At 66.7% G+C, this 111254-nt stretch carries 110 protein-coding genes and 1 pseudogene (2 of these 111 running past the window's edge); 38 read left to right on the top strand and 73 right to left on the bottom strand.

All coding sequences use genetic code 11. From position 1 onward, the window contains the following. The 4 genes in view from RZN05_RS14525 to RZN05_RS14510 are tightly spaced (at most 58 nt apart) and all read right to left on the bottom strand, a layout consistent with a single transcriptional unit that may run on beyond the window. Positions 1-778, bottom strand: partial view of an SH3 domain-containing protein gene (locus tag RZN05_RS14525; RefSeq protein ID WP_317227314.1) — the 5' portion only. 716 nt of this gene lie to the left of the window's left edge; 778 of the gene's 1494 nt are visible here — the first part of the coding sequence; its start codon is at positions 776-778; its stop codon lies off the left edge, out of view. 58 nt (positions 779-836) lie between these two features. Then, the gene (locus RZN05_RS14520) at positions 837-4100 is read right to left on the bottom strand and encodes an error-prone DNA polymerase (protein ID WP_317227313.1); all 3264 of its coding nucleotides are present in this window, start codon (positions 4098-4100) and stop codon (positions 837-839) included. Continuing rightward, positions 4100-5908: a DUF6504 family protein gene (locus tag RZN05_RS14515; RefSeq protein WP_317227312.1), complete on the bottom strand. Its 1809-nt coding sequence runs from the start codon at positions 5906-5908 to the stop codon at positions 4100-4102. The genes RZN05_RS14520 and RZN05_RS14515 overlap by 1 nt, the downstream gene beginning before the upstream one ends. Then, entirely contained in the window at positions 5826-6602 is a 777-nt protein-coding gene (locus RZN05_RS14510) for an ImuA family protein (RefSeq protein WP_317227311.1), read from the bottom strand. The genes RZN05_RS14515 and RZN05_RS14510 overlap by 83 nt, the downstream gene beginning before the upstream one ends. Before the next feature lie 323 nt (positions 6603-6925). Here RZN05_RS14510 and RZN05_RS14505 point away from each other — a divergent pair, with 323 nt between their 5' ends. Both RZN05_RS14505 and RZN05_RS14500 read left to right on the top strand, forming a co-directional pair. Next, positions 6926-7882 carry a hypothetical protein gene (locus RZN05_RS14505; RefSeq protein WP_317227310.1) on the top strand — a complete coding sequence of 319 codons (957 nt, stop codon included), beginning with the start codon at positions 6926-6928 and terminating at the stop codon, positions 7880-7882. Between the two features lie 50 nt (positions 7883-7932). Beyond that, positions 7933-9195 (top strand): DUF4062 domain-containing protein, encoded by a 1263-nt coding sequence (locus RZN05_RS14500; protein WP_317227309.1) that lies wholly within the window; start codon positions 7933-7935, stop codon positions 9193-9195. Positions 9196-9245: 50 nt separating this feature from the next. Here RZN05_RS14500 and RZN05_RS14495 read toward each other — a convergent pair whose 3' ends face one another. The 3 genes from RZN05_RS14495 to RZN05_RS14485 form a co-directional block, all read right to left on the bottom strand. Then, positions 9246-10514, bottom strand: a complete 1269-nt coding sequence (locus tag RZN05_RS14495) for an SIR2 family protein (protein ID WP_317227308.1) — start codon at positions 10512-10514, stop codon at positions 9246-9248. 101 nt (positions 10515-10615) lie between these two features. Beyond that, on the bottom strand, positions 10616-11038 hold the full coding sequence (locus tag RZN05_RS14490; RefSeq protein ID WP_317227637.1) for a DUF1810 domain-containing protein: 423 nt from the start codon (positions 11036-11038) through the stop codon (positions 10616-10618). A 2-nt stretch (positions 11039-11040) separates the two neighbouring features. After that, positions 11041-11649: an SOS response-associated peptidase gene (locus RZN05_RS14485; protein ID WP_317227307.1), complete on the bottom strand. Its 609-nt coding sequence runs from the start codon at positions 11647-11649 to the stop codon at positions 11041-11043. A gap of 49 nt (positions 11650-11698) precedes the next feature. Here RZN05_RS14485 and RZN05_RS14480 point away from each other — a divergent pair, with 49 nt between their 5' ends. From RZN05_RS14480 to RZN05_RS14470, 3 genes are all read left to right on the top strand, one after another. Beyond that, the gene (locus RZN05_RS14480; RefSeq protein WP_317227306.1) at positions 11699-12223 is read left to right on the top strand and encodes an SOS response-associated peptidase family protein; all 525 of its coding nucleotides are present in this window, start codon (positions 11699-11701) and stop codon (positions 12221-12223) included. A 10-nt stretch (positions 12224-12233) separates the two neighbouring features. Continuing rightward, complete coding sequence (locus tag RZN05_RS14475; RefSeq protein ID WP_317227305.1) at positions 12234-12638, top strand: hypothetical protein; 405 nt, start codon at positions 12234-12236, stop codon at positions 12636-12638. Between the two features lie 472 nt (positions 12639-13110). Next, on the top strand, positions 13111-13326 hold the full coding sequence (locus RZN05_RS14470) for a hypothetical protein (RefSeq protein WP_317227304.1): 216 nt from the start codon (positions 13111-13113) through the stop codon (positions 13324-13326). Positions 13327-13364: 38 nt separating this feature from the next. Here the strand turns inward: RZN05_RS14470 and RZN05_RS14465 are convergent, their stop codons facing one another. From RZN05_RS14465 to RZN05_RS14435, 7 genes are all read right to left on the bottom strand, one after another. Beyond that, a complete protein-coding gene (locus tag RZN05_RS14465) occupies positions 13365-13811 on the bottom strand; it encodes a DUF411 domain-containing protein (RefSeq protein WP_317227303.1) in 447 nt (148 codons plus the stop codon). A 52-nt stretch (positions 13812-13863) separates the two neighbouring features. Continuing rightward, complete coding sequence (locus tag RZN05_RS14460) at positions 13864-14226, bottom strand: DUF305 domain-containing protein (protein ID WP_317227302.1); 363 nt, start codon at positions 14224-14226, stop codon at positions 13864-13866. 74 nt (positions 14227-14300) lie between these two features. After that, the gene (locus RZN05_RS14455; RefSeq protein WP_394804808.1) at positions 14301-15515 is read right to left on the bottom strand and encodes a copper resistance protein B; all 1215 of its coding nucleotides are present in this window, start codon (positions 15513-15515) and stop codon (positions 14301-14303) included. After that, positions 15512-17377, bottom strand: a complete 1866-nt coding sequence (locus RZN05_RS14450; RefSeq protein WP_317227301.1) for a copper resistance system multicopper oxidase — start codon at positions 17375-17377, stop codon at positions 15512-15514. Before RZN05_RS14450 ends, RZN05_RS14455 begins: the two co-directional genes overlap by 4 nt. A 156-nt stretch (positions 17378-17533) precedes the next feature. Beyond that, complete coding sequence (locus RZN05_RS14445) at positions 17534-18097, bottom strand: RNA polymerase sigma factor (protein WP_317227300.1); 564 nt, start codon at positions 18095-18097, stop codon at positions 17534-17536. Then, positions 18094-18534: a Spy/CpxP family protein refolding chaperone gene (locus tag RZN05_RS14440; RefSeq protein ID WP_317227299.1), complete on the bottom strand. Its 441-nt coding sequence runs from the start codon at positions 18532-18534 to the stop codon at positions 18094-18096. The genes RZN05_RS14445 and RZN05_RS14440 overlap by 4 nt, the downstream gene beginning before the upstream one ends. Further along, positions 18531-18809, bottom strand: coding sequence for a hypothetical protein (locus RZN05_RS14435; RefSeq protein ID WP_317227298.1), 279 nt, complete (start codon positions 18807-18809; stop codon positions 18531-18533). Before RZN05_RS14435 ends, RZN05_RS14440 begins: the two co-directional genes overlap by 4 nt. Before the next feature lie 171 nt (positions 18810-18980). On the opposite strand from RZN05_RS14435, the gene copC reads away from it, so the two are divergent. From copC to cueR, 5 genes and pseudogenes are all read left to right on the top strand, one after another. Continuing rightward, entirely contained in the window at positions 18981-19352 is a 372-nt protein-coding gene (gene copC / locus RZN05_RS14430) for a copper homeostasis periplasmic binding protein CopC (RefSeq protein WP_317227297.1), read from the top strand. Between the two features lies 1 nt (position 19353). Continuing rightward, a complete protein-coding gene (gene copD, locus RZN05_RS14425; protein ID WP_317227296.1) occupies positions 19354-20262 on the top strand; it encodes a copper homeostasis membrane protein CopD in 909 nt (302 codons plus the stop codon). Between the two features lie 48 nt (positions 20263-20310). Next, positions 20311-20538, top strand: a pseudogene (locus tag RZN05_RS20680) (YHS domain-containing protein); the annotation flags it as partial. Between the two features lie 129 nt (positions 20539-20667). Continuing rightward, entirely contained in the window at positions 20668-22947 is a 2280-nt protein-coding gene (locus RZN05_RS14420) for a heavy metal translocating P-type ATPase (RefSeq protein WP_394804826.1), read from the top strand. Next, positions 22944-23330: a Cu(I)-responsive transcriptional regulator gene (gene cueR / locus RZN05_RS14415; protein WP_136943358.1), complete on the top strand. Its 387-nt coding sequence runs from the start codon at positions 22944-22946 to the stop codon at positions 23328-23330. Before RZN05_RS14420 ends, cueR begins: the two co-directional genes overlap by 4 nt. A 40-nt stretch (positions 23331-23370) precedes the next feature. Here the strand turns inward: cueR and RZN05_RS14410 are convergent, their stop codons facing one another. The 3 genes from RZN05_RS14410 to RZN05_RS14400 all read right to left on the bottom strand — a co-directional run bounded on the left by RZN05_RS14410 (position 23371) and on the right by RZN05_RS14400 (position 26279). Further along, a complete protein-coding gene (locus RZN05_RS14410) occupies positions 23371-24582 on the bottom strand; it encodes a tyrosine-type recombinase/integrase (RefSeq protein ID WP_317227294.1) in 1212 nt (403 codons plus the stop codon). Between the two features lie 129 nt (positions 24583-24711). Then, entirely contained in the window at positions 24712-25392 is a 681-nt protein-coding gene (gene trmB, locus RZN05_RS14405; RefSeq protein ID WP_317227293.1) for a tRNA (guanine(46)-N(7))-methyltransferase TrmB, read from the bottom strand. A 26-nt stretch (positions 25393-25418) separates the two neighbouring features. Continuing rightward, the gene (locus RZN05_RS14400) at positions 25419-26279 is read right to left on the bottom strand and encodes an EAL domain-containing protein (RefSeq protein WP_317227292.1); all 861 of its coding nucleotides are present in this window, start codon (positions 26277-26279) and stop codon (positions 25419-25421) included. A 163-nt stretch (positions 26280-26442) separates the two neighbouring features. Between RZN05_RS14400 and RZN05_RS14395 the strand changes: the two genes are divergently transcribed. Then, positions 26443-27072, top strand: coding sequence for a phosphatase PAP2 family protein (locus tag RZN05_RS14395; protein ID WP_317227291.1), 630 nt, complete (start codon positions 26443-26445; stop codon positions 27070-27072). 58 nt (positions 27073-27130) lie between these two features. Here the strand turns inward: RZN05_RS14395 and RZN05_RS14390 are convergent, their stop codons facing one another. From RZN05_RS14390 to lnt, 3 genes are all read right to left on the bottom strand, one after another. Beyond that, positions 27131-27850 carry an EAL domain-containing protein gene (locus tag RZN05_RS14390; protein WP_317227290.1) on the bottom strand — a complete coding sequence of 240 codons (720 nt, stop codon included), beginning with the start codon at positions 27848-27850 and terminating at the stop codon, positions 27131-27133. 186 nt (positions 27851-28036) lie between these two features. After that, positions 28037-29248, bottom strand: coding sequence for a methionine adenosyltransferase (metK, locus tag RZN05_RS14385; protein ID WP_317227289.1), 1212 nt, complete (start codon positions 29246-29248; stop codon positions 28037-28039). Positions 29249-29322: 74 nt separating this feature from the next. Further along, on the bottom strand, positions 29323-30882 hold the full coding sequence (gene lnt / locus RZN05_RS14380) for an apolipoprotein N-acyltransferase (RefSeq protein WP_317227288.1): 1560 nt from the start codon (positions 30880-30882) through the stop codon (positions 29323-29325). A gap of 159 nt (positions 30883-31041) precedes the next feature. On the opposite strand from lnt, the gene RZN05_RS14375 reads away from it, so the two are divergent. Then, a complete protein-coding gene (locus RZN05_RS14375) occupies positions 31042-31461 on the top strand; it encodes a VOC family protein (RefSeq protein ID WP_317227287.1) in 420 nt (139 codons plus the stop codon). Further along, positions 31461-31763, top strand: a complete 303-nt coding sequence (locus RZN05_RS14370; RefSeq protein WP_317227286.1) for a polyhydroxyalkanoic acid system family protein — start codon at positions 31461-31463, stop codon at positions 31761-31763. The genes RZN05_RS14375 and RZN05_RS14370 overlap by 1 nt, the downstream gene beginning before the upstream one ends. A gap of 170 nt (positions 31764-31933) precedes the next feature. On the opposite strand, the gene RZN05_RS14365 is transcribed toward RZN05_RS14370, so the two are convergent. The 4 genes from RZN05_RS14365 to RZN05_RS14350 are packed head-to-tail and all read right to left on the bottom strand — an operon-like array spanning position 31934 to position 35759. Next, entirely contained in the window at positions 31934-33304 is a 1371-nt protein-coding gene (locus RZN05_RS14365) for a PQQ-dependent sugar dehydrogenase (protein WP_317227285.1), read from the bottom strand. Positions 33305-33306: 2 nt separating this feature from the next. Further along, positions 33307-34233, bottom strand: a complete 927-nt coding sequence (locus RZN05_RS14360; RefSeq protein WP_317227284.1) for a hemolysin family protein — start codon at positions 34231-34233, stop codon at positions 33307-33309. 10 nt (positions 34234-34243) lie between these two features. After that, positions 34244-34753: an rRNA maturation RNase YbeY gene (gene ybeY, locus RZN05_RS14355; RefSeq protein WP_317227283.1), complete on the bottom strand. Its 510-nt coding sequence runs from the start codon at positions 34751-34753 to the stop codon at positions 34244-34246. Further along, positions 34746-35759 carry a PhoH family protein gene (locus RZN05_RS14350; RefSeq protein WP_317227282.1) on the bottom strand — a complete coding sequence of 338 codons (1014 nt, stop codon included), beginning with the start codon at positions 35757-35759 and terminating at the stop codon, positions 34746-34748. Before RZN05_RS14350 ends, ybeY begins: the two co-directional genes overlap by 8 nt. 281 nt (positions 35760-36040) lie before the next feature. Here RZN05_RS14350 and RZN05_RS14345 point away from each other — a divergent pair, with 281 nt between their 5' ends. Next, a complete protein-coding gene (locus RZN05_RS14345) occupies positions 36041-36784 on the top strand; it encodes an SDR family NAD(P)-dependent oxidoreductase (RefSeq protein ID WP_317227281.1) in 744 nt (247 codons plus the stop codon). A gap of 18 nt (positions 36785-36802) precedes the next feature. On the opposite strand, the gene miaB is transcribed toward RZN05_RS14345, so the two are convergent. The 11 genes from miaB to RZN05_RS14290 form a co-directional block, all read right to left on the bottom strand. Beyond that, a complete protein-coding gene (gene miaB / locus RZN05_RS14340) occupies positions 36803-38131 on the bottom strand; it encodes a tRNA (N6-isopentenyl adenosine(37)-C2)-methylthiotransferase MiaB (protein ID WP_317227280.1) in 1329 nt (442 codons plus the stop codon). 194 nt (positions 38132-38325) lie between these two features. Next, positions 38326-39234 carry a lysophospholipid acyltransferase family protein gene (locus tag RZN05_RS14335; RefSeq protein ID WP_394804807.1) on the bottom strand — a complete coding sequence of 303 codons (909 nt, stop codon included), beginning with the start codon at positions 39232-39234 and terminating at the stop codon, positions 38326-38328. A gap of 94 nt (positions 39235-39328) precedes the next feature. Beyond that, a complete protein-coding gene (locus RZN05_RS14330; RefSeq protein WP_317227279.1) occupies positions 39329-39751 on the bottom strand; it encodes a Fur family transcriptional regulator in 423 nt (140 codons plus the stop codon). A 102-nt stretch (positions 39752-39853) separates the two neighbouring features. Further along, positions 39854-40267: a MucR family transcriptional regulator gene (locus RZN05_RS14325; RefSeq protein WP_317227278.1), complete on the bottom strand. Its 414-nt coding sequence runs from the start codon at positions 40265-40267 to the stop codon at positions 39854-39856. Positions 40268-40377: 110 nt separating this feature from the next. Beyond that, complete coding sequence (locus RZN05_RS14320; protein ID WP_317227277.1) at positions 40378-40854, bottom strand: GNAT family N-acetyltransferase; 477 nt, start codon at positions 40852-40854, stop codon at positions 40378-40380. Beyond that, the gene (gene tsaB, locus RZN05_RS14315) at positions 40851-41483 is read right to left on the bottom strand and encodes a tRNA (adenosine(37)-N6)-threonylcarbamoyltransferase complex dimerization subunit type 1 TsaB (RefSeq protein ID WP_317227276.1); all 633 of its coding nucleotides are present in this window, start codon (positions 41481-41483) and stop codon (positions 40851-40853) included. Before tsaB ends, RZN05_RS14320 begins: the two co-directional genes overlap by 4 nt. Positions 41484-41487: 4 nt before the next feature. Further along, positions 41488-42081, bottom strand: a complete 594-nt coding sequence (locus RZN05_RS14310) for a malonic semialdehyde reductase (protein ID WP_317227275.1) — start codon at positions 42079-42081, stop codon at positions 41488-41490. Positions 42082-42107: 26 nt separating this feature from the next. Then, complete coding sequence (locus RZN05_RS14305) at positions 42108-42683, bottom strand: NifU family protein (RefSeq protein ID WP_317227274.1); 576 nt, start codon at positions 42681-42683, stop codon at positions 42108-42110. Positions 42684-42756: 73 nt separating this feature from the next. Then, positions 42757-43068, bottom strand: coding sequence for a hypothetical protein (locus RZN05_RS14300; protein WP_317227273.1), 312 nt, complete (start codon positions 43066-43068; stop codon positions 42757-42759). A 25-nt stretch (positions 43069-43093) separates the two neighbouring features. Beyond that, complete coding sequence (locus tag RZN05_RS14295) at positions 43094-44593, bottom strand: MFS transporter (RefSeq protein WP_317227634.1); 1500 nt, start codon at positions 44591-44593, stop codon at positions 43094-43096. 2 nt (positions 44594-44595) lie between these two features. Then, positions 44596-45618 carry a LacI family DNA-binding transcriptional regulator gene (locus RZN05_RS14290; RefSeq protein WP_317227272.1) on the bottom strand — a complete coding sequence of 341 codons (1023 nt, stop codon included), beginning with the start codon at positions 45616-45618 and terminating at the stop codon, positions 44596-44598. Between the two features lie 298 nt (positions 45619-45916). Here RZN05_RS14290 and RZN05_RS14285 point away from each other — a divergent pair, with 298 nt between their 5' ends. The 7 genes from RZN05_RS14285 (at position 45917) to RZN05_RS14255 (ending at position 56115) form a co-directional block, all read left to right on the top strand. Next, complete coding sequence (locus tag RZN05_RS14285) at positions 45917-48694, top strand: TonB-dependent receptor (protein ID WP_317227633.1); 2778 nt, start codon at positions 45917-45919, stop codon at positions 48692-48694. A 23-nt stretch (positions 48695-48717) separates the two neighbouring features. Continuing rightward, positions 48718-50226, top strand: a complete 1509-nt coding sequence (locus tag RZN05_RS14280) for a tryptophan halogenase family protein (protein WP_317227271.1) — start codon at positions 48718-48720, stop codon at positions 50224-50226. Next, positions 50223-52004: an alpha-amylase family glycosyl hydrolase gene (locus RZN05_RS14275; RefSeq protein ID WP_317227270.1), complete on the top strand. Its 1782-nt coding sequence runs from the start codon at positions 50223-50225 to the stop codon at positions 52002-52004. The genes RZN05_RS14280 and RZN05_RS14275 overlap by 4 nt, the downstream gene beginning before the upstream one ends. Continuing rightward, positions 52001-53611, top strand: coding sequence for an alpha-amylase family glycosyl hydrolase (locus RZN05_RS14270; RefSeq protein ID WP_317227269.1), 1611 nt, complete (start codon positions 52001-52003; stop codon positions 53609-53611). Before RZN05_RS14275 ends, RZN05_RS14270 begins: the two co-directional genes overlap by 4 nt. A gap of 96 nt (positions 53612-53707) precedes the next feature. Then, complete coding sequence (locus RZN05_RS14265) at positions 53708-54490, top strand: N-acetylmuramidase domain-containing protein (RefSeq protein WP_317227268.1); 783 nt, start codon at positions 53708-53710, stop codon at positions 54488-54490. Between the two features lie 80 nt (positions 54491-54570). Continuing rightward, the gene (locus RZN05_RS14260; RefSeq protein WP_317227267.1) at positions 54571-55299 is read left to right on the top strand and encodes a DJ-1/PfpI family protein; all 729 of its coding nucleotides are present in this window, start codon (positions 54571-54573) and stop codon (positions 55297-55299) included. Between the two features lie 9 nt (positions 55300-55308). Beyond that, on the top strand, positions 55309-56115 hold the full coding sequence (locus RZN05_RS14255) for an aldo/keto reductase (protein WP_317227266.1): 807 nt from the start codon (positions 55309-55311) through the stop codon (positions 56113-56115). Between the two features lie 93 nt (positions 56116-56208). Here RZN05_RS14255 and RZN05_RS14250 read toward each other — a convergent pair whose 3' ends face one another. The 4 genes from RZN05_RS14250 to RZN05_RS14235 all read right to left on the bottom strand — a co-directional run bounded on the left by RZN05_RS14250 (position 56209) and on the right by RZN05_RS14235 (position 60229). Then, entirely contained in the window at positions 56209-57582 is a 1374-nt protein-coding gene (locus RZN05_RS14250) for a UdgX family uracil-DNA binding protein (RefSeq protein ID WP_317227265.1), read from the bottom strand. Positions 57583-57600: 18 nt separating this feature from the next. Next, on the bottom strand, positions 57601-58620 hold the full coding sequence (locus RZN05_RS14245) for an SO2930 family diheme c-type cytochrome (RefSeq protein ID WP_317227264.1): 1020 nt from the start codon (positions 58618-58620) through the stop codon (positions 57601-57603). Beyond that, positions 58617-59804: a parallel beta-helix domain-containing protein gene (locus RZN05_RS14240; protein WP_317227263.1), complete on the bottom strand. Its 1188-nt coding sequence runs from the start codon at positions 59802-59804 to the stop codon at positions 58617-58619. The genes RZN05_RS14245 and RZN05_RS14240 overlap by 4 nt, the downstream gene beginning before the upstream one ends. A gap of 62 nt (positions 59805-59866) precedes the next feature. Further along, positions 59867-60229 (bottom strand): VOC family protein, encoded by a 363-nt coding sequence (locus tag RZN05_RS14235; RefSeq protein WP_317227262.1) that lies wholly within the window; start codon positions 60227-60229, stop codon positions 59867-59869. A 106-nt stretch (positions 60230-60335) separates the two neighbouring features. On the opposite strand from RZN05_RS14235, the gene RZN05_RS14230 reads away from it, so the two are divergent. Next, on the top strand, positions 60336-60815 hold the full coding sequence (locus RZN05_RS14230) for an Lrp/AsnC family transcriptional regulator (RefSeq protein ID WP_317227261.1): 480 nt from the start codon (positions 60336-60338) through the stop codon (positions 60813-60815). On the opposite strand, the gene RZN05_RS14225 is transcribed toward RZN05_RS14230, so the two are convergent. After that, positions 60816-61298: a hemerythrin domain-containing protein gene (locus RZN05_RS14225; RefSeq protein WP_317227260.1), complete on the bottom strand. Its 483-nt coding sequence runs from the start codon at positions 61296-61298 to the stop codon at positions 60816-60818. A gap of 62 nt (positions 61299-61360) precedes the next feature. Beyond that, positions 61361-62611, bottom strand: a complete 1251-nt coding sequence (locus tag RZN05_RS14220) for a putative DNA modification/repair radical SAM protein (protein ID WP_317227259.1) — start codon at positions 62609-62611, stop codon at positions 61361-61363. Between the two features lie 80 nt (positions 62612-62691). On the opposite strand from RZN05_RS14220, the gene RZN05_RS14215 reads away from it, so the two are divergent. Beyond that, positions 62692-63912, top strand: coding sequence for a glycosyltransferase 87 family protein (locus RZN05_RS14215; protein ID WP_317227258.1), 1221 nt, complete (start codon positions 62692-62694; stop codon positions 63910-63912). 54 nt (positions 63913-63966) lie between these two features. On the opposite strand, the gene RZN05_RS14210 is transcribed toward RZN05_RS14215, so the two are convergent. The 11 genes from RZN05_RS14210 to RZN05_RS14165 form a co-directional block, all read right to left on the bottom strand. Then, complete coding sequence (locus RZN05_RS14210; protein ID WP_317227257.1) at positions 63967-64368, bottom strand: hypothetical protein; 402 nt, start codon at positions 64366-64368, stop codon at positions 63967-63969. A gap of 50 nt (positions 64369-64418) precedes the next feature. Next, positions 64419-64952 carry a demethoxyubiquinone hydroxylase family protein gene (locus RZN05_RS14205; protein WP_317227256.1) on the bottom strand — a complete coding sequence of 178 codons (534 nt, stop codon included), beginning with the start codon at positions 64950-64952 and terminating at the stop codon, positions 64419-64421. Continuing rightward, complete coding sequence (locus RZN05_RS14200) at positions 64949-65431, bottom strand: disulfide bond formation protein B (protein ID WP_317227255.1); 483 nt, start codon at positions 65429-65431, stop codon at positions 64949-64951. The genes RZN05_RS14205 and RZN05_RS14200 overlap by 4 nt, the downstream gene beginning before the upstream one ends. 3 nt (positions 65432-65434) lie before the next feature. Continuing rightward, positions 65435-66769: a S41 family peptidase gene (locus RZN05_RS14195; protein WP_317227632.1), complete on the bottom strand. Its 1335-nt coding sequence runs from the start codon at positions 66767-66769 to the stop codon at positions 65435-65437. Positions 66770-66835: 66 nt separating this feature from the next. Next, the gene (locus RZN05_RS14190) at positions 66836-68008 is read right to left on the bottom strand and encodes a murein hydrolase activator EnvC family protein (protein WP_317227254.1); all 1173 of its coding nucleotides are present in this window, start codon (positions 68006-68008) and stop codon (positions 66836-66838) included. Between the two features lie 3 nt (positions 68009-68011). Further along, positions 68012-68434: a 23S rRNA (pseudouridine(1915)-N(3))-methyltransferase RlmH gene (locus tag RZN05_RS14185; RefSeq protein ID WP_317227253.1), complete on the bottom strand. Its 423-nt coding sequence runs from the start codon at positions 68432-68434 to the stop codon at positions 68012-68014. A gap of 16 nt (positions 68435-68450) precedes the next feature. Continuing rightward, complete coding sequence (gene rsfS / locus RZN05_RS14180) at positions 68451-68762, bottom strand: ribosome silencing factor (protein WP_317227631.1); 312 nt, start codon at positions 68760-68762, stop codon at positions 68451-68453. A 78-nt stretch (positions 68763-68840) separates the two neighbouring features. After that, positions 68841-69500, bottom strand: coding sequence for a nicotinate-nucleotide adenylyltransferase (locus tag RZN05_RS14175; RefSeq protein WP_317227252.1), 660 nt, complete (start codon positions 69498-69500; stop codon positions 68841-68843). A gap of 2 nt (positions 69501-69502) precedes the next feature. Beyond that, positions 69503-69778: a type II toxin-antitoxin system RelE/ParE family toxin gene (locus RZN05_RS20675; protein ID WP_394804806.1), complete on the bottom strand. Its 276-nt coding sequence runs from the start codon at positions 69776-69778 to the stop codon at positions 69503-69505. After that, positions 69766-70017, bottom strand: coding sequence for a CopG family ribbon-helix-helix protein (locus tag RZN05_RS14170; protein WP_317227251.1), 252 nt, complete (start codon positions 70015-70017; stop codon positions 69766-69768). The genes RZN05_RS20675 and RZN05_RS14170 overlap by 13 nt, the downstream gene beginning before the upstream one ends. A 43-nt stretch (positions 70018-70060) precedes the next feature. Next, positions 70061-71320, bottom strand: coding sequence for a glutamate-5-semialdehyde dehydrogenase (locus RZN05_RS14165; protein WP_317227250.1), 1260 nt, complete (start codon positions 71318-71320; stop codon positions 70061-70063). Between the two features lie 47 nt (positions 71321-71367). Here RZN05_RS14165 and RZN05_RS14160 point away from each other — a divergent pair, with 47 nt between their 5' ends. Further along, on the top strand, positions 71368-72426 hold the full coding sequence (locus RZN05_RS14160) for a DUF3667 domain-containing protein (RefSeq protein WP_317227249.1): 1059 nt from the start codon (positions 71368-71370) through the stop codon (positions 72424-72426). 4 nt (positions 72427-72430) lie between these two features. On the opposite strand, the gene RZN05_RS14155 is transcribed toward RZN05_RS14160, so the two are convergent. The 9 genes from RZN05_RS14155 to RZN05_RS14115 form a co-directional block, all read right to left on the bottom strand. Next, on the bottom strand, positions 72431-72790 hold the full coding sequence (locus tag RZN05_RS14155) for a hypothetical protein (RefSeq protein WP_317227248.1): 360 nt from the start codon (positions 72788-72790) through the stop codon (positions 72431-72433). Between the two features lie 77 nt (positions 72791-72867). Further along, positions 72868-74841, bottom strand: coding sequence for an ATP-dependent zinc metalloprotease FtsH (ftsH, locus tag RZN05_RS14150; RefSeq protein ID WP_317227247.1), 1974 nt, complete (start codon positions 74839-74841; stop codon positions 72868-72870). A gap of 81 nt (positions 74842-74922) precedes the next feature. Beyond that, positions 74923-75969, bottom strand: coding sequence for a tRNA lysidine(34) synthetase TilS (gene tilS / locus RZN05_RS14145; RefSeq protein WP_317227246.1), 1047 nt, complete (start codon positions 75967-75969; stop codon positions 74923-74925). Then, the gene (locus tag RZN05_RS14140) at positions 75947-76876 is read right to left on the bottom strand and encodes a YbgF trimerization domain-containing protein (protein ID WP_317227245.1); all 930 of its coding nucleotides are present in this window, start codon (positions 76874-76876) and stop codon (positions 75947-75949) included. The genes tilS and RZN05_RS14140 overlap by 23 nt, the downstream gene beginning before the upstream one ends. A gap of 76 nt (positions 76877-76952) precedes the next feature. Further along, positions 76953-77771, bottom strand: a complete 819-nt coding sequence (locus tag RZN05_RS14135; protein WP_317227244.1) for a helix-turn-helix domain-containing protein — start codon at positions 77769-77771, stop codon at positions 76953-76955. A gap of 110 nt (positions 77772-77881) precedes the next feature. Beyond that, a complete protein-coding gene (ptsP, locus tag RZN05_RS14130; protein ID WP_317227243.1) occupies positions 77882-80158 on the bottom strand; it encodes a phosphoenolpyruvate--protein phosphotransferase in 2277 nt (758 codons plus the stop codon). Positions 80159-80212: 54 nt separating this feature from the next. Further along, complete coding sequence (locus tag RZN05_RS14125; protein WP_317227242.1) at positions 80213-80875, bottom strand: hypothetical protein; 663 nt, start codon at positions 80873-80875, stop codon at positions 80213-80215. A 245-nt stretch (positions 80876-81120) separates the two neighbouring features. Beyond that, complete coding sequence (locus RZN05_RS14120) at positions 81121-83379, bottom strand: NADP-dependent malic enzyme (RefSeq protein WP_317227241.1); 2259 nt, start codon at positions 83377-83379, stop codon at positions 81121-81123. 176 nt (positions 83380-83555) lie between these two features. Beyond that, complete coding sequence (locus RZN05_RS14115; RefSeq protein ID WP_317227240.1) at positions 83556-83993, bottom strand: Lrp/AsnC family transcriptional regulator; 438 nt, start codon at positions 83991-83993, stop codon at positions 83556-83558. Between the two features lie 153 nt (positions 83994-84146). Here RZN05_RS14115 and RZN05_RS14110 point away from each other — a divergent pair, with 153 nt between their 5' ends. Next, positions 84147-85202: an ornithine cyclodeaminase gene (locus RZN05_RS14110; protein WP_317227239.1), complete on the top strand. Its 1056-nt coding sequence runs from the start codon at positions 84147-84149 to the stop codon at positions 85200-85202. On the opposite strand, the gene RZN05_RS14105 is transcribed toward RZN05_RS14110, so the two are convergent. From RZN05_RS14105 to RZN05_RS14080, 6 genes are all read right to left on the bottom strand, one after another. Beyond that, positions 85199-85663, bottom strand: a complete 465-nt coding sequence (locus RZN05_RS14105; protein WP_317227238.1) for a GNAT family N-acetyltransferase — start codon at positions 85661-85663, stop codon at positions 85199-85201. The genes RZN05_RS14110 and RZN05_RS14105 overlap by 4 nt on opposite strands. Before the next feature lie 4 nt (positions 85664-85667). Then, on the bottom strand, positions 85668-86438 hold the full coding sequence (locus tag RZN05_RS14100) for an ABC transporter permease (protein ID WP_317227237.1): 771 nt from the start codon (positions 86436-86438) through the stop codon (positions 85668-85670). Further along, entirely contained in the window at positions 86435-87385 is a 951-nt protein-coding gene (locus RZN05_RS14095) for an ABC transporter ATP-binding protein (RefSeq protein ID WP_317227236.1), read from the bottom strand. Before RZN05_RS14095 ends, RZN05_RS14100 begins: the two co-directional genes overlap by 4 nt. A 191-nt stretch (positions 87386-87576) precedes the next feature. Beyond that, a complete protein-coding gene (locus RZN05_RS14090) occupies positions 87577-88335 on the bottom strand; it encodes a DsbA family protein (protein ID WP_317227235.1) in 759 nt (252 codons plus the stop codon). Beyond that, complete coding sequence (locus tag RZN05_RS14085; protein ID WP_317227630.1) at positions 88332-89696, bottom strand: M48 family metalloprotease; 1365 nt, start codon at positions 89694-89696, stop codon at positions 88332-88334. The genes RZN05_RS14090 and RZN05_RS14085 overlap by 4 nt, the downstream gene beginning before the upstream one ends. Before the next feature lie 106 nt (positions 89697-89802). Next, positions 89803-92502: an Rne/Rng family ribonuclease gene (locus RZN05_RS14080; RefSeq protein WP_317227234.1), complete on the bottom strand. Its 2700-nt coding sequence runs from the start codon at positions 92500-92502 to the stop codon at positions 89803-89805. Positions 92503-92998: 496 nt separating this feature from the next. Here RZN05_RS14080 and RZN05_RS14075 point away from each other — a divergent pair, with 496 nt between their 5' ends. The 4 genes from RZN05_RS14075 (at position 92999) to RZN05_RS14060 (ending at position 98885) form a co-directional block, all read left to right on the top strand. Then, on the top strand, positions 92999-94246 hold the full coding sequence (locus tag RZN05_RS14075; protein ID WP_317227233.1) for an N-acetylmuramoyl-L-alanine amidase: 1248 nt from the start codon (positions 92999-93001) through the stop codon (positions 94244-94246). Between the two features lie 116 nt (positions 94247-94362). After that, positions 94363-96876 carry a penicillin-binding protein 1A gene (locus tag RZN05_RS14070; RefSeq protein WP_317227232.1) on the top strand — a complete coding sequence of 838 codons (2514 nt, stop codon included), beginning with the start codon at positions 94363-94365 and terminating at the stop codon, positions 96874-96876. A gap of 117 nt (positions 96877-96993) precedes the next feature. Next, positions 96994-98121, top strand: a complete 1128-nt coding sequence (gene prfB, locus RZN05_RS14065) for a peptide chain release factor 2 (RefSeq protein ID WP_317227231.1) — start codon at positions 96994-96996, stop codon at positions 98119-98121. Between the two features lie 26 nt (positions 98122-98147). Further along, complete coding sequence (locus RZN05_RS14060) at positions 98148-98885, top strand: class I SAM-dependent methyltransferase (RefSeq protein ID WP_394804825.1); 738 nt, start codon at positions 98148-98150, stop codon at positions 98883-98885. On the opposite strand, the gene RZN05_RS14055 is transcribed toward RZN05_RS14060, so the two are convergent. Continuing rightward, entirely contained in the window at positions 98877-99272 is a 396-nt protein-coding gene (locus tag RZN05_RS14055) for a JAB domain-containing protein (RefSeq protein ID WP_317227230.1), read from the bottom strand. The two genes, RZN05_RS14060 and RZN05_RS14055, sit on opposite strands and share 9 nt — an antisense overlap. A 107-nt stretch (positions 99273-99379) precedes the next feature. On the opposite strand from RZN05_RS14055, the gene RZN05_RS14050 reads away from it, so the two are divergent. From RZN05_RS14050 to RZN05_RS14015, 8 genes are all read left to right on the top strand, one after another. Beyond that, entirely contained in the window at positions 99380-100174 is a 795-nt protein-coding gene (locus RZN05_RS14050) for a thymidylate synthase (RefSeq protein ID WP_317227229.1), read from the top strand. Next, positions 100174-100986, top strand: coding sequence for a glutaminyl-peptide cyclotransferase (locus RZN05_RS14045; RefSeq protein ID WP_317227228.1), 813 nt, complete (start codon positions 100174-100176; stop codon positions 100984-100986). The genes RZN05_RS14050 and RZN05_RS14045 overlap by 1 nt, the downstream gene beginning before the upstream one ends. After that, positions 100983-101453 carry a dihydrofolate reductase gene (locus tag RZN05_RS14040; RefSeq protein ID WP_317227227.1) on the top strand — a complete coding sequence of 157 codons (471 nt, stop codon included), beginning with the start codon at positions 100983-100985 and terminating at the stop codon, positions 101451-101453. Before RZN05_RS14045 ends, RZN05_RS14040 begins: the two co-directional genes overlap by 4 nt. Next, complete coding sequence (locus RZN05_RS14035; RefSeq protein ID WP_317227226.1) at positions 101450-102616, top strand: dipeptidase; 1167 nt, start codon at positions 101450-101452, stop codon at positions 102614-102616. Before RZN05_RS14040 ends, RZN05_RS14035 begins: the two co-directional genes overlap by 4 nt. Positions 102617-102677: 61 nt before the next feature. After that, positions 102678-103601, top strand: coding sequence for a bifunctional riboflavin kinase/FAD synthetase (locus tag RZN05_RS14030; RefSeq protein WP_317227225.1), 924 nt, complete (start codon positions 102678-102680; stop codon positions 103599-103601). 240 nt (positions 103602-103841) lie between these two features. Beyond that, complete coding sequence (gene ileS / locus RZN05_RS14025) at positions 103842-106727, top strand: isoleucine--tRNA ligase (protein ID WP_317227223.1); 2886 nt, start codon at positions 103842-103844, stop codon at positions 106725-106727. Beyond that, on the top strand, positions 106727-107242 hold the full coding sequence (gene lspA, locus RZN05_RS14020; RefSeq protein WP_317227222.1) for a signal peptidase II: 516 nt from the start codon (positions 106727-106729) through the stop codon (positions 107240-107242). Before ileS ends, lspA begins: the two co-directional genes overlap by 1 nt. Next, a complete protein-coding gene (locus RZN05_RS14015) occupies positions 107235-107648 on the top strand; it encodes a DUF3035 domain-containing protein (RefSeq protein ID WP_317227221.1) in 414 nt (137 codons plus the stop codon). The genes lspA and RZN05_RS14015 overlap by 8 nt, the downstream gene beginning before the upstream one ends. 68 nt (positions 107649-107716) lie before the next feature. Here the strand turns inward: RZN05_RS14015 and RZN05_RS14010 are convergent, their stop codons facing one another. From RZN05_RS14010 to RZN05_RS13995, 4 genes are all read right to left on the bottom strand, one after another. Beyond that, the gene (locus tag RZN05_RS14010; RefSeq protein ID WP_317227220.1) at positions 107717-108469 is read right to left on the bottom strand and encodes a TorF family putative porin; all 753 of its coding nucleotides are present in this window, start codon (positions 108467-108469) and stop codon (positions 107717-107719) included. A 186-nt stretch (positions 108470-108655) separates the two neighbouring features. Further along, complete coding sequence (locus tag RZN05_RS14005; RefSeq protein WP_317227219.1) at positions 108656-109123, bottom strand: RidA family protein; 468 nt, start codon at positions 109121-109123, stop codon at positions 108656-108658. A gap of 7 nt (positions 109124-109130) precedes the next feature. Further along, entirely contained in the window at positions 109131-109766 is a 636-nt protein-coding gene (locus RZN05_RS14000; RefSeq protein ID WP_317227218.1) for an HAD family hydrolase, read from the bottom strand. Further along, positions 109763-110029 carry a DUF3572 domain-containing protein gene (locus tag RZN05_RS13995; RefSeq protein ID WP_317227217.1) on the bottom strand — a complete coding sequence of 89 codons (267 nt, stop codon included), beginning with the start codon at positions 110027-110029 and terminating at the stop codon, positions 109763-109765. Before RZN05_RS13995 ends, RZN05_RS14000 begins: the two co-directional genes overlap by 4 nt. Before the next feature lie 38 nt (positions 110030-110067). Between RZN05_RS13995 and RZN05_RS13990 the strand changes: the two genes are divergently transcribed. Then, positions 110068-110481, top strand: coding sequence for a response regulator (locus RZN05_RS13990; RefSeq protein WP_317227216.1), 414 nt, complete (start codon positions 110068-110070; stop codon positions 110479-110481). 154 nt (positions 110482-110635) lie between these two features. Here RZN05_RS13990 and RZN05_RS13985 read toward each other — a convergent pair whose 3' ends face one another. Beyond that, positions 110636-111254, bottom strand: the final stretch of a protein-coding gene (locus tag RZN05_RS13985) for a S41 family peptidase (RefSeq protein ID WP_317227215.1). Its footprint extends 827 nt past the window's final position; only the last 619 of its 1446 coding nucleotides appear in the window; the start codon falls outside the window, past its right edge; the stop codon is at positions 110636-110638.

Genomic DNA, 111254 nt, shown 5'->3' with positions numbered 1-111254 from the left:
GGCCCAGAAGCCGACTGGCGGAGATCCAGCGATCGCGATCCATCTGGGTGAGCCCCAGGAGTTTCGAGAGGTTGCCGATTGTGCCGATCTGCGCGGTGGCGGCGAATAGCTTGCTGATCGTATCGTGTTCGCCAAAGGCCCGGCCGAAAGCGTCGCCGCGCGCGAGCTGTTCGAGCCGGGTTTGCTCGATCATTCCCAGGCTCAGCCGATCGACGGTTCTGCCCAGTTCCGCCAATCTGTTGTAGCGATGGAGCTCGCGCATCACGGAGCCAACACCTAACGATTGCGTGATGCGGCTTGCCGCCTCTTTCTGGCCGGTCTCGAAATCGAGGAGGTAGCGGCGAGCGCCCACCAACAGCCTGTCGGTCGGCCTTCCTTCTCCGTCCGATCCGACGGTGTCTGCACTTCCCTCGGTGTTGGCACCTTTTTTCCTGCTGGCGCCGAGCGACCGGAAGATGGGAGTCGCCGCGACGAGTAGCTGCTCGGCGATCGTTTCGAGCTGACCGGAATCGAGTTCTTCGACGAAGGCGGCATCCAGCCCCGGCTTGTCCGCTTCCTCGACATCTTCCGGCGGCGCCACGCGCTCGCGCAGCAACACCCGCAAGAAGTCAGCGCCATCGGCCCACCGACGGCGCCGTTCGCCCTCCCCGAACCATTTGAGGAACGAGACGGTTCGAATGCGAACGGAGACTTCCCCGATCCCGGGCAGCACCGCCTTGGCCGGCTTCAGGGCCTGCGAGATATCGAAGCTTTTCTTCGGCGACACATCATCGGACATCGGAACGGTCTAGCATGATCGTGATCATCGCGACCTAGGCTGTCGATGTGGGCCGCGCCTAGTGGAAATCATGGCTGCGCACTTTGATCAAATCCTCGGGATCAACCCCGTTCGGAAAGGGCGGCGAGTATAGGTCGCGCGGCTTCCAGCCCGGATCGCCGCGGTCGGGACTGCCGGCATGGGTCGCGCCATCGCCGCGGCCGAAGGGCACGGGCATATCCATCCTTCCGATCGAGCGCAGCATCTCGTCGCGCGGCACCACGCGATCGACGATGACATGGATGACCTGGCCTTCCTTCTGGAGCCGCCCGCGCAGTGACACCATGGATGCCGACATCACGGCGCGGCGCTGCTTCTCAAACCGGTCGGGCCAGAGGATGCCGTTAGCGACGCCGGTCTCGTCCTCGATGGTGATGAACAGCACGCCGCGTGCTGACCCCGGCCGCTGGCGGACGAGGATCACGCCCGCGACCTCGACATGGCGCCCGTCGCGGATGCCCGCGAGATCGCCGCAGCGCACGACCTTTTCGGCGGCGAGCTGCTCGCGCAGGAAGGACAAAGGATGCGCGCGCAGCGACAGCTGAAGCGAGCGATAGTCCTCGACCACCTCGCGCCCGTCGGTAAGCGGCTGGAGCGTGACGCGCGGCTCGAGCCCCTCGGGCGAGAAGCCGCCTTCGCGGGCGTCGGCGGCGGCGAACAGCGGCAGCGGTGCTTCGCCGAGGCCCTTGACCTTCCACAGACCCTGCCGGCGATCTTCGGCTATGCAATGAAAGGCATCGGCCTCGGCGAGCCGCTCGATCGCGGCGCGCGGCACGCCGGCGCGGCGCCAGACCTCCTCGACGCTTTCATAAGCCGCATTGCCCCGCGCCACCGCGATCGCCGCGCCATGGACATTGGCGAGCCCGCGCACCTGACGGAAGCCGAGCCGCACCGCGAGGTGGCGGCCGCCCGGCTTCGGCGGCTCGAGCGTGCAGTCCCAATGGCTGTGGTTGATCGAGACCGGCCGCACCTCGACACTGTGCAGCTGAGCGTCGCGGACGATCTGGGCGGGCGCGTAGAAGCCCATCGGCTGGGCGTTGAGCAATGCCGCACAGAAGACATCGGGATGATGATGCTTCATCCAGCACGAGGCATAAGCGATCTTGGCGAAGGAGGCCGCATGGCTCTCGGGAAAGCCGTAGGAGCCGAATCCCTCGATCTGCTTGAACGTCCGCTCGGCGAAATCCTGCGGATAGCCGCGCGCGACCATGCCCCCGACCAGCTTGTCGTAGAAATGGCTGACGCCGCCGGTCAGCTTGAAGGTCGCCATGGCGCGCCGGAGCTGATCCGCCTCGGCCGCGGTGAACCCGGCGCCGACGATCGCGACCTTCATCGCCTGCTCCTGGAACAGCGGCACGCCCAGCGTTTTCTCGAGCACGGCGCGCAGCTCGGGCTTGGGATATTCGGGCTTCTCCTTGCCCTCACGCCGGCGCAGATAGGGATGGACCATGTCGCCCTGGATGGGGCCGGGCCGGACGATCGCGACTTCGATGACGAGATCGTAGAATCGAGTCGGCTTCATCCGCGGCAGCATCGACATCTGCGCGCGCGATTCGATCTGGAAGACGCCGAGCGTGTCGGCCTTCTGGATCATCTTGTAGACGTCGGGATCGTCGTCCTGGAGGTCGGCCATCCCGACCTTCACGCCCTTGTGGGCCTCGAGCAGGTTGAAGGCGCGGTTCATGCAGCCGAGCATGCCGAGCCCCAGCACGTCGACCTTCATGAAGCGGAGCGCGTCGATATCGTCCTTGTCCCATTCGATGATCTGGCGGTCCTCCATCCGCGCGGGCTCGATCGGCACCAGATCGTCCAAGCGGTCTTGGGTCAGCACGAAGCCGCCGGGATGCTGGGAGAGGTGGCGCGGGGTGCCGATCAGCTGGCGCGCGAGGCGCAAGGTCAGCTTGAGGCGATGATCACTGGAATTGAGGTTGAGGCTCGCGATCTGCTCGTCGGAGATGCCGTCCATCGACCAGCCCCAGACCAGCCCGGTCAGCATCTTGGTCAGGTCGCGCGGCAGCCCCAATGCCTTGCCCACCTCCGCGACGGCGCCACGGGTGCGGTAGCGCGTCACCACCGCGGTCAGCGCGGAACGGTGCCGGCCATAGGTTTCGTAGATCCACTGGATGATCTCTTCGCGGCGCTCATGCTCGAAATCGACGTCGATGTCGGGCGGCTCCTTGCGCTCGCCAGAGACGAACCGCTCGAACAGCAGCTCATGCTGGATCGGATCGATCGAGGTGATGCCGAGCAGGAAGCAGACGCAGCTGTTCGCGGCCGAGCCGCGCCCCTGACAGAGGATGCCGCGGCGACGACTCTCGTCGACGATCGCGCGGACGGTGAGGAAATAGGGCGCGTAGCCGAGCTCCCCGATCAGTTTGAGCTCATGGGCGATCTGATCGGCATAGGCCGAAGGCACGCCATCGGGGAACTTCGCCGCCGCCGCCTCCTGCGTCAGGAGGGTCAGCGCCTCCTGCGCGGACTTGCCGGCCATCACCTGCTCATAGGGATATTGGTAGCGGATCTCGCCGAGATCGAAGGTGCACATCGCCGCGATGTCCGCGCTCGCCTGGATCGCATCGGGGAAGGCGGCAAAGCGGCGCTCCACCTCTGCCGGCGATTTGAGATGCCGGTCCATGAAGCGCTCGCGCCGGAAGCCGAGCGCATCGACCGTGGTCCGTTCGCGAATGGCTGTCACCACGTCCTGCAGCGGACGCGCCTCGGGGGTGTGATAGAGAATGTCGCCGGTCGCGACCGCGCGCACGACCGTCTCGCGGGCGAGCGCATCGAGGGCGTGGAGCCGCTCGAACTCGTCGGGGCGGCGGCGCAGCGACAGCGCGCAATGAGCACGCGTGCCGAACAATGCGGCCAGTTCCAGCAAATGGTCGCGGGTGACGGCGTCGGCGAGGTCCGGCAGCAGGATCGCGACCAGTCCCCCGGCATGATGCGCGACGTCCTGCCAGTCGAGGATGCAAGAGCCCTTGCCGCCGCGCGCCTTGCCGCGCGACAGCAATCGGGTGAGTCGCGACCAGGCCTGACGGTCGGTCGGATAGAGCAACATTGCGCGCCCATCGGTCAGGTCGACGCGCGCGCCGGGGATCATCCGCACGCCGGTCGCCTTCTGCCCGTCCCAGCCGCGCACTACGCCGGCGACGCTGCCCCGATCGCACAGCCCGAGCGCGCGATGGCCCTGTAGCTGCGCGGCGGCGAACAATTCCTCGGGGGAGGAGGCGCCCCGAAGAAAGGAGAAATGGCTGGTCACCTGCAGCTCGACATAGGTCGTCATCAGCCGAAGAAGCCGTGTAGATACCAGCTGAGGTCGCCGGTCTCGGGCACGACGCCGTCGCCGCGCCGAAACACCCAGAAACGCTGTCCGCCCTCGACTTCAACGCGGAAATAGTCGCGCACCGCCCAAAGCTCGCGGTCGGTCCGCCACCATTCGCCATGGATGCGTTCGGGCCCGTCGCCGGCCGTGACGGCATAGGGCTTGCCCCGCCAGGTGAAGCGCCGCGGCGGATGGTCCGGAAGCAAGGCGACGACATGGCTGAGCATTTCGGGGCGCCGGAGCATGCGGACCGGCCGCTTCCAGGCTGGCCAGCCCGCGACGGTCGCGAGCGGGCCGGCGCGCCGCACGGCGCGCTCGGGCACATCGCTTTGCTCGAGAGTCTGCCGGAACACCGCCTGCTCCCCGGCGCGCCCGGCAAGCTGGTCGATCGCCGGTGCCAGGTCCGGCGCATCGCCGCTTTCCGGCAGCAGCGTGTCGCCAAGACGCGAACCGAGCGGTTCGCTGTGCGGAACGGCCAGGTGCATCGCCTCGATGCCGAGCCCCGGATCGATCATCTCGATCTTCAGGCCGAACATGCGCACGAGATGCCGGGCGTCGCGGGTCGCGCGAGATGCGCCGATCGCGATCCGCTGATCGGCGCCGTCGACGCGGACGGCGGTCAGCACGACGCTGCGAACCCCCAGTCCCCGCTGCTGGAGGACCAGCACCAGATCGTCGACCAGATCGGCGATCACCTGCGCGATCGATTCGGCGGTTCCGATCGGCTCGAGCAGCCGGCGCGTGACTTCGGGCGCCTCGAACGGAATCACCGCGACGATTGGCTCGGCCGCGCGCCCGAGCGCCTGGTCGAGCCGCTCGACGGCGGCAAGGCCGAGGCGGCGCGCCAGCGGACCGCGTGGCATCGGATAGAGGTCGCCGACACGTTCGAGCCCGAACCGCGCTGCGGCAACCAGCGCATCGGGCTGGAGGCGCAGCGCGGCCATCGGAAGGCCCGCCAAGGCCGAAGCTTCGGTGGATGGCGGCAGGATCGTTATCGACGCGCCGCCATAGCGGGCGAGGGCATGGGCAGCGCCCGGCGTGCCGGCGATGGCGATCGCGCCCGAGAAGCCGAGCCGCGCGAGAAAGCGCAGCACGTGACGGCAAAAGCGTGGCTCCCCGCCGAACAGATGGCTGGCGCCGGTCATGTCGAGCCAGATGCCGTCACTGCCGGACACGCTGACGGTCGGGGTCCAATGCGTGACGGCGTGGAGCGCGAGACGATCGAGCCAGATGCGGTCGGCCGCAGGATCGGCGTCCTGGACATCGAGATCGCCGACCAATGCACGAGCGTGGGCGGCGGCCATGCCGGGCGCGAGGCCCAGCCCCAGCGCGACCGGGCAGGCGGCGGTCACGATCTCGCGCTGTCCGACGCGTTCGATCAGCACCGTCGGGCGGCCCGATAAAGGCATCGCGACCGGCGTGAGTGCAGCACCGGCCGGGCCGCCTTCGTCCGGCCGCATCGCGCGAAACGGCGGATCGGCGGGCTCCGATCGCCGGCCGAGCACGCGCATGGGGGGTCGCTGATGCGCGGGAAGGCGAGCGATCTGCTCCTCGATATCGGCACTTTTCGCGGCGCCGTCGCGCGCCCAGCGTGCGCCGGGACGCCAGCTCCCGCCGCGCGGCACCGAACAGGCACCCGGGTCATCGTCGACAGGCGGCAGAATCGGCGTCGGGGACCAGGCGCGCTCAGGCGGCGCGGCTGGTCGCTGCAACCGGCGCAGCCGCTCGATCGCGAGCTGCGGCAGGTAGAGCGAGGCGACCCGTGTCATCGCATGCCTCGAGAATAAGAGAGAAGGGATTGCCGCCGCGCTGCCGGACGAGTTCGACCGACCAGCGGGACCGACCGACGCCGGGATAAGTAAGCCTGGCCGAGGGCGCGCAGCCGATGCGCCAGCGCGTGCAGGCGGCCGAGAGTTTTTCCAGCGGATCGCGTGCAGCCATGGCCCAGCGGCGCAGCAGTAGCATCGGGGTGTGGCCGTCGGCGGCAGCAAGCTGGAGGCGGCGCGTTGCGGTCTGGTCGGCGGCTTTCACTTCGGCGACGACCGCAGCGAAGCTGCCAAGGCGCAGACAGTCCTCGGCGAGGGCAAGCGCCATCGTCTCGTCCCGCGCCTCCAGATAGAGAAGCTTTGAAGGCGGGATGCCGGCCTGCTCGAGGCCGGGCGCGTACAGGTCGAACCGGGTCAGCGCCCAAGCGATGGACGCCGCCGGCGTATCGGCGAAGCGCGCTGCAAGTCCCCCGACGAACAAGGTCGCCGCGGCGTCGTCTCCCAGCGTCGGTGAGGCCGCGGCGATCTCGTGCAACCCACCGCCGTCGATCCCACCACTAGCAAGCCTCGAATCGAGCGCTTCGATTCCAAACGGCAGCAGCCGCACCTCACTCGCTTCAGGCGCGGCAATGCGCGCCTTCAGCTCAGCAAGCAGGCGCGCGCGATCGGTCTCGGCAAAGGCAGCTTCGGTTGGCATAAGGGAACAACGACTCGTTCGTTCCCATTATGTTCCGCTCTGGCGAGCGTTTCGTCAAGCCGCTCGACCACGAGCACCATCCTGCCCGGCATCCGTGGGTCGCAGGAAGTGCAGCTCTGCGCTTGTCGGAACGCCGCCGCCATGCTGCACCTTGAATTCCAGAGTGGCCCCGGGGGGATGAGACCATGAACGTAGCGATGGGCAATTCGATAGCCGCTAGCGGAAGCGCGGCCGCTGGCGGACTCTGGCTATCTCCCCCGGTCGTTGCCTCGCTCCTGACTCTCGCCGGAGTGATTGTCGGGCTTGTAGCCAGGGACATTGTCATGGCGATCTACCTGGCGAGAAAGAAACGCGCGGACGAACTCGCCGACCGCAAGGAAGAGGCTGGAAAAGTTCATCAGGACCTGGTGCGGCTATACTCGGATCCGCTCAAGGACGCGGTGACAAGCCTGAAGTACCGCCTCCAGGAGATCGTGGAGAAAAAGCAGGGGCGCTACCTGCTTGCTGATGCACCAAACATCCCGTTTCTGGAGTACAAACGGATCAGCACCGTGTACCGGATCGCCGCCGTGCTAGGCTGGATTAGAGCCATTCGGCGCGAGCGCAGTTATCTCGACCCGCAACAGGCTTCCGCTTCCGTCGAGATGCAGGCGATCGGCGAGTTCGAGGCCGCGTTAGCGGACGGTACCCACGTAGAGTTGCAGCGGATGGACGAGCTTTCGGCCCTTTGGCGCATTAACTCTATCGATCCGCAACTGAAGAATCATGTCGCTAGTCTGATCGACGGCGAGCGGGCGGCCCATCTTGCGACCAAGGGTGCGCTCACTCCCCGTGATCTTTCCGATGCCGACCAGCTTGATCTGGCCGAGCGTTGCGCCGAGATCCTCCGACGCCAGGCAGGTGTCGAAATCCCCAGCGATCTGGTTGCGGCAACCGCAAAACAGACGGCGATCACCTTCGGCATCAAGGAAGCCTATATCTACCGCGACTGGCAGGCCGCAATTGGCGATCTGATGCTTCAGGACGACAAGAACGGCGCTCGCCATTTTTCAGTTCTCGGCTTCGGCACGTTCGAGGACATCATCCTCAAAGGCCGCAAAAACAAGCAATCAAGCGCGGCACGCTGGTTCGACCGCCTCGAACGCCTCATCCATGATCTGGATATGACGCAGGAAGGTATGTTCGACGCGAGACGCGACCAACTGCGCAAGCTGTATCAATGCTGCATCAAGCTGGAGGCCGGCCTTGCAGCACGCATTGTTGCTCAGCCGAATGGCTAGCTTCTGCCGCACCGCCATCCCGGCTCGAAATCAAACCGTGTGGATTCCTTATGGCGCATCGCCCAACATTTTTCCTGTCCTCTACGATCTACGACTTTCGCGACCTGCGAAGCGCGATCAAGTTCAGCCTGGAGGCTCGCGGCTGCCGCGTACTTGCCTCGGAGTTCAACGATTTTGGGGGCGATCTCGATCAGCACAGCTACGAGGCATGCCTTACCAATATTGAGCAGGCAGATTATTTCGTTCTGCTGATAGGGGCGCGCGTCGGCGGTTGGTACGACAAGCCCAACCGTATCAGCATCACTCAGCAGGAATATCGAACCGCCTATGAGCTCCACCGACAGGGCATGCTCAAGCTGGTCACATTCGTCCGCAGCGAAGTATGGCAGTTTAAGGAGGACCGTAAAGAGCTAGCCCGCTCGCTGTCCGAGTTCGGGATCATCGAGAGCGAGCGCAAAGCAATCACGGCCGCTCCCAGCAAGTTCGCCAATGACGCCGAGTTCGTGAGCGGCTTCATCGCGGAGGTCGGCCGTAATCTAGAGACGGGCCGCGCTGTCTCGACGGGCTCCTTCAAGCCCACCGGAAACTGGATTCACCAGTTTCGCGACTTTCGTGACATACACGATGTACTCCAGCCGCTTGCCTTTACCGGCCTCACATCCGAAGACGCAGCATATAGAATAGCCCTGCAAGGCGAGCTGCTGCTCGTGATGAGTCAACTTCTCGAAAAGGATGCCACCGGGATCTTTGACCTTCGAGCGCCACTCAAGAGGGGGCTCGAGGCGCATCCCCTCACTGTTGAAGTCCGCGATCGAGGCTGGATCACCGTGGACCTGACGGTCTGGAACGCGTTCGCCACGGTCTTCTACGCGGCGTTAGGCACGCGCTTCGACACAGTGGTGATCGATGACGCGCTGACTTCGACAATCTTCCTGGACTATGACGCGGCGAAAGGGGCCTACGTTCAAAGTCCAGCTTACGAAGCCTTGTCGAAACTTTGGTCGGAGATCCGCCAATTCAACGAGTTGGGCACGACGGCGAATCTTTCTGTCCTTGGCGAGAGTTCGCCAAAGACCCTTGGCCGGAAGTCAGGTCAACACGATCTGCCGGCGGACAAGGTCGCGCTACTTTACTCGTACGCACAGCGATGGATCAACATCGTGTCCCTGTGCGAGGCGTTGATTCTCCATCTGGAAGGCCGTCCGTTCGTGATGCCTGCGCTGATGCCCTTCTCTCCCATCGCAGGATATGAGGAAGCGATACTAGCGGGACGCGTTTCGGTAGCCGATCTGCGCGCGGGGCTGGGTATCTGAGTTCGGGCGGTCATCCACCCTGCCTTTTGGGCTCTCCACGATATCCCCGCTCAGCTTGACAGGTGCCTGTTGAGCCGACGCTTTCTGGCCTTGGCGATCTTCGCCTGCGCACGGAGGTATTGGCTGACGAAGTCATTGAATTTTCCGTTGAATGAAACAACCGTCGGGTACCGGCCCTCGCGCAGCGGAAAGACCATATCGAGCCTCTTCCGCTTCGTCGCCGAGTCAGATGGATCGATGTAGAACAGGATTTTCTCCCGCCCATCTTCCGGTTCTTCGGCGAACTGCCTTAGAATGAAGCGCATGAGCGCGTCATCGTCTGGCAAGCTGTAGCCTACGATCACCAGGACCGTCGTTTCGCGTAGCAGCCGGACCGCCTTGGGAAACACCGCACGGAAGTAGCTGTCGCTGTAATCCTGCTCCCGCGAGGGAAGCATGACGACCGGTGGATTGGCTGCGATCTGCGACGGCGACCGATTCTCGTAATTGAAGACGAAGCCGTCCCCGTGGCGCAGGATCTCGAAACCCCCGTTGATCTTGATGAGCTGCCGAACGAGCCAATGGTCATGCATGACCTTGGCAGGCGCCATCCCCTCGATTTCAACGGGGGTCACGCCGCGATATCCATAGATGAATGTGCTGTCGTCCTCGCCGATGATGTTGTCGAGGATGGTTTCAATCACATTGTCGTAATTGGTAGAGATGAAGTGGGTGCGGAGTCCCTCGACCGTGTCCTGCGAGCCATCATCCCGATGCTCGAGGTCATTGAAGAAAGCCACGATCTCTCGCTGTTCAGGCGTCGCGTCCTTGATTCGAAACTTGGCGGCGTTCCGGTCGAACGGCTGCATGCCCGTGAGCTCGACGAACTTGGCGACGAGCGCCGCTGCAAGGGCTGAACGGATTGCCTTGATATTCTGGTCGTCGACATACCGTGAGCGCACGTCCGGATAGCGCGCCTGCATGTCGAGCTGATAAACAAGAGCCCGAACGCGATCGAAATCGAGTCCTTCGAACATATCGACCCCAAACGTTCGGGACAGAGCGCCGGGATCGGCGATCTTGTCGGCTTCCCGGCCACCCAGACGAAACAGCTCTGCGCTTGTAGGAAACTTTGGATTCCACGCCTTCGAAAAGCCCGCACCGACCCAGAAGGTAAGGTTGCGAAGTGGGGTGGCCGGTGCATTCTCGCCGTTCTTGTAGGTCAGATTGTTGACGATACCGACGAAGGTCTCAACGGCGGGATCGATCACCTGCTTCGCTTTCACACCTGAGGGGCTGGGTTTAGCGGGCTTTTTTACCTTCGCCTTTGGCTTGGCCATATCTCTCCTAACTCTGAGGATGAGTCTCTGCTTCCCTGTGTGGGTCAGACTCTCATGTTTATCTGGCGAATACGAGCTTATGGCCAACTAACGCAATTTGCTCACTCTCCCGATTGTTTGAGCGTCTGGGCATCGCGCTCGCCACCGAACCAACGATCGAGCGCGGCCGCGAACAGCGGCGTTGACCGCGCGGTCTCGAACAATGTCAGCGACGAGCGCAATTTCATCGCGTCGACCGCTCCGAAGACCGCGACAGGATCGCTGATGCGCAGGTCTTGAAGTGCTTCGACACATTCCATGTACCGGCGTCCGAGCACGGGGTGATCCAGATAGGCCTGCGCCTCCGCAAGCGAGCGGATGCCGAAGAAGCGGGCTGTCTCGCTGCGCCCGAGTCCGGCGAGCTGGGGGAAGATGAACCACATCCAGTGAGAGCGCTTGGCACCACGCCGGATCTCGGAAAGCGCGGTGGCATAGACCGGTGCTTGCGCTTCCACGAATCGGTCGAGCGATTCCGAACCCGACAAGTTCAAAGCAGCGCTGCCTGAGCGGGAAAGGGCGGATAGACCCGGGTTACCTCGAGGCTGCCCTTCGGCAGAATGCCCAGTACCTCCTGGGCCGGCACTTGCGGATCAAGCCACGCTGCCCAGCGGTCGCGCGGCAGCACCGCGACCTGTCGCGAGTGATAGGGGGCGACGTCCTTGCCGGGCTCAAGCGTCAGCATCGTAAAGGCTTCCCCTTGCGGGCTCTCCCGCCAGATGCCGGCGATGCAGAACCAGCGGTGCCCAGCCATGGTGAAGAGCCATTTGTCCTGGCGCTTCTGCTTGGGGTCCTCGGGCTTGGTGAACTCATAGAACCCGTCGGCGAGGATCAGGCACCGGTTCGAGCCGAACTCGCGGCCCTCGGCGCGGAAATTGTACACCGGCTTGCCTCCTGGTCCCGGCCAGCTCCAGCGCCGGTTCACCAATTCGCCGCCGCGGCCGCCGCTCCGGACGATCGGCGCAGTGTCGGTGATCTTGATGTCCTCGCGCGCCGCGACGTTAGGTGTGCCCTCGGGGAGGTCAATCTTGATCTCGAGGTCGTCGAAGTCCTCCATGATCGAGGCGATATCGACCTCCAGCCGGTAGTCATTGCACATCCACGTCCTCCGATTTGCACCGCGCGATTGTTCGCATTATGTTCTCACCATGAAAGCGAGTCCCTTCGAGTCGGAAGCGCCTCTCGGCACCCGTCGCGCCATCATCCGGCGCAACCCGGATAACATGCAAGCGGTCGAGATGATCGAGGCGGCGTGGGGCATGCAGCTGGGCGACGACGCAGCCAAGCCGTTCAAGTTCCTCCGCGCCGAGGGCAAGCAGTTCCGGACCCATCGTTGTCTGGTCCCCGCGAGCGAGTTCCAGATCAAGAATGGCGACCGGCGGTTCCGCGTCACGCTCGAGGACGGCAACTTCTTCTATCTCGCCGGCATGTGGCAGCCGCCGGTAGGCGACCGGCCGACGAGCTTCGCGATCGTCACGATCGAGGCCAATCCGGACGTGTTCTTCTACCAGGAGCGGCAGGGCGCGGTGCTGCTGCGTCGCCAGAACATGGCGTGGCTCGACCTTACCGTACCCCAGGAAGAGCTGCTCGTGGCGCTGCCTTCGCGCAGCTTCGCGATCGAGGAGATCCCCCCGCGTCAGCCTGAGCTCCGGCAGGCAGAGCTGGCATTCTGAAGGATCCGGCATGATCCCGTTTCAAGCGCAGATCGCTACGGTCATGCTGATCGCTAGCCCGATGGCGCGCCTCAACGCCGTGACGATCAGTGCTGCGCAGCTTCAAGGCGCGCTGGAGCGCTTGGCGTTGCTCCGCGGTGATTTCCATGACAAGCCGGTAGCCCAGGCACTGGCGCTTCAGGCGTTCGCCGCAGAGGAGGCTTCCGCCGAGAATGACGCCGCGGCTGCGCTGCATGCCCGTATCGTGGCGCTCGCCAGGTGGACGGCCGCCCACGATCCCCACCGCCAGTCCGATGCAGAAGCCGTGATCGAGGCGGCCTCGCGCTTTCCCCTCAGCGAGAGCGATGACGGGGTGATATTCGAGCCCGGCGGCTTCCAGGAGATGATCCGGTTTATCGAGGAACTGCCTTGGTGAGCGCCGCGCCCTCGCCGCGAGCATAGCCCGGGCTTGATAGGCTCCATTGTTTATCCGCCATCTGTGGCGTATCGCAGCGGCAATGCCGCTCCTCCGTTCCAAGCCAGCATTGGTGCCGCTTCTGGCCGGCCTGTTCGCCTTGGCTCAGATCATGTCGGCATGCGGTGTTGCCGCAGCCCCCGCCCCGATGCAGGGCGTGCAAGCGGCAGCTTCGATGGACTGCCATGACGCGCCGCCAGCAAGGCCGGCAGACGACAGGGCACCGCATCAGAATCACCAGGCCGTCTGCGCCACCGGCTGCGTCGTAGTGCCGTCAGCGGCCACGCCATGCGCATCCCGCGCGCCTGATCGAGAAAGCACGCACGAGGCCGGAGCCAAGCGGCTTGTCGGCTGGGAGGGGCGCCCGGCACCGCCTCCGCCTCGAGAGCCGGTCGCCTGAAACGACCAAGCTCAATCAAGAGGATATAATCACATGAAGACGTTCAAGTTCGTTGCCGCGGCGTTCGCGCTCACCCTCTCCACATCCGCGTTCGCTGCGGCCGACTGCTGCAAGGCCGGCGCGGAATGCTGCAAGGAAGGGAAGGACTGCTGCAAGGAGAAGGACGGGAAGAAGTCCTGCTGCTGCGACGATATGAAGAAGGGCGGCGATCACGCCGGCCACGACATGTCGGGCGCGCCGAAGAAGTAAGGACGGGAAGGGGAGCGCGAGGCGCTCCCCTTCTTGTTTCAATGACGCGCGAAGACGCGTCGGCGACCCGGCCCGAACGCCACCACTTCGAAATGGTCGGCCTTCATTCCGGGCATCTCCATCCCCGGCGAACCCATCGGCATCCCTGGGACCGCGAGGCCGCTCACGCCTTTCGGCCGGGTTGCCAGGGCGCGCTTCATGTCCGCGATCGGCACATGTCCCTCGAAGGTCATGCCGTCGATGATCGCGGTATGGCAGGAGGCGAGATCCGCAGGCACGCGTCGCTGCTTCATGAATGCCTGGCGCTCCGCGTCATCGACGATGCGCACCGCTCGGCCGAACTGCGCCTTCACCTGCTGCGCCCATTTCTCGCAGCACGGGCAGCCTGGATCGCGGTGCATCAGCACCGGGTCGGCAGCGATCGCCGCAGCGGGCACGGCGAAAGCGAAGGCGGCGGCGATCAAGCGAAGACGGTTCATGGGCATGTCCTGACGGTTCGCCCCTCCGCCCGCAAGCCGGAAGGAGAGGCATTGAGGGTCATTGGGCGCGCTTGCCGTGGCTGCGCAGCCACGCCTGAAGCTCGCCGATCTCGTGGTTCTGGTCGGTGATGGTCTTCGACGCCATCTGGCGCACCTTGGGATCGCGAGATTCTCGAAGGACGATCTGGGACGTCTCGACGCCGCCGCGGTGGTGCTCAATCATCTTGCGCACCCAGGTCTCGGTCGCATCCGCACCCGCCGCGCCCATCATGCGCTCATGCATCTTCATCTCGGCGGGCCCGTATGGATTGGAAGCCGTGGGCTTCATCATCTTTGCGTGGGCCGAATGGTCCTGCTGCTGGGCCGTTGCGGCGGTCGCCATGACGCCGATGGCGACGGCGGCGGTGAGAACCTTGTTCATGGTCAAGCTCCTTGGTGATCGCCCCCGCCACGGTCTTGATACGCAGTCGTTGCCGCTATCCCTCGCCGCGGTCGTCAAAACCACGTCCTGACGCCCGCCACGAAGCTGAACCCGCCGGTGCCCTCGCCACGTGCCCGGCTGAACCGCGCCGTGTCGCCGAACTGGCGTTCCCATGACACACCGACATAGGGCGCGAACTCGCGCTTGATCTCGTAGCGCAGGCGCAGCCCGGCCTCCGCGTCGCTCAGTCCCGAGCCCAACCCGCTGAGTGGCACGTCCTGCGCCGACAGGTTGAACTCGACGCGCGGCTGCAGCACCAGCCGCTGGGTGATGCGCTGATCGTAATAGCCTTCGAGCCGCCCGAACACGTCGCCCTTGTCGGACAGGAACAGCGCACCCTCGACGTCGAACCAATATGGCGCGAGGCCTTCGAACCCGATCGTGGCATAGGTGCGGTCCGGGCCGGGCGCGAAGTCCTGGCGCACACCGGCCTGCAGGTTGAAATAGGGTCCGATGGCGCGGCTATAGAGCGCCTGGACCTCGCCTTCCGCATCCTCGCGGAACGTGCCCTCGCCCTCGCTCTTGATGGTCAGCCGGTTGATGTCGCCGCCATACCAGAACTCGCCGTCCCACCTGTAGCCGTCACGCCCGTTTCGGAGCTGTACCTCCGCGAGGTTCAGCATGAGCTGGGAGAAGGACATGCCGCCATGCTCCCGATGCATCGCCGTGCGCGCGGGGGTCATCGCCTCGCGGCCCCAGACCCGGTCAGCGTAGTTCGCCGCGGGCGCCGCGGGCGCAGGTGCGTTCCCGGCGGGCAGCGCTGTACCCCCCGTGGCCATCGACGCCGGGGCGCCGGCCGGCGGGGATGCCTTTGGCGTGCAGTGACCCATGGCGGCATGCTCGGGTGGACAGTCCGGATCGTTCACGGCTGCCGCTGCGGAAGTAGCAGCCGGCGGGGGCACGACGGACTGCGCGGCAGGAGCCGAGGTTTTGGGCGCACAGTGCCCCATAGCCGCATGTTCGGGTGGGCACGACGGGTCGACGGGTGCGGCTATCGGTGCCGCAGTCGGGCTTGGCGCCGGTGCCGAACGCGTCGACGTCTTCGCCGCAGGCTTCGGCTTCGGCTTGGCCGCAGGCCTGGGCTTTGCCGCCTTCGGCTTCGGCGCTGCCTTGGGCGTCGCCGCCTTCGGCTTGTCGGCTGCGGGCATCGTGCAGTGGCCCATCGCCGCGTGCTCCGGTGCGCACTGGCTGGAGGAAGCGAGGAGGAGGGCGCCGAGGAAGAGGCTCATTTCGTGTCTCCCTCGCGCGGCCGCACCGAGACGACCTGCATCATTCCCGCGTGCATGTGGTAGAGCATGTGGCAGTGAAACGCCCAGTCACCGACCGCGTCGGTGGTGACATCGAACGTCGCGGTCCCCCCGGGTTGCACCTGGATCGTGTGCTTGCGCGGCGCGAACTCGCCATGGCCCGTGACGAGCTCGAAGAAATGCCCGTGCAGGTGAATGGGGTGACCCATCATGGTGTCGTTCACCAGGGTGATGCGCACCCGCTCGTCCTTGAGGAACGGGATGGGCTTGTTCACCTCGCTCAGTTTTTCGCCATCGAACGCCCACATGTAGCGTTCCATGTTGCCGGTGAGATGGATGCGCATCGCGCGATCCGGTGCACGCACGTCGGGGTTGCGGTCGACCGCCATGAGATCGGTGTAGACCAGCAGCTTGTGGCCGACGTCATCAAGGCCTTGGCCCGGTTCGCCCATCCGGTCGACGGGCATCGGCGAGATCGTCTGCACGGTGGGCGTCTTCTTGACTTCGGGCGCCACCGAGAAGTCCCGCATGGAATGGTTCATGCTGCCCGACCCATGGTCCATGCCCGCCTGCTGGCCGTCGGCTGCACCATCGCTCGCAGCCGGCGTGCAGTGACCCATGGCGGCGTGTTCTGGTGGACAGGCGGCCGGTGCCGACGCGGCCGGCTTGGCATCGCCCATGGCGGCGTGGTCCATGCCCGCCATCGACCCGCCGGAACCGTGATCCATGCCGCCCATGCCCATGTCCTTCATGTCGGCGAGCGGACGACGGCGAAGCGGCGGGACGGCGGCCGCCATCCCCTCGCGCGGCGCGAGGGTCGCGCGCGCCATGCCCGACCTGTCGACGCTCTCGCCTACGATCGTGTAGGCACGCTCGTCTGACGGCTGGACGATCACGTCGTATGTCTCGGCGACCGCGATCTGCATCTCGTCGACGGCGATCGGCCGAACCGGCAGGCCATCCGCCTGGACGACGGTCATCTTGAGGCCGGGGATGCGGAAGTTGAACGTCGTCATGGCCGAGGCATTGATGATCCGCAGACGCAGGCGCTCGCCCGGGCGGAACAGGCCGGTCCAGTTGTCACGCGGGCCATGGCCGTTGACGAGGTAGGTGTAGGTGCTGCCGGTCACATCGGAAACGTCGGTGGGGTCCATCCGCATGGCGCCCCATTCCAGCCGTTGCTTGGCGGACTGGTCCTTACCGGCGAGCAGGCCGGCCAGCGTCTGCTTCTGGTAGTTGAAGTAGCCGCCCTGTTGCTTGAGCTTCTTGAAGATGATGTGGGGGTGCATCTGACTGTGGTCGGACAGCACGATCACATGCTCGCGGTCGGATTGGATCGGATCGACGCCCTTCGGGTCGATGACGATCGGGCCGTAGTGTCCGAGCTGCTCCTGCAGCCCCGAATGGCTGTGATACCAATAGGTGCCGGACTGCACGATCGGGAACTCGTAGGTGAACGTGGTGCGCGGCTTGATGCCGGGGAAGCTGATGCCGGGCACGCCGTCCATGTGGAACGGCAAGATCAGACCGTGCCAGTGGATCGAGCTGTCCTCGTCGAGGGCGTTCTCGACATGGAGGCGAACGTTCTGGCCTTCACGCAGACGGATTAGCGGTGCGGGGACGGTACCGTTGATGCCGATGGCGTGGCTCTCCCGCCCATCGATGGTCATCATCTGATGCGCGATGCGCAGGGTGATGTCCTCACCCGACACGCTCGGCAGCGGCTTCAGGATGCCGGCCGATGTCTGCTGCGCCCAGGCGGGCATCCAGGCGGTGATCGCGAGGCCGCCGCCGGTGAGCGCTGCGCCGCGCAGAAGGCTGCGACGGTCGATGGGAGCGGTCATGTGTATTCGTCTTCCAGATTGGAGGAGCTTGTCCCCGGTTATACGCCGCGACGCAGGGTACCCCTCGCCGCACGAGAGCAGATGGGGTTTGACACGGTGTCAGGGTCAACCCCTGGGCGGACGTAATTCCGAACGAGCGGCAGCCGCGCCGTTCGTTCAGCCAAGAAGTTCGGCAAGTCGGATGCGGGCACGGCGGATGCGCGTCTCGACCGCCTTCTCGCTGATCGAGAGTATGCCCGCCGCTTCGGCCTGACTGAGGCCGTCGATCGAGCAGAGAACCAACGGCTCTCGCTGCGATGCGGGCAGCGCGGCAATTGCCCGGCTGAGGCGGGTCAGTTCGGCCCGGTCGGCCACCTCGGCATCCTGCAGCGGGCGATCGTCGGCATGAAGGTCGGCGATGTCCTCGACGGGCGTGTGCAGCCCGAACAGCCGCCTCACGGCGCGTCGGCGTCCCCAGTCGCGGCACTTGTTGATCGCGATGCGGGCCAGCCAAGCGGCCATGGGTCGGTTGCGATCGAAGCGCTTGAGCGCCGCGTGCGCCGAGATGAAGGTCTCCTGCACAAGGTCTAGCGCCTCGTCTCCATCGGCCACGCTGGCGCGGATCAGCCGGTAGAGCCGCTGGCGATGTCGGCGCATGATTTCGGCGAACGCGTCGTCGTCCCCCGCGACCGATCGGCCGGCAAGGTCGCCGTCGCTAAGCAGACTTAGGTCCGGCTTCACCGCGCGTCGGCGGTAAGCGACTTCGTCACCGCGCGGTCGAAGGCCGCCCGCTGCTCGGGCCGAAGGATCTGCCGCATCGCGAAGACGTGGGCGAGCGTCTCCTTCTGCAACTCGCCCATCGCGCGGTGCGAGGCGTCCACCGCTGCGGCGACGCGCGGTCCATTCCCGTGCTCTGCCTCGATCGCCTCGGCGAGGCGGGCATTGTCCGCGCGAAGTTCCGCTTCGAGCGCTCGCCGCCGCCCGGCGAACTGCTGCTCGAGCTGTTCGAGACGCGCTTCCTGTCCGTTGTCCAGGTTCAGCTCGTGATGGAGCAGGGCGTGCAGTTCGGATTGTTGCGGCGCATGCGACGGGATGAGGACGCGCCCGACGAACACCCCGGCGATGGCGGCCAGGAAGGCGATGAAGGCGACCAGCGCGGTCCAGCGCGCGCGCGTCATCGGTCGGCCAGCAGGAGCGTGGAAGGCGCCAATGGATTGGCGATGCCGAACGGGTCCAGCGGAGCGGCGGCCGCCGGGGTCGACAGCGGCCCGGCGGATGCCGTCCCCAGCGCAATCGCGCCCACCGCCGCCAGCGCGGTCGCGCCGAGGCCCGTGCCGACGCTGGTGCGATTGGCACGGATGCCGTTAAGCACGGAGGCGTCGATGGTCGCGAGGCCGGGATGTTCGTCGATGTCCGCCAAGCGCGCGAGCGCCTGATCCAGGTCGGTGTTCATGCTGGTACTCCGTCTGCCCTTGTTCATTACGCACGATGTTCCTCCGCCCCTCGCACCGGCGCAAGACGTGGGGAACGGATGCGGGGTCGGTGGGTTGGCGAGGGTTGCCCTGCAGCGGTGCGTATCTCCGGAACAGCCGCATGGTGCGGCCGATGGAGAATCCGAATGCATATGGGGAAGTTCCTGATCGCCGCGGCAGCCACCGCGCTCGTCGCGTCGCCGGCGTTGGCTCACCCGAAGCTCGTCTCAGCCACGCCCGGCCCGAACGCCACCGTGTCTTCGCCTGCCAAGGTGCAGCTGAACTTCTCCGAAAGGCTGCTGCCGAAGTTTTCCGGGGCCGAGGTGACGATGACCGGCATGCCCGGCATGGCGTCGCATCCGCCGATGAAGGTGACCGCCACGGTCAAGATTGCCGCTGACGGCAAGACGATGGTCGTCGCCTTCGCCAAGCCCTTGGCCAAAGGCACTTATCGGCTCGACTGGCATGTAGTCTCGTCGGACACGCACCGCGTGAAGGGCGGCTACGCCTTCAAGGTGGCCTGACATGGACTGGGCCGGCATCGGCATCCGGTTCGCGCTCTATCTGGACCTGATGCTGGCGACCGGCCTTGCTGTCTTCGCGATCGCCAATTCACGCGCAGCCGCGGGGCCGACGGTCCGCACATTGATTGTCGTGCTGGGCCTGCTCGGATTGCTGCTGTCGGTGTGCGGCTTTCTCCTCCTCGCCGCCGGCATGCTCGGACTGTCTGTGGCCGAAGTCGATGTCGAGACGCTGCAGATGGTGCTTTCCGGCACCTCTGTCGGGGCGGCATGGACCATGCGGATGGCTGCACTGGTCGTCGCGACAGGGGCTGCGTTCCTGATCGGACGCGCGTCCGGTGCACTGCCGGTATGCGCATCAGCCCTGGCGATTGCGGTGGCGACGCTCGCCTGGAGCGGGCACGGCGCGATGAACGAGGGGACCGCCGGCTGGCTGCACCTCGTTGCCGACATCGCGCACTTGCTGGCGGCGGCAGTGTGGACCGGCACGCTGTTCGCGCTCGTGCTGCTCGTCGCCCGTCCTGTCCAGCATGTGGACGCCGCCCATCTCGAGCTCACCCATGGTGCGCTGCATGGGTTCGCGACCATGGGGACGATCATCGTCGCGGTGATCGTGGTGAGCGGGCTGGCGAACATCTTGCTTGTGGTGGGGCCCGCCGCTTTTCCGCCGCTTCCGTTCACGCTCTATGGTCAGTTGCTCCTGGCCAAGCTGGCGTTGTTCGTCGTCATGCTCGCGCTCGCTGCCGCCAACCGCTTCCGGCTGACGCCTACGCTGTCGGTCGCGATGGCCGACGGCGACCACCGGCGCGCCATGGCTGCGCTCCGCCGCAGTCTCGCGGTCGAGACCGGGTGCGCGGTCGCGATCCTCGCGCTGGTCGCCTGGCTCGGCACACTTGAGCCGACCGGCGGCTGACTCGCGCCGCAAATCGCCTCTTGACCCTGACATGGTGTCAGACCCCAGATGATGGTCCGTTGGAGGAATGCGATGACGAATCAGCACGAACACGGCGGGAATCACGGCTGCTGCGAGGGCGGCGCTGCCCGAGAAGCCACGGGCGCCCTTGTAACCGATCCGGTCTGCGGCATGCGTGTCGATCCGACGAGCACGCCGCACCACGCGCATCACTTCGGTGAGGAGCATCATTTCTGCAGCGCTGGCTGTCGGGCCAAGTTCCTGAACGATCCCGATCGCTACCTCGCTCCTGCCGCGGACACGTCCGGGTCGGGCGGATGCTGCGGCAGCCGTTCGAAGGATTCAGGCACTTCAGCCGGTGCCCATGAACATAATCACCATCACCATGCCGGCGGCGCGGGCACGGTGATCGACCCGGTCTGCGGCATGACGGTCGATCCAGTGACGACGGCGCACCACGCGGAGCATGGCGGTCAGGAATACCACTTCTGCTCGGCCGGCTGCCGCACGAAGTTCGTCGCCGATCCCGGCATCTACACCGGGGAGAAGGCTCGACCCGAGCCCAAGGCCTCGCCCGGCGCGATCTGGATCTGTCCGATGCATCCAGAGATTCGGCAGGAAGGCCCGGGTACCTGCCCGATCTGCGGCATGGCGCTCGAGCCGGAGGAGCCGAGCCTCGACGATGGCCCCAATCCCGAACTGGTGGACTTCACTCGTCGTACCTGGGTCGCGGGCGCGCTGACTGTCCCGCTGCTCGCGATATCGATGGTCGCCGAGATGATCGGCGTGCACTTCGTGCCGCCCGCCTGGAACCCATGGGCGCAGCTGGCCCTGACCGCGCCCATCGTTCTATGGGCAGGGTGGCCCTTCTTTGAACGCGGTTGGATGTCGCTGCGGACGCGCCACCTCAACATGTTCACGCTGGTGTCGATCGGTGTCGGCGCAGCCTTTCTCTACAGCCTGGTCGCGACGGTCGCGCCTGGCCTGTTTCCGCCGACGTTCCGCATGCACGGCACGGTGCCGGTCTACTATGAGGCGGCGGGCGTCGTCGTCACGCTCGTGCTGCTCGGCCAGGTTCTGGAGCTCCGCGCCCGCGCCGCGACCGGGCAGGCGATCCGCGCGCTGATGAATCTCGCGCCCAAGACTGCGCGACGCATCCTCGCCGATGGACGCGAAGAGGAGGTTGATCTCGCCGATGTCCGCGCAGGCGACAACCTGCGGGTTCGTCCCGGCGAGGCGATCCCGGTCGACGGGGAAGTCGCGGAGGGCCGTTCGTCGGTGGACGAGTCGATGCTCACCGGCGAACCCGCTCCCGTTCTGAAGGAGACAGGGGCCGCGCTCACCGGCGGCACCGTGAACGGCACGGGCAGTCTGGTGATGACCGCGCGTGCGGTCGGATCGGACACGGTGCTCGCACGCATCGTCAAGATGGTGGCAGAGGCACAGCGGAGCCGGGCGCCGATCCAGGCGGTGGCGGACAGAATCTCGGGCTGGTTCGTGCCCCTGGTTGTCGCCGTCGCGGTGGCGACGTTCGTGGTCTGGAACCTGGTCGGCCCGGAGCCACGCTTCGGCCACGCGCTTCTCAACGCCATCGCCGTCCTGATCATCGCATGTCCCTGTGCGCTGGGGCTCGCGACGCCAATGTCGATCATGGTCGGCACCGGGAGCGGTGCGCATGCGGGCATTCTCATCAAGAACGCCGAGGCGCTTCAGGGGCTGGAGAAGGTCGATACGCTCGTGATCGATAAGACCGGCACTCTGACAGAAGGTAAGCCGAAGCTAGTCGGCATCGAAACGGCCGGCAGCTTTGCCGAAAATGAACTGCTCGCGCTCGTTGCCGCAGTGGAATCCCGTTCGGAGCACCCGCTTGCGCATGCGATCGTAGCAGCGGCGGAAGAGCGCGGCCTTGCGCTCGTCTCTCCTGAAGGTTTCGACTCCATTACGGGCGCTGGCGTGTCCGCGATGGTAGCCGGGAGGAGGGTAGCAGTCGGCAATGCGTCGATGATGCAGAACGCCGGTGCTGATTCAGGTCCATTGGAGATGCTGGCGAAGCGGCATCGCACGGCGGGCGCAGGTGTCATGCTCGTGGCGATCGACGGTCATCCCGCCGGCATGCTGGTGGTGGCCGATCCTGTGAAGTCTTCAGCCGCCGAAGCCATTGCGAACCTGAAGCGTGAGGGTTTGCGGATCGTGATGCTCACCGGCGACGGGCAGGGCACTGCCGAGGCAGTGGCGCGGCAGATCGGCGGCATCGATGAGGTGCGGGCTGACCTGAAGCCGGAGGACAAGGCGCGCATCGTCGCTGAGCTCAAGGCGAAGGGTGCGCGCGTGGCGATGGCGGGCGACGGCATCAACGATGCACCTGCCCTCGCCGCCGCGGACGTGGGCATCGCCATGGGCACCGGGACAGATGTGGCGATCGAGAGTGCGGGCATGACGCTCACCAAGGGGGACCTTGCCGCGATGGTTCGTGCGCGCCGGCTCGCCAGAGCGACCATGCGGAACATCCGCCAGAACCTGCTCTTCTCCTTCCTGTTCAACGGTATTGGCGTGCCGATCGCAGCGGGTGTGCTCTATCCCGTCGCCGGCATCCTGCTGTCGCCGATGCTGGCCGGAGCAGCTATGGCTCTCTCCTCGTTCGCCGTGGTGACGAACGCGCTGAGGTTGAACGCGGTGCGCCTATGAATATCGGCCAGGCTTCGGACGCGAGCGGGGTCTCCCAGCGGATGATCCGGCACTATGAGAAGATCGGCGTGATCCCGGCGCCGCCGCGTCGGGACAGCGGCTATCGCGACTATTCAGACGCGGATGTTTCCCGCCTGCGCTTTGTGGCTCATGCCCGCGACCTGGGGTTTCCGATCGAAGAGATTCGTGCGCTGCTCGGGCTATGGGCGGACAAAGGTCGCTCGAGCGCGGACGTGAAGGCATTGGCGACCGCACGTGCCGAGGAGCTTGGCCGCAAGGCTCAGGCGCTGGAGGAGATGCGGGCAACGCTGCTGGACCTAGCGAAGCGATGCCACGGAGACGAGCGGCCCGAATGTCCGATCATCGAGCGGCTGGCCACCTGATCCTTGATGTCGAGGAACACCCGGTGAGCGCGGCCCTTTGTCACCGGGTCTCCAGGCCGCCCAATATATTTACAATGTGGTCGTTCCAGGCATCCAGGGCCGCTCGCTTCTCCGGCTTCCAGTCGTGCCGCTGGTAGATCGCGGCCACCCCGGAACGTGAGGCGCCAACATGATTGAGGACGGCCTCGGTGACCTCGAAGCGGACGCCCAGCCGCTGAAAGCCGGTTGCCAGCGTCCTGCGCAGGTCGTGCAGGCGCCACGGCGCCACTGGATCGCCGCCGTCCGCCGCGATCAGTTTGTCGAGCTTGGTCTTGCCCTTGTGGTAAGCGGTGAATGCGGCTCCCGCCGATGTGGGGAAGACCCGGCCGCGCTTTGGCCAGGTCTCGCCTCGCGCGACTTGATCAAGCTCAGTGACCGTCAGATCGTTGAGCGGGACCGTGGTTGGCTCGCCATTCTTGGTACGACTGCCGGAGAGACGCATCTCGCGCTGGTCGCGGTTCAGCTCTTCCCAATGCAATCCGGCAATTTCCTCCCGCCGCTGCCCGGTGGCGATCAGAAGCCGGACGATAGGACCGAAGCAGCGATGCGTCTTAGGCGCTTGCGTCCACACACGGCCGAGTTCCTGATCGCTCAGCCACCGCTCGCGCGGCTTGACAGGCGGCGGGGTCTCCATCCCCTCCATGGGGCTGGACGCGATGTCGCCGCGGCTCATCGCCCATTTGAACAGCCGCCGCATGACCGCGAACACGTTCCGCCGGTTCCCGACCTGCTCTTCAGGCATGCGATCGAGCACGGCCACGATGTCCACCCGCGTGATTGTCGGAAGGGGCTTGTCGCGCAGCACGGGTCTGACGTGGAGCGCCAGCGAGCGTTTCACGAGCAGCTTCCAGCCCTTTCCCTTGCAGGAGCTGGCGAAGCGATCCGCATAATTGGAGAAGGCGAGATCGACGGCTTCCCGGCGGCGCTGCTTGTCGGACTCCACAGGGTCGACGCCCTGCGCCACTAATATCAGCATCCGCACAGCTTCGTCGCGGGCCATCGCTGGTGTCCACGGTGAGCCGTGGCCCCCGATCGTGTAGCGCCGGCTTTTCGCCTCCCGGCCGCCCAACCGGTATTGGACGACGTAAGACGCGGACCCATGGGCCGTCGTCTTGACCCCGAACCCCTTCAGATCCTCGTCCCAAAGGAAGCCCGCGACGCTGTTCGCCAAGAGCGCATCGATGGTCCGCTTGGTGATCCTGCCGGTTGCCATTGCGATACCTTATGTACCACGAAAATAAGCACCGGGTAAGCACCAGAACGGAAACCGCCGGATACTATCGGCGGCGATCGGCGGGTTAAGCTACTGATTTTAACAGAACAAAAATTCTAAGTGTATTAGTTATATACGACGGAAAATGAAGTACCACACTTCGTGCCCCTGCCGCCGCGCCTTGCGCTCGTAGCGCGTCTCGGGCCAGTCGGCGGGACGAGTGAGGAAGTCGGCGGCGCTTTCCGCCTGCCAGGCGAAGTCGCGGCGCTGGTGCATCACCATCATCGACCAGCGGCAATAGGTCGGGTCGTCGGTGCCCAGGCGGAACTCGGCGCCGGGTTTCAATTTCGCCGCGATCATGTCGAGCGGGCCGTGATTGACCATGCGGCGCTTGGCGTGGCGCACCTTTCGCCAGGGATCGGGATGGAGCAGGTAGAGCCGGTCGAGGCTCGCATCGGGGAGCCGCTCAAGTATGTCGAGCGCATCGCCCATATGGAGGCGGACATTGGCGAGCTTGTCGTCGCGGATATGGTTGAGCGCGCCGACCACCCCGTTGAGGAAGGGCTCGCAGCCGATGAAGCCGTGATCGGGACGCATCTTCGCCTGGCCGGCAAGATGCTCCCCCGCGCCGAACCCGATCTCGAATTCTAAGGGGCGTTCATCGCCGAAAAGGGTCTGGGAATTGATCAGGCCGGTCTCGGGGACGCTGACCTGGGGGAGCAGTTCCTCGACCAGGGCGGCCTGGCCCTGGCGCAATTTGTGGCCCTTGGCGCGGCCGTAGAGGCGGCGAATGGAAATCGGATCAGGCATGCGCGCCTGTTAGCGTCGTAGAGCGGTTACGCAACCGCGGCGGCGAGCGCGACTTCGGCGGGGCGGACGGCGCGCAGCGGGAAGGCGGCGCGGTTGTGCGCGGCGAGGCGGCGGTGCGCCGGGGCGCTGATCGGGTGGCGCAGTTCCCGGCGGGCGAGATCGGGCTGCGCAATCGCGGCGGTCTCGATCTGGAAGTGGCGGACGCCCATCGCGTCGAGCACGTCATGCTCGCCGCGCCGCTCGACGCCGCGGGCGATCACGGTGACCCCCATGCTACGGGCGAGGCGCATCACGCCTTCGGCCATCAGCTTGCGCGAGGCGCTGGCGTCGATGCCGCGGACCAGCGACGCGTCGAGCTTGACGAAGCGCGGCGTGAAGCGGCTGAGTAGCTTGAGCGCGACCGGGCCGGCGGCGAAGGCGTCGAGGGTGAGCGAGAGGCCGCGGCGGGTGCAGGCTTCGGCCAGCGCGACGGCATGGTCGAGATCGCCGCGCTCGTCGGCGCTGATCTCGACGACGAGCTTGTCGGTGGCGACACCGGCGGCGAGCGCGGCGCGGAACAGGTGCGAGAGGAGCGGCTCGGCAAGCCCGGCGGCGGCGCCGAGCGGGAGGGCGACCCGCGCCTCGCCTTCATGGAGGCCGAGTTCGACGACGCGCTCGAGCGCCAGCGTGATGCGGCGGGCTTCGAGCGCCGGGCGCTGCTCGGGAAGCAGCGAGGCCGAGATCGCGGCGAAGCTGCGGCCGTCCGCGCCGGTTGCGACTGCCTGCCAGGCCAGCGGCCGGCCGCTGCCCTTGGCGATCACGGCGTGGAAGCCGATCGTGAGATCGAGGCGCGGATCGGCGCGGTTCAGGGGCGCGATCGACTGGGTGGCAGGCTGGGTCTGGGTCATGCTCGGCTCCTCGTTCGAACCGTGAAATATTGGTTAACCGGGGCCCTGCCCATTCCGTGCGTTGCCGCATTGGATTCCCCCCCATAGGGATTCCACAGGGGTGTCGAAGTGTTGCTGGGGGATTGGCGATCGAACTCCGCGGCGGCTGGCGGGTTGTTGCGGTATGGCAAGGAAAAAGCTGAAGGCGCCCAAGGCTGCGCGCCAGGCGAGCAAGCCCGAGCGAATCGATGCCGCGCTGTCGACTGCGCTGATGGCGAATCGCGAGAATCGGGCGATTCGCGTGCTGGGACTTGCCGGCGAGGCTGCCGACCAGCCACCGCTGATCGGGCTGAGCATGGTCACGATCGGCGCCGGCGCGCTGCTACGCCAGCCGCGGCTGTTGCGTGCCGGGCTGCGGATGCTGGCAAGTGAGCTGGTCGCGACCGGGATCAAGGCCGCGGTCAAGCGCCACGTCAACCGGACTCGCCCGCACAAGATGCGCAAGGATGGGCGCTATTCGCTCCATGCCGACAGCAAGGGCAGCAAGAACGAAGGGCCCTGGAACAGCTTCCCATCGGGACATACCGCCGGTGCCGTGGCGGTTTCGCGGGCGGCGGCGCGCGAATATCCCCAGGGACTCCCCGCGGCCCATCTTGCCTCGGGGCTGGTCGCGGCGATCCAGTTGCCGCTGGGCAAGCATTTCGCCAGCGATGTCGTCGCCGGCGCCGTCATCGGCTGGGCTTCGGAAGCGTTGGTCAATGCGGCGGCGCGCGCACTTTCCGTTCGTTTCGAGCGAAGTCGAGAAACTGAGTAGCGCGGCGTTTCTCGACTTCGCTCGAAACGAACGGAGCGCTTATCCTCGCGTCAGAAGTTCAGGCGGCGGCGCGGCGCAGCGTAGGCACGGGCAGCGTGCGCACCGCGGGGCTGGCAATCTCCTCGCCCTGGACGAGGGTAAGGCCGAAGCCGCGCAGTTTCTGAAGCACCGGTTCATTGTCGACGCCCATCGCGATGACCTTGAGCCCAAGCTGGCGAATGCGCGGGATCAGGTCCTCAAGCACCAGCCGGCGCGACCAGCTGCTGGCGATCGCGCTGACCAGGTCGGATTCGAGCTTGACCAGGTCGGGCAGATAGCGGCCGCACAAGGCGAGCCCCGCCTGGTCCGCGCCGATCCCGACGAACGCGGTCAACGGCCCGGCCTTGCGGTGGACGTCGATGATCTCGGCAAGGTCGCGGCCGGCCAATTGCTGATAGCCTTCGAGGCCGAAGATCAGCCGCTCCGGGATCAGCCCGGTCTGGCGCGCGACGCGCAGGATCGGATCGAGATAGTCGGCCGGCGCGCCGATCGACCGGGCCTGGGTGGGGATCATCAGGCGCGCACCGCTGCTCGCGAGTCCCGCGGCCATCGCCCAGCGGATCGCGCCGGCGGCGCAGCGCTGGTCGAACTTGGCGCGCGCCTCGGGCTCCAGCGATTCGTAGATTTCGGCCGCGCTTTCGCCGTTGCGGCCGCGGACGAGCGCCTCATAGGCATAGACTCGGCTGGCCGCGAGGTCGGCAATCGGCTGGAAGGCGACGGTAAGGCCTGAGTCGGTCATGGGCTTGGTTTCCAATTCCGATGTCACTGCTTGCGACTCCAACGATCCCGCTCCTTTGCACCGTAGCTAGTGAACAGATGCGGTTACCCGGCGGTTAACGTGCGCTCCGCAATACTGCGGATGCTCCACAACGCAAAGGGCCGGGGGATCGCTCCCCCGGCCCTGTTCTGCGCATCTTGCGAAGGATCAGGCCAAAGCGGCCTTGAGATCCTCGACCAGATCGGTCTTCTCCCAAGGGAAGAAGTCGCCCTCGGCCTTGCGGCCGAAATGGCCATAAGCCGCAGTCTTCTGGTAGATCGGCTTGTTGAGGCCCAGGTGCGTGCGAATGCCGCGCGGGGTGAGGCCGCCGAGCTTTCCGATCCCCATGATCGCTTCCTCGATCTTGTCGTCGCCGACGGTGCCGGTGCCGTGGGTGTCGACATAGAGCGACAGCGGCTTCGACACGCCGATCGCATAGGCGAGCTGGATCGTCACGCGCTGGGCGAGCCCGGCTGCGACGATGTTCTTGGCCAGATAGCGGGTGATGTACGCCGCCGAACGATCGACCTTGGTCGGATCCTTGCCCGAGAACGCGCCGCCGCCGTGCGGGGCCGCGCCGCCGTACGTATCGACGATGATCTTGCGCCCGGTGACGCCGGCGTCGCCGTCGGGGCCGCCGATCTCGAAGCTGCCGGTCGGGTTGATGTGATAGACGGTTTCGTCGCTGAGCAGCTCGGCCGGAATGACGTCGGCGATGACCGACTTCACATAAGCGTGGAGCTCGGCTTCCTTGTCGCCCTCGTCATAGCCCTTGCCGTGCTGGGTCGAGACGACGATCGCGGTGGCGGCGACGGGCTTGCTGCCCTCGTAGCGCAGCGTGACCTGGCTTTTGGTATCCGGCTCGAGGAACGGCGCCTTGCCCGAATGGCGGTCGGCCGCCATCTGCTCGAGGATCTTGTGGCTGTAATACAGCGTCGCCGGCATCAGGTCGGGCGTGTCGTCGGCCGCATAGCCGAACATGATGCCTTGGTCGCCGGCGCCTTCGTCCTTGTTGCCCGAAGCGTCCACGCCCTGCGCGATATGCGCCGATTGCGGGTGCAGGTTGTTCTCGAAGCGCAGCGTCTCCCAGTGGAAGCCGTCCTGCTCATAGCCGATGCGCTTGACGGTATCGCGGACGGCCTTCTCGACTTCGTCCTGCACGCCCGGCGCCCAATTGCCCTGCGTGTCCATGATCCCCTCGCCGCGGATCTCGCCGGCGAGAACCACGAGCTGGGTGGTGGTGAGCGTCTCGCATGCGATGCGCGCTTCGGGATCCTTCGACAGGAACAGGTCGACGATGGCGTCGGAGATCTGGTCGGCGACCTTGTCCGGATGGCCTTCCGAAACCGATTCGGACGTGAAGAGATAATTGGAACGCATGGTTTTCCTCGAGTCGTGGGAAGGATCGCCGGGCCGTTGCCATGCCCATATAAAGCTTTCCTTATATCATGCCCCTAGCGGGCCCGCCGCCGCAACGCAATCGCGAACAAGTACAGTGCGCCCGCGACAAGAAGCGCTAACCAGTTTCCGACGCGCGCGAATAAGGTCGCTGGTAGCGGCCGCGGCAGCGCGAGCTCGACCGCACCTTCCTGACCGTGGGGGATCGATTCGAGCACGCGGCCGCGTGCATCGATCACCGCCGAGATGCCCGTGGGCGTCGAGCGCAGGATCGGCAGCCCCTCCTCGATCGCGCGCAGCCGCGCTTGCGCCAGATGCTGGGGCGGACCCCATTGGCCGAACCAGGCGTCGTTCGAGGGATTGAACAGGAAGGCCGGGCGCTCGGCGCGATCGACCACTTGCCCCGAGAAGATGATCTCGTAGCAGATCTGGATCCCCGCCTTGCCGAAGCCGGGGACTTCGATCGCGCGCGGGCCGGGGCCGGGGACGAAATCGACGTCGCCCATCACCAGCCGCGCGAGGCCCAGCGGGGCAAGCAGGGTGCGCATCGGCAGATATTCGCCATAGGGGACGAGGTGCGCCTTGTCGTAGCGGGGGCCGAGCGTCGCGCTCGAATCGAGCGACCAGACCGAATTGCCGGCACCGCTCAGCGTGCCGTCCTGCCCGAAGAACAAGGCGGTGCCGCCGATCAGCGCCGCGTCGCGCGCGCCGAGCCGCAGGGCGATCCGGCTGCGCACCCAGCGCGGATCGGCGCGGCCATAGAAGCGCGGATCGGGATAGCCGTCTTCGACATAATAATTGACCGTCCCCTCGGGCCAGACGAGCAGCCGCGGCGCCGCGCCCGGCGTGCCGCTCCAGTCGAGCATCTTGGCCAGCACGCGCTCGGGATAACCGGGCTCGCCCACGCCCTCCTGCCCGATATTGGGCTGGACGACGCGCACGCGTGGGGCGGTCGGATCGGGCGTTCCGGGCGGCGGCGCGAAGTCCATCCGGACGAGCGCCAGCGCGACGAGCAGCGGCGCGCCGATCAGCAGCGGGCGATAATTGCGCCGGCCCGCGAGGAACAGCAGGCCCGCGGCGAGGATGGCGACGCCCGACAGCGCATAGGTGCCGATCCAGGCGGCGATCTGGACCAGCGGGGTCGGCAGCCAGATAATGCCGAGCGGGTTCCACGGATAGCCGGTGAACAGCACGCCGCGCAGATATTCGGTGACGATCCACGAAGCCGCGGCGGCAAGCACGAAGGCGGTGTCGGGCACATGGTTGAGCGCTTGCTGCCTGAAGCTGCGGCCGAACCGCCAGGCCAGCCCCATCGCGAAGGCGGGATACACCGCCAGGTACAGCGCGAGCAGCACCACCGCGAAATAGCCGAGCACCGGCGGCATCTTGTCCTGGAAATCGAAGGCGTGCTGGATCCAGTTGTTGCCGACGGTGAAGTGCCCGACGCCGAACACCCAGCCGCGCAGCAGCGCCGACTTGAGGCTCGGCGCCGACCAGGTCAGCCAGAGCAACGTCGCGAAGGCGATCAGCGTCACCGGCCAAAGGTTGAGCGGTGCGAAGCCGGTCGCGGAGACGAGGCCGGCGATCAGGGCGGTGGGCAAGGGGTGGAGGCGCATCGAATGCGTCGTATCAAATCCTCCCCCGGAGGGGGAGGGGGACCGCGAAGCGGTGGAGGGGTAGTCTCCACAAGCGGTGTCGCCCGCGGAGAGTACCCCTCCACCAAGCTGCGCTTGGTCCCCCTCCCCCTCCGGGGGAGGATCGAGTATGGCAGTTTCATGCCCCTCCGTCCCTTCCACCTCGCCTTCCCGGTCCATGACCTCGAAGCCGCACGCGGCTTCTACGGCGGCGTGCTGGGCTGTCCGCAGGGCCGCTCGTCGGATCACTGGATCGACTTCGACCTGTTCGGCCACCAGATCGTCGCGCACCTCGACCCCGCCGCCAAGCCGGTGGCAGTGATCAACCAGGTCGACGGCCACGGCGTGCCCGTCCCCCATTTCGGGGTGGTACTTGCGCTGCCCGACTGGCAGGCGCTCGCCGCACGGGTCGAGGCGGCGGGCGTGCCGTTCGGCATTGCGCCGCATGTCCGCTTCCAGGGACAGGTCGGCGAACAGGCGACGATGTTTTTCCGCGATCCGAGCGGCAACGCACTCGAATTCAAGGCGTTTGGTGACGATGATCAATTGTTTGCACGCTGATGGCTGACCCGGTCGTCGTCGATATCCCGCACAAGCTGGGCCGCGACGCCGCCCGTGCGCGCATCGCGGGGGGAGTCGCCAAGATTGCCGAGATCGTCCCCGGCGGCGGGCACGTCTCGCAGCAGTGGGAGGGCGACACGCTCCACTTCACGGTGAGCGCGATGGGGCAACAGGTGGTGAGCCGGCTCCAGGTGTTCGACGCGAGCGTCCATGCCGAGGTCGATCTGCCGCCGATGCTCGCGCTATTCGCGGGCAAGGTCCGCGACAAGCTGTTCGAGAAGGGCGCGACGCTGCTGCGCTGAGCGCACTGCTTGCAATGTAGGATTTCGCATGCTTGCCTCGGGCGGTCGGCAATGCCGGCCGCTCTTTGACGCGTGCATTCCGCTTGGTCGCCAGCACAGCAAAATTTCTTCGCTGCGCAACTTTTGAAAACAAAAAGTGCGCAAAGTGCGAAGTTAAGCGATCAGGCTGCCTATTTGGCGCTGACTCGCCAGATAACGTTGCCGACATCGTCCGCCACCAGCAGCGCGCCGCCTGCATCGGTGATCACCCCCACCGGGCGGCCGCGCGTCGTCTTGCCGTCGGGCGAGAGGAAACCGGTGAGCAGATCCACCGGCTTGGCGTCCCGCACCGGGAAGCCGTTGTCGCCGAAGGGCACATAGACGACCTTGTAGCCCGACTTGGGCTCGCGGTTCCACGACCCGTGCAGCCCGACGAACGCGCCGTTCGCCCAATTGCCGCCGAGCTTGGCATCGCTGGCAAAGGCAAGTCCGAGCGGCGCGGTATGCGCACCGAGCGCGAAGTCCGGGCGGCGGGTATATTCGCGCAAATCGGGGCGCTCTGGGGTGACGCGCTTGTCGACATAGCCGCCCCAATAATTCCACGGCCAGCCGTAGAAGGCGCCGAAATCGACCTTGGTCAGATAGTCGGGCGGCATGTCCGAACCGAGCATGTCGCGCTCGTTGACCACGGTCCACAGCGCGCCGCTCTTGGGCTCGAACGCCATGCCGTTGGGATTGCGCAGGCCCCAGGCATAGACGCGGGCATATTTGGTGTCGGGCCAGACCTGGAGGATCAGCGCGCGGCCGTCCTTGGCGAAATTGGCGCGCGGGCCGCCGGCATAGAGCGCGCCTTCGGCCTCCAGGCCGTTCTCGGCGATGTTCGATGCCGATCCGACGCTGACATAGAGCGTCTTGCCGTCGGGCGCGGCGATCACGTTGCGTGCCCAGTGATTGGCGCCGCCAGGAAGGTCGATGATCTTCTCGGGCTTGGCGGTGATCCGCGTCTCGCCCGGCTTGAACGGAAAGCGGACCAGTGCGTCGGTATTGGCGACGTAGAGCCAGCTGCCCACCAGCGCGATGCCGGTCGGCGAGTTCAAGTCCGTTAGCAGCGCCGAGCGCTGGTCGGCGACGCCGTCATTGTTGGTGTCGCGCAGCAAGGTGATGCGGTTGGCCGAAGGCACGCCGGCGCCGGCGCTTCCCAGCAGCTTGCCCATCACCCAGCCGGTGATCCCGCCGCCTTCGCGCGGTGGCGAATTGGTCTCGGCGACCAGCACGTCGCCATTGGGGAGGCGATAGAGCCAGCGCGGGTGATCGAGCTTGTCGGCGAACGCCGCGACCTGGAGCCCGGCCGGCACCGTCGGCTTGGCGCCGCCCGCCCAGCCGATCGGCTTGGCGATGCCGACGGTCGGGAAGCTCTGCGATCGCGTCGCGGTCAGTTGCGGTGCGCGGCCGGTGACCGCCTGTTCGGGCAGCCGCGCCTTGTCGGGCTGGCTGATCCACAGCCAGGCACCGATCGCGAGCACGACCAGCACGCCGAGGACGATCAGGATGCGCTTACGCATGGTTATTCCTCGATTCCTGCGAGCTGCTTGGGTGGATGCAGCCGCAGCCGCGTGACTTTCCGCGAATCGCCGGCGGTCACTTCGAGCGTCCAGCCGCTCGGGTGCGGCAGGCATTCGCCGGGCGCGGGGACATGGCCGGCGAGCACGAAGGCGAGCCCGCCCAGCGTATCGACATCCTCCTCGACGTCGCCCAGCCGCTCGTCGATCGTCTCGGCGACGTCCTCGAGCTCGGCGCGGGCGTCGGCGTCCCAGCCGCCGCCGTCGATCGGCACGAGCAAAGCGGTGGGCGCCTCGTCATGCTCGTCCTCGATCTCGCCGACGATCTCCTCGATCAGGTCCTCGATCGTGATCAGACCCTCGGTTCCCGAATATTCGTCGACGACGATGGCGAGGTGCGTGCGATTGGCGCGCATCTGGGCGAGCAGGTCGAGCGCGCCCATCGATTGCGGGACGTAGACCGGCTGGCGGATCAGTCCGGCAATCGTCTCCGGCTCGGGCGAACCCGTCGCAAGGATCGCGAACACGTCCTTGATATGGACCATGCCGATGATCGTATCGAGTTCGTCGCGATAAACCGGCAGGCGGCTATGCCCCGCCTCGGCGAACAGTTGGACGAGCGCCGAGAAGCTGGTGGTTTCCTCCACTGCAATGATATCGGCCCGCGGCACGCCGACGTCGCCGGCATCGCGCTCGCCGAAATGGAGCAGGTTCTTGAGCATCTGGCGCTCGATCGGCGCAAGGTCGCCGGCCGGCGCCCGGCCGGTGCCGCCTTCATGCTCGTCGATCGCATCCTCGATGCGGTCGCGCAGCGTCTCTTCCTGGTCGTCGCCGAACAGCAAGGTGCGGATTCCCCGCCATATGCCGCCGGTCTCGTTTGGGGTCTCGTGGGTTGCGGCGTTCTGACCGCTACTACTGGGGCCCTCGGGCATGGTGTGTGTTTCAGTCCTCGCGAACAAGATAGGGATCGTGCAGGCCGAGATTGGCGAGCGCGGCGCGTTCCATCGCCTCCATCGCCTCGGCCTCTGCATCTCCCATGTGATCATAGCCTAGCAGATGGAGCACGCCGTGGACAATCAGGTGGGTGGCATGATCCTCGACCGAAATGCCGCGCTCCTCGGCCTCGGCCGCGCAAACGCCGTGCGCCAGGATGATGTCGCCCAGGATGACTTCGCCATCGTCGCTGTTCTGGGTGACCGATTCGAGCAAATCGGGCTGGACCATCGGGAAGGACAGCACGTTGGTCGGCTTGTCCTTCTGGCGATAGTCGCGGTTGAGCGTCCGGACTTCCTCGTCGTCGGCCAGCCGGACGGCGATCTCGATCGCGGCCGGCGAGCCGCGCCACTCGGCAAACGGCGTTTCGGCAAGCGCTGCCTCGGCGGCGCGGGTCGCCAGCGCATCCCAGTCGGCTTCGGGCCAGGGCGCTTCGCAAAGCGCGGCGACGTCAAGCATTGGGACCCTCATAGGCCTGCACGATCCGCCCGACGATCGGATGGCGCACCACGTCGGCGGCAGTGAACCACGAGAAGGCAATGCCCTCGACGCCCTCGAGCCGGCGGACTGCATCGTTGAGCCCCGAGGCGGCCGGGCCGCCGGGCAGGTCGACCTGGTTGGGATCGCCGCAGATCACCATCCGGCTGTTGGCGCCGAAGCGGGTGAGGAACATCTTCATCTGCGCCGGGGTGGTGTTCTGCGCCTCGTCGAGAATGACGAATGCATCCGCCAGCGTCCGGCCGCGCATGAACGCGATCGGCGCGATCTCGATCTCGCCGCTGGCGATTCGCCGCTCGACCTGCTCGGCGGGCAGGCAGTCGTAGAGCGCGTCGTAGATCGGGCGGAGATAGGGATCGACCTTCTCTTTCATGTCGCCCGGCAGGAAGCCCAGCCGCTCGCCGGCTTCGACCGCGGGGCGCGACAGGATCAGCCGCTGGACGCTGCCGGTGATCAGCTGCGCGACGGCCTGCGCCACCGCGAGATAGGTCTTGCCCGTGCCCGCCGGCCCCAGCGCGAAGATCATGTCGTTCGACACCAGCTCGCGCATATAATGCGTCTGCGCGACCGAGCGCGGCACGATCGTCTTCTTGCGCGTACGGATCATGATCGGCGGATTGCCGGCCCCGCTCCCCTCGGGAACTTCGGAGCGGAGGATACCAGTGAGCGGCGGCTCGCTCGACATCGCGATCACCGCTTCGATCAGCCCGGTATCGATGTCCTCGCCGCGGATCACACGGCTGTGCAGCTCCTGCAGCACTTCACGCGCGTGTGCGACCGCTTCGGCCGAGCCTTCGATGACGACGCGCTGTCCGCGGGCATGGATATAGACCCCCAGCCGCTCCTCCAATGCGAGGATGTTGCTGTCATACTCGCCGAAAAGCTGCGGCAGAAGCTGGGGCTTGTCGAAATTGACCTCGGTGCGCGAGCGTTCCCCGGACTGGGCTTGGACAGGCTTGCGGCTCATGCGGTCCTTTCGATCGGGAAGGGGCGTTGTTTCACGGGCGTGGAATGCTGGCGGCCATCAAGGGCGAAACCGGAACGGCGTGCGGAGGTTCCACGGAGCATTGCCCGGCAAGTGTGACAGGTGCGTGGCGCGCTGGACAGGGGGAATCGTACCGCTCGGCATGATAGGAAACGCTGTGTTTCGTCGCCCCGGAAGCATCCCGGACGCCGCCTTATGCGTAGTCCTTGGGAGGCGCGGCGCGAGCCAAGGCTCGCCGGCGCAGACAAGCGAGGACAGATTCAATGCAGGATTTCGAAGGCAAGACAGCGATCGTCACCGGCGGCGCTTCGGGGATCGGCGCGGCAGTGGTGCGCGATCTCGTGGCGCGGGGCGCGAAGGTCGTCATCGCCGATTTCGCGGGCGATCATGCGACGGCGCTCGCGCAGGAACTCGGCGAGGCGGCACGGCCGTTCCAGCTCGACGTCGCCGATGCCCAAGCAGTGGAAGCGCTGGTCGACTTCACGGTCGAACAGTTCGGCGCGCTCCACCTCGCAGTCAACAATGCCGGCGTCGGCGGCCCTTCGGCGCCGCTCGCGGAGATCGCGCTCGACGATTGGCGCCGGCTGATCGACGTCGATCTCAATAGCGTGTTCTACTGCCTCAAATACCAGATCCCCGCGATGCTCAAATCGGGCGGCGGAGCGATCGTCAACATGGCGTCGATCCTCGGCGCGGTCGGCTGGGCGGGCTCCTCGCCCTATGTCACCGCCAAGCACGCGCTGCTCGGCCTCACCAAGACCGCGGCGATCGACTATGCGGCCCAGGGCATCCGCGTGAACGCCGTCGGCCCGGGCTTCATCGCCACGCCGCTGGTCGAGAGCAGCATGACCGACGAGGCGCGCGCGGGGCTGGCCGAGAAACACCTGCTCAACCGGCTGGGCACGCCCGAGGAAGTCGCGGCGCTGACCAACTTCCTGCTCTCCGACAAAGCCAGCTTCATGACCGGCGCCTATTATCCGGTCGAGGGCGGCTATCTGGCGCGCTGAGCGTGCCGAAGGCGGTGGTTACGCTGCCGCCTTCACCCGCTCGACTCCGGCGAGCGAATTGGGATCGGCGCGGACGATGTCGACGTCGACCAGGTCGCCGATCCGAGCGTCGGTCATCAGGTGGACCGATTGCAGCCAGGGCGACTTGCCGAGCATCTGGCCCGGCATCTTGCCCTTGCGTTCGATCAGTACCGTGCAGCTTTTGCCGAAGGTTGCAGCGTTGAACGCTGCCTGATCGCGGGCGATGCTTGCCTGCAGCCGGGCGAGCCGCTCGACCATCACGTCCTCTGGCACGAAGCCGTCCGTCATTTCCGCCGCCGGCGTGCCGGGGCGCGGGCTGTACTTGAAGCTGAAGCTCGCGGCGTAGCGGACTTCGTCGATCAGGCTGAGCGTGTCGGCGAAATCCGCCTCGGTCTCGCCGGGGAAGCCGACGATGAAGTCGCCCGACAGCGCGATGTCGGGCCGCGCGGCGCGGACGCGCTCGAGCAGCTTGAGGTATGAATCGCGGCTATGCGAGCGGTTCATCGCCTTGAGGATACGGTCGCTGCCGGCCTGCACGGGCAAATGCAGATACGGCATCAGCTTTTCGACCTCGGCATGCGCGCGGATAAGCCCTTCGCGCATATCGTTGGGGTGGCTGGTGGTATAGCGGATGCGGTGGAGCCCCTCGATCCGATCGAGCGCGCGGATCAGGCCGTGCAGCCCGCTGCCCGCTTCGTCGTCCCAGGCATTGACGTTCTGGCCGAGCAGCGTGATCTCGCGCGCGCCGGCATCGACCAGCGCCTTGGCCTCGTCGACGATCGCGTCGAACGGGCGGCTGATCTCGGCGCCGCGGGTGTAGGGCACCACGCAATAGGTGCAGAACTTGTCGCAGCCTTCCTGCACGGTGAGGAATGCCGACGAGCTCACCTTCCGCCGCGCGGGCAGCGCGCCGAACTTGGCGGTGGCGGGCATGTCGGTATCGAGCGCGGCGGTGCCCGTGGCCGCCTGCGCGACCAGCTCGGGCAGATTGTGATAGGCCTGCGGGCCGACAACGACGTCGACCTTGGCGCGCGCGACGATCTCGGCGCCCTCGGCCTGCGCGACGCAGCCGGCGACCGCGATCATCGGTGCCGGCCGATCCGCCGCGCGAGCCTGTTTCCGCAGGCGGCCGATGTCCGAATAGACCTTGTCGGTCGCGCGTTCGCGGATGTGGCAGGTGTTGAGCACGACGAGGTCGGCGGCGTTGGCATCGTCGGTTGGCGTCATGCCCTGCGCGGCCATCAACTCGCCCATGCGCTCGCCATCATAGACGTTCATCTGGCAGCCGAACGACTTGACGTGGAAGGTCTTGGGAGTCGGTTTCATGATCGGCGGCGCTATAGTCCGTTCTTCCGTCATGCTGAACTTGTTTCAGCATCCAAGCTGCGTCAGGCTACCGCAATGAGGGAGCGCGTTCCATGCGTCTACATCCTGGCGAGCGGGCCGAGGGGCACGATCTACGCCTGCGCTGGAGATCGCTGGGCGCTTGTAGCAGCGGCGCGTTGGACGCTGAAACAAGTTCAGCGTGACGGTTGGGATTTGGAGGCGGCCGTCGGCTTGTACCCGATCGCTTCCTCGGCATAGCGGAACGGGCGCAGCGGATGGCCCAGCGCCTCGACCAGCGCTGCCTCGATCCGCCGCCGGCTCTCTGCCGCGATCGCCTTGCGGCCGGGGAAGTCCGCCGGAAAGAAGGGTTCGAGGAAGTGTACCCGCAGCGCGAAACCGCCCTTGCGCGCGAGGATGCGCTTGGCGTTGTTGAGCCCACGCTCCTGGCCGATCCAGCCGATCTCCTCGGCCGCCGCGCCATAATCGAGCAGCACCGGCTGGACCATCACGCCAGGCGGCGGCGGCTCGAGCACGCGCAGCATCGGCGTCTTGAACGGCAGCAGCGACTTGCCGTCGGTGGTCGTGCCTTCGGGAAAGATCGTGATCGCCCAATTGTCGGCGAGCGCGTCGCGCAACTGGTTGATCTGGTCTGCGACGCCCAGCCGGTTCTCGCGCTTGACATAGACGGTGCGGTTGAGCCCGGCGAGCCAGCCGACCACCGGTGCGGCGCCGATCTCTGCCTTCGCGACGAACGCGGTGCCGCTCGCCCCGCCCAGCGCGAGGATGTCGATCCAGCTCAGATGGTTCGAAACGTAGAACACGTCGCGGCGCAGTGGCACGCCGATCTTGGATACCCGCGCGCCCGCGATCCACGCCGCGCGCCCGAGGAACCAGCGCGGCCAGGGCGAGGGCAGCCGCAGCAGCCGCCACAGATAGTGCATCGGTACATGGCTGAGCACGGCGAGCAGCAACAGCGCGACGCGACTCCACAGGCGAAGCTGTTCGATTGCGGTCAGCCGGGTCGGAATGCCGTCGGCGGTTTCGGCGCGGCGGTCGGCACCAGTATCCGTTCGCCCTGAGCTTGTCGAAGGGCGGCTATCCACGGCGTTCGTCCCTTGTGGCTAGGCGCACTTCGACAAGCTCAGTGCGAACGGTTGGAGCGCTTACGCCTTTGTGAGAAGGCTCCGGGCAACAGCCCTACGCCTTGCGATCGAGTGCGACGCCGTAGAGTTCCATGCGGTGATCGACCAGGCGGAAGCCGAGGCGTTCGGCGATCTGCTTCTGGAGCAGCTCGAGCTCGGGATCGACGAATTCGATCACGTTGCCCGATTCGACGTCGATCAGATGGTCGTGATGCGCTTCGGGCGCAGGCTCGTAGCGCGCGCGGCCGTCGCCGAAATCATGGCGGTCGAGGATACCGGCTTCCTCGAATAGCCGGACGGTGCGATACACCGTCGCGATCGAGATGCCCGGGTCGATCGCCGAGGCGCGCTCATAGACCTTTTCGACGTCGGGATGGTCCTCCGCATCGGAGAGGACGCGAGCGATCACCTTGCGCTGCTCGGTGATCCGCAGTCCCTTATCGTGGCAGAGTTGTTCGAGATCAATTTTGCGCGGCATGGCGCCGATGTAACGGCATTGCGCGCGAGGGGAAAGAGGCAGAAAGCCGGCCGCGAGTTTCTTCGCGGCCGGCTTTCGAAATGTCCGTTGCGGCGAACGGGCTCAGCGCTTGCGGCGCTTGGTGCCCAGACCGATCTTCTTGGCGAGCGTGCGGCGCTGCTCGGCATAGTTCGGCGCGACCATCGGATAGTCGGCGGGAAGGTTCCACTTCGCGCGATACTGTTCCGGCGTCATCTGATAATGGGTCATCAGGTGGCGCTTGAGCATTTTCAGCTTCTTACCGTCCTCGAGGCAGACGATATAGTCCGGCTTTACCGAAGAACGGATCGAAACAGCCGGCTCCTGCTTCACTTCAGGCTCGGCAGCTGCGCGGCCAAGGCCAGTCAACGCACCATGAACATTCTGAATGAGAACGGGAAGATCGGAAACTGCAACGCTATTGTTGCTGACGTGCGCTGCGACAATATCCGCGGTGAGCGTCACGATAGTTTCCTGAATGTCGGCTGAACTTTCCATCATAAACCTTTCGACCCAATTTTAGCGACGACTGTTTCCGTCGCCTGCGATCACCCTATCGGACCATCATAGGGCAATGGCAAGTCGTTAACCCTCAGTTACGGAAAAAATCAGCGAAGCTCGCGCGCATAGGTATGGGCGTCGAACGCTTGGCCCATCTTGCCCCTGTAATAGTTCTTACGCTCGCCGACCTTCTCGAAACCTTCGCGACGGTATAGCCACACGGCATCGTTTCCCGAGCGAACCTCGAGATGTAACTGACTGACTCCGCGTGCTTGTGCTTCCGCAACTATGGCGCGCAGCAATGCTCCGGCAACACCGCGACGGCGTGCCGCGGGGCGGGTCGCCAGCAACAGCAGTTCGGCTTCCTCGCCGGTCGATCGTGCCAGCGCGAAGCCCACGTCGTTGCTCTCCAGGCTCGCGATCACCAGCCACACGCCGGGGAGCGAGAGCATTCCCATGCACTGCGCGCTGGTCCAGGCCTCGCCGAAGCGCGGGTCGAAAGCGTCGGCCATGATCCGGCTGACGTCGGCCAGATCCTGGGGGCCGCCTTCGCGCAGCTCGGTGAGGTTGACCGTGCCGCTCATGCGAGGCCGCGCTCCGCCAGCGTCTTGGCGTCGGGCGCCCGCCCATAGATCGGCCGGGCGGGCAGCGCAGTTAGCTCGAGGGGGAGCAGCCGCGCATCGGCGGCATCTGGGAGAGTGTCGATCAGGGTGGCGGCGGGATCGAGCGCGGCGAGGTGACGCACTCCGCGACCAATGCCGGGCCGCCGGCCGAGCGCCGCCAATGCCGCCGCGGGGGTCAGCGATTGGAGCGGGCCTTCAGGCGTGAGCGGCGATGCCGTGAACGACTGCATGAAGACTTCACCGTGGCCGCCTTCGAGTATCACGGCAACTACGGGCCATTCCGGATGCGCAGCGAATCCCGCCGCGGCGAGCAGGGCGAGCGACGAATAGCCGGCCACGTCGGCCTGCCAGCCGATGCCCAGTCCCAGCGCCGCGGCAAGCCCGACGCGCACCCCGGTGAAGCTGCCGGGCCCGACATCGACGAGGATGCGCGGCGCGCGGCCCTCGCCCGGCAGGCTCGCGATCATCGGCACCAGCCGCTCGGCATGGCCGCGCCCGACCACGTCGTGCGCGTGGCCGATGACGTCGCCGCCCTGAAGCAGCGCTACCGAACAGGCGGCAGTCGCGGTCTCGATAACGAGCGTGATCAATGCGTCAGACGACGCGGTTGAACTGATCGAATTCGGGACGGGGAAGTCGCCCGAAGATGGTGGAGGGATCGCCATGGCCCAGCGTTGAGATGAAGTTCGACTTCAGATTGGGCTGGTCGCTGAAGAACGCCGCGTCAACCTTGGCATTGTCGAATCCCGACATGGGACCGGTATCGAAGCCGAGCGCGCGCGCCGCGATCAGCAGGTACGCGCCCTGGAGGGAGGAATTGCGGAAGGCGTGGTCATGGCGCGCCTTGTCGTCCGCGAACCAGTTCTTGGCTTCAGGCGCATGCGGAAACAGCCAGGGCAGTTCCTCGTGGAAGCCCAGGTCCATGCCGATGATCACGGTGGCGGGTGCCTTGCGGATCTTGTCGGGATTGCTGCCGGTCGCGAGGTCGGCGAGCTTGTCCTTGCCTTCCTGGCTAGTGATCCAGACGAAGCGCGCCGACTGTTGGTTGACCGAAGTCGGCCCCATCTTCACCAGATCGTAAATAGCGCGAATGTCGGCGTCGGTGACGGGCGTATCGTCATAGCCGTTATAGGTGCGCGCGGTACGAAAGATCGTATCCAGCCCCGCATCGTCGAGGGGTCGGCCCATGTGCAATCCTTTCGGGGTTACGCGGCCTAGACCGCGCGGACTTCGGTGACTTCCGGAACGTAGTGCTTGAGCAGTTGCTCGATGCCGTTCTTGAGCGTCGCGCTCGACGAGGGGCATCCGGCGCAGGCGCCCTGCATCTGGAGATAGACCTTGCCCTGGTCGAACCCGCGATAGACGATGTCGCCGCCGTCGTTCGCCACGGCCGGGCGGATGCGCGTCTCGATCAACTCGCGGATCTGCGCGACGATCTCGGCATCCTCGGGGTCGTCGCCGAAATCGGCGCTCTCGGGCGGGACCGAGAAGCCCGCGGCCGAGCCGGGGGCGAACAGCGGCATGTTGGCCGAGAAATGATCGAGCAGGATCGCCAGCACGTCGGGCTTGAGGTCGCGCCAGTCGACGCCCGGGGCGATCGTCACCGAGATGAAGTCGCGGCCGAAGAACACGCCGGTCACGTCGCCGAACGCGAACAATGCGCTGGCCAGCGGCGACGCCTCGGCTTCCTCGGGGCTGGCGAAGTCGCGGGTGCCCGCATCCATCACCGTGCGGCCGGGAAGGAATTTGAGCGTGGCCGGGTTGGGCGTGGCTTCGGTCTCGATCAGCATGCATGCCATGTGGCGTCTGGCGCCGCGTGGATCAAGCCGCCCCGAGGAAACGAAAGGTTTCGTATGGCGCGGCTCAGTCTTCGCGCTCATGGTGCGCGGCGTTGCCGACATTGTCGTCGTGGCCGCTCTTGTCGCTGAAGAAGGCGGCGGCGAACAGCCCGCAGCCGAGCAGCGTCGAGAGGAAGACCCCGCCGATCGTCGCGGCGATCGCCGAAGGATAGAGCGCGTCGTAGAGCGACAGATACCACAGCGCACCGATCACCATCAGCACGCCGGCGAAAGCGATCCAGAAAATCATCCGGCGGAATTCGCTCCAGGCCTTGGCACGGTCACTGGGCATGTTCTGTCCTTTCAATTGCCCCGGCGTGATGTAGGCGTCGCGCACCGTCGCCGCCATGAGGCGAATTGTCCTAGCGCAAACGGCGCATCATCCGATCGACCGGGAGCATCGCCATCGCGGCGAGCACCAGCGTCGCTGCCGCGAACGCCATCGTCCAGATCGGCTCGCCGGGGAAGAAGGCCTTCATCAGCGATCCCATCGCGGTCGCGACGAGCAGTTGCGGCACCACCACGAAGACGTTGAACAGCCCCATATAGATGCCGAGCTTCCTCTGCGGCAGGCTCGACGCCAGGATCGCATAGGGCATCGCCAGGATCGACGCCCAGGCCACGCCGATCCCGACTTCGCTCAGCAGCAGCCAGTGCCGGTCGGGCATCGCGAAGAAGCTGGCATAGCCCGCCGCGCCGCAGAGCAGTCCGACGATATGCGTCCGCGCCTGGCCGATCCGCGCCGACAGGAAGGGCAGGAGCGTCAGCGCCGCGACCGCCGCGACGCCGTTATACGTGGCGAACAGCGCATCGACCCAATTGGCCCCGGCCTGGTAGCGCGGGTCGGTCGCGTCGGCGGCGGCGTAGAAGACCTGCGTCACGATCGGCGTGGTGTTGATCCACATGATGAACAGCGCCGACCAGCTGAAGAACTGCGCCACCGCCAGCCGCTTCATCAGCACCGGCATCCCGGCAAAGTCGCCGACGATGCTGCTCAGCATATTGGCCGGCGACCCGGCGCGGGCGAGGCCGATCGCCGCAGCGCTGGCGAGCCCATAGCCGATCAGAAGCGCGCCGAGCAGATAGACTTCCTTCTCGAGCCCCGCCTGCCCAACCGCCCAGACCACCAAGGCGCCCGCGGCGAGCCAGACCAGGCTGGCGGCGTAGCTGCGCGTCGCCAGGGTCGGCGCATCGTCCTGCGCATCGGCCGGCCCGTCGAACGCCGCCATCGCCGCGGGATCGTATTCGCGCGTCGTCACCACGGTCCACAGCACCGACAGGAACAGCGCCGCCCCGCCGAACCAGAAGGCGAAGCGCACCGTGTCGGGGATGTCGCCCGGCGGCGCCGCGTTCGAGACGCCGAGATGCTCGAGTGCCCAGGGGAAGATCGACCCCACCACCGCCCCCGCGCCGATGAACGCGGTCTGCATCGCATAGCCCGCGGCGTGCTGGTCCTTGCGCAGCATGTCGCCGACGAACGCGCGGAACGGCTCCATCGAGACGTTGAGCGACGCATCGAGGACCCAGAGGAGCACCGCCGCGAACAGCAACGCCGAGGCCCCCGGCATCGCGAACAGCGACGCTGCGGCGAGCAGCGCGCCGGCCAGGAAATAGGGCCGCCGCCGCCCGAGCCGGCCGAGCCAGGTGCGGTCGCTCAGATGCCCGATTACCGGCTGGACGAGCAGCCCGGTCAGCGGCGCCGCCACCCATAGCCAGGGCAGGTCGTCGATCTTGGCACCGAAGGTCTGGAAGATCCGGCTCATATTGGCGTTCTGCAGCGCGAAGCCGATCTGGATGCCGAAAAAGCCGAAGCTGATGTTCCAGAGGCCCGCGAGGGACTGGCGCGGCTTCTCGGTTCGCACGCTCAAGACCCGCAGGACTTGCGCACGACCAATTTCGTCGGCAGCAGCGCCGACCCCACCGGTTCCTCGCGGATCCGCCCGATCAGCGTCTCGACCAGCTTCCGTCCGGCGAGCCGCGGGTCCTGCATCACCGTGGTCAGCGGCGGCACCGCGCTGCTCGCGGCGGGAATGTCGTCGAACCCGACCACCGCGACATCGCCGGGGATCGTCCGCCCGGCCTCCTGGAGTGCACGCATTGCGCCGATCGCGATCAGGTCGCTCGCCGCCAATATCGCGTCGAAGGTCTCGCCGCTGTCCAGCAGCGCCTGCGCCGCGGCGGCACCCGCCTCCTCGGTGGTGATCGCGTCGAACTGGAGCCGCGGCCGCGGGATGATCCCCGCCTGTTTGAGCGCTGCGACATGCCCGCGATAGCGATCGTGGAATTCGGGATAATGGCTCGACGCGCTGCCCAGGAAGGCGATGTTGCGCCGCCCGAGCCCGAGCAGATGCGCCGTCGCGTCCCGGCCGCCGCCATGATTGTCGCACCCCACGGTCAGCCCCGAGGCTTCGGACTGGACCGATCCCCAGCGTACGAAATGCGTCCCCGCGTCCTCCAGCGCGCGCAGCCGCGTGCGATAGAGCTCGTAATCGCCATAGCCGAGCAGGATGATCCCGTCGGCCTTGCGCGAATCCTCGTAATCATGGTGCCAGTCGCTCGACAGCTGCTGGAAGCTGATCAGCAGGTCGTGATCGTGCTCGGCGCAGGCGCGGATGATCGATCCGAGCATCGAATGGAAGAACGGGTTGATCAGCGAATCGTCGGCGGTCGGATCCTCGAAGAACAGCAGCGCCAGCGTCTGCGAATGCCGCGTGCGCAGGTTCGATGCCGCCTTGTCGACGCGGTAGTTCAGCTGGCGGGCGATCGATTCGATCCGCATCCGCGTCGCCGGATTGACGCCTATCTCGCCGCGCAGCGCGCGCGACACCGTCGGCTGCGAGACCCCGGCGAGCTGGGCGATGTCGAACGAAGTGGGTTTGCGCTGCATGGCCCCGGCTATCCCTTCCCGCGCGCGGTCTCCTGCCGCTTCGCATAATATGCAGACCGCAGATCGCCGCCGCCGTCAACGCCAAGGGTGATGCAAATGCGCCACGCCGCGTCCGCTTCGCCATTGAATACGTATGTGGCGCGCTGGTCGAGCGCAGGTGTTTCGGAAGAAGTGCGGGGCGACGGCGGGCACTAATCTCGCCCGTAACAGATGCGCATTCGAACCGACCCGGCCGCCAGAGCCCGGAGGACGCGCGGATTAGGGGAGAAGGACTTTGATCGACACCTATCGTGGCCGCATGGCGCTTGGGGCAAGCAGCCGGGCACTTGCCGCGGCGCTCGCATTCGCATTCGCCGCGCCGGCCTTTGCGCAGGATGCGCCCTCCGCCGAACCCGTCCAGGAAGAAGAGGCCGGCGACATCGTCGTCACTGGCATCCGTGCCTCGCTCGCCTCGTCGGCGGCGATCAAGCGCAACCAGGCGATGATCGTCGATTCGATCACTGCCGAGGATGTCGGCAAGCTTCCCGACGTGTCGATCGCGGACTCGCTCGCGCGTCTGCCCGGCGTAACCGCGCAGCGCCTCGAGGGCCGCGACCAGCGCCTGTCGATCCGCGGCCTTGGTCCCGATTTCTCGACCACGTTGCTCAACGGCCGCGAGCAGGTCACCGTCGGCGACAATCGCGGCGTCGAATACGATCAATACCCGTCCGAATTCTTCAAGAACGTCAATGTCTACAAGTCGGCCGACGCGTCGCTGGTCGCCGCGGGCATCGCGGGCACGGTCGACCTGCGCATGCTCCGCCCGCTCGATTCGAAGCGCGCTTTCGTCGTCGCCGCGCGCGGCCAGATGAACGAGAAGGACAAGCTCAACCCCGACGGCTCGCGCTACGGCTACCGCGCCTCGGCGACCTTCGTAGACAAGTTCGCCAATGACACGCTCGGCATCGCGATCGGCCTGTCGGCGCAGAGCACGCCCACTCAGAACGAGCGCTATGCCGCCTGGGGCTTCCCCGCCGAGCCGCTGGCCGGCGGCAATCTCTTCCTCGGCGGCGCCAAGCCCTATGTCCAGTCGAGCGTGCTCAAGCGCTATGGCGGCGTCGCGACGGTCGAGTGGCAGCCGAGCGAGAATTTCCACTCGACCTTCGACGTGCTCTATTCGAACTTCGAGGAAGTCCAGCGGCTGCGCGGGATCGAATTCCCGATCGCGCCGACCTGGGGCTCGAACGCGGTCATCCAGCCGGGCTACACCGTGGTCGACGGCCTCGTCACCGAAGCGACGCTGACCAATGTCGTCGCGGTCCAGCGCAACGATTACAACAAGCGCACCGCCGAGAACCTCTCGCTCGGCTGGAACAACGAACTGCGCCTCAGCGATACGATCAACTTCGTCGTCGACGCCAGCTGGAGCCGCGCCACCCGCACTGATTTCCTGCTCGAGACCTATTCGGGCACCGGCTACAACCAGTCGGGCGCCAAGGACACGATCCGCATCACCCATAACGACGACGGCACGTACGACATCGTCCCGACGCTCGATTACACCAACACCGGCATCATCAGCCTCACCGATCCGCGTGGCTGGGGCTTCAACGGCACCCAGACGGTGGCGCAGACCGGCTTCCTCAATCGCCCCGACTTCACCGATGACTTGAAGTCGCTGCGCGCCGGCTTCAACGGCGAGATCAACGGCAGCATCTTCAACCGATGGGAGATCGGCGCCAACTACAGCCGCCGCGAGAAGCAGAGCCGCTACAAATCCTATTTCCTCTGCCCCAAGGGCGCCGGCACCAATTGCACGATCGCCAGCGGCACGCCGACCAGCATGCCGGTGCCCGCCGATGCGCTGCTCGATGAGCAGGTCTCGCTCGATTATCTCGGCGTGCCCAAGATGCTGACCTACGATCCGCTCAAGGTCTATGCGCTCATGGCCTCGGCGTTCGACGGCCGCCCGGGCTCGCTGGTCCGCGACAACGTCATCACCGAAAAGGTGCTGACGGGCTATGCGAAATTGGCGATCGACGGCATCGTCGGCGGCAAGGCGCTGAAGGGTTCGCTCGGGCTCCAGGTGATCCACACCAAGCAGGGCTCGTCGGGCGCGATCGCGGCGCTCGACAGCGGCGTCGTCACCACTTCGCCGGTCGAGGACGAGACGAGCTACACCAACTTCCTGCCCTCGGCGACGTTCAGCGTCGAGCTTCAGGACGGCTTCTACATCAAGCTCGGCGCCGCGCAGACGATGGTCCGCCCGCGCCTCGATCAGGAACGCATTACCCAGGCCGTCAATATCGATTTCGCAAAGATCGGTCTCGGCAGCGCGCCGCAGAACAGCCCGTTCAGCTCGGAAGGCGGCAATTTCGCGTTGAAGCCCTATAAGTCGACCAATATCGACGTCTCGTTCGAGAAATATTTCGCCGGGGGCGGCTATCTGGCACTGACCGGATTCTTCAAGCACCTCACCGACTTCGTCGATCCCAACAACAGCGTACTCTACGATTTCACGCCGCTGCTCTCGGTGCTCCCGGCGCCGCAGCGGGCGATCGTGGTGGCGCAGAATGCGCAGTTTGGGCTGGTCAGGGCACCCGCCAACACCGGTCGCGGCGAGATTCTCGGCGTCGAGGCGACCGCATCGCTGCCCTTCAGCGTGTTCAGCCAGGCGCTCGACGGCTTCGGGATCTTCGCCAGCGGCTCCTATGTCGACAGCAAGATCGTCTATGCCAATAATGCGGCCGTAACCTTGCCCGGCCAGTCCAAATGGATCGGCACCGGCACCGCCTATTTCGAGAAGAACGGCTTCCAGGCGCGCGCCACCTATCGCTGGCGCGACGAATTCCTCGCCGAGCTGGCCGGCCTTTCGGCCAACCCCGAATACCGCACCGGCAAGGCCGAGGGCGTGCTCGACGCGCAGATCGGCTACGAGTTCACCAGCGGCCCGCTGGCGGGCTTCTCGATCCTCGCGCAGGCCAAGAACATCACCGACGCGCCGTTCGTAACCACCGAGGCGGGCGACCCGCGGCTCGCGCGCGAATATCAGCGCTACGGTCGCGACTATTATCTCGGCATCACGTACAAGTTCTGACGGGTCGGGCGCGGAGGCGTAGCATGGCGTCCGAACCGTATCGCATCGTCGTGGTCGGGGGCGGCACCGCGGGGTGGATGACCGCCGCGGCGCTCGTCCGCTTCCTCGGCCCCGGCTTTGCCGTGACGCTCGTCGAGTCCGACGAAATCGGCACGATCGGTGTCGGCGAGGCGACGATCCCGCAGATCCGCATGTTCAATGCGGGTTTGGGCATCGACGAAGACGCGTTCATCGCCGCGACTCAGGCAAGCTTCAAGCTGGGCATCGAGTTCGTCGGCTGGACGAAGGGCGCGCGCTATATGCATGCCTTCGGCGAGGTCGGGCGCCCCAATGGCGGCGTGCCGTTCCAGCACAGCTGGCTGCGCGGGCGTGGCGAGGGCGTCGCGCAGCCGCTCGCCGCCTATGCGCTCAACAATGCCGCCGCGCTCGCCAACCGGATGCAGCGCGGCCTGGCGCGTACGGCGGCGATGCTGCCCGAAATGCCCTATGCCTTCCATTTCGACGCCGGTCTCTATGCCCGCTTCCTGCGCGACTATGCCGTGGCGCGCGGCGTCGTGCGGCATGAGGGCCGCATCATCGAGGTTCTGCGCGACGGCGAGAGCGGCGATCTCACCGCGCTGCGTATCGATGGCGAGCGCGAGATCGCCGGCGACCTGTTCATCGACTGCACCGGCTTCCGGGCCCTGCTGATCGGCGAGACGCTCGGTGTGGACTATGCGGATTGGTCGCACTGGCTGCCCTGCGACCGCGCGATGGCGGTGCCAAGCGCGCGGGCCGAGGACTTCACGCCCTACACGCGCGCCACCGCGCACGCCGCCGGCTGGCAATGGCGCATCCCGCTCCAGCATCGCACCGGCAACGGCTTGGTCTATGCCAGCGCGCACCTGTCAGACGACGAAGCCGCTGGGCGGCTCCTCGCCAATCTCGACGGCCCCGCGCTCGCCGATCCGCGGCCGCTGCGCTTCACTACGGGCAAGCGCCGTGCCTTCTGGCAGGCCAATGTCATCGCGGTCGGGCTGTCGAGCGGGTTCCTCGAGCCGCTCGAATCGACCAGCATCCACCTGATCCAGTCGGGGATCGAACGCATCCTCAAGCTGCTCCCCGGCCGTCGCATCACCGACGCCCAGCGCGCCGAATACGATCGCCAGGCCCACCAGGAAATCGACCGAATCCGCGACTTCCTGATCCTCCATTATTGGGCCAACGACCGCGACGAACCCTTCTGGCGCGCGCGCCGTGAGACGCCATTGCCCGAAGGCCTCGCGCAAAAGATCGATCTATGGCGCGCGTGCGGACAGATCGTTCGCGAGGAAGCCGATCTGTTCAGCGAAGTCGCCTGGCTCCAGGTGCTCGCCGGGCAGGGGATCGTGGCAGAGGGCTATCACCCGCTCGCCGACCAGCCCTTGCGCGCCGACCTCGCCGAATATCTCGACCTGCTCGCCAAGCTCATCGCCCGCGAAGTCGCGCAGATGCCCGATCACGCCGCCTTCATCCGCCAGCACTGCGCCGCCCGCGAGGAAATCGCCGCATGAAACTCGCTCTCCTCCTCGCCGCGTTGCTCGCCACCCCGGCCGCCGCGCAAAGCTATCGCGACCGCCTGCCCGAGGACGAGGTCGTCTATTTCCTCCTCCCCGATCGCTTCGAGAATGGCGACACGGCCAATGATCGCGGGGGGCTGAAAGGCGACCGCCTCGTCACCGGCTTCGACCCCACGCACAAGGGCTTCTACCACGGCGGCGACTTGAAGGGCCTGACCAGGCGGCTCGATTATGTCGAGGCGCTCGGCGCCACCGCGATCTGGGTCGGCCCGATCTTCAGGAACAAGCCCGTCCAGGGCCCCAAGGGCCAGGAATCGGCGGGCTATCACGGCTATTGGGTGACCGATTTTACCCGCGTCGATCCGCATCTCGGCACCGATGCCGAATTCAAGGCCCTGGTCGACGCCGCGCATGCCCGCGGGATCAAGGTCTATATGGACATCATCGTCAATCACACGGCGGACGTGATCCAGTATCGCGAATGCGGCGATTGTGCGTACCGGTCTCGCGCGGACTATCCCTATGCGCGCAAAGGCGGCGTGGCGGGCGACGCGATCAACGACGGATTCGCCGGCGATAGCGTCCAAACGGCTCAAAACTTCGCAAAACTGACCCGTTCCGACTACGCCTACACACCCTTCGTGCCCGCGGCGGAGAAGGACGTGAAGGTCCCCGCCTGGCTCAACGATCCGATCTACTACCACAATCGCGGCAACTCGACCTTCGCGGGCGAAAGCTCGACGATGGGCGATTTCGCCGGGCTCGATGATGTCGCGACCGAGAATCCACGCGTTATCAAGGGGATGATCGAGATCTTCGGCGGCTGGATCGATCGCTTCGGCATCGACGGCTTCCGCATCGACACCGCGCGGCACGTGAACCCCGAATTCTGGACCGCCTTCGTCCCCGCGATCGAAGCGCGCGCCAGGGCGAATCATATCCCGAACTTCCACATCTTCGGCGAAGTCGCCGATCCCGATCCCGCCGCACTCGCACGCCACACGCGGGTGGACAAGCTGCCCACCGTCCTAGACTTCGCCTTCGCCCGCGCGGTCAATGCGGTCAGCGCAGGGGAGGGGACCGACAAGCTCGCCACGGTGTTCGCCGCCGACCCCCTCTACGAAGGCGGCGCCGCGACGGCGCTGCGGCTCCCGACGTTCATCGGCAATCACGATCAGGGCCGAGCGGCGTACTTCATCCGCAAGGCGCTCCCCGATGCCAGCCCATCCGAGCTTCTCGCCCGCACTCGCCTCGCGCATGCAATGCTCCTGCTGCTGCGCGGCGTGCCGACGATCTATTCCGGCGACGAGCAGGGCTTCATCGGCGACGGCGACGACCAGTCGGCGCGCGAAGGCATGTTTGCGAGCAAGACCGCGGACTACAACGACAACCTGTTGCTCGGCACCGACAAGACCAATGCCGTCGCCAATTTCGACACCGGTCATCCGCTGTTCCGTGAGATCGCCAAGCTCTCGAAGCTCCGCCGCGCGCACCCTGCGCTGACCCGCGGCCGGCAGGTGCTCCGCTTTGCCAGCGACAAGCCCGGGCTGTTCGCGGTCTCGCGCTTCGATCCCGGCACTGGTGCCGAAATCCTGATCGCGTTCAATTCGAGCGCCACCGCCTGGTCGGGCAATGTCGAAGTCGACCCTCGCTCGGGCGCCTTCACTGCGCTCACCGGCACCTGCCCGGCCGCGCCCGCCGCGCCAGGGAGCCTTACCTTGTCAGTACCCGCGTTCGGCTATGCCGTCTGCGCTGCCGGAAAGCCGCAATGAACAAACTCGCCCGCAAGCACGAAGTCGACATCCGCGATTGGTGGCGCGGCGCGGTAATCTACCAGATCTATCCGCGCAGCTTCGCCGATTCGAACGGCGACGGCGTCGGCGACCTCGCCGGGATCACCGCGCGACTCGATCATGTCGCCTCCTTGGGCGTCGATGCGATCTGGCTGTCGCCCTTCTTCACCTCGCCGATGCGCGACTTCGGCTACGACATCGCCGATTTCTGCGACGTCGACCCGATCTTCGGCACGCTTGCCGATTTCGACGCGCTGGTCGCTCGCGCGCACGCGCTCGGGCTCAAGGTGCTGATCGACCAGGTTTATTCGCACAGCTCGGACGAGCATTGCTGGTTCAAGGAAAGCCGGTCGTCGCGCGACAATCCCAGGGCCGACTGGTATGTCTGGGCCGATCCCAAGGCGGATGGCTCGCCGCCGACCAACTGGCAGTCGGTATTCGGCGGCCCGGCCTGGACCTGGGACGCGCGCCGCGGCCAATATTACCTCCACAATTTCCTGCGCGAGCAGCCCGACCTCAACTTCCACAACCCGCAAGTCCAGGACGCGACGCTGGCGACGGCGAAGTTCTGGCTCGATCGTGGCGTCGACGGCTTCCGCTTGGACGCGCTCAACTTCTCGATGCACGATCCGCAGCTACGCGATAACCCGCCCGCGCCCGACACCGGCAAGCCGCGGACGCGCAGCTTCGATTTCCAACAGCACCTCTACAATCAGAGCCATGCCGACATCCCGGCGTTCCTCGAACGGATCCGCGCACTGACCGACAGCTATGGCGGCCGCTTCACCGTGGCCGAGGTCGGCGGGCCCAATCCCGAGGCTGAGATGCACGCGTTCACCACCGGCGAGCACCGGCTCAATTCGGCGTACAGCTTCGCCTTTCTCTACGCCGATCGGCTGACTCCCGCGCTGGTTCGCGATGCCGCTGCGGGCTGGCCGGCCGAGCCCGGCATGGGCTGGCCGAGCTGGGCGTTCGAGAATCACGACGCTCCCCGCGCCGTCTCGCGCTGGGTCGGCGCCGCGCATCGCGCTGCCTTCGCGCGTATGAAGATGCTGCTTCTGCTCGCGCTGCGCGGCAATGCGATCCTGTTCCAGGGCGAGGAGCTGGGGCTGACACAGGTCGAGATCGGTTTCGCCGACCTCCAGGATCCCGAGGCGATCGCCAATTGGCCGCTCACCCTCAGCCGCGATGGCGTTCGCACGCCGCTCCCCTGGCAGTCCGGCGCCCCCGCGTTGGGCTTCACCACCGGCAAGCCCTGGCTCCCGGTCGGTGCCGATCATGCCGCGCTCGCCGTCGATCGGCAGGAAGCCGATGCCGAATCGCTGCTCAACCTCACTCGCCGCCTGATCGCGTTGCGCCATTCGAGCCCCGCGCTGATGGCCGGCACGATCATCATCCGCGAAGCCGGCGAGGCGCTGCTGGTGTTCGAGCGGCAGGCGCCTGGCCAGACTTTGGTCTGCGCCTTCAACCTCGGCGCACAGCCGCTGGCGATGCCCGACCATCTGCGCGGACGCCGCGTGATCGAGGCAGTCAACGGCGCCACCGCCGATCTGCTTCCGCCCTTCGCCGCCCTGGTCGCAGAATAGGTCTTGCCCCGCCGCCCCGCGCGGATAGGATGGCTGCAGGGAATCGCATCCTTCCGGAAACTGCCGGTGCTTTCAGCGCATTTGGGGGAGTGAGCGATGACCGAATTTACCGGACCAGCCACGCGTTTCAGCGAGGGCGCCATCCAGAAGGCCGCCGACGATATAGGCTGCGACGTTGCCGCCGTGAAGGCGGTGATCGATGTCGAGAGCCGCGGCGGCTTCCTGCCCGACACCCGTCCCAAGATCCTGTTCGAGCGGCACGTTTTCAGCAAGCGCACCGGCGGCAGGTTCGACGCCTCGCACCCCGACATCTCGTCGCGCGATCCCGGCGGGTACAAAGGCGGTGCCGCCGAATATGACCGGCTGCTCGCCGCTGCCGCGCTCGATCGCAAGGCGGCGCTCGAATCGGCGAGCTGGGGCGCCTTCCAGATCATGGGGTATCACGCCACGTCGCTCGGCTCGCCGGATGTCGAGGCATTCTGCCGCGGCATGTGCAATTCGGAGGACGATCACCTCAAGGCGTTCGTGAGCTTCGTCCAGCTCAACAAGCTCGACGACGAGCTGTGCCGGCGCGACTGGGCCGGCTTCGCGCGAGGCTATAACGGCCCGGCCTATCTCAAGAACCGCTACGACGCCAAGCTGGCGGCCGCCTATACGCTGCATTCGATCGCCCCGCCGCGCACCGAGGGCACCCAGCGCACGCTCAAGATGGGCGACGAGGGCGAGGACGTGAAATGGCTGCAGGGCAAGCTCGGCGTCACCCCCGATGGTGATTTCGGCCCGGCGACCAAGAACGCAGTGATTGCGTTCCAGAAGCAGCACGGCTTGGGCGCCGATGGCATCGTCGGCGCCAGGACGCGGCAGGCGCTCGGCGGCTGAGCTTGCACGGCGACTGGGTGCGGCATAACCTTGCCGCATCCGCGTGACTAGCGCTGGGATGGAGCTTCGAGGGAGCCGGATTGGGCAGCTGCGCAGTGCTGGAGGAAACCTTGTCCGAAGTCGCGCCGCTCCATATCGCCTTCCTGCTCTATCCCAATCTCACCCAGCTCGATCTCACGGGGCCCGCGCAGGTGCTGTCGCGGCTGGGCGATGTGAAGCTCGACCTGGTCGCCAAGACGCGCGATCCGGTTCTCACCGACGCGCAGTTCGCGCTGCTGCCCACCGCGGCCTTCGCGCAGGTGCCGCGCACCGACATCCTCTGCGTCCCCGGCGGCTTCGGCACCGTCGCGGCGATGGAGGACGAGACGACGCTTGCCTGGCTCCGGCAGGTCGCCGGGACGGCGCAATGGGTGACCAGCGTGTGCACCGGAGCGCTGCTCCTCGCCGCAGCCGGGCTGCTCACCGGCTATCGCGCCGCCTGCCACTGGGCGTCGCGCGACCAGCTTGCCTGGTTCGGCGCTGAGCCGGTGGCCGAGCGCGTCGTGTTCGATCGCAACCGGGTTAGCGGCGGGGGCGTGACCGCGGGGATCGACTTCGCCCTCACGCTCACCGCTGCGATCCGCGGCGAGGAACATGCGAAGTTCGTCCAACTGAGCCTAGAATACGATCCTGCGCCGCCCTTCGACAGCGGCTCGCCCGAACGTGCGGACGCGGAGACCGTCGCGCGCTACCGGGCGATGGTCGAGAAGCTCGCGCCCGGCCGTGCCGAAAAGGTCCGTGCGATTGCCGAGCGCGCGACGCGCGGCTAAGCCGCGCACATGCCCGATATGCTGACGATGAACGATGGCCGCACGATCCCCGCGATCGGCTTTGGCACCTATCTCGTGCCCGACGCCGACGCGGGGCGGATCACCCGCGCGGCGCTCGAGGTCGGCTACAAGCTGGTCGATACCGCTGCCTTCTACGGCAACGAGCGCGGCGTCGCTGCGGGCTTGGGCGACCGCGACGACATCTTCGTCACCACCAAGTTGTGGCGCAGCGACATGGGCCATGACTCGACGCTGCGGGCGTTCGATACGAGCCTCGAAAAGCTCGGGCGCGATAGCGTCGACCTCTATCTGATCCACTGGCCGATGCCGTCGCTCGGCACTTATGTCGAAACCTGGAAGGCGCTGGTGCGGCTGCGCGACGAGGGGCGCGCCAAGTCGATCGGCGTCTCGAACTTCTCACCCGGCCATCTCCGCGCGATTATCGACGCGACTGGGGTGGCCCCCGCGCTCAACCAGATCGAGCTCCACCCCGGCTTCCAGCAGCGCGAGGCCCGTGCCTTCCATGCCGAGCACGATATCGTCACGCAGAGCTGGGGCCCGCTTGGCCAGGGCACGCTGCTGTCGCATCCCGAAATCGTCCGCATCGCGCAGGCGCGCGGCTGCACTCCCGCGCAGGCGATCCTGGCCTGGCACCTCCATCATGGGCTGGCCGTGATTCCCAAGGCTTCGTCGCGGGAGCGGCTTGCGTCGAACCTTGCGGCGCATGCGGTGTCGCTCACCCATCAGGACATCGCGACGATCGACACGCTGAATGATCCCGAGGGGCGGCTGGGACCGGACCCGGACAAGCTCTGAAACCGCCGTTCGTTTCGAGCGAAGTCGAGAAGCCGAGGCCGAACGTGACTTTGCCGCTTCTCGACTACGCTCGAAACGAACGGGCAGGGTGGGTTAGCCCAGCGCCTTCATCGCGCCCTTTAGATCCTCGACGAAAGCGGCATATTCCTCCTCCGCGCGCGCCTTGTCCGGCAAACGCAACAGGAAGCTCGGGTGAATCGTCACCCAGCCGCGCCCACCGTCGGGAAGCTCCAATATCCGCCCGCGCGCGGCGGTGATCGTCACCACCTTACCCAGCATCTGCCGCGCCGCGGTCGCGCCCAGCGCCACCGTCATCGCCGGCTTCACCAGCAGCCGTTCCTGTTCGTACCACCAGCGGCATGCCTGGATCTCGCCGGCATCGGGCTTGGAATGGATGCGCCGCTTGCCGCGCGGCTCGAACTTGAAGTGCTTGACCGCATTCGTGACGTACACCGTATCGCGGTCGATCCCGGCCGCGCCGATCGCGCTGTCGAACATCTGCCCCGCCGGCCCGACGAACGGTCGCCCGGCCAAATCCTCCTGGTCGCCGGGCTGCTCGCCGACGAACATCAGGCGCGCGTCGACGGGGCCTTCGCCGAACACGGTCTGGGTCGCATGCTTGCGGAGATGGCAGCGCGTGCAATCCGCGGCCTCGTCGCGCAGTGCCGCCCAGGCGCCTTCGATATTGCCACCGATCTCGCTGCGCGCCTTGGCCACCATCGCCGTCTCCCGCTGGCGCGCGCCCGCAATCAGTTCCTTGACCAGTGCGGTCTCGGGCATATTCTTCCAGTATTTCCGCGGCATCTCCTTGAGCATCGCCCCGGTCTTTAGTCGCGCAGGATTGAAGATCGACGCATAATAGGTCTTCCAGACGTCTTCGACCGGATCGTCGCCTGGCGCATCGGCCTTCGAAGCGCCCGGCCCCTCGGCCAGCGCCTCGCCGTCCCAGTGCAGCGACAATTCGGGCGTCAGGATCGACCAGCGCATGTTCGCGAAGCGCTCGACGAAGAAGCGTGCATTGGCGCGCACGATATGATGCTCGGGCTCGAACCACGCGACAAAGCGCACGCCATCCGCGTCTTGCACTTCGCGAAAGCGAACGAACGCCCGCATCTTATGGATGTCGCGCCGCACCTCGCGCGCCATCCCTTCGAGCCGGCGGACCAACGGATCGGCCCGGTCGTCTATTCGGCGCGGGCCGCTCGCCAGCAGCGTGTAGAGCAAAGCGAAACGCTCGGGATCGCCATGGAGGACGACGGTCTGGGCGAGATCCAGGAACGCGCGGGGCACCTGGAGCGCGCGGGGGGCGGCAGGGGGCAGCATTGCCTCGTCGCCGAACAGGTCCGCGAGCCGGTCGCCGACCTGCCAGACCACGTCGGAGGGCGCCACACGCGCGCCGGCCAGTGCCCGCGCCGCATCGCGCCAGCCTTCGAAATCATCCTCTGCCGACAAGCTTACGACGCGCACACGCTCTCCTGACACCCGTTAACGTGCATCATTGGATTTCGGCATCGAAGCAATCCATTCGCGCAACAGCGCCACCCCCTCGGCGTGCACCGTCGCCCGCCCTAGCTCGGGCATCGCGACCCCCGGATCGGTGCTTTCCATCCGATAGATCAGGATCGAAGCATCCGGATCGCCCGGCGCGATCGCGAAGTCGCGCCCGCCGCTGCCGCGTCCTGCTGCCACCGGGCGCTTGCCGATGCCGAGCGCCACCGGATCGGCGCGCGACAGTTCCAGGAACAGTCCCGAGTTCGACGCCGCACCGGCTGGGTTGTGGCAATGCGCGCAGTTGATCTCCAGATAGGCGCGCGCCCGCGCCTCGATCGGCGCTCTGGCATCGTTCCACCGCGCTACCCTTGGCGCATCTCCCGGCGACCGGTCGAGCATACCGGCGGCTACCAGCTTCTCGAGCTGGCCGTCGTGATGGAGATAGCGCGCCTTCATTCCGATAGGCATGATCGCGCCGGACAGCGCATGGCAGTCCTTGCACTGGTTCTGGTTGGGCACGGCATAGCTGATGCTGCGTGGCGCGCCGGAAGGATCGGTGAAGGTCACCGGAATCCGAGTCCCCGCGCGCTTGAGCAGCGCCTCGCTCCCTTCGGCGTTCCACACATAGGGCAGCGCCACCCACCCGCTCGCACGCCGCAGCAGCAGCCGCGTTTCCAGTGGCTTGAACCTGCCGCGCTGCGGATAGCCGAATGTCTTGATGATCGCGCTGCCCACCGGCAGGTCCAGCGCCGCCTCGGCGTCGTACCGCGCCTTTTGTCCCGCTGGAACGTAAAGATAGCGATGCTTGGCGGCGTAATCCGAGAAGAGCTGCGTCTCGAGATCATAGGGCGTCACCCGCGCCGCGGGGATCTCGCCGGCGAGATCGGTGAAGAAGCCATAGTCGGAGAGCCTGGCCGGCAATGCTTCGCCAGTGATTGCCGCGTCATTCACGTCACCCGGCCGCCCGGCGAGCGCCGCACAGAACAGCAGCACCGCCGCGGCGAGCGCCTTCACTTGGCCGCCGCCTCCATCGCCGCGGGGAGCACCACTGTTGCAGGAATCGGCGCCTCGGCACCATTGAGCTCGACCGGGGCGGGCTTGGCGGTCTCGATCGGCGCGCCCTGCTGCAATCCCATGCTCAGCACCGGCACTCCGTCGCGCACCCGCAGCGTGGCAGGATCACCGCTGCCGTCCCAAAGCACGGGCGGGATCATGCCCCCCAGAGCAGCGGCAACCTGATCGCCGCCCGGAAAGCCCGGCGCATAGCCTGCGCGGCCGTGCTTGTTCCCGGCAACCATGATCCGTGTCGGCACCGGCTTGAACTTGGGATCGTCATAGCTCTGGCGATAGGCGGTGATCATCACGTTCGCAGTGGCATTGCCTGACAGTTCGTTGCGCATCACATGGACATTGTCGTTGGCCATGATCAGCACGCCCGTCCCCGGCGGCACGGTCGCGACGATATTGCCCTTGGGCGCGAAATTGGCCTGGTTGTTGTCGATCACCCGGTTCTCGAACACGCGCACCTCGCCGCCACCCATCTTGGGCAAGCTCGGCATGTCGAACACCAGGATGCCGCCGGTATTGCCGGTGGCGAGATTCCCGAAGACATCGGCGTGGCGGCTGTTCTCGATCTCGATCCCGGCGACGTTGCCCGATACGCGCGAATTGCGCACCACGATCTGCTCGGACTGTCCGACATAGATCCCAGCGTCCGACGCACCCTTCACTTCTACGCCGTCGATCAGGATCGTCGTGCTCGATACCGGATAGACGCCGTACGCGCCGTTGGTCTGCTTGGGCCCGCCGGTCCATTCGACTCGGATGTCCTTGTAGACGATGCGGTCGGCGCCCTTGGACTTGATCCCGTCGCCCTTGCTGTCCTCGACCGCGAAGCCGCGCAGCACGACGTCGTCCGACGTCACCAGCAGCCCTTCGCCCGCGCCGAGCTGGCCCTTGAAGCTGAGCACGGTCTGGTCCGGTCCCGCGCCGCGCACGGTCACCCGGTCGACATCGAGGCTGAGCCCGTCGGTCAGCTCGAACCGCCCTGCGCCGATCCAAATTATGCTGCCGGGCTTCGCTTCGATCAGCGCGGTCTGGAGCCGTTCCTGCGCATCGGGCCCGGCCTCGACCGTCACGGTTTGCGCCGCCGCCGGTCCGGCGGCAAGCAGCGCGGCAAGCGTCCAGCTTCGCAGCATCGCTCTCTCCCCTGTTTTTCGGGCATGATACGCAGCCGCGGACGAATTGACAGCCTTGTTAATTAGCCGGGTTCGGCCTGGTGGCACACGAATTCGATCAGCCGCCCGTCAGGATCGCGCAGATAGCCGGCATAGTAGTTCGGGTGGATATGCGGGGCGAGCCCGGGCGCGCGATCGAGCGTCAGCCGAGCGCCGCGCGCGGTGTCGTAGATCCGATCGACCGTGGCCCGATCGGGTGCGGCAAAGGCGAAGTGGAGCTTCGAGGGCTCGCCCTTCACCAGGAACAGGTCGAGCGCGCCGTCGTTGCCGAACCCCTTGGCGATCCCGTCGATCTTCTGGACATAGCCGAGTGGCTCCAGCGCCTTGGCGTAGAAAAGCAGGCTTTCGGCCATGCGCTCGGTCTGGATTTCGATATGGTCGATCATGCGGCTCTCCTTGCGGGGAGAGATACGGGCGCGCGACGCGGATTTTTGGCGAAAGCACCGGCCAAAATGCCGGATTCCAGTGAAGATCGGCGCTAGGGTGGCGGCGATGGCCAGATCCGATCTCGACGCGTTCGACCGCAAGCTGCTCGCGCTCGTCCAGCGCGATGCCGATCGAACCGCGGACGCGCTGGCCGAAGACGTAGGGCTATCGCCGTCCGCAGTGCTGCGCCGGCTCAAGCGGTTGCGCGACGACGGCGTAATCGTCGCCACCACCGCGGTGGTCGATCCCATGAAGGTCGGCAAGCCCAACTTCTTCCTGACCGCGCTGGAGATCGAGCGCGAGCGCCCCGAACTGCTCGCGCGACTGCGCCAATGGCTCGCGGCGGAGGAGGGCATTCAACAATTCTACTACGTCACCGGCACCGCCGACTTCATCCTCGTCGTCGTCGCACCCGACGTCGGCGCCTATGACGCGCTGATGAGCCGGCTGATGGCCGAAAACCCGAACGTGCGCCGCTTCACCACGAATGTCGCGCTCGGCGTGGGCAAGCGCACCCTGTTCGTGCCAGTCCAACCAGCGGGCTGATCATTCCCGTTCGTCGCCCGGCGGATGCGCCTCGGCGCGCTCGAGTTCCCTGGGCTTGCGTTTCTCGAAGATCTTGCCGAGCCGTTCCTCCTCGGCTGCCGAGAGCCGCTTCTCGGCGGTGGGGAACATCTCTTCCTCTTCCTCGTCGATATGGTGGAGATAGCGGTGGCGCATCTCCTTGAACTTCACCAACCAACCCGACGACGACATCTCCATTTCGATCAGCTCGCCTAAAAAGTCATCGACTTCCTTGTGCTCGGAAACCGAGTGGCGCGCTTCCTCGCGCAGCTCGGGATCGGCGAGCATCGTCGCATAGAGCGTCTCCTCCTCGGCCGCGGCATGCGCCTGGAGCTCGAGCCGCAATTCCTCGAACAGCGCGCGACGTTCCTCGCTGTCGCCCGAAGTCTCGCCGACGCGCGCGAGCAGGTCGCGCTGGCGGTCATGGTCGGCGATCAGGTCGGCGAAGATGCGGGATTGGGCCATTGGAATGTCTCCTCGCTGGCCCAACGGCGGCCAGGGGGCGAGGTTTCACCCGCGAATCATTCTCACGCCGCGAACAGCTCGAGCTGTTCGCGCTTGGGGGCGACGAGCGTGCGCAAATCGGCGCGGTCGGACAATGCTACCGGCCGCCAGTCCTCGGCAACGAGGAACGGACGGACCTTTTTGATCGACGCGGTCAGCCGCGCGATATCGGCGAGGTGCAGCCGGCGCCAGCGGCGCGCGGCGAGGATCGCATCGACCGCCTTTACCCCGAGCCCGGGGACGCGGAGCAACGCCTCGCGCGGGGCGCGGTTGACGTCGACGGGGAAGCGGTCGCGAAACTTGAGTGCCCAGGCGAGCTTGGGATCGATGTCGAGCGGCAGCATGCCCGTCGCGGCATCGGCCGCGTCGGCGACTTCGCACGGCTGATAGTCGTAGAAGCGCATCAGCCAGTCGGACTGGTAAAGCCGATGTTCGCGCATCAGCGGCGGGCGCTGGAGCGGGAGCACTGCGCTCGCATCGGGGATCGGGCTAAACGCCGAGTAATAGACGCGGCGCAGCGCGAAACGGTCGTAGAGCCCGGCGGCGCGGGTGATGATGTCGCCGTCGGTCGCGGCGTCGGCGCCGACGATCATCTGGGTCGATTGGCCGGCGGGGGCGAATTTGGGCGCCGATTTGAATCGCTTCTTCGCATCGCCGGTATCGTCGATCGCACCGCGCACGTCGCGCATCGCGCCTTCGATCCGTGTCGCCGACTTTTCGGGTGCCAGCCGAGTGAGCCCCGCCACAGTGGGCAGCTCGACATTGATCGACACGCGATCGGCGTAGAGCCCGGCCTGGTGGACCAGCTCGGGATCGGCGTCGGGGATCGTCTTCAAATGGATATAGCCGCGAAAATCATGCTCCTCGCGCAGCAGCTGCGCGACGCGGACGATCTGCTCCATCGTATAGTTCGACGATCGGATGATGCCGGAGGAGAGGAACAGCCCTTCGATATAATTGCGCTTGTAGAAATTGAGTGTCAGCTTGACGACTTCCTCGGGGGTGAAGCGCGCGCGGCGAACATTCGAGCTCTTGCGGTTGATGCAGTAGTGGCAGTCGAAGATGCAGCTGTTGGTCAGCAGGATCTTGAGCAGGCTGATGCAGCGACCGTCGGGCGCATAGGCGTGACAGATGCCCATCCCGCCATCGGTCGAGCCCATGCCCTTGCCGCCGGTGGAGGTGCGCTTGACCGATCCCGACGACGAGCAGGAAGCATCATATTTGGCGGCGTCGGCCAAAATCGCCAATTTCGCGCGGAGATCGAGCTGAGCCATATGTTCTAACTATGTTCTCGTAATCACTAAGTCCAGAGGCGAGTGGACCTCCACGCACCTGCGCGATAAGCAACGCGGCGATGAGCAGGGCCGTTCCGCGCGAGATCAACTGGCGGATTGCCGCGCTGTGGCTGGCGCTTGCGGCGACGTGTAGTGCCGGATGGCTGTTCAAGGGGCATTGCGTGCCCGGCGGCTGGACCAACCTCGAGCAGTACACCACCGGCTGCTACAACGACGTGATGCCCTTCTGGCACGGCCGCCAGGTCGCCGAGGGGAAAGTCCCCTATTTCGAGACGCGGATGGAGTATCCCGTGCTCACCGGCGCACAGATCTGGGCGGAGGGGAGCGCGGCACGATTGCTGTTCGGTCCGCGCGCACGCGACTTCCATTTCCTCGGGCTCGTGGTGCTAGTCAATGCGCTGCTCGCCGCACTGGTGCTGAAGCTGTTCCTGCACGCGGGAATGGAGCGGAAGCGGCTATGGGCCTGGGTGCTCGCGCCGCCGCTCCTCCTCTATCTCGGGCATAATTGGGACATGGGCGCGGTCGCGCTCGCGGTGGCCGCGATGGTGCTTGCGCGCGAGGGCAGGCTGGTACCCGCTGCCGCCGCCGCAGGACTGGGCGCGGCCGCCAAGCTGTTCCCGGTGCTCGCGCTGCCGCTGATCGGGCTATCCGCTTTGTCCGACGACGCCCGGCCGTGGCGCGAGCGGCTGATGCGGGCGACGGCACTGTCGGCAGCGGCGATCGGTGCCTGGGCACTGGTCAACGCGCCGGTCGCGCTGTTCGCTTTCGACAATTGGAGCGAATTCTATCGCTTCTCGCAGGAGCGCGCAGGCACCGTAGCGGCAAGCTGGGACGTGCTGGCGAACCAGGGCTGGTGGTTCACGTCGGTCGACGATCGCAACCGCTACGCAGCGCTCGCCTTCCTGCTCGGTTTCGCGCTGATCGTCGCGCTCGGCTGGCGCCGGCATCGCAGCCATCTCTGGGTGCTGTTCACTCCGGTGCTCGCCTGGTTCATGCTGACCAACAAGGTCTATTCGCCGCAGTTCGACCTGTGGCTCTATCCGCTGCTGCTGCTCACCGCGCCTCGGCTCTGGCCTGTCGCGCTGTTCGTGCTGGGTGGCGTGGCCGCCTTCTTCGCCGAATTCTGGTGGTTCGCCGGGTTGGAGGGCGCCTGGCTCGCGACGACGCATGGGCATATCGCGATTGCCGCAGGGGTGCGCGGGGCGGCGATGCTGTGGATCATCGGCGACTGCGTGCTGCGTCCGCCGCCGGCGTGGCTGGTAAGGGCAAAATCAGCCTAGCAAGCCATAACCGTTCGTTTCGAGGGGAGGAAGGAGCGCTTCGCTCGGAGCAAATCAGGGCAGCGGCAGATCCGTCTGTGCCTCGCGGCGCTCCTTCGATTCGGCCCGCGCCCGTGTCGCATTCCGCACGAAGCAGCCGGTCGAGCCATTGGCGCCGACGGTCGAGCAGCTCCCCGTGCCCATCCGGCCCGCGTCGAGCGCGTCTTCCGAGCGCACCGCCCAGCTCTCATTGGCCTGCGGGCGGCCGGTCGAGCCGCGCAACGTCTGCGGGATGCGGAAGCGCTCGGATTCGTCGAGCCGCTGGCAGACGACGATCTCCTCGCCATTGTCGTTGGTCGGGCATTTGTCTTCGCCATAGATCAGCAGCACGCCGTTCTGCGCGGTCTGCGCCTGCGCTACCGGCATCAGCAACGGGGCTGCGGCAAGTCCCGCCATGATCACGATCCGCTTGAGCATCCGGCTTCTCCTCGCACCTGGTCTGGCGGTCTAACGCTTAACCGGGCCTGTCATATCCGTTTCGAGATCGCAATGGCGGCGCGGCAGCCCAGACGGATCATTCCCGAGAGTAGTGGATAGGCCACCGCAGTCTCGGCGCCATGGGCGATCGCGGTGTCGCGATGCTCGAGCTCCTCCTCGCGAAACTCGGCGACGGCGTGGCTCAATTCGGGGTCGTTCTCGCCCAGCTCGGCGAGCTGGCGCTGGTAGTGAAGATCGATCTCGGTCTCGACTGCGGCGGTGCACGCCATCGCCGCCGCCGGGCCGATCGCCGCCGTCGCAGCGCCGAGCGCGAAGCCCGCGACGTCCCAGAAGGGTTGGAGCGCCGTCGGGCGCACCCCGCGCCGCGCGATCATCGCATCGAAGAAGACGCGGTGCCGCTCCTCCTGGTTGGCCATGCCGTTGATCGTGCGTGCGGCGGGTGTACGGTCGCCCATCACCGCGAGCTGCCCGGCATAGATGCGCGTCGCGCCATATTCGCCGGCCTGGTCGACGCGGATCATCGCCTTGGTGCCTTCGCGGCGATCACCGGGCTTCCAGCTCATCGGCGGGCCTTTCGCGGCGCCAGGGCGAAGATCGCGACTGCGCCGCCGAGCGACAGGATCGCGTTGAAGCCCGCCAGGCTGATTCCGAAAAGCGTCCATTGCGGTACGTCACACCGCACGATCGGACGGCGCAACGCCTGGGTGAGCATCTCCATCGGATCGCCATGGCCGATCGGCGCGGTGCACGCGGTGATCCCCTGCCACCAGTGATATTCGACGCCGGCGTGGAACACCCCGATCGTCCCGCTGACGGCGATCAGCACCCCGGCGAACAGCACGAACAGCATCTTCACCGGCCGCGCCACCGGCGCAAAGGCGAGCAGCGCAACCGGAATCGCGGCATAATGCGGCCAGCGCTGCCAATGGCACATCTCGCACGGCACTAGCCCGAACAGCTGCGATCCCCAGGCGCCAGCGAGCAACGCCGCCGGAAGCAGGAGCGCGATCCATCGCGCGATGCGAAGCCCGTCGCTGCGCACGCCTTAGCGGCCGCCCTTGACGGCGACCTGCGGCTTGCCGCCCGACCGAACGATCGTCTGCAGCGCGTAATGGAGCTGGAAGTCCTCGATGCCCTTCTTCTTCAGTTCCTCGGCGGTCGCCGCGAAGCGCGGGTCGGTACGCGCATCGTCCTCGAGCGTCGCGTCGTCGACCTTCTCCGAATTGATCAGGTGCTTCCGCAAATCCGCCTCGCGGATCACGGTGCGGTCCTTGTAATCGGGGTCGGAAATCTGGGGCACGAGCAGGTCGGGCTTGATCCCGCCTTCCTGCACCGAATGCCCCGACGGGGTGTAGTAGCGCGCGGTGGTCAGCCGAAGCGCCGCGCGCGCGCCCATCGGCAGGATCGTCTGCACCGAGCCCTTGCCGAAGCTGCGCACGCCCATGACGAGCCCGCGATGATGGTCCTGGAGCGCGCCCGCGACGATCTCCGAGGCCGAGGCCGTGCCCGAATCGACGAGCACGATCACCGGCAGTCCCTTGGCGAGATCGCCCGGCACCATCGATTCGGCGTAGTAGCGCTCGATATCGCCCTTCTCGCGGCCGCGCTGCGAGACGATCTCGCCATGGCTGAGGAACACGTCGGAGACGGCGATCGCCTCGCTCAGCAGCCCGCCGCCATTCTCGCGCAGGTCGACGACATAGCCGAGCGGCTTGTGGCCGAGCTGCTTCTCGATGCCCTGGATCGCCTTGATCGTGTCGGCACCGGTCTGCGCGGTGAAGGTGTTGATGTTGATATAGCCGACGCCGTCCTTGACTTCCCACTTGACCGGCTTCTGGACAATGATCTCGCGAACCATGCTCATCTGGAGCGGCTTGTCGGCGCCGGCGCGGACGATCGTCAGGTTGATCTTGGTGCCAGGCTGGCCGCGCATCTGCTCGATCGCCTCGTCCAGGCTGCCGCCGACGATGAACTTGCCATCGATATGCGTGATATAGTCGCCGGACTTGATTCCCGCGCGCGCTGCGGGCGTGTCCTCGGTCGGCGAAATCACTTTCACCGCGCCATTTTCCTGCGTGACGGTGAGGCCGAGCCCGCCGTAATTGCCTTCGGTCTGGATCTTGAGATTGTCGAAGTCGAGGCCGTCAGCGAAGCTCGAATGCGGATCGAGCGCGGCGAGCATGCCCTGGATCGCGCCCTTCATCAGCGTCTTGTCATCGACCTTGTCGACATAGTTCGCCTTCACCTGGCTGAACACCTCCATGAAGGTGTCGAGTTCGCGATAGCTGTTGGTGTCGACCCCGGCCATCGCCCCTGAGGCGACGGGAACGAGCGCGAGCGCGCTGACGGCGGCGGTGACCTGGAGAAGCGGACGAAGCATCATGCGACTTTCGAACTAATACGACTTCGGTGATTTAGTGCAGGATAACGGCTTTTCCACGGCCTGTCAGTTCAGCAATTGCGCGAGGTCGACAGGCTGGCCGCGGCGGCGCAGCTCGATCGTGACGCGCGGCTCGCCCTCGCGCCAAGCGCGGCCGAGCACGCCGCCCTGCGCCACTTGGTTGCCAACGCGCACCGCGATCCCGCCCAGCCCGGCAACGAGCGTCGTCCAGCCCTCGCCATGATCGACGATGACGACGCCGCCATAGCCGCGGAAGGGCCCGGCATAGACCACGCGTCCCCCCGCGGGCGCGACGACGCGCGCGTTGACGGTGGTGGCGAGGGTGAGTCCGCGCGCTCGCACCCCGGTGGCGGAAAGCTCGCCGAGCCCGGTGACGAGCTGGCCGGCGACCGGCAGGCGATAGGCGGCCGGGCGCGCTGCCGGGGGCGAAGGCGATGCCGAATCGGGCCGCGGCAGCGGGCCCGGCAGGTCGAGCAGCGCGCGCTGGACCTGGTTAGCCTCCTCCTGACTCTGCATCTGGTCGACGATGTCGCGCGCGCGCTCGCCCATTGCCAGCGCGCGGTCCGATTCGACCAAGGCGCTGCGTCCGAGCGCCTGCGATCGTGCGCGGTGGGTCGCCTCGAGCTGGACGAGCGCGATCCGTTCGGCCTCCAGCCGCGTGCGGCCATCGCGCAGGCTCTGCACCGCGGTGTCGGCGTTGACGCGGAGCTGCTGGACGCGAGCGAGCTCGGCGCGGATCTCGGTAGTGCGCCGCTCGACTACTGGCAGCGTCGTGCCGAGCACCGCGCGAACATGGACCATGTCCTGCGTCGATCCCGGCTGGATCAGCCCGAGCACCGCGGGGCGCCGTGCCATCGATTGCAGCGCGGCGATCAGCCGGACGATGGGACCCTGGCGCTCGGCGACCTGGCTGCGCTGGCTGGCGAGCAACCGATCGACGATCGCGATCCGCGCCTCGGCGGCAGCGATATCGGCCTCGGCCGCCTTGATCCGTTCGGCGGCGGCGGCTTCCTGTGCGCGCGCCTTTGTCGCGCGATCGCGTTCATTGGCCGCCGCGGCTTCGAGCTGGCGGGCGCGGGCATCGGCGGCATTGGAGGCGGCGGTGGCCGATTTGAGCTTGGCCTGCTGCGCGCGCATCTCCTGCGCCGGCGCCATGCTCCCCGCGGCGAGCATGGCCAGCAAGGTCGCGGCAGTGGCGATGCTCCGCTTGGGCCCCATGGCTCACCCTTCGCGGTGATAGGGGTGATTGGCAAGGATCGAGGTGGCGCGCCACAATTGCTCGGCGAGCATCGCGCGCGCCATCAGATGCGGCCAGGTCGCGCGGCCGAACGAGATCAGCAAATCGGCCTCGGCGCGCTGGGCGTCGTCGAAGCCGTCAGCCGCGCCGATCAGGAAGCGCACCTCGCGCACCCCGTCGTCGCGCCAATGTCCCAGCCGCTCGGCGATCACGCGCGAGGGCAGGTTCTCGCCGGTCTCGTCCAGCATGACGAGGCGCGTGCCCGGCGCGCGCTCGGGCATCTTGCCGCCGGTGTCGGGAAGTTCGGTGATCCGGGTCGGCCAGGCGACGCGCTTGACATAGCGCTCGACCAGCTCGGCCTCGGGCCCGCGCCCGATGCGCCCGCGCGCGACGATATGGAGCAGCATCGCTGCCCTCGACCGCTCAGGCCTGCCCGGCGGTTTCCCCGAACGACCACATCCGCTCGAGATTGTAGAAGCTGCGCACTTCGGGGCGGAACAGGTGGACGATCACGTCGCCGGCATCGATCAGCACCCAGTCGGCGGTGGGCAGGCCCTCGACGCGTGGGCTCCGACCGAACTCGGCCTTGATCTTCTCGGCGAGCTTGGCCGCCATCGAAGCGACCTGGCGGGTCGAGCGGCCCGAGGCGACGACCATATAGTCGGCGATGCTGCTCTTGCCGGCGAGCGGGATCGAGACGGTTTCCACCGCCTGGTCGTCGTCGAGCGAAGCCATCACGAGTGCATGCAGTGCCTCGACGCCATCGGCACCGGGTCCGCGCAGCACATTGGGAGAAGTGGCCAAGTTAGTTCCTCAGGGTTGCAACGATTGTGCATGCGATGGTGGAGACGGCACGGGCGGCGGCGACAGGATCGCGCGCGCGCCCGGGAATTGCCGGTGCCAGGCAGGATCGGCGGCGCGAATGCGAGTCGCCGAAGTCGGATCGGGGCGAAAGCGCAGCAGCACGACGGCCGGCAATCTCCAACGCGTCCATTTCTTCGCCTGGCCTGCGGGCCGCACAGCGCGCCGCAGCCAACTCATCGCAGGACTTGCGTGAGCTCGGGCATCATAGCCCGGACGCGCAATCACCGCAATCGGAACCTGCCGGGCAATCCCGCGCCAGTCGCGCCACTGGTGGAACTGGGCGAGATTGTCGGCGCCCATCAGCCAGATGAAACGATGTTTGGGGTGGAGGCGCACCAGCTTGTCGAGCGTGTCGGCGGTGTAGCGGGTCTTGAGCCGTGCCTCGATCGCCGTTGCGCGGATCGGCGCGTGGCGCGCGATCCGGCGAGCCGAGGCGAGCCGGGCGGGGAAGGGCGCCATGCCCTTGACGGGCTTGAGCGGATTGCCGGGCGAGACCAGCCACCATACCTCGTCGAGTCCCAGCGCGCGCAGCGCGTGAAGCGAGAGTTTCCGGTGGCCGCGATGTGCCGGATTGAACGAGCCGCCAAGGAGGCCGATGCGTTTCCCCAAAGCTAGCGCCAATTTTCGCGGACGTGCCGGATGCGTGCTATTTCCAGATTTTCGGCCGCCACCCGATAGACGACACGATAGGGGGTTTGCGCTACTTTGAAGACGCGGAACTCGCCTCGGACGTGCCAGCCGTTTTGTGGATATTCTTGCAAGCGCGCCACTGCCGTTCGAACAGCTCGAAGCATCTGTGATGCGATTCTGGAATCCCGTTCGTCGAGAAACGCATCTATTTCCGCAAGATCCCGAAGCGATGCCTCCGACCAGATTACCGGCCGCATCGCGCCTCGTGCTTGGCGATCCTTTGGTCTAGTTCTGCCATGACCGTGGCGTGATCCACCACGCGGCCCGCCTCAAGATCGTCTATGCCTTCCTGGATGAAGGCCATGAACTCGCTTTCCGCTGCAACCGCACGCTCGATTGCCTCGATCGCGAAGTCGGTAAAGCTACAGCCACGCAACTCGATAATCCGCGCCACTTCGGCAGCCGTGTCGGGGCTAAGATCGGCAACGATGGTCATCGGTTTGTTCACGGCGTCAACCTACGCCTTCGAGGCGCGGGCTTCAAGGCCGCGCCTGTCCGCTCCCCCGGACCACCCATTTGTAGGTCGTCAGCCCCTCCAGCGCGACGGGGCCGCGGGCATGCAGCCGGCCGGTGGAGATGCCGATCTCGGCGCCGAGCCCGAACTCGCCGCCATCGGCGAATTGAGTCGAGGCGTTCCACATCACGATCGCGCTGTCGACTTCGCCCAGGAACCGCTCGGCGGTGGCGATGTCCTCGGTGACGATCGCGTCGGTGTGATGCGATCCGTGCGCGGCGATGTGCGCCATCGCCGCGTCGACGCCGTCGACCAGCTTCACCGAAAGGATCGCGTCGAGATATTCGGTATCCCAATCCTCGCTGCTCGCAGCGACGACGCGCGGCTCGATCGCCTGGACCTCGGCGTCGCCGCGCAGCTCGCACCCGGCCTCGGCCAGCGCCGCCAGCACCGGCGCGGGATCGGCGAAGCCGCGGTCGATCAGCAGCGTCTCGGTCGCGCCGCAGATGCCGGTGCGGCGCATCTTGGCGTTGAGCGCGAGGTCGCGCGCCATCGCCGGATCGGCGGCGCGATCGATATAGGTGTGGTTGAGCCCGTCGAGATGCGCGAGCACCGGGACGCGCGCCTCGGCCTGGACGCGCGCGACGAGGCTCTTGCCCCCGCGCGGGACGATCATATCGATCGCACCTTCGGCAGTGAGCATCGCGCCGACCGCGGCACGATCGGTAACCGGGACGAGCTGGATCGCGTCGGCGGGCATTCCGCCCGCCTCGAGACCCAGCGCCAACGCTGCGTGGATCGCGCGATTGCTGCGGATCGCCTCGGAGCCGCCGCGCAGGATCGCTGCGTTGCCCGACATCGCGCAGAGCGCGCCGGCATCGGCGGTGACGTTGGGCCGGCTCTCATAGATGATGCCGATCACTCCGATCGGGATGCGCACCCGCGTCAGCACCAAGCCGTTCGGCCGATCGACGCGCTCGATCAGCGTGCCGACGGGATCGTCGAGCTTCGCCACGGCCTCGACCCCCGCCGCGGTCGCTTCGACTCGCGCGGCATCGAGCCGCAACCGGTCGAGCAGCGCGCCCGACAGCCCCGAGGCCTCCGCCGCCGACATGTCCTGCGCATTCGCAGCGACGATCGCCTCGCTCGCATCGCGGATCGCCTGCGCCGCCGAAAGCAGGGCGCGGCTCTTTTGCTCGCTGGTCATCGCCGCCAGTCGGCGCGCCGCGGTGCGAGCCCGCACGGCCATGTCGGCGATCAGCATCTGTGTGTCTGCGTCGGCCATGCTGCACCCGCTAGCACGGCTTCACGCAAGCTGATAGGTCGTCGCTCATGGGGGAATTCGAAGCAGCCGGCGAGATCGTCACCGGAGGATTGCTGGGTCGCGCGGTGGAACCGCGCGCCGGCGAGGGGCATCATCAGGCACATGGGCTGTGCCTCAATTGCGGCACCGCACTGATCGGCTCGCATTGCCATCAATGCGGGCAAGCGGGGCATGTCCACCGCTCGCTGCACGCCATCGGACACGAGATCGTCCACGGCGTGTTCCATTTCGAGGGCAAGTTCTGGCGGACATTGCCGCTGCTCGCCTGGCGTCCCGGCGATCTCACGCGGCGCTATATCGCGGGCGAGCGTGCGCGCTTCGTTTCGCCGATGGCGATCTTCCTGTTCTCGATCTTCGCGATGTTCGCAGTCTTCTCGTTCGCGGGGATCGCGCCGCCGACCGACATGCGCGGCGTCAATGCCTATCCGCTCGCGGCGATCGGAGTCGAGCGCAAGCAGGTGACCGAAGATCGCAAGGACGCAATCGAGAAGCGCGACCGGTCCGAAATCGGCAGCGAGCGGCGCGCAAGGCAGGAGCGCGAGATCGCCGAAGCGGATGCGCGCCTCAAGGATCTCGACCTTGCCGCCAAGCAGCTCAAGGAGGATCCGATCGAGGTCAAGGTGGCGCACACGGGATTGTATGCACTCGATCACGGTATCGAGAAGTGGCAGCAGAACCCGTCGCTGATGATCTACAAGCTCCAGTCGAGCGTCTATAAATTCTCCTGGCTGCTCATCCCGTTGTCGCTGCCCTTCGTGTGGCTGCTGTTCTTCTGGAAGCGCCAATACAAGCTCTACGATCACGCCATCTTCATCACCTATTCGATCGCGTTCATGTCGCTGCTGTTCATTGCCCTCACCGTGGCTCGCGCGGCAGGGGCACCCTATAAGATGCTAGGTATGGCGGGGATGCTTATCCCGTTCGTCCACATCACCCGGCAGCTGCAACAAGCCTATCGGCTGCGCTGGTGGTCGGCGATCCTGCGCGCGTTGGTGCTGACTCATCTGATCGCGATCATAATGACCATCTTCCTGCTGATCCTCGTCAGCATGGGCATGATGGGCTGAAATATCAGCGGCAGGGATAGGTCCGCTTCATATAGGCGTAGACCGCCGCCTTCATGCTCATTCCCCGCTTGGCGGGGGGGATCTTCTCGAGCTCGGCGAGCATCTGGCGCGGGCTGAGCTTGGGCTTGCCGGTCTCGGGCGGGCAGCTGTGCGGGGTCTTGCCCGCCGCCCGCGCCGCGCGCAGGTCGGCCGTGTAGGAGGCGCGGATCGCCGCGACTTCGCGCTTGAGCAACTCGGCATCGGGCGAGAGGATCGCCAGCGCACCCTGCGCCTGGAGCGCCTTGGCCTTGGCGAGGAATTGCGCGACGCTCATCGCCTGCGCCGTGCCGGGCAGGACCAGCGCCGCAACAACCATCGCCAACATCACACGCCGCATACGAAAAGCCCTCCCGCGATCACTCGGGGGAGGGCTAAACGTGACGCGTTTAACGTCAACTGAACTCATGCACCTTGCGGGGTGGGATTGCCGAACGGACCCTTGGGCTTGCGGATCTTGGGGATCGAGGTGCCCGCCGCGGCGACCGGCGCCGCCTTCGCGCCGGGATCCTCGCGGCCCATGTCCTCGCCCGCGATCAGCCGCTTGATCTCCTCGCCGGTCAGCGTCTCGTATTCGAGCAGCGCCTGCGCCAGCGAGTGGAGCTGGTCGACATGATCGGTCAGTACCTGCTTGGCGCGGTTGAGCCCGCCCTCGACCAGCTTCTTGATCTCGCCGTCGATGAGCTGCGCGGTCTCGTTCGACATCGGTGCCGCGCGGCTGCCGCCATATCCCAGATAGCTCTGCTCATCCTCGGCATATTCGAGCGGACCGACCGCTTCGGACATGCCCCATTTGGTGACCATCGAGCGCGCCAGGCGCGTCGCCGACTGGATATCGGACGAGGCACCCGAAGACACGCGATCATAGCCGAAGATCAGTTCCTCGGCGACGCGGCCGCCCATCGCGATCGAGAGATGCGCATACATCTGGTCGCGGTGCATGGAGTTCTGGTCGCGTTCCGGCAGGCGCATCACCATGCCCAGCGCGCGGCCGCGCGGGATGATCGTCGCCTTGTGGATCGGGTCCGAAGCCGGCTCGTGCATCGCGACGACGGCATGGCCGGCCTCGTGATACGCGGTCATCCGCTTCTCGTCCTCGGTCATGAGCATCGACTTGCGTTCGCTGCCCATCATGACCTTGTCCTTGGCGTCCTCGAATTCGCTCATCGCGACGAGGCGCTTGCCGCGGCGGGCCGCAAGCAGCGCCGCCTCGTTGACGAGGTTGGCCAGATCGGCGCCCGAGAAGCCTGGCGTGCCGCGCGCGATCACGCGCGGATCGACGTCCGGCGCCAGCGGCACCTTCTTCATATGGACCTGGAGGATCTTGACCCGGCCTTCGATGTCCGGACGCGGCACCACGACTTGGCGGTCGAAGCGGCCCGGACGGAGCAACGCGGGATCGAGCACGTCGGGGCGGTTGGTCGCCGCGACGATGATGATGCCTTCATTCGCTTCGAAGCCATCCATCTCGACGAGGAGTTGGTTGAGCGTCTGCTCGCGCTCGTCATTCTGGTTGCCGAGACCCGCGCCGCGCGAACGGCCGACCGCGTCGATCTCGTCGATGAAGACGATGCACGGCGCCGATTTCTTGGCCTGCTCGAACATGTCGCGGACGCGGCTCGCGCCGACGCCGACGAACATCTCGACGAAGTCCGAACCCGAGATCGTGAAGAAGGGCACGCCCGCCTCACCCGCGATCGCGCGGGCGAGCAAGGTCTTGCCGGTGCCGGGCGAGCCGACGAGCAGCGCGCCCTTGGGGATCTTGCCGCCCAGGCGGGCGAACTTGGTCGGGTCCTTGAGGAACTCGACGATCTCCTGAAGCTCTTCGCGCGCCTCGTCGATGCCTGCCACGTCATCAAACGTGACCTTGCCTTCCTTCTGGGTAAGCAGCTTGGCGCGGCTCTTGCCGAAGCCCATCGCGCCGCTGCCCGAATTCTTCTGCATCTGGCGCAGTACGAAGAAGGCGATTCCGAGGAAGAGCAGGAAGGGGAGCGACTGATAGAGGATATAGAACCAGACCGAGGGCTGCTCCTCGGGGCGCGCATTGATCGCGACGCCCTTCTCGCGCAGCGTCGAGATCAGCTGCGGGTCGCTCGGCGCGTTGGTGCGGAACTTGGCGTCGCTGGTGAGCGTGCCCGAAACCGTGCTGGTGCCCGCAGAGCCCGCGGCGATGTTGACCGACTTGACTTCGCCGGCCTGCACCTTGTCGAGGAACGCCGAATAGGACATCGCATCGCCCGCGGCCGCTCCGGTCGGACGATCGAACATCGTCACGAACAGCGCCAGCGCGGCAAGGATGCCCACCCAGATCAGGAGGCTCTTCATCCAGGGATTGCCGCCGCCGTTTTCGGGACCCTGCGGCTTGTTGTTGTCGTTCATATCGAGCTCGAACCCTTTCGCCCAACCTAGATAGGCACGCCCAGGTTAATGGCAATGGAACAACGGACCCGCGCGGGCCGATCAGTGCGATCGACGCGCCGGAGCTGGGCTGAAACGCCATTCAGCACGTTTCGCTGCGGCTTTCACCCCCGCAATCGTACCGGTGCCGCCCGATTGCAGCGTGGCGACGAGCCTGTCGAGGCTGTCTCCACGAAGGGAAGGGGGCGCAGGGAAAGACGGCCCTTCCTCTTCCTTCCCCAAGCGGACGCAATCGATCGCCCGCTCGACCAACCGTCGCAGCAATTCATAGGGCAAGCCCGCAGGATCGAGCCGCACTAGGCCCGCTTCGACCTGCGTCCGCGCCACCCACTCCCGCTCCGCCGCCCATTCGAGCGCATCCTCGGCATGGCGCAGGTTGCGCGCCGCCAGCGCCAGCCGGTCGGCGGGCAGCTCGGGCGATTCGGCAAGCAGCCGCCGCATGCGGGCGCGATCGTAGCGCGGGTCGCGGTTCGATGGGTCCTCCACGGGCACGATCCCCGCCGCGGCAACGATCGCTTCCAGCTCGGCACGCGACCAGCCGAGCAGGGGCCGGATCAGCGTGGCGCCGCCCAACGACCGTGTCGCGGGCATCGCCGCCAGGCCGCCCACGCCTGCACCTCGCCGGGCGCGCATCAGCAAGGTTTCGGCGACATCGTCCCGTTGGTGCGCGGTGGCGATCCAGCCGGCGCGCTCCGCCGCCCAATCGGCGAGCAAGGCATAGCGCAACGCCCGCGCGCTATCCTGAAGGTTGCCCTCGGAAACCGTGCCAGTGAGAATGTCATGCGGCACGCCGAGCTGGGCGCAGATCCCGGCGACGAACGCGGCCTCTTCCGCCGCCTCGGCACGCAGCCCGTGATCTACGGTCGCGGCAACCACCTTGCCTGGGAACGCGGCATGCGCCAGCAGCAGTAGCGCCAGGCTGTCAGGCCCACCCGACACCGCGACGCCCAACCGAAAATCCTGCCCCGGCGGGCCATCCGACCCCGTACTCTCTCCTGGGGAGGAGCAGAGCGCTTCCGCCTCGCGCCGAAACCGCTCGACCACTTCGGGGTCGAGCGTCACCAGCTCACTTGCACTTCTGCGCGACACGTCCCTCGGCGACGCCGGCCTTCATCTCGGCGGAAAGCTGCGGGCCATACAGCTGGTCGAGCTCGGTATACACCTTGCAGACCTCGCTGGCCGGCTTCTTGAGCTTGGTCAGCGCCTGCGCCAGATAATAGAGGCTGTCCGCCGCGCGCTCGCCATTGGGGTTCTTCTTGTAGTTCTCGTAGAACGCCACCGCCGCGAGGCTGGGCGCGCCCGAATCGAGATAGGCGCGGCCGAGCAGGTTCTGCGAATAGCTTGCCCGGCGATGCTGCGGGTACTTGGTCGCCACCGCCTCGAGCTCGCGGCGCGCCTCGGGATACAGCTTGGCCGACCACAGGCGGAAGCCATAGGTATAGCCGTCCTCGGCGGGATCGCCGCTATTGGGCTTCTGGATCGCCGCGACCTGCTGCGCGCGCGTGCCGGTCGGCTTGGGCGTCGCGGTCTCGGCGGGCGGGCGCGTCGGGCGGGCCGGCGTCTCGCCGAGATCGACCGGCGCGATCACCGGGCCGCCGGTGCCGACGCTCGACGCGCCGTCCTCGAGCGCCTTCAGCCGCGCATCGGTCGAGCGCTTATAGGCATTGAACGCCTCTTCGAGCTGGCGCAGCCGATACTGGCCCTGCTCGACCTGGCCGGTCATCGACGTCACCTGATTCTCGAGCGCGGCGACGCGCTGGGTAAGGTCGCTGAGCGCGCTGCCCGCGGGCGTGCCGGGCGCGTTGACGTTGGTCTCGGGGACGATCTGCGGCTCGAGCGTCTGCCCGGCGCCGCCCGGAAAGACCTTGCGCTGCACTGCGCGCATCTCCCGCTCGAGCCGGTCGACCCGGCCTTCGATCGCGGTCGACTGGGCATGCGCGACGCCCGTCCCGGCGACAAGGGCGGACAGAGCCGCGGCGGCCATCAGAATACGCATTGGGTCACACCCCCCGGTGCTGGATCTTGGTAAACATCGCGCCGGTATAGCTGACACGGCGCACCTGTCGCCAGCCTTAAGGCGTTGCCGTCGCGTTGCCGGCGGCAGGCGGGGTCGCCGGCGCGGCGGGCTGACCGCGCGCCTGGAGCGCCGCGGCACTGACCTCGGTCTCGACGGTCTGGACGCCGGTGCCGAGCGGCGCGATCTGCGAACCGTTGAGCAACACCTGGATGCGGTCGGGGCGCCCGGTACGCACGCGCGGGCGATCGGCGTCGGCGGGAACGTCGTAGCGCTCGCCCGCCGCCATCTCCTTCTCGAACAGCCGCTTGCCGTTGGCGTCGTTGATGCGCAACCACACGGTGTCGGTCGCGACCAGCGTCACTTGCCCGCCGGTCACCGGCGCCGGCGCGGCCGTATTGCCGGGTTCGGTCGCCGTCACGTTTTCGATCGGTGCCGCCTCGGTCGCCGGCGCGCCGCCACGGAACCAGTCGGTCCCGTACCAGACCGCCGCGCCGATCGTCACCAGCAGCGCCAGCACCACGCCCAGCGCAACGATCCCCGTCGGCGGCGTGCGCGAGCGCTCGTCGAAATCATAGGCCGGGGGCGGGGCAGGGCGCTCCGGCCGATCGCCCAGCTCGCCGCGCAACTGGGTGGCCAGCGCGACTTCGTCGGCGCCCACGGCACGCGCGTAGGAACGCGCAAACCCCATCGCATAGGTCACCGAAGGGAGGCTGGCGAAATTGCCCTGCTCGATCGCCTCGAGATGCCGCTGCGGGATGCGCGTGCGGCTGGCGATCTCGCTCAGCTCGAGCTTCTGCGCCTCGCGTGCCGCCCGCAGCTTCTCGCCCACGGTCGCGGGTAACAGCGTGGCGTTGTCGGCGGTGTCGCCTTCCATACTCTAACCTCCGGCGGAAGGGTTGCGGCCCCGGGGAACTCCCGCCTTTCGGGGGGTGTCCCCCACGGCGCAGCGAGTGTCAACGCCGCTGCAGCAAATCCGCCGAAAGATCAGGCCAGTTCGACCGAATGCTCGGTAGCCCAGGCGGTCAGCGTCTCGCGCAGCGAACCGCGCGGATCGGCGAGCAGCCCCGCCATCGTCGCGACCAGCGGCGCGCGGTCCAGCGAGCGGACCATTGCCTTGATCGGCCCCACTGCGGCGGGGGTGATCGACAGCCGGTCGATGCCAAGCCCGATCAGCGCCATCGCCTCCAAGGGGCGCCCGCCCATTTCGCCGCACACCCCCACCGGCACGTCGGCCGCATGGCACGCGTCGGTGACGCGCTTGAGGAAGCGCAGGATCGACGGGCTCAGCCAGTCGTAGCGCAGCGCCAGCTTGGGATGCGCGCGATCGGCGGCGAACAGGAACTGGGTCAAATCGTTGGTGCCGATCGACAAAAAGTCGATCCGAGGCAGAAGCAGATCCAGAACTTCGGCGAGCGCCGGCACTTCGAGCATCGCGCCATAGCGGATCTCGGTCGGCATCTTCTTGCCCCGCGATGCCAGCCAGGCGCGTTGCGCCTCGAATAGCTCGCGCGCCGCGTCGAACTCCCAGGGCTCGGAGACCATCGGGAACATGATGTTGAGCGTCCGCCCGGCGCCTGCCTCGATCAGCGCGCGCGCCTGCGCCTTCATCAGGCCGTCGCGGTCGAGCGCGAGCCGGAGCGCGCGCCAGCCCATCGCTGGATTCTCCTCGTCGCCATCCTCGTCATGGTTGAGATAGGGCAGCGCCTTGTCGCCGCCGATGTCGACGGTGCGGAACGTGACCGGGCGGTCGCCCGCGGCTTCGAGCACGTCCTTGTACAGCCGGCGCTGCGCCTCGCGCTGGGGCAGGGTGGCCGATACGAGGAACTGGAATTCGGTGCGGAACAGCCCGATCCCGTCGGCCCCGGTCAGGTCGAGCGCCGCCAAGTCGTCGCGCAGCCCGGCATTGACCATCACCGTGACGCGGTGCCCATCGGTGGTCACCGGCACTTCGCCGCGCAACTGCGCGAACGCCGCGCGGCGCTTCTGGCTGAGCACCAGCTTCGCTTCGAACGCCTCGACCATCGCCGGGCTCGGGCGGATGAACAGGCTTTCCTCGCCGGTATCGAGCAGCAGCATGTCGCCCTCGGCAACCAGCTTGCGAATGTCGCGGACGCGGCCGAGCACCGGCACACCCATCGCCCGCGCGACGATCGTGACGTGCGCGGTGAGCGAGCCTTCCTCCAGGATCACGCCCTTCAATCGCCGCCGGTCATATTCGAGCAACTCGGCAGGTCCCAGGTTGCGCGCGATCAGGATCGAATCGTGCCGCAGCCCCATCTGCGCCGCAGTACCGAGCTGGCCCGAGACGATGCGGAGCAGCCGGTTGGAGAGATCCTCCAGGTCGTGCATCCGATCGCGGAGCAGCGCGTCATCGATCTCGCGCATCCGCTGGCGGGTGCGCTGCTGGACGCGCTCGATCGCCGCCTCGGCGGTAAGGCCGCTGTCGATCGCCTCGTTGATCCGCCGCGACCAGCCTTCGTCGTACGCGAACATCTTGTAGGTCTGCAGGACCTCGTCATGCTCGCCGCCGCCGCCGAATTCGGCCTGGCTTGCCATGCGCTCGATCTGGTCGCGCATCTTGTCGAACGCCGCATAGACGCGGTGGCGCTCGACTTCGACATCCTCGGCGACGGTATGCTCGATCATGATGCGCGGCTGGTGGAACACCGCGACCCCGGCCGCCATGCCCTCGACCAGCTTGAAGCCATGCGCATGCGCAGCCGCGGTCGGTTGCGGCCGGGTCGATCCGCCGCCCGCTGCGTCGATCAGATCGGCGTTGGCGATCAGCTCCGACAGCACCATCGCCACGGTCTGCAGCGCTTCGATCTCGACATCGGCATAGCGCCGCGGCTCGACATGCTGGACCGCGAGCACACCCACTGCGCGCTCGCGGTGGATGATCGGCACCCCGGCAAAGCTGTGGAAGCGGTCTTCCCCCGTTTCGGGGCGATAGACGAAGTCGGGATGCGTCGCCGCCTCGTCGAGATTCAAGGTCTCGACATTCCCGGCGATCGTGCCGACCAGGCCCTCGCCCAGCGCCAGCGTAGTGACGTGGACCGCCTCCTGCGCCAGCCCCCGCGTCGCGAACAGTTCGAGCAGCCCTTCGCGCAGCAGATAGATCGAGCAGACCTCGCTATCCAGCGCCGTGCCGATGATCTCGACCACCGAATTGAGCTTGGACTGCGCAGGCAGCTTTTTGGCCATCACGTCGTGAAGGCGGGTCAGGATCTCGCGGGCGGACGCAGCGGCGGTAAGGGCCATGCCCTCGCGCTAACAGATTGCGCGCGCCCGCGCCATTGCCCCTGGGGGCAATCGTTACGGAACCAGCGCGCGCAGCTCCTGCGACGCCGGTGCGGCCGATGCGACCTGCACCGGCGCACGATCGCCGCGCTGCCATGCGGCATATTCGACGCGATAGGTTTCGTAAGCGCGATAGAAATCGGTGAACGGCGCTTCGAGCAGCGGTAGTGACTCGGCGGCGAAATCGGCGAACTGGATCGCGTTCACCGTCGCGGCGCGGGCGAGCACTTCGCGCGCCGACTGGCAGAACGCGTCGTGCCCGGTCGGCTGCGCGAAGAAATTATAGACCCGCGTCATCTGGCGGTCGTGGGCATCTTCCCACTCCGCGCTGTGGCGTGCGCGGTACAGGGCCTTCACCCCAGTGTCGGCCGCCGCGAGCGGCTCGCGCTGGTCGCGCAGCAGCCGGTTGTACGCAGCGACGGTCGCGGCCTCGGCAGCATCGCGGCAGCCGAGCGCGGCGACGTTGAGCGCAGCGCGGACGTGCCAGCTGGCCTCATCGCGGCCGAGGTCGCGATTGGGCGTGGCATAGCGGCCCAGCGTATCGCGCGACGGGATCATCTGGTTGGGCGCGGCCCCCGCGGGGGGTGTCGGCGGCGCGTCGCGAAACTGTGCGGCGGCGGGCGATGCGGCCAGGACCAGGCCGCAAAGGGACGAAAAGACTCGCGCGGAAAGCTGCATCGGAACCACCCTGGCGGAGCGCGTGGAAAGTCACGCATGGGCCGCTCCTTCATTATAGAGAGGCCGCAAAATCAGCCGGTTGGCTGGCGGTTCCGTTAAAATACTTGCAGTGCTTTAAGAGATTCGAAAGGCGTCAGGAGGGGGCGTGACGCTTGCGCTCCTGACACCATCGGATGCGCAGGTGCGGCTGATGTAGTCGAATTTTTCCGGTGTCCTTCTCGAGGTCTGCTCGGGAAGAATTGCGTTCACCGCGCAATTCCGCCCGCAGCCAGCACCGCCAGCGTCACCAGCTCGCTCGCGGTCGCGGTCATCGGCGCGATCTGGACCGGCTTCTCCATCCCGATCAGCATCGGCCCGATCATCGAATCGCCGCCCAGCTCGCGGAGCAGCTTGGCCGAGATGTTGGCCGACTGGAGCCCCGGCATGATCAGCACGTTCGCCGGGCCCGAGAGCCGCGCGAACGGGTACTTCGCCATCTGGCGCGGATTGAGCGCAACGTCGGGCGACATCTCGCCTTCATATTCGAATTCCACCGAGCGCTCGTCGAGCAGCTTGATCGCGCCGCGGACATTGTCGAGCCAACGTCCCTCGGGGTTCCCGAAGTTCGAATAGCTGAGGAACGCGACGCGCGGCTCGTGCCCCATCCGCCGCGCGACCTGCGCGGTGCCCTCGGCGATCGCGGCGAGTTCGTCGGCGGTAGGCCGCTCGTTGACGGTCGTGTCGGCGATGAACACGGTGTGCGACTGGCCGACCAGCACATGGATGCCGAACGCCGTCCGCCCTTCCTCGTAATCGATCACGCGTTTGATCTGGCGCATCGTCTCGGCATAGGTGCGCGTCACGCCGGTGATCATCGCATCGGCCTCGCCGAGCTGGAGCAGCAGCGCGCCGAAGATGTTGCGGTCGCGGTTGACGATCCGCTCGATGTCGCGGCGCAGATAGCCGCGGCGCTGGAGCCGCCCGTAGAGGAACTCGACCATCTTGGGCACCAAAGGCGAATTGACGCTGTTGTGCAGCTCGAAATCGTCCGGATTGGCGCCGAGCTTCTGGAGCCGCTCGTGCACCGATTCGCGCCCGACCAGCACCGGGGTGCCGTACCCGCCCTCCTTGAACGCGATCGCCGCGCGCAGCACGACTTCTTCTTCGCCCTCGGCGAAGATCACCCGCTTGGGGTTGGCCCGCGCGCCCTCGTACGCGAGGCTGAGCACCGACGTGGTCGGGTTGAGGCGTGCCCGGAGCGACTGGCGATATGCTGCCATGTCGACGATCGGCTTGGTCGCCACCCCCGAATCCATCGCCGCCTGCGCCACCGCGGCGGGGACCAGCTCCATCAGCCGCGGATCGAACGGCGCCGGGATGATGTAATCCGGGCCGAAACTGTGCTGCGTGCCATAGGCGGCCGCGACTTCCTCGGGCACCTGCTGGCGCGCCAATTCGGCGAGCGCGCGGGCGGCGGCGATCTTCATCGCGTCGTTGATCGTCGTCGCGCGAACGTCGAGCGCGCCGCGGAAGATGAACGGGAAGCCGAGCACGTTGTTGACCTGGTTCGGATAGTCCGAGCGTCCGGTGGCGATGATCGCGTCTGGCCGCGCCGCCTTGGCAAGCGGCGGGCTGATCTCGGGATCGGGATTGGCCATCGCGAAGATGATCGGGTTCGGAGCCATCGTCTTGAGCAATTCGGGCGGCAGCGAATTGGCGGAGGCGAGCCCCAGGAACACGTCCGCGCCGTCCAACGCCTCGGCGAGCGTGCGCTTGTCGGTGGCGACGGCATGCGCCGACTTCCACTGGTTCATACTCTCCTGCCGGCCCTGGTAGATCACGCCGGAGAGGTCGAGCATCAGCAGATTGTCGTGCGGCAGCCCCATCGCCTTGATCAGCTCGGCGCACGCGATCGCCGCGGCGCCCGCACCGAGCATCACGACCCGGGTGGTCTTGAATTGGCGCCCGGTGAGGTGGAGCGCGTTGATCAGCCCCGCCGCAGCGATGATCGCGGTGCCGTGCTGATCGTCATGGAACACCGGGATGTTCATGCGTTCCCGGAGAGTCTGCTCGATCACGAAGCATTCGGGCGACTTGATGTCCTCTAGGTTGATGCCCCCGAAGCTAGGCTCCATCAGCTCGATCGCGTCGATCAGCCGGTCGGCGTCCTCGGTCTTCAATTCGATATCGATCGAATCGACGTCGGCGAAGCGCTTGAACAGCACCGACTTGCCTTCCATCACCGGCTTCGATGCCAGCGCGCCGAGATTGCCGAGCCCGAGGATCGCGGTACCGTTCGAGATGACTGCAACCAGATTGCCCTTGGCAGTGTAGTCATAGGCAAGCGCCGGATCCTCGGCGATCGCGCGCACCGGCACCGCGACGCCCGGCGAATAGGCCAGCGCCAGGTCTCGCTGGGTCGCCATCGGCTTCGACGCGATGATCTCGATTTTCCCCGGCCGTCCCTCGGAATGATAGAGAAGCGCCTCGCGCTCCGAAAACTGGACGTTCGATTCTTCCGACATGCGTCTCTCCTGATCTCCATCCTTTAGGTGCGGCATACGGGGGGGGCAACATGTGGAATAGCGTCAACCGCATAGCGGAATGATAGCGCTATCACTTCCGGCTTCAATTGCCACGCCTCAGTCACTCGGCGACCCGTCGCACGGGGCGCTAGCCGCGCTTCTGAACTTCGATCGCCTCAGACCGACGACAGCAGGATGCTCGTCTCGCTGTTGAGCACGCCGTCGATCGTGCGCACTTCGCGCAGGACGCGGTCGAAATCGGCGAGGCTCTCGGCGCGGATCTCTGCGACCAGGTCCCAGCCGCCATTGGTGGTGTGGAGCGTGTGCAACTCCGGCAGCCCCTTGAGGCTGCGGATCACCGCGCTGGTCGATCGCCCGGCCACTTCGACCAGCATCACCGCCCGGACGGTGTTGGGATTGGCTTCCCGTGCCCGGACGGTGAAGCCCAGGATCACGCCCTCATCGACCAGCCGCGCGAGGCGCTTCTCCGCGGTCGCGCGCGACACGCCGATACTCGTCGCGATCTGCGAGACGGGTTTCCGGGCATTGGCGCGCAGCTCGGCGATCAGCCGACGGTCGACCGCGTCCAGCGCGAGGAGGGGTTGCTCGGCCATGCGACCGCGATACCCAGCTATGGGCTTCGAGACAATACAAACCGCCTAACCGGACTTCGCAATTTGTCTATTCAACTCCGCAAAATTCTTCATTTCGGGTCTTTCGCTTGGCAAGCCGACGCCGCGATTATTCGTCCAGCAGTGGAGGCGAGCATGCGTTTGGTCGAAGTCAATCATGTGGTGGAACTGATCGCGGCACGCGGGCTGGAGGCAGTGCTCGTCGATCTCGCAGCGCGTATCGAGGCCGATTACCGCCGCTGGGCGGAGTTCGACAAGTCGCCGCGCTACGCCGCGCATTCGCCCGACGGCGTGATCGAGCTGATGCCGATCGCCGATGCCGAGCATTTCGGCTGCAAGTACGTCAACGGCCACCCCGCCAACCAGGCCAAGGGGCTGCAGACCGTCACCGGCTTCGGCATCTGGGCCGATGTCGCGACCGGCTATCCGCTGATGATCGCCGAGATGACCCTGGTCACGGCGCTTCGCACCGCGGCGATGTCGGCACTGGCGGCGCGCCATCTCGCGCGGTCCAGTCCGCGACGGATGGCGCTGATCGGGCTCGGCGCGCAGTCCGAGTTCCAGGCCGTCGCGTTCAAGGCGATCCTGGGCGTGCAGGAAATCCAGGCCTATGACGTCGACGACGCCGCAGCGCGGAAATTCGCCGCCAACATGCAGGGCAGCGGCATCCGCGTGCGCATCGCGGCTTCGGCCGGCGAAGCGATCGAGGGCGCCGACATCGTCACCACGGTGACCGCCGACAAGCGGCTGGCGACGGTGCTTTCCGACAACATGGTCGGCGCGGGCATCCACATCAACGCCGTGGGCGGCGACTGCCCGGGCAAGACCGAGCTCCAGGGCGCGATCCTCGAGCGCTCGCGCGTGTTCGTCGAATATGAGCCCCAGACGCGCATCGAAGGCGAGATCCAGCAGATGCCGGCCGACTTCCCCGTGACCGAGCTATGGCAGGTGATCGCCGGCGAGGCCGAAGGGCGCCGCACGCCCGACGAGATCACGCTGTTCGATTCGGTCGGCTTCGCGATCGAGGATTTCTCGGCGCTGGGCTATCTCTACGACGCGACCGCCGAGCTCGGGCTGCACCGCGAGATCGACCTTCTCGCGCGCCCGACCGATCCGCGCGACCTCTATGGCATGATCGCGCGCCGCGAGGCCGAGCCGGTCCGGCCGCGGATGACGCTCGTCGCGGGCTAGTCGAGCACCCGCCGCATCAGGTGGCATTCCGCGTCGTAGCCGGGCCCGGCCTGAGCGAAACCGTGCCGTGCCCAGAAGCGATCGGCACCGCCCACCGCGGTCAGCGTAATGTCGGGGAGCCCGAGCGTGCGGGCCTGGGCGATCACCAGGTCCAGCGCCGCCCGGCCTGCACCGCTCCCGCGCGCCGAGGGCAGCAGCGCGATGTCGTGCAGATAATAGCTGTCGGCGTCGGCCGGCAGCGCGTGGAGCAGCGCGCCAAGCGCGGGCGGGCTGTCGCGATGCCAGGGATGGCCGATCAGGTAGCCGGCCAGATCGTCCTGGATCAGCACCCGACATCCCTCGGGATATAGCGCCAAGCGCTCGGCATAGACCGCCACCGGCTCGGTGTAGCGCCCGTGCACCGCGTCGGAGATCACCGCCACCGCGGCGAGATCGTCCGCCTGCATCGGCCGCCACGCCATCCGGCTAGTTCTTGAGCCGATAGCCGGTGCGGAAGATCGCGACGATCAGCCCGAGGCACAGTGCCAGGAACAGCGCGGTCATCCCCAGGCTCAGCCCGATATCGACATCGCTCCGGCCGAAGAAGCTCCAGCGGAAGCCGCTGACCAGATAGACGACGGGATTGAACATGCTGATCGTCTGCCACGGCTCGGGCAGCCGGCTGATCGGGTAGAAGGCGCCGCCCAGGAAGGTGAGCGGCGTGATCAGCAATGCCGGCACGAAGTTCAATTGCTCGAACCCCTTGGCCCAGACGCCGATGATGAAGCCGAACATCGAGAAGGTGATGGCCGTGAGCAGCAGGAACGCGACCATCGCTGCCGGGTGCTCGATGCGCAGCGGCGTGAACAGCATCGACGTGGCGAGGATGATCAGCCCGATCACCACCGATTTGGTCGCCGCCGCGCCGACATAGCCGACCACCAGTTCGAACGGCGAGATCGGCGCCGACAGCAGCTCGAACACCGTGCCGGTGAATTTGGGGAAGTAGATGCCGATCGAGGCGTTCGCCACGCTCTGGGTGAGCAGCGTCAGCATCATCAGGCCGGGCACGATGAAGCTGCCATATTGAGCGCCATCGAAGCTTGGCATCTGGCTGCCGATGCCGGCGCCGAACACGATGAAATAAAGCGACGTGGTGATCACCGGCGTCGCGACCGACTGCCAGAGCGTGCGCAGCGCCCGCGCCATCTCGAACCGGTAGATCGCCCAGATGCCGTAGAAATTCACGCCGGTCATGCCGCGGCTCCCTGGTTCGCGGTTTCGCGGTGTTCGACAAGATCGACGAAGATGTCTTCCAGGCTCGACTTGGAGGTGTCGAGGTCCTTGAAGCCGATCCCCAGTTCGGCGAGTTTCCGGAGCAGCGAGGGGATGCCGGTGCGCTCGGCCTGCGCGTCGAAGGTGTAGCGCAGCCGATGGCCTTCATCGGCCAGCGTAAGGTGCCATTCCTCGAGCCCGGCGGGCACTTGCGCAAGCGGCTCGACCAGCGCCAGGTCCATCTCGCGCTTGCCGAGCTTCTTCATCAGCGCGGCCTTTTCCTCGACGAGGAGCAGCTGTCCCTTGTTGATCACCCCCACGCGATCGGCCATTTCCTCGGCCTCTTCGATATAGTGGGTGGTGAGGATGATCGTGACGCCGCGCTCACGCAGCTTGCCGATCATCGTCCACATGTCGCGCCGCAGCGACACATCGACGCCCGCAGTGGGCTCGTCGAGGAACAGGATGTCGGGCTCGTGGCTCAGCGCCTTGGCGATGAGCACGCGGCGCTTCATGCCCCCCGACAATTCCATGATCTTGGAGTTGCGCTTGTCCCACAGCGAGAGGTCGCGCAGCACCTGCTCGGTGTGCGTGGGATCGGGCGCCTTGCCAAACAGCCCGCGGCTGAAGCGCATCGTCGCGGCAACGGTCTCGAACATGTCGACCGAGAGTTCCTGCGGCACCAGCCCGATCAGCGACCGTGCCTGGCGCGGATGGCGGATCGCGTCGTGTCCGTCGACCAGGATCGTCCCCGAGCTCGGCGTGACGATTCCGCAGATGATGCTGATCAGCGAGGTCTTGCCCGCGCCATTTGGCCCGAGCAGCGCGAAGATCTCGCCGCGGCGGATTTCGAGGTCGACATGGTCGAGCGCCTTGTGCCCGGAAGCATAGGTCTTGCTTACCTGGGTAAGCGACAAAATCGATGGCATTCGGGATGGCCCCCAGAACGGAACGGAGCCGTTACGTAGGGTCGGGGTTGCGCTGGAACAAGCGGGGCCGAAAATTCCTCTTCGGCCCTGGTCCGATTGGGCGAACGCCCTCAACACCGTTTGCTTCGAGCGAAGTCGAGAAGCCTGTCTCTAGCATCCGTTTCTCGACGTCGCTTGAAACGAACGGAAGGCTATTTTCCCGCCCGCGCCTCGGCGACGGCGGCGGCCAGCCCGGCATAGTCGCGCGCGCCGTAAAGCAGTTTTCCGCCGACCACCCAGCTCGGCGTGCCGGTCATCGCCAGCGCCTCGCCCAGCTTGTGGTTGGCGACGATCTCCGCCTCTACCGCCTTGGACTGGCTCGCCTTGGTCGCCAGCGCCTTGTCGAGCCCGGCCTTGTCCGCGGCGGCAGCGATGTTCTCGGCATTGGGGCCGCCCGCAGCATAAAGCGCGTCGTGGAACGCGCGGAACTTGCCCTGCTCGGCCGCGGCCAGCGCCAGCCGCGCGGCGACGACGCTCTCGGGCCCGAGCACCGGGAATTCGCGATAGACCACGCGCACGCCGGGATCCTTGGCGATCAGCTCCTCGATCCCGGCAAGGCTCGCGCGGCAATAGCCGCAGGCATAGTCCATGAACGCGACGACCGTGACGTCGCCATTGGGATTGCCTGCCCATGCGCCGGCATAGGGCTTCTGGAGCGCGGCGAGATGCTTGGGGACCGCCGCCTGCGCGCCCTGCTGCGCCTGCTGGTAGCGCGCATCCTCGCGCGCGCGCAGCTTGTCCATCGCCTCGGGCAGCACCTCGGGATGCTCGAGCAGATACCCTCGGATCGCCGGCCCCGCGAGCCCCGGCATCCAGCTCAGCAACCCCGCGAACGCGCCCGCGCCGAGCAGCGCAGACACCAGCATCGCGCCGGCAAGCGCCAGCGGGCTGTGTAGAATCCGTTCGCTCACCGCCGCTTCCGCTTCTGGTCTTCCATCGCGGTCTGCGACACCATCGCGATATCCTGCGCGCGGACCCAGTCGGACGAACCCTGCGGCAAATTGCCCATAGCCGACCGCGCGCTGATCAGCGCGGTGCGCACGTCGCCCATCAGATGCGCGCGTTCGGCGGTGGCGAGCGCCGTGCGCGGCTCGTCGCCCTTGCGCTCATAGACGGTGCCGAGCTGCATCCAGGCAAACGGGTTCTCCTTGTCGCGCGCCACGGCGGTACGCAGCACCTGCTCGGCCTCGGCAAGGTTGGTCTTGTCCTCGGTGGCGAGCAGCGCATGGCCGAAGGTCGCCGCGATCAACGGCTGGTTGTTCGAGCGCTGGGTCGCCTCGCGCAGCGGCGCCAACGCCTCGGCGGGCTTGCCGGATTCGAGCAGAATCTGCCCCTCGAGCTCGAGGAAATAGGGATCGTCGGGTGCGGTCTTGACCAGCGCCGCGGTTTCGGCGGCCGCCTGATCGGGATAGCCCGACTTGTGATAGGCATAGGCGCGGGCATAGTGCGCCGGGGCCGACTGGTCGCTCGCCGGATAGCGGCGCAGCGTCGTCTCGGGTTCGGCGACATAGCCGCGCAGCTTGGCCTGGACCCGCTTGAAGCGCGCCTCGATCTTGGGGTCGAGCGGCTTGTTCCAGGCCTTTGCGTTCTGCAGATCGGCCTGGAGCGTCTGGACGCGATCCGCCGACATCGGGTGGGTCTGTGCGAACGGATCGACTTCGGGGTTCGAGGATGTGGCGTAATAGCCGTAACGATGCATCTGCGCGGTCAGCTTGTTGAAGAAGCTGATCATACCCTTGCCGCTGATTCCGGCACCGGTGATGAAGCGCACCCCCGCGGCATCGGCCGAAGACTCCTGGATGCGGCTGAACGCCAGATATTTGCCGATCGCGGCGCGCTGGCCCATCATCAGCAGCCCGGTCCCTGCCTCGCCCGCACCCGCCGCCATCGCCGCGGCGCCAAGCAACAGGCTGAGGATCGAGATGTTGGTATAGCCGCCATCGTTCTGGAACACCGCGTGCCCGCCGACGATATGGCCGATCTCGTGCGCGATCACGCCCTGGACTTCGTTGGCGGTATCGGCGGCATCAAGCAGCCCGGAATGGATATAAACGATCTGGCCGCCCGCCACGAAAGCGTTGATCGACTGGTCGTTGACCAGCACGACACGGACATTGGCGGGCGACAGCCCCGCCGCGACGATGATGTCGCGCGACATGTCGGCGAGCAGCGATTCGGTCTCGGCATCGCGCAGGATCGACTGCGCCATCGCCGGGCGCGCCGCGAACAGCGTAAGGCAGAGGACGGCCAGAAGGGCCGCGAGGCGCTTCATCATCTAGGCAAACTCCACGGGGGCATCTGCTGTCGGATGTCGACGATGAACATGCCGTGAAGCCTGGCGGGCGTGCGCACCATCGGCTCGCACGCCCGCCTGGACATCAGGCGCCGAAGGTCCGCTGCCACCAGCCGCGGCGCGCGCCGCCTTCCGGCCCGGTATCGGCTTCGTCGTCCCCGGCAGGCGCAACGTCCTGCGCCACCGCTTCGGCCGGAGCCTCTGCTGCGGGCGCTCCGGCGGCGACCTCGGCGGGCGCGGCTTCGGCGTCAGCCTTCTTGCGGCGGGTGCGCTTGGGCTTCTCAGCCGGCGCTTCGGCTGCGTCGGCGACGATTGCAGGCGCCGCGGCGGCCTCGACCGGCGCCGCTTCGGCATCGGCCTTCTTCTTGCGGCTGCGCTTGGGCTTCTCGGCGGGTGCCTCGACGACGGGCGCGGCTTCGGCAACGGGTGCCGCTTCCGCGGTCACCGCAGGTGCTTCGGCATCGGCTTTCTTGCGGCGCGAACGCTTGGGCTTTTCGGCCGGCGCCTCGACGGCAGGAGCGGCATCCTCGCCGGGCGCCTCGATATCGCCAGCCGGCTCGGCCGCGACATCGCGCGTCTCGCCATGCTCGGCAACGCCGTCCTCGGTATGGGCCGAACCGCGACGACCACCGCGACGGCCGCGGCGGCGGCGCTTGCGGCCGCCTTCGCTGTCGTCACCGGCTTCGTGCTCGCGGCCCTCAGCAGCTTCGGCTCCGGTTTCGACCTCGCCGGCAGCCTCGGGATCGCTGGTCTCGTCCTCGCCCTCGTGCTCGGCGCCTTCGCCGTGCTCGTTGCCCTCACCCTCGTTCTCACGGCCGCGACGGCCACGACCGCGGCGGCGGCGGCGGCGCTTGCCGCGACCTTCGCCTTCACCCTCGTCGCGCTCGCGCGCTTCGCGGGGCTGGCGCGCGGGCCGCTCCTCGGCCGCTTCCTCCTCGTCCTCTTCCTCGTCGATCTCCTCGACATAGTCATCGTCTTCGGGCTCTTCGATGAGACGCTCGATCTTGGGCGCATAGGCCGGCGGCGGGCCGCTCGATTCGACCGACATGCGCGCGCCCTCGAGCTCGCCGTCCGAAGCGATCTCGATCTTGACGCCGTAGCGCTCCTCGATCTCGGCGAGCTCGGCGCGCTTCTTGTTGAGCACGTAGAACGCCGCTTCCTGGCTGGCGCGCAGCAGGATCTGCGAGCCGCGGCCGCGCGCGGCCTCGTCCTCGATCAGCCGCAGCGCCGACAGGCCCGCCGACGAGGCGGTGCGGACGAGACCGGTGCCTTCGCAATGCGGGCACTGGACGGTCGAGGCCTCGAGCACGCCGGTGCGCAGGCGCTGGCGGCTCATCTCCATCAGGCCGAACGCCGAGATGCGGCCGACCTGGATGCGCGCCCGATCGTTCTTGAGCGCCTCCTTCATCGCCTTCTCGACCTTACGGACGTTCGATCCGTGGTCCATGTCGATGAAGTCGATCACGACGAGCCCGGCCATGTCGCGCAGCCGCAGCTGGCGGGCGATCTCGTGCGCGGCCTCGAGGTTGGTCGCAGTCGCGGTCTGCTCGATATTGTGCTCGCGCGTCGAACGGCCCGAATTGATGTCGATCGAGACGAGCGCCTCGGTCGGGTTGATCACCAGATAGCCGCCGCTCTTGAGCTGGACGACGGGGTTGTACATCGCCGAGAGCTGGTCCTCGACCCCGGCGCGCTGGAACAGCGGCACCGCGTCGGCATATTGCTTCACCTTCTTGGCGTGGCTCGGCATCAGGAGCTTCATGAAGTCCTTGGCCTGGCGATATCCGTCCTCGCCCTCGACGATCACCTCGTCGATATCGCGATTGTAGATGTCGCGGATCGCGCGCTTCAAAAGATCCGAATCGCCATAGACGAGCGCCGGCGCGGAGGATTTGAGCGTCTCCTCGCGGATCCCGTCCCACAGCCGGGCGAGATAGTCGAAATCGCGCTTGATCTCGGTCTTGGTGCGCTGGAGCCCGGCGGTGCGGACGATACAGCCCATCGTCGGCGGCAGCTTGAGGTCCGACATGATCGTCTTGAGCCGCTTGCGGTCCGCAGCCGAGCTGATCTTGCGCGAGATGCCGCCACCGTGCGCGGTATTCGGCATCAGCACGCAATAGCGTCCGGCGAGCGACAGATAGGTGGTCAGCGCCGCACCCTTGTTGCCGCGCTCTTCCTTGACGACCTGGACCAGCAGCACCTGGCGGCGGCGGATCACGTCCTGGATCTTGTAGCGGCGGCGCAGGTTCATGCGGCGCTGGCGCAGCGCCTCGGCCTCGTCGTCCTTGCCGCCCCGACCGCGGCGGCGGCCCCGGCCGCGACGGCCGTCCGAACCCTCGCCGCCTTCGCCCTCGCCGGCCTCAGTCTCGGCTTCGGCGTCGTCCTCATGATCCTCGTCATCGTGCGAGCGCTCGAGAACCTCTACGCCGTCCTCGCCTTCGAGATGATCCTCGTCATCCGAATCGTCGGCGGCGCGCAGCGCGGCTTCCTCGGCGGCGTGCTCGGCCTCTTCGCGGAGCAGCGCTTCGCGATCTTCCTTGGGGATCTGGTAGTAATCGGGGTGGATTTCGCTGAAAGCGAGGAACCCGTGGCGGTTGCCGCCGTAATCGACGAACGCCGCCTGAAGCGACGGCTCTACGCGGGTGACCTTGGCGAGATAGATGTTGCCCTTGAGCTGCTTGCGCTCGGCACTCTCGAAGTCAAACTCCTCGATCCGGTTCCCTTTGACGACGGCAACCCGGGTCTCCTCCCGGTGCCGTGCGTCGATCAGCATACGCATGGTCATTTATTATTCTCCGGGCGCGCCGGCCTGGACCCCTGAAGGTTGCTTTCCCGAAGGGGCGTGGCGCGTGCGCGCGATACATGATGCGGCCTTGGCCGGCGGCGCCGGCGGTGGTCTCGCAGGTTTCGAAAACTGCTGCTGCCCGCAGGGCACGTCCGGACGCGTGGTCCGGAAGCTCCGCCATCGTCCCGCGGCCGGCCGCAAGGGCCTGGCGGGTGGGACGATGGGGAAATTGCCTCATGCGTAGCGTCAACCTGAACTGTCGCGGCGAATGTGGCCGCGAATATCGTCCGATACAAGGATCGGAGCGAACTCCTGCTAGCACCCCCAATGCCATGCGGCAACCACGGCTGATGCGAATAACATCGCCGAAGCCCCGGCAGATATTTGCCGGCCAACCGGCAGATTTATGCCGATTAACCAGTTCGTTTCACCCTGTCTTGGTCCCCGCTTCCTAAAAGGCATCTGTCAGGGACGCAGTGTCTCAGAGTTAGGTGTCATGGATTTGGGCTGGACCCCTCACGGCTCGGCGCGGCATATCGCGCGGGTGCTATTCCTGCTTGCCCTTCTCTCCGGCTGGTTGACCGGGGTGCCGAGTTGGGCGGGCGGCGTTCAGGACGTGCGCGTGCACGGCGATCGCATCGTCGTGACCTTCGACGCGCCCGTCACCCAGGCGAGCGCCTTCGTGCTCGCCGGGCCGCAGCGCATCGCGCTCGACGTGACCGGCGCCGAGCCCGGCCGCGTGGCGACTGCCGCCGGCGCGGTCGCCAAGATCCGCCAGGGCGTCCAGGGCGACGGTGCGCGCATCGTCTTCGATCTCGCGCGGCCCGCGATCGTCACCCAAGGCACGTTCGGCCAGGACGGCCGCACCCTCACGCTCCAGCTCAAGACCGTCGACGACGAGCGTTTCGCGCGCGCCGCGGCCGAACGCCGGATGAGTTTCCTGCCACCCTTCACCTATCTACAGCCCGCGCGCCGGCATCCGTACAGCGTGTCGATGGCGCTGCCCAAGCGCGTGTCGAGCGCCAGGCTGCCGCGCGTCTATGGCGATGCCGATCGGCCGCTGGTGGTGATCGATGCCGGCCATGGCGGGCACGATCCCGGCGCGATCTCGGGCGACGGCAACCTGCGCGAAAAGGATGTCACGCTCGCGGTCGCCACGGCGATCAAGGACGCTTTGCTCGCCTCGGGCCGCGTCCGCGTCGCGCTGACGCGCGAGGACGATCGCTTCCTGGTCCTCCAGGAGCGCTACGGGCTCGCCCGGCGGTTGAAGGCCGATCTGTTCATCTCGGTCCATTGCGACAGCGCGGGCAATCCCGACGCGACCGGCGCCACGGTCTACACCCTTTCCGAAGTCGCGTCCGACAAGGAGGCCGCGCGCCTCGCCGCGCGCGAGAACAAGGCCGACATCCTCGCCGGCGTCGATCTCGGAGTCGCCAGCCCCGACATTTCGTCGATCCTGATCGATCTCACCCAGCGCGAGACGATGAACATGTCGGCCAATTTCGCCCGGCTGCTCGGCCGCGAGGCCCAGCCGCTGATCCCGATCAAGGCCCAATACCACCGCATGGCCTCGCTGATCGTCCTCAAGGCGCCCGACATGCCCTCGGTGCTGTTCGAGACCGGCTATATCTCGAACGCCGCCGACGCCGCGTTCCTCGCCTCGGGCGAAGGGCAGCGCAAAGTGGCGCAGAGCGTTCGCAAAGCGGTGGAGATCCACTTCGCCACCCGCATGGCGGCGCGCTGATCCGGTATCCGTAAACTCCCTCATGCGCTCATTATAGACGCGAAACGGACGAGTTGATTTCGGCGGCGTTTTGATCGGGTTTCATCGCCCGAGAAACTTGCTACACCGCCCCCCGCATGGCGGACGGCAGCATTTCCAGCGAAACAGTGAAGATCAAGCGCGGCGCCGGGGGCGTCCGCGGATGGTTCGGGCGTATCCGCAGGCGCTGGTGGTTCCGCATCCTGGCGTGGCTGGCACTGCTCGCCGGGCTGTTCTGGCTGGCGGTATGGCTGCTGATCGCGCGCAATCTGCCGTCGGTCGAGACGTTGCGCGCCTATGAGCCGCCGCTGCCGACCAATGTCCGCTCGATCGATGGGCTGCCGATCCACAGCTATGCGCGCGAACGCCGCGTCCAGCTGAGCTACGCCGAATATCCCAAGCAATTGGTCGAGGCGTTCCTCTCGGCCGAGGACAAGACCTTCTTCAGCCATCACGGCGTCGATTTCCCCGGCCTGGTGCGCGCCGCCTATCAGGGCATTCTGAGCGGCGAGACGCCGCGCGGCACCTCGACCATCACCCAGCAGGTCGCCAAGAACCTGCTGATCGGCAACGAAGTCAGCTATCTGCGCAAGGGCAAGGAAGCGATCCTCGCCTGGAAGATCGAGAACACGCTCTCCAAGGAGACGATCCTCGAGCTCTATCTCAATTCGATCGAGCTCGGCCGCAATGCCGGCGGCGTCGAGGCGGCGAGCCAGGCCTATTTCGGCAAGGAGCTCGACCAGCTCACCTTGCCGCAGATGGCCTATCTCGCGATCCTGCCCAAGGGGCCGGCCAACTACTCGCCCGAACGCTATGAGGCGCGCGCGCTCGAGCGGCGCAACTGGGTGCTCGGGCAGATGCAGGAGAACGGCTTCATCAGCGTGGCCGAGCGCGACGAAGCCCGCGCCGCCCCGCTCGGCGCGGTGCCGCGCCAGACGCCCAAGTTCGAGCGCGTCGGCGGCTATTTCGTCGAGGATGTCCGCCGCCAGCTGATCGACAAGTTCGGCGAGAAGGCCGAGGACGGTCCCAACAGCGTCTATGGCGGCGGCCTCTGGGTCCGCACGTCGCTCGATCCGCGGCTTCAGGAATATGCCCAGAAGGCGCTGCGCGACGGCCTCCTCCGCTACGATCGCGGGCGCGGCTGGTCGGGGCCGATCGACAACAAGCCGATCGGCGACAATTGGCGCCAGACGCTGCTCAACACCAATATCGGCGTCGACTATGAGGATTGGCGCGCCGCGATCGCGATCGAACGCAGCGCCGGCGGCTGGGAGATCGGCTTCGAGGACGGCCACACCGGCACCATGCCGCGCAGCCTCGCCTCGATGCCCGTCCGCGGGCAGGGCGGCGAGGCCTTCGCGGCGATCAAGGCGGGCGACATCATCGCGGTGGCGCCCGAGGGCGCTAGCTGGGCGCTGCGCTCGATCCCGCGCGTGTCGGGCGGCATGGTGGTCGAGGATCCGCGCACCGGCCGGGTGCTCGCGATGCAGGGCGGCTTCGATTCGCGCATCCATCCGTTCAACAACGCCACCCAGGCGCAGCGCCAGCCGGGCTCGACGATCAAGCCGTTGGTCTATGCCGCGGCGATGGAGGCCGGGCTCACCCCGGCGACGATCGTCAACGATGCGCCCTTCTGCGTCTGGCAGGGCGCGGGACTTGGCAACAAGTGCTTCCGCAACTTCGGCAACCAGCGCGGCGCGGGCCCCAAGACCCTGCGCTGGGGCGTCGAGCAGTCGCGCAACCTGATGACCGTCCAGGTCGCCAACCAGATCGGCATGGAGAAGGTCAACGACCTGATCCAGCGCGTCGGCGTATCGCGGCAGAAGCAGCCCAATTACCTCAGCTATGCGCTCGGCGCTGGCGAGACGACCGTGCTGCGGATGGTCAACGCCTATTCGATCCTGGTCAATCACGGCCGCGCGCTCAATCCGACCTTGATCGACTTCGTCCAGAACCGCCGCGGCGAAGTGATCTTCCCCGAGAACTGGCGCGCGTGCGACGGCTGCAACGCGCGCGACTGGAACGGCGGCGCGATGCCCCGCCCGGTCACCCGCGCACGCCAGGTGGTCGAGCCGATGAGCGCCTACCAGATCGTCCACATCACCGAAGGGGTGATCCAGCGCGGCACCGCGACGATCCTGCGCGATCTCGGCCGCCCGATCATGGGCAAGACCGGCACCACGTCGGGCCCGACCGACGTGTGGTTCGTCGGCGGCACCCCGCAGATGATCGGCGGGCTCTATCTCGGATTCGACAATCCCACCAATTTGGGCGGCTACGCCCAGGGCGGCTCGATCGCCGCGCCGATCTTCAAGCAGTTCGCCGTGCCTGCCTTCAAGGACATGGAAGTGCTGCCGTTCACGGCGCCCGCGGGCATCCGCATGGCGCGGATCGATCGCGGCAGCGGCCGCCGCGTGACCGGCGGCTGGCCGACCAGCGATCCGCTCGCCTCGGTGATCTGGGAAGCCTTCAAGCCCGAAGTCGAGCCGCAGCGCCGTCGCCGTGGCCAAGAGGAAGAGACCGAGAAAAAGGCGGTCGAGAAGAAGGCCGCCCCGACCACCCAGACGCCCGGCGACAGCGACTTCTTGCAACGCGAGGGCGGAATCTACTAGCGGCGCACTATATGCGTCATCCCGGCGAAAGCCGGGATCCCAGGCCGCGAGCGAACGGCCTGGGGCACGAGATCCCGGCTTTCGCCGGGATGACGGAATGATTTGGAGTTTTTGATTATGCGCGCCGAAGCGCAGGCTCATGTCGACAAGATCAAGGCGGCGCTGGCGCTGCTGCGCCGTTTCCTCGATTGGGACCGCGCGCTGCGCCGGCTCGACGAACTCAATGCGCGCGTCGAGGATCCGACGCTCTGGAACGACGCCAAGGCCGCGCAGGACGTGATGCGCGAGCGTCGCCGCCTCGACGAGGCGATCGGCGCGACGCGTGCGATCGAGACCGAGCTCAACGACACCGCCGAACTGATCGAGATGGCCGAGGCCGAGGGCGACGAGGAGATGGCGAGCGAAGGCACCACCGCGCTCGCCGCGCTCGCCGAGCGCGCCGAAGTCGACAAGGTCAAGGCCCTGCTCTCGGGCGAGGCCGATCCCAACGATACCTATATCGAGATCAACTCGGGTGCCGGCGGCACCGAGAGCCAGGACTGGGCAGGGATGCTCCAGCGCATGTACACGCGCTGGGCGGAGCGCCACGGCTTGAAGGTCGAGCTGGTCGACTATCACGCTGGCGAGCAGGCCGGGATCAAGTCGGCGACGTTGCTGGTCAAGGGCGAGAACGCCTATGGCTATGCCAAGACCGAGAGCGGCGTCCACCGCCTCGTCCGTATCTCGCCGTACGACAGCGCCGCGCGGCGCCACACCTCGTTCTCGAGCGTGTGGGTGTACCCGGTGATCGATGACGACATCCAGGTCGAGTATAACGAGAGCGACCTGCGCATCGACACCTATCGCGCCTCCGGCGCGGGCGGGCAGCACATCAACACGACCGATTCGGCAGTGCGCATCACGCACATCCCCACCGGCATCGTCGTGCAGTGCCAGAACCAGCGCTCGCAGCACAAGAACAAGGCCGAAGCCTATAACCAGCTGCGCGCCCGCCTCTACGAGCGCGAGCTGGCGATCCGCGAACAGGCCGCCAATGCCGAGAACGCCACCAAGACCGATATCGGCTGGGGCCACCAGATCCGCTCCTACGTCCTCCAGCCGTACCAGCTGGTGAAGGATCTGCGCACCGGCGTGACTTCCACGGCGCCGTCCGATGTGCTCGACGGAGACCTCGACGCGTTCATGGCGGCCGCGCTATCGCAGCGCGTGACCGGCGAGACGGTCGAAGTGGAGGATGTCGATTGAGAGCTGCGCTCGCTCTGGGCACTGCAATGATGCTGCTCGCCGGATGCGGCGGCGGCAGCGCGGTGCCGCGCGAGCGCCAGGTGACGGCCAAGAATACCGGCTTCCCCGCCGCCGACCGCCCGGTGGCGACGATCGTCTCGGCGCGCTGGTCGACCGAAGAGGCACGCGACCGCCTCAACGAAGCGGGCAAGGTGATGAGCCTGGCGGGGATCGAGAAGGACATGACCGTCGCCGATATCGGCGCGGGCGAGGGCTATTACACGATCCGCCTCGCGCAGCGCGTCGGCGAGGACGGCCGCGTGGTCGCCGAGGATATCGTCCCCGAGACGATCGAGGCGCTGGGCAAGCGCGTGCTCCAGGAGCGGCTCGACAATGTCAGCGTGCGGCTGGGCTTGCCCGCCGATCCGCGGCTGCCCGAGGCGAGCTTCCACCGCGTGCTGATGGTCCACATGTACCACGAGATCGAATCGCCCTATGAATTCCTCTGGCGGCTGCGGCCGTCGCTGACTCCTGACGGCCAGGTGATCGTCGTCGACGCCGATCGGCCGACCGAGCATCACGGCACCCCGCCCGATTTGCTGAAGTGCGAGTTTGCCGCGGTCGGCTATGCCCCCGTCTCGATGCGGCCGATGCCCTCGGCCGGCGGCTATATCGCGATCTTCAAGGCCAGCGGCGCGCGTCCCGAGCCGGGCACGATCAAGGCGTGCAAGAGCGGCGCGCGCGCCACGCCCGCCGCGATGCGCACCGGTCAGGGCTCAGAGTAGCCCGAGCGCGCGAAAGCTGGTGATTCCGCTGCGCGCGACGATCAAGTGATCGAGCAGCCGCACTTCCAGCGTCCCCAGCGCTCGCGCGAGGAGCCGCGTCGCCTCGCGATCGGCAACGCTCGGCGTCGGATCGCCGCTCGGATGATTGTGCGCCATCACTACGCCTGCTGCATCGAACGCCAGCGCGTCGGCGGCGATGGTTCGGATCGGCAGTTCGAGCCGGTCGATCGAGCCGCGGGCGTGCCGCATCCCCAGGATCCGTTGACCGGCGTCGAGATAGGCGAAGACCATCACTTCGCTGGCTTCTTCGGCCAGCGGCGCGAACAGCTCGCCGGCAGCCGCAAGGTCGGCAAGGCGTCCGGGCGCGGCGAGAGCCTCGATCGGCATCGTCCCGCGCTGCCAGCCGGCGCGCACTTGCCGAAGCGCAGACCGATCCGCTTCGGCGCGACCATCCTCGGCTTGGCGTGGACCATTCCCCCCGCTAGGCTCCTCGCATGCGTCAATATCTCGACCTGATGGAACGCGCGCTCACGCACGGCGCGGAGACGATGGACCGCACCGGCACGGGCACCTTGTCCGTGTTCGGCCACCAGATGCGCTTCGATCTCGCCGCCGGCTTCCCGCTGCTGACCACCAAGAAGCTCCATATCCGATCGATCATCATCGAATTGCTCTGGTTCCTGCGGGGCGACACCAATGTCCGCTGGCTCCAGGAGCGCAAGGTGAGCATCTGGAACGAATGGGCCGACGACTCGGGCGATCTCGGCCCGGTCTACGGCAAGCAATGGCGCCGCTGGGAGGCGGCCGACGGCCGCGAGATCGACCAGATCGCCGAACTGCTCGACCAGATCCGCAATAATCCCGGATCGCGCCGCCAGATCGTCTCGGCGTGGAATCCCGGCGAGCTCCACGCGATGGCGCTGGCGCCGTGCCATTGCCTGTTCCAGACCTATGTCGCGAACGGCAAATTGAGCCTCCAGCTCTACCAGCGCAGTGCCGACATCTTCCTCGGCGTGCCGTTCAACATCGCCAGCTACGCGCTGCTCACCCATCTGCTCGCGCAGCAGGCGGGGCTCGAGGTCGGCGAGTTCGTCTGGACCGGCGGCGACTGCCACCTCTATTCGAACCATCTCGACCAGGCCCGCGAGCAGCTCGGCCGCGCGCCCGGCCCGCTTCCGCAGCTCGAGATCACCCGCAAAGCCCCCTCGATCGACAGCTACGACTATGAGGATTTCGTGATCCACGACTATCAGGCCCAGGCCCATATCAAGGCGCCGGTGGCGGTATGATGCGCAAGGCACTCCCGCTCGCATTGCTCGCGCTGGCCAGCTGCGGCGACAAGGACGAGACCCCCAAGGTCCAGACCGTCGCGATCGTGAAGACCTATCCGCACGATTCGCAGGCCTTCACCCAGGGGCTCTATATCGACGGCGGCACGCTGTTCGAGAGCACCGGCGAGGAAGGCACGTCGGGCATCCGCAAGGTGACGCTCGACACCGGCGAGGTCACCGCGCAGGCGCCGCTGCCGCCGCCTTATTTCGGCGAGGGGATCATCGGCTGGAAGGACAGGATCTACCAGCTCACCTGGAAGGACCAGAAGGGCTTCATCTACAGCAAGGCCGATCTCAGCCCCAAGGGCGAGTTCGCCTATGCGGGCGAAGGCTGGGGCCTCACCCACAACGGCAAGTCGGTGATCATGAGCGATGGCACCGCGACGCTGCGCTTCCTCGATCCCGAGACGATGGCACAGCAATCGACGATCAGCGTCACCGCAAACGGGTGTCCCGTCACCCAGCTCAACGAGCTCGAATGGATCGACGGCGAGATCTGGGCGAATGTCTGGCAGACTGACCTGATCGCGCGGATCGACCCCGCCAGCGGCAAGGTGAAGAGCTTCGTCGACGTCGCCGCGCTCGGCCCGCCCACCCCCAGCGTCGATGAAGTGCCCAACGGCATCGCCTATGACGCCACCGCCAAGCGCATCTTCGTCACCGGCAAGATGTGGCCGCAGCTCTACGAGGTCCGCGTCACCGACGATCCCGTGAACGGCGCCGCGCAGGACCAGGCCGCGCGGCTGATGCAGTGCCAGCCGGGCGGATGATCACCTTCCACCTCGCCCGCGCCGACAATGGCGTGATCGGCAGGGACGGCAAGCTTCCCTGGCACCTGCCCGCCGACCTCAAGCGCTTCAAGGCGCAGACGATGGGCAAGCCGATGGTGATGGGCCGCAAGACGTTCGAGAGCTTCCCGAGCCCGCTCCCGGGCCGGCGCCACATCGTGCTGACTCGCGATGCGCGTTGGACAGCCGAGGGTGCCGAAGTCGCGCATTCGCCCGAGGCGGCGCTCGCGCTGGCCGGCGAGGGCGACGTCGCGGTGATCGGCGGCTCTGAAATCTTCGCATTGTTCCTCGACCGCGCCGAGGCGATCGAGCTGACCGAAGTCCATGCCGACGCCGAGGGCGATGCCACCGTGCCCGCCTTCGCCGGCTGGCGCGAAACGGCTCGCGAGGACCATCCCGCCGAAGCCGGCCGCCCCGCCTACAGCTTCGTCACGCTGGAACGCCCATGAAGAAGTGGCTGTGGGGCCTGGCCGCGCTGGTTATTCTCGCCGCGATCGGGTTCTTCGGCCTCGCCCCGGCGATCGTCGAATCGGGAATGAACAAGGTCGTTGCCGGCCCGCTCCCCACGGTCACTGCGCAGACCCGCGCGCTCCACGCCTCGCTCCAGATCGCCGACATGCACGGCGACACGTTGCTCTGGCGCCGCAGCCTGGTCGATCGCGCCAACCGGGGGCAAGTCGATCTGCCGCGGCTGATCGAGGGCAATGTCGCCCTCCAGATCTTCTCCTCGGTGACCAAGACCCCCAAGGGCCAGAATTACGAGTCGAACGGCGCCGACACCGACGCGCTGACGTTGCTCACCGTCGCGCAGCTCCAGCCGCCGCGGACCTGGACCTCGCTGCTCCAGCGCTCGCTGTGGCACGCCGAGAAGCTGGCGCGCGCGGCGGATGGGTCGGACGGACGGCTGCGCGTGATCCGCACCCCGACCGAACTCGACACGCTGCTCGCCGATCGCGCTGCGGGGCGGAAGGTGGTCGGGGGGATGCTGTCGATCGAGGGCCTCCAGGACATGGAGGGCAAGCTCGCCAATCTCGACAAGCTTCACGCCGCGGGCTTCCGCATGGCCGGGCTCGCGCACTTCTTCGACAACGACGTCGCCGGATCGATGCACGGGGTGCGCAAAGGCGGGCTCACCCCGCTCGGCCGCCAGGTGGTCGCGCGGATGGAGCAGCTCGGCATGATCATCGACATCGCGCATTCGAGTCACCAAACCGTCGCCGAAGTGCTCGCGATGGCCCGGCGCCCGGTGGTCTCCAGCCATGGCGGCGTCCAGGCGACGTGCAAGGTCAACCGCAACCTCACCGACGACGAGATCCGCGGCGTGGCGCGGACGGGCGGGGTGGTCGGCATCGGCTATTGGGACGCCGCGCTCTGCTCGACCGCGCCGGAGGCGATCGCCCGCGCGATCGCGCATGTCCGCGATCTGGTCGGGATCGACCATGTCGGGCTCGGCTCGGACTTCGACGGCGCAGTGACGACCAGCTTCGACACCGCGCAGCTCGTGGCGGTGACGCAGGCACTGGTCGATCGCGGGTTTTCGGAGCGTGACATCCGGAAAGTGATGGGCGGCAACGTGCTGCGCGTGATCCGGGCGGGGATGGTGCCGCAGTAAACTCCTCCCCGTTTCGGGGAGGAATTGGCAGACCTCATCGTCGCCCCTATAGCCCAACCTCATGGAGCGACTGGACAATGCCGCGCCGGTGCCGGCGGCTCTGCGCGGCGGGATCGTCGCGCTCGGCAATTTCGATGGGTTTCACCTCGGGCACCAGGCGGTGGTCGGGCGCGCGGTCGAGCGGGCGCGTGCCGAAGGGCGTCCGGCGATCGTCGCCACCTTCGATCCGCATCCGCAGCGCTATTTCCAGCCCGCCAGTGCACCCTTCCGGCTGACCACGCTCGACCAGCGCGCGGCGCTGTTCGCGCAAGCCGGCGCCGACGCGATGCTGGTCTTCCGCTTCGATGCCGCGCTCGCCGGGCTCAGCGCGCGGGAATTTGCCGAGGCGCAGCTCGTCGATGTGCTCGGTGCGGGTGGGGTAGTCACCGGCAACGACTTCACCTTCGGCAAGGGGCGCGAGGGCGACGTCGCGACGCTCGCCGCGCTGGGCGAGGCGCTCGGCTTCGCGGCGCAGGTCGTCGATCCGGTGACGCTGGACGGCGAGACCGTGTCGTCGAGCCGCATCCGCCAGTATCTCCGCGACGGCGATCCGCGCGGCGCGGCGCGGCTGCTCACGCGGCCGTTCGCGATTGCAGGCGCGGTCCAGCACGGCGCCAAGCTCGGCCGAACGCTCGGCTATCCGACCGCGAACATGGACCTCGCCAACTATCTCCGCCTTGCCTACGGCATCTATGCCGTGCGCGGCCGCCTCCCCGACGGGCGCGTGCTGGACGGCGTCGCCAATCTCGGCATCCGCCCGAGCATCGAGCCGCCGATCGAGCTGCTCGAAAGCTATTTCTTCGATTTCGCGGGCGACCTGTACGGTCAGGCAATCGAAGTAGAACTGATCGACTATCTCCGCCCTGAGGCGAAGTTCGATTCGCTCGACGCGCTCAAGGTCCAGATGCACGCCGACGCCGAGCGGGCGCGAGCGCTGCTCGCCTGACCACTGTTCGTCACCCCGGCGTCGGCCGGATGGCGGCCCCCTTGCAATGTAGGATTTCCCCGATCAAGTTCGGCAAATGTTCTACTTCGGCTATACTCGGCCTCTCTCGCGCACGCCCGCGTGCGGGCGCGCACGAAGGACGAGTCAACTTGGTCAACTTCGTCGCGTTGACCGCCGCGCCACGCGACCCCTTCGCGAGGGATGACTTCCGCGCGGCCATCCTCTAATCGGCGCGGACCCATGACCGACACCACCGACTCCGCCCGCGACTGGCGCGACACCGTCTTCCTGCCGAAGACCGATTTCCCCATGAAGGCCGGGCTTGCCGCCAAGGAACCGGCGATCCTCGAGCGCTGGGCGAAGATCGGGCTCTACGCGAAGCTGCGCGAGGCCCGCGCCGGCCGCGAGACCTTCCTGCTCCACGACGGCCCACCCTATGCGAATGGCGACATTCACATGGGCCACGCGATGAACAAGATCCTCAAGGACATCGTCGTGCGCAGCCAGACCCTGCTCGGCAAGGACGCGCCCTACGTCCCCGGCTGGGACTGCCACGGCCTGCCGATCGAGTGGAAGGTCGAGGAAGCCTATCGCGCCAAGAAGCTCAACAAGGACGAAGTCGATCCCGTCGCCTTCCGCGCCGAATGCCGCGCTTATGCCGAGAAATGGGTCGCCGTGCAGCGCGGCCAGTTCGAGCGGCTCGGCGTGATGGGCGACTGGGCGACGCCGTATCTGACGATGAATTATCAGAGCGAGGCGATCATCGCCGGCGAGCTATTGAAGTTCGCCGAGAGCGGCCAGCTCTATCGCGGTGCGAAACCCGTGATGTGGTCGCCCGTCGAGAAAACCGCTTTGGCCGAGGCCGAGGTCGAATATGAGGACGTGGTGTCGACGCAGATCGACGTGGCGTTCGAGATCGTTGAGGCGCCAGGCGCCCGCGATCTGGAAGATGCGCACGCGGTGATCTGGACGACAACACCCTGGACCATACCCGTCAACCAAGCTTTGGCTTACGGGCCCGACATCGACTACGTAATGGTCCACATCAACTCGGCCGTGGGCAGCTCAGAGCGTCACAAGGCATCGCACTTTCTGGTTGCCGAGCAGTTGCTTGACCAGTTCTGGGCGCGTGTCGGCTCTCACGATCACATGGTCGTATGGCGCGGAAAGGGGTTGGCCCTTGAAGGTGCCGTCGCGCGCCACCCGATGCACAAGCTCGGCGGCTTCTTCGCCAGGCCGCGTCCGTTCCTCCCCGGCGACTTCGTCACCACCGACGCCGGCACCGGCCTCGTCCATATGGCGCCCGATCATGGCGAGGACGACTTCCTGCTGTGCAAGGCGCACGGCATCGATCCGGTGTTCGCGGTCGATGGCGCGGGGATGTATCGCGCCGATTGGCTGTGGCTCGGCGGCCAGGGTTCGGTGATCAACAAGAAGTTCACCGCCTCGGATGGCCCGATCTGCTCGGACCTCCGCGCGGCCGGCGCGCTGCTCGCGGCGTCGGACGATTTCGCGCACAGCTATCCGCATAGCTGGCGGAGCAAGGCCAAGATCATCTTCCGGGCGACGCCGCAGTGGTTCATCCCGATGGATTCTTGTTCTCCCTCTCCCCTCCGGGGAGAGGGTCGGGGAGAGGGGCCTATCGATGGCGCAAACCCTCTGCCCCTCTCCCAACCCTCTCCCCGGAGGGGAGAGGGCTTTGAAGGGGGGAACAACCCCACTCTCCGCGGCATCGCCCTCGACGCGATCGAGACCACCCGCTGGGTGCCCGAGCGCTCGCGCAACCGCATCCGCTCGATGGTCGAGGGGCGTCCCGACTGGGTGATCAGTCGCCAGCGCGCCTGGGGCGTGCCGATCGCGCTCTACGTCAACCGCGCGACCGGCGACTATCTCCGCGACGCGCAAGTCAACGCGCGCATCCTCCAGGCCTTCACCACCGGCGGCGCCGACGCCTGGTTCCAGGCCGATCACCAGGCGCTGCTCGGCGGGAAGTATGCGCTCGCCGACTATGAAGTGGTCACCGACATCCTCGACGTGTGGTTCGACAGCGGCTCGACGCACGCCTTCGTGGTCGAGGCGCGCTACGGCGAGGGCGCCCGTGCCGACCTCTATCTCGAAGGGTCGGACCAGCATCGCGGCTGGTTCCAGTCGTCGCTGCTCGAAAGCTGCGGCACGCGCGGGCAGGCGCCCTATGGCGCAGTGCTGACCCACGGCTTCGCGCTCGACGGCAAGGGCAAGAAGATGTCCAAGTCGCTCGGCAACGTCGTCGATCCGCTTAAGATCATCGGCGAGAGCGGCGCGGACATCCTGCGCCTGTGGGTCGCGCAGACCGACTATTTCGAGGACGTCCGCATCGGCAAGGAAGTCCTCGCCGGCACCGGCGACACCTATCGGAAGCTGCGCAACACCTTCCGCTATCTGCTCGGCGCCCTGGATGGCTTCGAGGAGAGCGAGAAGGTCGCGGTCGCCGAGATGCCCGAGCTCGAGCGCTACGTGCTCGCCAAGCTCGCCGAGCTCGACGCCGAACTGAAGGCCGCAGCGAACGATTTCGAGTTCAACCGCTACAGCCGCGCACTGACCGACTTCGCCAATGAGGATTTGTCGGCGTTTTTCTTCGATATCCGCAAGGACTGCCTCTATTGCGATGCACCGTCGGACCCGAAGCGCCGCGCGTATCGCACGGTGCTCGACACGCTCTTCCATGCTTTGGTCCGCTATGCCGCGCCGATCCTCGCCTTCACTGCCGAGGAAGTGTGGCAGGCCCGCTTCCCGAGCGAGGAAGGCTCGGTCCACCTGCTCGACTGGCCGGTGCTGCCCGAAGGCGCGGCGACCACCGCCGACTGGTCGGCGATCCGCGCGCTGCGCGTCCAGGTGACCGAGGCGATCGAGCCCTATCGCCGCGAAAAGAAGGTGCGTTCGAGCCTCGAGGCCGAAGTCACCGCGCCGGACCTGCCGGCGTCGGGCGACGACTTGGCCGAGCTGTTCATCGTGTCGAAAGTCACGCAGGCCGAAAGCGTCACGGTGACGCCTACGCAGCGCCACAAATGCGGGCGATGCTGGCGCCATCTTCCCGAGGTTGCGGAAGACGGGCTGCTGTGCGACCGCTGCGCCGGGGTGGTGAACTGATGAATCTGCGTGTGCTCGGGCTGCTCGTCGCGGCCCTCGTGTTCTTGGTCGACCAGGGCATGAAATATTACGTCACCGGGCCGCTGGGGCTCAACGTGCAGGATGCGTCGCTGACCGTGCTGCCGATCTTCGACCTGCGCTTCGTCAAGAATGTCGGGGTGTCGCTGGGGCTGCTGCCCGCGACCGGCAGCACGATGCGCTGGCTGCTGGTGGCGCTGACCGGGGCGATCGCCGCCGGCGTGTTGTGGTGGATGCTGCGCGAGCAGAAGAAGCCCGATGTGATCGCGCTGGGCCTCGTGCTCGGCGGCGCGCTGGGCAATATCCTGGATCGCACTCGGCTCGGCTATGTCGTCGATTTCGCCGATCTGCATTTCGGCGAGTGGCGCCCTTTTTTGGTCTTCAATGTCGCCGATGCGGCGATTACCATCGGCGTGCTGATCCTGTTGATCCGCGCCCTGTTCGTGCGCGATAAGGCCGGGCAAGCGCCCGCTGTGGAGAATGACGTCAATGCGTAAGTTGATCACCGTCGCTGCGGGCCTCGCGCTCGCCGGCTCGCTCTCCGCCTGCGGCAAGAACGGCTATGACCGCGCGCGCCCCGACGAATTCGCCGTCGCGCGCGCCGCGCCGCTGGTGATTCCGCCCGATTTCGCTTTGGTGCCGCCGCGGCCGGGTGCGCCGCGCCCGCAGGACACCACGCCGTCGAACCAGGCGCTCGACGCGCTGTTCGGCGGATCGCAGGCACGCAGCGCGTCGGAGAATGCCGCGCTCGACGCCGCCGGCCGCACCGTCGCCGAGCCGGGCGCGCGCAGCACTGCGGGCAGCCCGACCACCAACGTCGTCGACAAGGGCTCGACCACGCGCGACATCATCGCCGCCCCCGAGGGCGACGGCGCGGCCGCGCGAGCGACCACGCCGCAATAAGCCGGACAAGGAAAAGGCCGGCCTGCTCACTGGGAGTAGGCCGGCCTTTTCGTGTCCGGGGTGGACGCTCAGAAGCTGAGCGTCGCGTAGAACAGCACCTTGGGATCCGCGCCGATCGCATCGGCATAGTCGGCGTCGTTGGTAATGTCGGTATCGACATATTGGACGCCCAGCTTGACGAACTTGTGCACGATCTCGGCACCGAGCGACCAGTCGGTGTACTTGGCATCGGGGGCAAGGATGCCCAGCTGGCCGTCTGTGTGACCGATATGGCCGAGCAGGCTTACCGGGGTGTTGGGGATGCCGACGGTCAAGTCGCCGCGCAGATACAGGCTGTCCTGGTCGGCGAGGCCCGATTGACCGCTCCAGGCATAATTGGCGCCGACCTTGGCGGTGACCGGGCCGACGGTGTACATCACCGAGGCATAGGGCTCGAAGAAATCGGTATCGAGGCCGTCCGCGCCGCCCGGATAATAGTAATAGAGCATGCCCACATCGAAGCCGACGCCGCTGTCGAGCGTCTTGGTGTAGCCGGCGTAAAGGTCGATCTCGGCGTCGCCATAGCCCGGCAGCGACACCTCGTCATCGAGCGTGGACGCCCAAGTGCCGACATAGAGGCCCGATTCGTGATTGACGTTGACGGTGCCCTGGAGCGCGACCTTCTTGTCGGTCTGGGTCAGGCCGCGGAAGCGATAGTCCGAAGTGACCGTCACGCCCCCAGTTACGGTGACCGGCTTGGCGGGTTCGGCCTCGTCCTGCGCCAGCGCAGGCGTAGCGGCGGCGAGCATCAGCCCAGCAAGGGTGATCGTCAAATAGCGCATGGAATCCCTTTCTATTCGAATCGAAGGGTTCCCGCCTGCTGCCGGCGTCGCCTGCGTCTCCAGCCCAAGGGCGTGCGCGTGCTTGCGTTCGGCACAGAACCAGTGCCGCAACGCGCTGCGCCGCACAACAATATTTGCCGCTTTGTTGCTCGATCGTGAGGAACTGTTGCTGGTCGGCAACAGACGTCAGTTGCGAATCGCTACCACCGCGTCGATCTCGACCGCCGCACCGAGCGGCAGCGACGGTACGCTGACTGCGCTGCGCGCATGCCGACCGGCATCGCCGAACAGTGCCTGCATCAGCTCGGAGGCGCCGTTGGCGACCTTGGGCTGGTCGGTGAAGTCCGGAGTCGAATTGACGAACACCCCGAGTTTGACGATCCGCTCGACCCGAGAGAGATCGCCGCCCAGCGCCTTGCGGATCTGCGCGACGAGCATCAGCCCGCAGCGCTGCGCCGCCTCCTGGCCGAAGGCGAGGTCGCGGTCGTCGCCGAGCGTGCCCGTCATCACCGCGCCGTCCTTGAACGGGAGCTGGCCCGAGACATGGAGCAGCCCGCCCACCGCGACGGCGGGCACATAGGCGGCGATCGGCGCCGCGGCGTCGGGGAGGGAGAGGCCGAGCTCGGCCAGCTTCGCGTCGATTGCTTGGGTCATGCCGCGATCAACCATTCGCGGCATCGGCGGTCAACCCCGCGGCGAAGCGCGCCTCGATCCAGCCGCGCGCCTCGCGCCAATCGTCGATCCGGGCATGGGCATGCGGCGCCTCCGCGACGTGCCGGGCGATGTCCGGCTCGGCGACCATATGGAGCCGGTGGACCCACGGCGCGTGGCGCGCGACCGATTCGTGGTGATGCTCCAGATCGTCGACGAAAACGGTGACCGGATTGCCGAACTCGGCGACCAGCCGCGCTACCGGACCGCCCTTGCCGCCCTGGTTGCACTCGACGCGGTGTGCGATGCCGTGCGTGGCGAGCTGGGCTATGCGATGTTCGCGGCAATGATCCTTGAGGTTGGTCAGCACGACGATCTCGGCATGCTGCGCAAGCGCGGCCAGCGCCTCGCGCGCGTGGGGGACGAGCGTCTGGCGGTCCATCTGATCGGGGAAGAAGCCGTCGAGATAGTTCCACATCGTCTCGGCATCGACCAACGATTCGTCGGCGCGGCGGCGCATCGAATTGGTGAAATCGCTGCCATTGGGGCGGAAGTCGATGTCATGCGCCTCGCCGAGCCAGGTGCCGAAATGGCGGACCATGTGGAGCAGGACTTCGTCGCAATCGGTGATGAGCAGGGGTTTCATGCGTTCTCCAGCGTCGCGCGGGCGGCGACGAGATCGCCCGGTGCGACCGCCAGCGCTTGCGCGCAGGCGATCAGGTCGGGCTCGTACGATTCGAGGAAGCCGAGCGTCGCGGCGAGCAATGCCGGCTCGCCTGCACGGGCGCGCAGCTCGGCGGGATCGAGGCCTGTTAGATCGAGCAGTCGCGTCGCGCGGCTCGGTTCGCCGAGCGTCCACACGAGGGCTTGGAGCGCAATCGCCTCCGCATTTGTTTCCGTGCTCGGCATCGCCTAAACCGTCCCCAACTCTGCAAGAGGTTCTGCGCGTGGCAAAAAGGGTTCTCGTTGTCGAGGACAACGAACTCAATCTGAAGCTGTTCTGCGACTTGCTGCGCGCGCACGATTTTGCCGCGGAGCCGGTGGTCGACGGGCGCGAGGCCGTCGCCAAGGCGCGCGACTTCAGGCCCGACCTGATCGTGATGGACATCCAGATGCCGCACGTCACCGGATTCGACCTGATCCGCGAGATGAAGCTCGACGCCGAGCTGCGCGCGATCCCGATCATGGCGGTGACCGCCTATGCCGGCCGCGAGGACGAGGACCGCATCCGCGCGGCAGGGGCCAACGCCTATGTTTCCAAGCCGATCTCGCTGGTGCGGTTCATGGAGGAAGTGCGGGCGCTGGTGCCGGCGGAGGTGGAAGCCGAGCCCGACACGCCGCCGGAAGATTCGGAGACCTGAAACTCCCCTCCCTGCAAGGGAGGGGGTGGGGGTGGGTGTCGAGCGAAGCGAGCCCAACGAGCTGCATCGAATAAAAGAAAAGGCCGGGCGTCGAGCCCGACCTTTTCTACACCCACTCCTTGCCCCTCCCTTTCAGGGAGGGGGATCTCAGGAACTAGAACGCCCCCGGCACTTCGCGCTGAACGGTGCTCGGCCGTTCGGGAGTCAGCAGTTCCCGCACAGTCGCCGCCGAGCGCAGCGCCATCGCACCCTGCCCGCCAGTCGAGATCGCGGTGCAGCTCCGGCCGGCGAGAAAGTCCAGCGCCGCCTTGGTCGAGGCCTCGCGCGCGTCGCCCAGCGGATAGGCGACGTCGTCGCCCGCGCGGCAGCTCGCCTCGACAGTGCCGGCGAGGCCGCTGAAGTAATTGCCCTGTCGCGCGGCATTCTGCGTCGCGAAGGCGATCACGCGCAGCCGATCGTCGCACACGGCGCGGTCGAGCGCGATCTGACCGACCGGCTTGCCAAAGGTGTTGGTGCCGATCAGCGCGGCGTTGGCGTGGAGATAGGGAATGAAGGCGTTGACCACGAGTTCGCTTGCCGAGGCAGTGCCGCTGGTGCCGATGAACGCGATGCGGGTCGGCGCGATCGACTGGGTCTTTGGCTGGAAGAAGCGCGTTTCGTTCTCCGCCGCCTTTTCGGGGCGGAACGTCGTGTAGCTGAATACGTCGCTGGTCGCGCGGTTGGCGCCCATCAGGTCGCCCATCAGCTCGGCGATCGAGACGAGCCCCCCGCCA

It is taken from the genome of Sphingomonas sp. HF-S4 (genome assembly GCF_032911445.1).
Classification (GTDB): domain Bacteria; phylum Pseudomonadota; class Alphaproteobacteria; order Sphingomonadales; family Sphingomonadaceae; genus Sphingomonas; species Sphingomonas agrestis.
Note: the sequence above shows the minus strand (reverse complement) of the source record. Positions and strands in the feature narration are given on the sequence as shown.

What these genes read in the sequence shown, in the direction of transcription:
- RZN05_RS14515 (WP_317227312.1), bottom strand. Translation starts at nt 5,908, where the DNA reads ATGACACGGGTCGCCTCGCTCTACCTGCCGCAGCTCGCGATCGAGCGG.
- ybeY (WP_317227283.1), bottom strand. Translation starts at nt 34,753, where the DNA reads ATGCTTGACGTCGCCGCGCTTTGCGAAGCGCCCTGGCCCGAAGCCGAC.
- RZN05_RS14265 (WP_317227268.1), top strand. Translation starts at nt 53,708, where the DNA reads ATGACCGAATTTACCGGACCAGCCACGCGTTTCAGCGAGGGCGCCATC.
- miaB (WP_317227280.1), bottom strand. Translation starts at nt 38,131, where the DNA reads ATGAAACCGACTCCCAAGACCTTCCACGTCAAGTCGTTCGGCTGCCAG.
- ileS (WP_317227223.1), top strand. Translation starts at nt 103,842, where the DNA reads ATGACCGACACCACCGACTCCGCCCGCGACTGGCGCGACACCGTCTTC.
- cueR (WP_136943358.1), top strand. Translation starts at nt 22,944, where the DNA reads ATGAATATCGGCCAGGCTTCGGACGCGAGCGGGGTCTCCCAGCGGATG.
- RZN05_RS14325 (WP_317227278.1), bottom strand. Translation starts at nt 40,267, where the DNA reads ATGGAAAGTTCAGCCGACATTCAGGAAACTATCGTGACGCTCACCGCG.
- RZN05_RS14105 (WP_317227238.1), bottom strand. Translation starts at nt 85,663, where the DNA reads ATGGCGTGGCGGCCGATGCAGGCGGACGATCTCGCCGCGGTGGCGGTG.
- RZN05_RS14470 (WP_317227304.1), top strand. Translation starts at nt 13,111, where the DNA reads ATGAAGACGTTCAAGTTCGTTGCCGCGGCGTTCGCGCTCACCCTCTCC.
- RZN05_RS14125 (WP_317227242.1), bottom strand. Translation starts at nt 80,875, where the DNA reads ATGCAGCTTTCCGCGCGAGTCTTTTCGTCCCTTTGCGGCCTGGTCCTG.
- RZN05_RS14085 (WP_317227630.1), bottom strand. Translation starts at nt 89,696, where the DNA reads ATGAAGCGCCTCGCGGCCCTTCTGGCCGTCCTCTGCCTTACGCTGTTC.
- RZN05_RS14045 (WP_317227228.1), top strand. Translation starts at nt 100,174, where the DNA reads ATGCGCAAGGCACTCCCGCTCGCATTGCTCGCGCTGGCCAGCTGCGGC.
- RZN05_RS14395 (WP_317227291.1), top strand. Translation starts at nt 26,443, where the DNA reads ATGGCAAGGAAAAAGCTGAAGGCGCCCAAGGCTGCGCGCCAGGCGAGC.
- RZN05_RS14255 (WP_317227266.1), top strand. Translation starts at nt 55,309, where the DNA reads ATGCCCGATATGCTGACGATGAACGATGGCCGCACGATCCCCGCGATC.
- RZN05_RS14440 (WP_317227299.1), bottom strand. Translation starts at nt 18,534, where the DNA reads ATGACGCGCGCGCGCTGGACCGCGCTGGTCGCCTTCATCGCCTTCCTG.
- RZN05_RS14270 (WP_317227269.1), top strand. Translation starts at nt 52,001, where the DNA reads ATGAACAAACTCGCCCGCAAGCACGAAGTCGACATCCGCGATTGGTGG.
- RZN05_RS14170 (WP_317227251.1), bottom strand. Translation starts at nt 70,017, where the DNA reads ATGACCATCGTTGCCGATCTTAGCCCCGACACGGCTGCCGAAGTGGCG.
- RZN05_RS14205 (WP_317227256.1), bottom strand. Translation starts at nt 64,952, where the DNA reads ATGAGCTGGAAGCCCGGTGATCGCCGCGAAGGCACCAAGGCGATGATC.
- RZN05_RS14165 (WP_317227250.1), bottom strand. Translation starts at nt 71,320, where the DNA reads ATGGCCGACGCAGACACACAGATGCTGATCGCCGACATGGCCGTGCGG.
- ftsH (WP_317227247.1), bottom strand. Translation starts at nt 74,841, where the DNA reads ATGAACGACAACAACAAGCCGCAGGGTCCCGAAAACGGCGGCGGCAAT.
- RZN05_RS14220 (WP_317227259.1), bottom strand. Translation starts at nt 62,611, where the DNA reads ATGGCTCAGCTCGATCTCCGCGCGAAATTGGCGATTTTGGCCGACGCC.
- RZN05_RS14455 (WP_394804808.1), bottom strand. Translation starts at nt 15,515, where the DNA reads ATGAGCCTCTTCCTCGGCGCCCTCCTCCTCGCTTCCTCCAGCCAGTGC.
- RZN05_RS14210 (WP_317227257.1), bottom strand. Translation starts at nt 64,368, where the DNA reads ATGCTCAAGCGGATCGTGATCATGGCGGGACTTGCCGCAGCCCCGTTG.
- RZN05_RS14305 (WP_317227274.1), bottom strand. Translation starts at nt 42,683, where the DNA reads ATGCTGATCGAGACCGAAGCCACGCCCAACCCGGCCACGCTCAAATTC.
- RZN05_RS14030 (WP_317227225.1), top strand. Translation starts at nt 102,678, where the DNA reads ATGGAGCGACTGGACAATGCCGCGCCGGTGCCGGCGGCTCTGCGCGGC.
- RZN05_RS14465 (WP_317227303.1), bottom strand. Translation starts at nt 13,811, where the DNA reads ATGCCCATGAACCGTCTTCGCTTGATCGCCGCCGCCTTCGCTTTCGCC.
- RZN05_RS14195 (WP_317227632.1), bottom strand. Translation starts at nt 66,769, where the DNA reads ATGCTTCGTCCGCTTCTCCAGGTCACCGCCGCCGTCAGCGCGCTCGCG.
- RZN05_RS14155 (WP_317227248.1), bottom strand. Translation starts at nt 72,790, where the DNA reads ATGTTGGCGATGGTTGTTGCGGCGCTGGTCCTGCCCGGCACGGCGCAG.
- lnt (WP_317227288.1), bottom strand. Translation starts at nt 30,882, where the DNA reads ATGCGCCTCCACCCCTTGCCCACCGCCCTGATCGCCGGCCTCGTCTCC.
- RZN05_RS14365 (WP_317227285.1), bottom strand. Translation starts at nt 33,304, where the DNA reads ATGCGTAAGCGCATCCTGATCGTCCTCGGCGTGCTGGTCGTGCTCGCG.
- metK (WP_317227289.1), bottom strand. Translation starts at nt 29,248, where the DNA reads ATGCGTTCCAATTATCTCTTCACGTCCGAATCGGTTTCGGAAGGCCAT.
- RZN05_RS14140 (WP_317227245.1), bottom strand. Translation starts at nt 76,876, where the DNA reads ATGCGTATTCTGATGGCCGCCGCGGCTCTGTCCGCCCTTGTCGCCGGG.
- RZN05_RS14290 (WP_317227272.1), bottom strand. Translation starts at nt 45,618, where the DNA reads ATGCAGCGCAAACCCACTTCGTTCGACATCGCCCAGCTCGCCGGGGTC.
- RZN05_RS14075 (WP_317227233.1), top strand. Translation starts at nt 92,999, where the DNA reads ATGGATTTGGGCTGGACCCCTCACGGCTCGGCGCGGCATATCGCGCGG.
- RZN05_RS14110 (WP_317227239.1), top strand. Translation starts at nt 84,147, where the DNA reads ATGCGTTTGGTCGAAGTCAATCATGTGGTGGAACTGATCGCGGCACGC.
- RZN05_RS14040 (WP_317227227.1), top strand. Translation starts at nt 100,983, where the DNA reads ATGATCACCTTCCACCTCGCCCGCGCCGACAATGGCGTGATCGGCAGG.
- RZN05_RS14495 (WP_317227308.1), bottom strand. Translation starts at nt 10,514, where the DNA reads ATGGCCAAGCCAAAGGCGAAGGTAAAAAAGCCCGCTAAACCCAGCCCC.
- RZN05_RS14520 (WP_317227313.1), bottom strand. Translation starts at nt 4,100, where the DNA reads ATGACGACCTATGTCGAGCTGCAGGTGACCAGCCATTTCTCCTTTCTT.
- RZN05_RS14190 (WP_317227254.1), bottom strand. Translation starts at nt 68,008, where the DNA reads ATGGGGCCCAAGCGGAGCATCGCCACTGCCGCGACCTTGCTGGCCATG.
- RZN05_RS13995 (WP_317227217.1), bottom strand. Translation starts at nt 110,029, where the DNA reads ATGCCGAGCACGGAAACAAATGCGGAGGCGATTGCGCTCCAAGCCCTC.
- RZN05_RS14070 (WP_317227232.1), top strand. Translation starts at nt 94,363, where the DNA reads ATGGCGGACGGCAGCATTTCCAGCGAAACAGTGAAGATCAAGCGCGGC.
- RZN05_RS14095 (WP_317227236.1), bottom strand. Translation starts at nt 87,385, where the DNA reads ATGCCATCGATTTTGTCGCTTACCCAGGTAAGCAAGACCTATGCTTCC.
- RZN05_RS14480 (WP_317227306.1), top strand. Translation starts at nt 11,699, where the DNA reads ATGAAAGCGAGTCCCTTCGAGTCGGAAGCGCCTCTCGGCACCCGTCGC.
- RZN05_RS14320 (WP_317227277.1), bottom strand. Translation starts at nt 40,854, where the DNA reads ATGAGCGGCACGGTCAACCTCACCGAGCTGCGCGAAGGCGGCCCCCAG.
- RZN05_RS20675 (WP_394804806.1), bottom strand. Translation starts at nt 69,778, where the DNA reads ATGCGGCCGGTAATCTGGTCGGAGGCATCGCTTCGGGATCTTGCGGAA.
- RZN05_RS14485 (WP_317227307.1), bottom strand. Translation starts at nt 11,649, where the DNA reads ATGTGCAATGACTACCGGCTGGAGGTCGATATCGCCTCGATCATGGAG.
- RZN05_RS14185 (WP_317227253.1), bottom strand. Translation starts at nt 68,434, where the DNA reads ATGCTGCTCCATATCGTCGCGCGCGGGCGCATCGGGCGCGGGCCCGAG.
- RZN05_RS14235 (WP_317227262.1), bottom strand. Translation starts at nt 60,229, where the DNA reads ATGATCGACCATATCGAAATCCAGACCGAGCGCATGGCCGAAAGCCTG.
- RZN05_RS14240 (WP_317227263.1), bottom strand. Translation starts at nt 59,804, where the DNA reads ATGCTGCGAAGCTGGACGCTTGCCGCGCTGCTTGCCGCCGGACCGGCG.
- RZN05_RS14230 (WP_317227261.1), top strand. Translation starts at nt 60,336, where the DNA reads ATGGCCAGATCCGATCTCGACGCGTTCGACCGCAAGCTGCTCGCGCTC.
- RZN05_RS14050 (WP_317227229.1), top strand. Translation starts at nt 99,380, where the DNA reads ATGCGTCAATATCTCGACCTGATGGAACGCGCGCTCACGCACGGCGCG.
- RZN05_RS14475 (WP_317227305.1), top strand. Translation starts at nt 12,234, where the DNA reads ATGATCCCGTTTCAAGCGCAGATCGCTACGGTCATGCTGATCGCTAGC.
- RZN05_RS14375 (WP_317227287.1), top strand. Translation starts at nt 31,042, where the DNA reads ATGCCCCTCCGTCCCTTCCACCTCGCCTTCCCGGTCCATGACCTCGAA.
- trmB (WP_317227293.1), bottom strand. Translation starts at nt 25,392, where the DNA reads ATGCCTGATCCGATTTCCATTCGCCGCCTCTACGGCCGCGCCAAGGGC.
- RZN05_RS14000 (WP_317227218.1), bottom strand. Translation starts at nt 109,766, where the DNA reads ATGAAACCCCTGCTCATCACCGATTGCGACGAAGTCCTGCTCCACATG.
- RZN05_RS14500 (WP_317227309.1), top strand. Translation starts at nt 7,933, where the DNA reads ATGGCGCATCGCCCAACATTTTTCCTGTCCTCTACGATCTACGACTTT.
- RZN05_RS14080 (WP_317227234.1), bottom strand. Translation starts at nt 92,502, where the DNA reads ATGACCATGCGTATGCTGATCGACGCACGGCACCGGGAGGAGACCCGG.
- RZN05_RS14390 (WP_317227290.1), bottom strand. Translation starts at nt 27,850, where the DNA reads ATGACCGACTCAGGCCTTACCGTCGCCTTCCAGCCGATTGCCGACCTC.
- RZN05_RS14410 (WP_317227294.1), bottom strand. Translation starts at nt 24,582, where the DNA reads ATGGCAACCGGCAGGATCACCAAGCGGACCATCGATGCGCTCTTGGCG.
- RZN05_RS14010 (WP_317227220.1), bottom strand. Translation starts at nt 108,469, where the DNA reads ATGCGCTATTTGACGATCACCCTTGCTGGGCTGATGCTCGCCGCCGCT.
- RZN05_RS14460 (WP_317227302.1), bottom strand. Translation starts at nt 14,226, where the DNA reads ATGAACAAGGTTCTCACCGCCGCCGTCGCCATCGGCGTCATGGCGACC.
- lspA (WP_317227222.1), top strand. Translation starts at nt 106,727, where the DNA reads ATGAATCTGCGTGTGCTCGGGCTGCTCGTCGCGGCCCTCGTGTTCTTG.
- RZN05_RS14115 (WP_317227240.1), bottom strand. Translation starts at nt 83,993, where the DNA reads ATGGCCGAGCAACCCCTCCTCGCGCTGGACGCGGTCGACCGTCGGCTG.
- RZN05_RS14225 (WP_317227260.1), bottom strand. Translation starts at nt 61,298, where the DNA reads ATGGCCCAATCCCGCATCTTCGCCGACCTGATCGCCGACCATGACCGC.
- RZN05_RS14215 (WP_317227258.1), top strand. Translation starts at nt 62,692, where the DNA reads ATGAGCAGGGCCGTTCCGCGCGAGATCAACTGGCGGATTGCCGCGCTG.
- RZN05_RS14435 (WP_317227298.1), bottom strand. Translation starts at nt 18,809, where the DNA reads ATGAACACCGACCTGGATCAGGCGCTCGCGCGCTTGGCGGACATCGAC.
- RZN05_RS14370 (WP_317227286.1), top strand. Translation starts at nt 31,461, where the DNA reads ATGGCTGACCCGGTCGTCGTCGATATCCCGCACAAGCTGGGCCGCGAC.
- RZN05_RS14135 (WP_317227244.1), bottom strand. Translation starts at nt 77,771, where the DNA reads ATGGAAGGCGACACCGCCGACAACGCCACGCTGTTACCCGCGACCGTG.
- RZN05_RS14400 (WP_317227292.1), bottom strand. Translation starts at nt 26,279, where the DNA reads ATGACCCAGACCCAGCCTGCCACCCAGTCGATCGCGCCCCTGAACCGC.
- RZN05_RS14330 (WP_317227279.1), bottom strand. Translation starts at nt 39,751, where the DNA reads ATGCCGCGCAAAATTGATCTCGAACAACTCTGCCACGATAAGGGACTG.
- RZN05_RS14510 (WP_317227311.1), bottom strand. Translation starts at nt 6,602, where the DNA reads ATGCCAACCGAAGCTGCCTTTGCCGAGACCGATCGCGCGCGCCTGCTT.
- RZN05_RS14350 (WP_317227282.1), bottom strand. Translation starts at nt 35,759, where the DNA reads ATGAGCCGCAAGCCTGTCCAAGCCCAGTCCGGGGAACGCTCGCGCACC.
- RZN05_RS14015 (WP_317227221.1), top strand. Translation starts at nt 107,235, where the DNA reads ATGCGTAAGTTGATCACCGTCGCTGCGGGCCTCGCGCTCGCCGGCTCG.
- RZN05_RS14005 (WP_317227219.1), bottom strand. Translation starts at nt 109,123, where the DNA reads ATGACCCAAGCAATCGACGCGAAGCTGGCCGAGCTCGGCCTCTCCCTC.
- copC (WP_317227297.1), top strand. Translation starts at nt 18,981, where the DNA reads ATGGGGAAGTTCCTGATCGCCGCGGCAGCCACCGCGCTCGTCGCGTCG.
- RZN05_RS14035 (WP_317227226.1), top strand. Translation starts at nt 101,450, where the DNA reads ATGAAGAAGTGGCTGTGGGGCCTGGCCGCGCTGGTTATTCTCGCCGCG.
- copD (WP_317227296.1), top strand. Translation starts at nt 19,354, where the DNA reads ATGGACTGGGCCGGCATCGGCATCCGGTTCGCGCTCTATCTGGACCTG.
- RZN05_RS14275 (WP_317227270.1), top strand. Translation starts at nt 50,223, where the DNA reads ATGAAACTCGCTCTCCTCCTCGCCGCGTTGCTCGCCACCCCGGCCGCC.
- RZN05_RS14280 (WP_317227271.1), top strand. Translation starts at nt 48,718, where the DNA reads ATGGCGTCCGAACCGTATCGCATCGTCGTGGTCGGGGGCGGCACCGCG.
- RZN05_RS14060 (WP_394804825.1), top strand. Translation starts at nt 98,148, where the DNA reads ATGATGCTGCTCGCCGGATGCGGCGGCGGCAGCGCGGTGCCGCGCGAG.
- RZN05_RS14505 (WP_317227310.1), top strand. Translation starts at nt 6,926, where the DNA reads ATGGCGATCTACCTGGCGAGAAAGAAACGCGCGGACGAACTCGCCGAC.
- prfB (WP_317227231.1), top strand. Translation starts at nt 96,994, where the DNA reads ATGCGCGCCGAAGCGCAGGCTCATGTCGACAAGATCAAGGCGGCGCTG.
- ptsP (WP_317227243.1), bottom strand. Translation starts at nt 80,158, where the DNA reads ATGGCCCTTACCGCCGCTGCGTCCGCCCGCGAGATCCTGACCCGCCTT.
- RZN05_RS14345 (WP_317227281.1), top strand. Translation starts at nt 36,041, where the DNA reads ATGCAGGATTTCGAAGGCAAGACAGCGATCGTCACCGGCGGCGCTTCG.
- rsfS (WP_317227631.1), bottom strand. Translation starts at nt 68,762, where the DNA reads ATGGCTTCGCTCGACGACGACCAGGCGGTGGAAACCGTCTCGATCCCG.
- RZN05_RS14310 (WP_317227275.1), bottom strand. Translation starts at nt 42,081, where the DNA reads ATGGGCCGACCCCTCGACGATGCGGGGCTGGATACGATCTTTCGTACC.
- RZN05_RS14450 (WP_317227301.1), bottom strand. Translation starts at nt 17,377, where the DNA reads ATGACCGCTCCCATCGACCGTCGCAGCCTTCTGCGCGGCGCAGCGCTC.
- RZN05_RS14055 (WP_317227230.1), bottom strand. Translation starts at nt 99,272, where the DNA reads ATGCCGATCGAGGCTCTCGCCGCGCCCGGACGCCTTGCCGACCTTGCG.
- RZN05_RS14100 (WP_317227237.1), bottom strand. Translation starts at nt 86,438, where the DNA reads ATGACCGGCGTGAATTTCTACGGCATCTGGGCGATCTACCGGTTCGAG.
- RZN05_RS14120 (WP_317227241.1), bottom strand. Translation starts at nt 83,379, where the DNA reads ATGTCGGAAGAATCGAACGTCCAGTTTTCGGAGCGCGAGGCGCTTCTC.
- RZN05_RS14360 (WP_317227284.1), bottom strand. Translation starts at nt 34,233, where the DNA reads ATGCCCGAGGGCCCCAGTAGTAGCGGTCAGAACGCCGCAACCCACGAG.
- RZN05_RS14285 (WP_317227633.1), top strand. Translation starts at nt 45,917, where the DNA reads ATGGCGCTTGGGGCAAGCAGCCGGGCACTTGCCGCGGCGCTCGCATTC.
- RZN05_RS14160 (WP_317227249.1), top strand. Translation starts at nt 71,368, where the DNA reads ATGGGGGAATTCGAAGCAGCCGGCGAGATCGTCACCGGAGGATTGCTG.